Source organism: Streptomyces violaceorubidus, from assembly GCF_000717995.1.
GTDB classification, from domain to species: Bacteria; Actinomycetota; Actinomycetes; order Streptomycetales; family Streptomycetaceae; genus Streptomyces; species Streptomyces violaceorubidus.
Map to the genome: position 1 here is coordinate 1 of NZ_JODM01000017.1, position 115,343 is coordinate 115,343.

At 72.7% G+C, this 115,343-nt stretch carries 101 protein-coding genes and 2 riboswitches (1 of these 103 running past the window's edge); of the genes, 56 read left to right on the forward strand and 45 right to left on the reverse strand.

Annotation, left to right across the window (positions count from 1 at the left end):
* Positions 1-334 precede the first annotated feature (334 nt).
* The 6 genes from IE94_RS0120265 to IE94_RS0120290 form a co-directional block, all read right to left on the reverse strand.
* Entirely contained in the window at positions 335-1,318 is a 984-nt protein-coding gene (locus tag IE94_RS0120265; RefSeq protein WP_030186306.1) for a helix-turn-helix transcriptional regulator, read from the reverse strand.
* A 68-nt stretch (positions 1,319-1,386) separates the two neighbouring features.
* Positions 1,387-4,092: a pyruvate dehydrogenase (acetyl-transferring), homodimeric type gene (gene aceE, locus IE94_RS0120270; protein WP_030186308.1), complete on the reverse strand. Its 2,706-nt coding sequence runs from the start codon at positions 4,090-4,092 to the stop codon at positions 1,387-1,389.
* A gap of 413 nt (positions 4,093-4,505) precedes the next feature.
* Positions 4,506-5,129 (reverse strand): GntR family transcriptional regulator, encoded by a 624-nt coding sequence (locus IE94_RS0120275; RefSeq protein ID WP_030186310.1) that lies wholly within the window; start codon positions 5,127-5,129, stop codon positions 4,506-4,508.
* Positions 5,130-5,339: 210 nt separating this feature from the next.
* A complete protein-coding gene (gene sucB / locus IE94_RS0120280) occupies positions 5,340-7,118 on the reverse strand; it encodes a 2-oxoglutarate dehydrogenase, E2 component, dihydrolipoamide succinyltransferase (RefSeq protein WP_030186313.1) in 1,779 nt (592 codons plus the stop codon).
* A gap of 62 nt (positions 7,119-7,180) precedes the next feature.
* Positions 7,181-8,569, reverse strand: coding sequence for a dihydrolipoyl dehydrogenase (gene lpdA / locus IE94_RS0120285; protein ID WP_030186315.1), 1,389 nt, complete (start codon positions 8,567-8,569; stop codon positions 7,181-7,183).
* Between the two features lie 360 nt (positions 8,570-8,929).
* Positions 8,930-10,471: a leucyl aminopeptidase gene (locus IE94_RS0120290; protein ID WP_030186317.1), complete on the reverse strand. Its 1,542-nt coding sequence runs from the start codon at positions 10,469-10,471 to the stop codon at positions 8,930-8,932.
* A gap of 251 nt (positions 10,472-10,722) precedes the next feature.
* On the opposite strand from IE94_RS0120290, the gene IE94_RS0120295 reads away from it, so the two are divergent.
* Positions 10,723-11,535: an endo alpha-1,4 polygalactosaminidase gene (locus IE94_RS0120295; RefSeq protein ID WP_030186320.1), complete on the forward strand. Its 813-nt coding sequence runs from the start codon at positions 10,723-10,725 to the stop codon at positions 11,533-11,535.
* 53 nt (positions 11,536-11,588) lie between these two features.
* Here IE94_RS0120295 and IE94_RS0120300 read toward each other — a convergent pair whose 3' ends face one another.
* A complete protein-coding gene (locus tag IE94_RS0120300) occupies positions 11,589-12,371 on the reverse strand; it encodes an adenosylcobinamide-GDP ribazoletransferase (RefSeq protein WP_030186322.1) in 783 nt (260 codons plus the stop codon).
* 60 nt (positions 12,372-12,431) lie between these two features.
* On the opposite strand from IE94_RS0120300, the gene IE94_RS0120305 reads away from it, so the two are divergent.
* Positions 12,432-13,172 carry a hypothetical protein gene (locus IE94_RS0120305; protein WP_030186323.1) on the forward strand — a complete coding sequence of 247 codons (741 nt, stop codon included), beginning with the start codon at positions 12,432-12,434 and terminating at the stop codon, positions 13,170-13,172.
* A gap of 166 nt (positions 13,173-13,338) precedes the next feature.
* On the opposite strand, the gene cobT is transcribed toward IE94_RS0120305, so the two are convergent.
* A complete protein-coding gene (gene cobT / locus IE94_RS0120310; RefSeq protein ID WP_030186325.1) occupies positions 13,339-14,397 on the reverse strand; it encodes a nicotinate-nucleotide--dimethylbenzimidazole phosphoribosyltransferase in 1,059 nt (352 codons plus the stop codon).
* Positions 14,398-14,536: 139 nt separating this feature from the next.
* On the opposite strand from cobT, the gene IE94_RS0120315 reads away from it, so the two are divergent.
* Entirely contained in the window at positions 14,537-15,250 is a 714-nt protein-coding gene (locus tag IE94_RS0120315) for a class I SAM-dependent methyltransferase (RefSeq protein ID WP_167343972.1), read from the forward strand.
* Here the strand turns inward: IE94_RS0120315 and IE94_RS0120320 are convergent.
* Positions 15,239-16,438, reverse strand: coding sequence for a bifunctional adenosylcobinamide kinase/adenosylcobinamide-phosphate guanylyltransferase (locus IE94_RS0120320; protein WP_030186330.1), 1,200 nt, complete (start codon positions 16,436-16,438; stop codon positions 15,239-15,241). The two genes, IE94_RS0120315 and IE94_RS0120320, sit on opposite strands and share 12 nt — an antisense overlap.
* A gap of 196 nt (positions 16,439-16,634) precedes the next feature.
* Here IE94_RS0120320 and IE94_RS0120325 point away from each other — a divergent pair, with 196 nt between their 5' ends.
* Positions 16,635-16,874, forward strand: a complete 240-nt coding sequence (locus IE94_RS0120325; RefSeq protein ID WP_037923085.1) for a hypothetical protein — start codon at positions 16,635-16,637, stop codon at positions 16,872-16,874.
* A gap of 35 nt (positions 16,875-16,909) precedes the next feature.
* Here IE94_RS0120325 and IE94_RS0120330 read toward each other — a convergent pair whose 3' ends face one another.
* The 3 genes from IE94_RS0120330 to IE94_RS0120340 all read right to left on the reverse strand — a co-directional run bounded on the left by IE94_RS0120330 (position 16,910) and on the right by IE94_RS0120340 (position 19,606).
* Positions 16,910-17,998, reverse strand: a complete 1,089-nt coding sequence (locus tag IE94_RS0120330) for a S1C family serine protease (protein WP_030186336.1) — start codon at positions 17,996-17,998, stop codon at positions 16,910-16,912.
* 145 nt (positions 17,999-18,143) lie between these two features.
* Positions 18,144-18,845 (reverse strand): class I SAM-dependent methyltransferase, encoded by a 702-nt coding sequence (locus IE94_RS0120335; protein WP_030186338.1) that lies wholly within the window; start codon positions 18,843-18,845, stop codon positions 18,144-18,146.
* 83 nt (positions 18,846-18,928) lie between these two features.
* On the reverse strand, positions 18,929-19,606 hold the full coding sequence (locus IE94_RS0120340; RefSeq protein ID WP_078606535.1) for a DUF3043 domain-containing protein: 678 nt from the start codon (positions 19,604-19,606) through the stop codon (positions 18,929-18,931).
* A 232-nt stretch (positions 19,607-19,838) separates the two neighbouring features.
* Here IE94_RS0120340 and IE94_RS0120345 point away from each other — a divergent pair, with 232 nt between their 5' ends.
* From IE94_RS0120345 to IE94_RS0120365, 5 genes are all read left to right on the forward strand, one after another.
* Entirely contained in the window at positions 19,839-20,636 is a 798-nt protein-coding gene (locus IE94_RS0120345) for a PspA/IM30 family protein (RefSeq protein ID WP_274543304.1), read from the forward strand.
* A 21-nt stretch (positions 20,637-20,657) separates the two neighbouring features.
* Positions 20,658-20,942 carry a PspA-associated protein PspAA gene (pspAA, locus tag IE94_RS0120350; RefSeq protein ID WP_030186343.1) on the forward strand — a complete coding sequence of 95 codons (285 nt, stop codon included), beginning with the start codon at positions 20,658-20,660 and terminating at the stop codon, positions 20,940-20,942.
* Positions 20,943-21,057: 115 nt separating this feature from the next.
* Positions 21,058-22,308 (forward strand): sensor histidine kinase, encoded by a 1,251-nt coding sequence (locus tag IE94_RS0120355; protein WP_030186345.1) that lies wholly within the window; start codon positions 21,058-21,060, stop codon positions 22,306-22,308.
* Entirely contained in the window at positions 22,305-22,988 is a 684-nt protein-coding gene (locus IE94_RS0120360; protein ID WP_030186347.1) for a response regulator, read from the forward strand. The genes IE94_RS0120355 and IE94_RS0120360 overlap by 4 nt, the downstream gene beginning before the upstream one ends.
* A 154-nt stretch (positions 22,989-23,142) precedes the next feature.
* Positions 23,143-26,256 carry an efflux RND transporter permease subunit gene (locus tag IE94_RS0120365; RefSeq protein ID WP_030186349.1) on the forward strand — a complete coding sequence of 1,038 codons (3,114 nt, stop codon included), beginning with the start codon at positions 23,143-23,145 and terminating at the stop codon, positions 26,254-26,256.
* Between the two features lie 68 nt (positions 26,257-26,324).
* Here the strand turns inward: IE94_RS0120365 and IE94_RS39940 are convergent, their stop codons facing one another.
* Positions 26,325-26,480, reverse strand: a complete 156-nt coding sequence (locus IE94_RS39940) for a hypothetical protein (RefSeq protein ID WP_157849365.1) — start codon at positions 26,478-26,480, stop codon at positions 26,325-26,327.
* Positions 26,481-26,704: 224 nt separating this feature from the next.
* On the reverse strand, positions 26,705-27,889 hold the full coding sequence (gene nadA, locus IE94_RS0120375) for a quinolinate synthase NadA (protein ID WP_030186352.1): 1,185 nt from the start codon (positions 27,887-27,889) through the stop codon (positions 26,705-26,707).
* A gap of 276 nt (positions 27,890-28,165) precedes the next feature.
* Between nadA and IE94_RS0120380 the strand changes: the two genes are divergently transcribed.
* Complete coding sequence (locus tag IE94_RS0120380; protein ID WP_030186353.1) at positions 28,166-28,522, forward strand: HesB/IscA family protein; 357 nt, start codon at positions 28,166-28,168, stop codon at positions 28,520-28,522.
* A gap of 103 nt (positions 28,523-28,625) precedes the next feature.
* On the opposite strand, the gene IE94_RS0120385 is transcribed toward IE94_RS0120380, so the two are convergent.
* A complete protein-coding gene (locus IE94_RS0120385) occupies positions 28,626-30,158 on the reverse strand; it encodes a hypothetical protein (RefSeq protein ID WP_030186355.1) in 1,533 nt (510 codons plus the stop codon).
* 114 nt (positions 30,159-30,272) lie between these two features.
* Positions 30,273-30,482 carry a hypothetical protein gene (locus IE94_RS0120390; protein WP_030186358.1) on the reverse strand — a complete coding sequence of 70 codons (210 nt, stop codon included), beginning with the start codon at positions 30,480-30,482 and terminating at the stop codon, positions 30,273-30,275.
* A gap of 132 nt (positions 30,483-30,614) precedes the next feature.
* On the opposite strand from IE94_RS0120390, the gene IE94_RS0120395 reads away from it, so the two are divergent.
* Entirely contained in the window at positions 30,615-31,589 is a 975-nt protein-coding gene (locus tag IE94_RS0120395; protein WP_030186359.1) for a carbohydrate kinase family protein, read from the forward strand.
* 53 nt (positions 31,590-31,642) lie between these two features.
* Here IE94_RS0120395 and IE94_RS0120400 read toward each other — a convergent pair whose 3' ends face one another.
* Entirely contained in the window at positions 31,643-33,028 is a 1,386-nt protein-coding gene (locus tag IE94_RS0120400) for a cysteine desulfurase/sulfurtransferase TusA family protein (protein WP_030186361.1), read from the reverse strand.
* A gap of 327 nt (positions 33,029-33,355) precedes the next feature.
* Between IE94_RS0120400 and ctaC the strand changes: the two genes are divergently transcribed.
* The 4 genes from ctaC to IE94_RS0120420 all read left to right on the forward strand — a co-directional run bounded on the left by ctaC (position 33,356) and on the right by IE94_RS0120420 (position 37,851).
* Positions 33,356-34,315, forward strand: coding sequence for an aa3-type cytochrome oxidase subunit II (ctaC, locus tag IE94_RS0120405; RefSeq protein WP_030186363.1), 960 nt, complete (start codon positions 33,356-33,358; stop codon positions 34,313-34,315).
* A complete protein-coding gene (ctaD, locus tag IE94_RS0120410; RefSeq protein ID WP_030186368.1) occupies positions 34,312-36,048 on the forward strand; it encodes an aa3-type cytochrome oxidase subunit I in 1,737 nt (578 codons plus the stop codon). The genes ctaC and ctaD overlap by 4 nt, the downstream gene beginning before the upstream one ends.
* On the forward strand, positions 36,045-36,443 hold the full coding sequence (locus IE94_RS0120415) for a cytochrome c oxidase subunit 4 (RefSeq protein ID WP_030186369.1): 399 nt from the start codon (positions 36,045-36,047) through the stop codon (positions 36,441-36,443). The genes ctaD and IE94_RS0120415 overlap by 4 nt, the downstream gene beginning before the upstream one ends.
* Positions 36,444-36,573: 130 nt before the next feature.
* Positions 36,574-37,851, forward strand: a complete 1,278-nt coding sequence (locus IE94_RS0120420) for a L,D-transpeptidase (RefSeq protein ID WP_030186371.1) — start codon at positions 36,574-36,576, stop codon at positions 37,849-37,851.
* A gap of 110 nt (positions 37,852-37,961) precedes the next feature.
* Here the strand turns inward: IE94_RS0120420 and IE94_RS0120425 are convergent, their stop codons facing one another.
* Positions 37,962-38,363: a response regulator gene (locus IE94_RS0120425; protein ID WP_030186374.1), complete on the reverse strand. Its 402-nt coding sequence runs from the start codon at positions 38,361-38,363 to the stop codon at positions 37,962-37,964.
* Positions 38,364-38,561: 198 nt separating this feature from the next.
* Here IE94_RS0120425 and ctaE point away from each other — a divergent pair, with 198 nt between their 5' ends.
* From ctaE to IE94_RS0120455, 6 genes are all read left to right on the forward strand, one after another.
* Positions 38,562-39,182 carry an aa3-type cytochrome oxidase subunit III gene (gene ctaE, locus IE94_RS0120430; RefSeq protein WP_030186375.1) on the forward strand — a complete coding sequence of 207 codons (621 nt, stop codon included), beginning with the start codon at positions 38,562-38,564 and terminating at the stop codon, positions 39,180-39,182.
* Between the two features lie 65 nt (positions 39,183-39,247).
* Positions 39,248-40,057: a cytochrome bc1 complex diheme cytochrome c subunit gene (gene qcrC / locus IE94_RS0120435; protein WP_030186380.1), complete on the forward strand. Its 810-nt coding sequence runs from the start codon at positions 39,248-39,250 to the stop codon at positions 40,055-40,057.
* Entirely contained in the window at positions 40,054-41,115 is a 1,062-nt protein-coding gene (gene qcrA, locus IE94_RS0120440) for a cytochrome bc1 complex Rieske iron-sulfur subunit (RefSeq protein WP_030186381.1), read from the forward strand. The genes qcrC and qcrA overlap by 4 nt, the downstream gene beginning before the upstream one ends.
* Complete coding sequence (gene qcrB / locus IE94_RS0120445) at positions 41,112-42,749, forward strand: cytochrome bc1 complex cytochrome b subunit (protein ID WP_030186389.1); 1,638 nt, start codon at positions 41,112-41,114, stop codon at positions 42,747-42,749. The genes qcrA and qcrB overlap by 4 nt, the downstream gene beginning before the upstream one ends.
* 133 nt (positions 42,750-42,882) lie before the next feature.
* Positions 42,883-43,947 carry an anthranilate phosphoribosyltransferase gene (gene trpD, locus IE94_RS0120450; RefSeq protein ID WP_030186391.1) on the forward strand — a complete coding sequence of 355 codons (1,065 nt, stop codon included), beginning with the start codon at positions 42,883-42,885 and terminating at the stop codon, positions 43,945-43,947.
* Between the two features lie 86 nt (positions 43,948-44,033).
* Positions 44,034-44,150, forward strand: a riboswitch (SAM riboswitch).
* A gap of 231 nt (positions 44,151-44,381) precedes the next feature.
* Entirely contained in the window at positions 44,382-45,773 is a 1,392-nt protein-coding gene (locus IE94_RS0120455; protein ID WP_030186393.1) for an aminotransferase class V-fold PLP-dependent enzyme, read from the forward strand.
* Here the strand turns inward: IE94_RS0120455 and IE94_RS0120460 are convergent.
* From IE94_RS0120460 to IE94_RS0120490, 7 genes are all read right to left on the reverse strand, one after another.
* The gene (locus tag IE94_RS0120460; protein ID WP_106977929.1) at positions 45,689-46,948 is read right to left on the reverse strand and encodes a glycerate kinase; all 1,260 of its coding nucleotides are present in this window, start codon (positions 46,946-46,948) and stop codon (positions 45,689-45,691) included. The two genes, IE94_RS0120455 and IE94_RS0120460, sit on opposite strands and share 85 nt — an antisense overlap.
* Positions 46,949-46,959: 11 nt before the next feature.
* A complete protein-coding gene (locus IE94_RS0120465) occupies positions 46,960-48,375 on the reverse strand; it encodes an SLC13 family permease (protein WP_030186395.1) in 1,416 nt (471 codons plus the stop codon).
* 56 nt (positions 48,376-48,431) lie between these two features.
* A complete protein-coding gene (locus tag IE94_RS0120470) occupies positions 48,432-49,097 on the reverse strand; it encodes a response regulator transcription factor (protein ID WP_030186396.1) in 666 nt (221 codons plus the stop codon).
* Positions 49,098-49,117: 20 nt separating this feature from the next.
* Positions 49,118-50,470 (reverse strand): sensor histidine kinase, encoded by a 1,353-nt coding sequence (locus IE94_RS0120475; RefSeq protein WP_037923087.1) that lies wholly within the window; start codon positions 50,468-50,470, stop codon positions 49,118-49,120.
* Between the two features lie 58 nt (positions 50,471-50,528).
* Positions 50,529-50,825 (reverse strand): hypothetical protein, encoded by a 297-nt coding sequence (locus IE94_RS0120480; RefSeq protein WP_030186399.1) that lies wholly within the window; start codon positions 50,823-50,825, stop codon positions 50,529-50,531.
* A 183-nt stretch (positions 50,826-51,008) separates the two neighbouring features.
* Positions 51,009-51,290 carry an Lrp/AsnC family transcriptional regulator gene (locus IE94_RS0120485; RefSeq protein ID WP_030186400.1) on the reverse strand — a complete coding sequence of 94 codons (282 nt, stop codon included), beginning with the start codon at positions 51,288-51,290 and terminating at the stop codon, positions 51,009-51,011.
* A complete protein-coding gene (locus IE94_RS0120490) occupies positions 51,287-52,057 on the reverse strand; it encodes a rhomboid family intramembrane serine protease (protein WP_030186402.1) in 771 nt (256 codons plus the stop codon). Before IE94_RS0120490 ends, IE94_RS0120485 begins: the two co-directional genes overlap by 4 nt.
* Positions 52,058-52,213: 156 nt before the next feature.
* Between IE94_RS0120490 and IE94_RS0120495 the strand changes: the two genes are divergently transcribed.
* From IE94_RS0120495 to IE94_RS0120515, 5 genes are all read left to right on the forward strand, one after another.
* Positions 52,214-52,453, forward strand: coding sequence for a hypothetical protein (locus IE94_RS0120495; RefSeq protein ID WP_030186404.1), 240 nt, complete (start codon positions 52,214-52,216; stop codon positions 52,451-52,453).
* A 62-nt stretch (positions 52,454-52,515) separates the two neighbouring features.
* Complete coding sequence (locus IE94_RS0120500) at positions 52,516-53,859, forward strand: NYN domain-containing protein (RefSeq protein ID WP_030186407.1); 1,344 nt, start codon at positions 52,516-52,518, stop codon at positions 53,857-53,859.
* A 250-nt stretch (positions 53,860-54,109) separates the two neighbouring features.
* On the forward strand, positions 54,110-55,153 hold the full coding sequence (locus tag IE94_RS0120505) for a C40 family peptidase (protein WP_030186408.1): 1,044 nt from the start codon (positions 54,110-54,112) through the stop codon (positions 55,151-55,153).
* Positions 55,154-55,368: 215 nt separating this feature from the next.
* Entirely contained in the window at positions 55,369-56,385 is a 1,017-nt protein-coding gene (locus tag IE94_RS0120510) for a C40 family peptidase (RefSeq protein WP_030186410.1), read from the forward strand.
* A 76-nt stretch (positions 56,386-56,461) separates the two neighbouring features.
* Positions 56,462-57,655: a hypothetical protein gene (locus IE94_RS0120515; RefSeq protein ID WP_030186411.1), complete on the forward strand. Its 1,194-nt coding sequence runs from the start codon at positions 56,462-56,464 to the stop codon at positions 57,653-57,655.
* A 94-nt stretch (positions 57,656-57,749) separates the two neighbouring features.
* On the opposite strand, the gene IE94_RS0120520 is transcribed toward IE94_RS0120515, so the two are convergent.
* Positions 57,750-59,015: a glycosyltransferase family 87 protein gene (locus tag IE94_RS0120520; protein WP_030186413.1), complete on the reverse strand. Its 1,266-nt coding sequence runs from the start codon at positions 59,013-59,015 to the stop codon at positions 57,750-57,752.
* A gap of 157 nt (positions 59,016-59,172) precedes the next feature.
* On the opposite strand from IE94_RS0120520, the gene IE94_RS0120525 reads away from it, so the two are divergent.
* Entirely contained in the window at positions 59,173-60,315 is a 1,143-nt protein-coding gene (locus IE94_RS0120525) for a glycosyltransferase family 4 protein (protein WP_030186415.1), read from the forward strand.
* A gap of 132 nt (positions 60,316-60,447) precedes the next feature.
* Here IE94_RS0120525 and IE94_RS0120530 read toward each other — a convergent pair whose 3' ends face one another.
* Complete coding sequence (locus IE94_RS0120530; protein WP_030186418.1) at positions 60,448-62,244, reverse strand: AMP-dependent synthetase/ligase; 1,797 nt, start codon at positions 62,242-62,244, stop codon at positions 60,448-60,450.
* Between the two features lie 354 nt (positions 62,245-62,598).
* Between IE94_RS0120530 and IE94_RS0120535 the strand changes: the two genes are divergently transcribed.
* From IE94_RS0120535 to IE94_RS0120560, 6 genes are all read left to right on the forward strand, one after another.
* On the forward strand, positions 62,599-63,354 hold the full coding sequence (locus tag IE94_RS0120535) for a metallophosphoesterase family protein (RefSeq protein WP_030186419.1): 756 nt from the start codon (positions 62,599-62,601) through the stop codon (positions 63,352-63,354).
* A 137-nt stretch (positions 63,355-63,491) separates the two neighbouring features.
* Entirely contained in the window at positions 63,492-63,926 is a 435-nt protein-coding gene (locus IE94_RS0120540) for an SRPBCC family protein (RefSeq protein ID WP_030186420.1), read from the forward strand.
* A gap of 122 nt (positions 63,927-64,048) precedes the next feature.
* Positions 64,049-65,221 carry an ArsA family ATPase gene (locus IE94_RS0120545; RefSeq protein WP_030186425.1) on the forward strand — a complete coding sequence of 391 codons (1,173 nt, stop codon included), beginning with the start codon at positions 64,049-64,051 and terminating at the stop codon, positions 65,219-65,221.
* Positions 65,222-65,294: 73 nt separating this feature from the next.
* The gene (locus IE94_RS0120550) at positions 65,295-65,843 is read left to right on the forward strand and encodes a DUF5304 domain-containing protein (protein WP_030186426.1); all 549 of its coding nucleotides are present in this window, start codon (positions 65,295-65,297) and stop codon (positions 65,841-65,843) included.
* A 54-nt stretch (positions 65,844-65,897) separates the two neighbouring features.
* Positions 65,898-66,851, forward strand: a complete 954-nt coding sequence (locus IE94_RS0120555) for an ROK family glucokinase (RefSeq protein WP_030186427.1) — start codon at positions 65,898-65,900, stop codon at positions 66,849-66,851.
* Between the two features lie 125 nt (positions 66,852-66,976).
* Positions 66,977-67,738, forward strand: coding sequence for an endonuclease/exonuclease/phosphatase family protein (locus tag IE94_RS0120560; RefSeq protein WP_030186428.1), 762 nt, complete (start codon positions 66,977-66,979; stop codon positions 67,736-67,738).
* A 26-nt stretch (positions 67,739-67,764) separates the two neighbouring features.
* On the opposite strand, the gene IE94_RS0120565 is transcribed toward IE94_RS0120560, so the two are convergent.
* Both IE94_RS0120565 and IE94_RS0120570 read right to left on the reverse strand, forming a co-directional pair.
* Positions 67,765-68,436, reverse strand: coding sequence for a hypothetical protein (locus IE94_RS0120565; RefSeq protein WP_030186429.1), 672 nt, complete (start codon positions 68,434-68,436; stop codon positions 67,765-67,767).
* Positions 68,429-69,232: an alpha/beta hydrolase gene (locus IE94_RS0120570; RefSeq protein ID WP_030186430.1), complete on the reverse strand. Its 804-nt coding sequence runs from the start codon at positions 69,230-69,232 to the stop codon at positions 68,429-68,431. Before IE94_RS0120570 ends, IE94_RS0120565 begins: the two co-directional genes overlap by 8 nt.
* Before the next feature lie 150 nt (positions 69,233-69,382).
* On the opposite strand from IE94_RS0120570, the gene IE94_RS0120575 reads away from it, so the two are divergent.
* The 4 genes from IE94_RS0120575 (at position 69,383) to IE94_RS0120590 (ending at position 73,321) form a co-directional block, all read left to right on the forward strand.
* A complete protein-coding gene (locus IE94_RS0120575) occupies positions 69,383-70,192 on the forward strand; it encodes a lysophospholipid acyltransferase family protein (protein ID WP_037923068.1) in 810 nt (269 codons plus the stop codon).
* Positions 70,193-70,229: 37 nt separating this feature from the next.
* Positions 70,230-71,471 carry a MacS family sensor histidine kinase gene (gene macS / locus IE94_RS0120580; protein ID WP_030186433.1) on the forward strand — a complete coding sequence of 414 codons (1,242 nt, stop codon included), beginning with the start codon at positions 70,230-70,232 and terminating at the stop codon, positions 71,469-71,471.
* Entirely contained in the window at positions 71,464-72,171 is a 708-nt protein-coding gene (locus IE94_RS0120585) for a response regulator (RefSeq protein WP_030186434.1), read from the forward strand. The genes macS and IE94_RS0120585 overlap by 8 nt, the downstream gene beginning before the upstream one ends.
* A 154-nt stretch (positions 72,172-72,325) precedes the next feature.
* A complete protein-coding gene (locus IE94_RS0120590) occupies positions 72,326-73,321 on the forward strand; it encodes a 2-hydroxyacid dehydrogenase (protein ID WP_030186437.1) in 996 nt (331 codons plus the stop codon).
* Here the strand turns inward: IE94_RS0120590 and IE94_RS0120595 are convergent.
* The 3 genes from IE94_RS0120595 to IE94_RS0120600 form a co-directional block, all read right to left on the reverse strand.
* The gene (locus IE94_RS0120595) at positions 73,273-75,180 is read right to left on the reverse strand and encodes an anthranilate synthase family protein (RefSeq protein WP_030186440.1); all 1,908 of its coding nucleotides are present in this window, start codon (positions 75,178-75,180) and stop codon (positions 73,273-73,275) included. The genes IE94_RS0120590 and IE94_RS0120595 overlap by 49 nt on opposite strands.
* A 103-nt stretch (positions 75,181-75,283) precedes the next feature.
* Positions 75,284-75,340: a trp operon leader peptide gene (locus IE94_RS41905; protein WP_076973970.1), complete on the reverse strand. Its 57-nt coding sequence runs from the start codon at positions 75,338-75,340 to the stop codon at positions 75,284-75,286.
* Positions 75,341-75,386: 46 nt separating this feature from the next.
* On the reverse strand, positions 75,387-78,215 hold the full coding sequence (locus IE94_RS0120600; protein WP_030186442.1) for an N-acetylmuramoyl-L-alanine amidase: 2,829 nt from the start codon (positions 78,213-78,215) through the stop codon (positions 75,387-75,389).
* A gap of 170 nt (positions 78,216-78,385) precedes the next feature.
* On the opposite strand from IE94_RS0120600, the gene IE94_RS0120605 reads away from it, so the two are divergent.
* Positions 78,386-79,741, forward strand: a complete 1,356-nt coding sequence (locus IE94_RS0120605; protein ID WP_030186445.1) for a class II 3-deoxy-7-phosphoheptulonate synthase — start codon at positions 78,386-78,388, stop codon at positions 79,739-79,741.
* A gap of 165 nt (positions 79,742-79,906) precedes the next feature.
* Positions 79,907-80,140, forward strand: a complete 234-nt coding sequence (locus IE94_RS0120610; RefSeq protein ID WP_063829724.1) for a (2Fe-2S)-binding protein — start codon at positions 79,907-79,909, stop codon at positions 80,138-80,140.
* Between the two features lie 16 nt (positions 80,141-80,156).
* Here the strand turns inward: IE94_RS0120610 and bfr are convergent, their stop codons facing one another.
* Entirely contained in the window at positions 80,157-80,660 is a 504-nt protein-coding gene (gene bfr, locus IE94_RS0120615) for a bacterioferritin (protein WP_030186447.1), read from the reverse strand.
* A gap of 191 nt (positions 80,661-80,851) precedes the next feature.
* Here bfr and IE94_RS0120620 point away from each other — a divergent pair, with 191 nt between their 5' ends.
* On the forward strand, positions 80,852-81,499 hold the full coding sequence (locus IE94_RS0120620; RefSeq protein ID WP_030186448.1) for a sulfite oxidase-like oxidoreductase: 648 nt from the start codon (positions 80,852-80,854) through the stop codon (positions 81,497-81,499).
* Between the two features lie 21 nt (positions 81,500-81,520).
* Here IE94_RS0120620 and IE94_RS0120625 read toward each other — a convergent pair whose 3' ends face one another.
* The 6 genes from IE94_RS0120625 to thiO form a co-directional block, all read right to left on the reverse strand.
* Positions 81,521-82,402 (reverse strand): deoxyribonuclease IV, encoded by an 882-nt coding sequence (locus tag IE94_RS0120625; protein WP_030186449.1) that lies wholly within the window; start codon positions 82,400-82,402, stop codon positions 81,521-81,523.
* Between the two features lie 165 nt (positions 82,403-82,567).
* Positions 82,568-84,262, reverse strand: coding sequence for a VMAP-C domain-containing protein (locus IE94_RS37225; protein WP_030186452.1), 1,695 nt, complete (start codon positions 84,260-84,262; stop codon positions 82,568-82,570).
* A gap of 143 nt (positions 84,263-84,405) precedes the next feature.
* Entirely contained in the window at positions 84,406-86,361 is a 1,956-nt protein-coding gene (gene pknB, locus IE94_RS0120635; RefSeq protein WP_030186454.1) for a Stk1 family PASTA domain-containing Ser/Thr kinase, read from the reverse strand.
* A gap of 276 nt (positions 86,362-86,637) precedes the next feature.
* Positions 86,638-87,432, reverse strand: coding sequence for a thiazole synthase (locus IE94_RS0120640; protein ID WP_030186456.1), 795 nt, complete (start codon positions 87,430-87,432; stop codon positions 86,638-86,640).
* Positions 87,433-87,435: 3 nt separating this feature from the next.
* Entirely contained in the window at positions 87,436-87,636 is a 201-nt protein-coding gene (thiS, locus tag IE94_RS0120645; protein ID WP_030186459.1) for a sulfur carrier protein ThiS, read from the reverse strand.
* Positions 87,633-88,826 (reverse strand): glycine oxidase ThiO, encoded by a 1,194-nt coding sequence (gene thiO, locus IE94_RS0120650; protein WP_030186460.1) that lies wholly within the window; start codon positions 88,824-88,826, stop codon positions 87,633-87,635. Before thiO ends, thiS begins: the two co-directional genes overlap by 4 nt.
* A riboswitch (TPP riboswitch) is annotated at positions 88,824-88,935 on the reverse strand. (Overlaps the previous gene by 3 nt.)
* A gap of 51 nt (positions 88,936-88,986) precedes the next feature.
* Here thiO and IE94_RS0120655 point away from each other — a divergent pair.
* From IE94_RS0120655 to IE94_RS0120680, 6 genes are all read left to right on the forward strand, one after another.
* Positions 88,987-89,343 carry an avidin-fold protein gene (locus IE94_RS0120655; protein WP_030186462.1) on the forward strand — a complete coding sequence of 119 codons (357 nt, stop codon included), beginning with the start codon at positions 88,987-88,989 and terminating at the stop codon, positions 89,341-89,343.
* A 32-nt stretch (positions 89,344-89,375) separates the two neighbouring features.
* Entirely contained in the window at positions 89,376-90,656 is a 1,281-nt protein-coding gene (locus tag IE94_RS0120660) for an NAD(P)/FAD-dependent oxidoreductase (protein WP_030186464.1), read from the forward strand.
* Positions 90,657-90,697: 41 nt separating this feature from the next.
* Positions 90,698-91,063 (forward strand): Rv2175c family DNA-binding protein, encoded by a 366-nt coding sequence (locus IE94_RS0120665; protein WP_030186465.1) that lies wholly within the window; start codon positions 90,698-90,700, stop codon positions 91,061-91,063.
* Between the two features lie 124 nt (positions 91,064-91,187).
* Entirely contained in the window at positions 91,188-91,862 is a 675-nt protein-coding gene (gene thiE / locus IE94_RS0120670; RefSeq protein ID WP_030186466.1) for a thiamine phosphate synthase, read from the forward strand.
* A gap of 139 nt (positions 91,863-92,001) precedes the next feature.
* A complete protein-coding gene (metF, locus tag IE94_RS0120675) occupies positions 92,002-92,925 on the forward strand; it encodes a methylenetetrahydrofolate reductase [NAD(P)H] (RefSeq protein WP_051777564.1) in 924 nt (307 codons plus the stop codon).
* Between the two features lie 56 nt (positions 92,926-92,981).
* Entirely contained in the window at positions 92,982-93,974 is a 993-nt protein-coding gene (locus tag IE94_RS0120680; protein WP_030186470.1) for an SCO2102 family sporulation regulator, read from the forward strand.
* A gap of 66 nt (positions 93,975-94,040) precedes the next feature.
* On the opposite strand, the gene IE94_RS0120685 is transcribed toward IE94_RS0120680, so the two are convergent.
* Both IE94_RS0120685 and IE94_RS0120690 read right to left on the reverse strand, forming a co-directional pair.
* A complete protein-coding gene (locus tag IE94_RS0120685) occupies positions 94,041-95,561 on the reverse strand; it encodes a phytoene desaturase family protein (protein ID WP_030186472.1) in 1,521 nt (506 codons plus the stop codon).
* A 453-nt stretch (positions 95,562-96,014) separates the two neighbouring features.
* The gene (locus tag IE94_RS0120690; protein WP_030186475.1) at positions 96,015-96,644 is read right to left on the reverse strand and encodes a TetR/AcrR family transcriptional regulator; all 630 of its coding nucleotides are present in this window, start codon (positions 96,642-96,644) and stop codon (positions 96,015-96,017) included.
* A gap of 184 nt (positions 96,645-96,828) precedes the next feature.
* On the opposite strand from IE94_RS0120690, the gene IE94_RS39945 reads away from it, so the two are divergent.
* The 3 genes from IE94_RS39945 (at position 96,829) to IE94_RS0120705 (ending at position 99,077) form a co-directional block, all read left to right on the forward strand.
* On the forward strand, positions 96,829-97,416 hold the full coding sequence (locus tag IE94_RS39945) for an SAV_6107 family HEPN domain-containing protein (RefSeq protein ID WP_030186477.1): 588 nt from the start codon (positions 96,829-96,831) through the stop codon (positions 97,414-97,416).
* Positions 97,417-97,564: 148 nt separating this feature from the next.
* On the forward strand, positions 97,565-98,392 hold the full coding sequence (locus IE94_RS0120700; protein WP_030186479.1) for a class I SAM-dependent methyltransferase: 828 nt from the start codon (positions 97,565-97,567) through the stop codon (positions 98,390-98,392).
* Between the two features lie 277 nt (positions 98,393-98,669).
* Entirely contained in the window at positions 98,670-99,077 is a 408-nt protein-coding gene (locus tag IE94_RS0120705; protein ID WP_030186480.1) for a spore wall synthesis complex protein, read from the forward strand.
* 630 nt (positions 99,078-99,707) lie between these two features.
* Here IE94_RS0120705 and IE94_RS0120710 read toward each other — a convergent pair.
* The 4 genes from IE94_RS0120710 to IE94_RS0120725 all read right to left on the reverse strand — a co-directional run bounded on the left by IE94_RS0120710 (position 99,708) and on the right by IE94_RS0120725 (position 105,660).
* Positions 99,708-102,098: a transglutaminase TgpA family protein gene (locus IE94_RS0120710; protein WP_030186482.1), complete on the reverse strand. Its 2,391-nt coding sequence runs from the start codon at positions 102,096-102,098 to the stop codon at positions 99,708-99,710.
* 354 nt (positions 102,099-102,452) lie between these two features.
* Positions 102,453-103,817: a DUF58 domain-containing protein gene (locus IE94_RS0120715; RefSeq protein WP_030186485.1), complete on the reverse strand. Its 1,365-nt coding sequence runs from the start codon at positions 103,815-103,817 to the stop codon at positions 102,453-102,455.
* Complete coding sequence (locus IE94_RS0120720) at positions 103,817-104,854, reverse strand: AAA family ATPase (RefSeq protein WP_037923076.1); 1,038 nt, start codon at positions 104,852-104,854, stop codon at positions 103,817-103,819. Before IE94_RS0120720 ends, IE94_RS0120715 begins: the two co-directional genes overlap by 1 nt.
* Before the next feature lie 257 nt (positions 104,855-105,111).
* On the reverse strand, positions 105,112-105,660 hold the full coding sequence (locus tag IE94_RS0120725) for a beta-class carbonic anhydrase (RefSeq protein ID WP_030186489.1): 549 nt from the start codon (positions 105,658-105,660) through the stop codon (positions 105,112-105,114).
* Between the two features lie 427 nt (positions 105,661-106,087).
* Here IE94_RS0120725 and rsmH point away from each other — a divergent pair, with 427 nt between their 5' ends.
* From rsmH to murD, 7 genes are all read left to right on the forward strand, one after another.
* Complete coding sequence (gene rsmH / locus IE94_RS0120730; protein WP_078606537.1) at positions 106,088-107,044, forward strand: 16S rRNA (cytosine(1402)-N(4))-methyltransferase RsmH; 957 nt, start codon at positions 106,088-106,090, stop codon at positions 107,042-107,044.
* Between the two features lie 79 nt (positions 107,045-107,123).
* Entirely contained in the window at positions 107,124-107,684 is a 561-nt protein-coding gene (gene ftsL / locus IE94_RS0120735; RefSeq protein WP_030186494.1) for a cell division protein FtsL, read from the forward strand.
* Positions 107,681-109,645, forward strand: coding sequence for a cell division protein FtsI (ftsI, locus tag IE94_RS0120740; protein WP_106977937.1), 1,965 nt, complete (start codon positions 107,681-107,683; stop codon positions 109,643-109,645). The genes ftsL and ftsI overlap by 4 nt, the downstream gene beginning before the upstream one ends.
* Positions 109,646-109,872: 227 nt before the next feature.
* Positions 109,873-111,405: a UDP-N-acetylmuramoyl-L-alanyl-D-glutamate--2,6-diaminopimelate ligase gene (locus IE94_RS0120745; RefSeq protein WP_030186497.1), complete on the forward strand. Its 1,533-nt coding sequence runs from the start codon at positions 109,873-109,875 to the stop codon at positions 111,403-111,405.
* Positions 111,406-111,442: 37 nt separating this feature from the next.
* Positions 111,443-112,873, forward strand: coding sequence for a UDP-N-acetylmuramoyl-tripeptide--D-alanyl-D-alanine ligase (locus IE94_RS0120750; RefSeq protein ID WP_030186498.1), 1,431 nt, complete (start codon positions 111,443-111,445; stop codon positions 112,871-112,873).
* The gene (gene mraY / locus IE94_RS0120755) at positions 112,873-113,964 is read left to right on the forward strand and encodes a phospho-N-acetylmuramoyl-pentapeptide-transferase (RefSeq protein ID WP_030186499.1); all 1,092 of its coding nucleotides are present in this window, start codon (positions 112,873-112,875) and stop codon (positions 113,962-113,964) included. Before IE94_RS0120750 ends, mraY begins: the two co-directional genes overlap by 1 nt.
* Positions 113,965-113,972: 8 nt before the next feature.
* Positions 113,973-115,343: the 5' portion of a UDP-N-acetylmuramoyl-L-alanine--D-glutamate ligase gene (gene murD / locus IE94_RS0120760; protein ID WP_106977943.1), read on the forward strand. It continues 45 nt past the right edge of the window; only the first 1,371 of its 1,416 coding nucleotides appear in the window; its start codon is at positions 113,973-113,975; the stop codon falls past the right edge of the window.

A 115,343-nucleotide genomic window follows, 5' to 3' on the forward strand; every position in this document is an offset into this window, starting at 1 on the left:
GTCCGTCCTCGGAACGGCGCGGAATCGGTGGGACAGGGATCTGGAACTCCGTTGACGCGCCAACCGCTGCGGGCGGACACCCCCCGACACGACCCCTTCGCGCCGTACGCGGCCATCCCGCCATCCCCCAGCTGCGGGCAGTCGTGCCTCCCCCAGTGCCTGAACGGCCTGGGAGGTACCCCCAGGCGGCACGGGTGGGCGCAGCGGCACCCCGCTCCGCCGGGGCACCCCGCTACGCCGGGCCGCGTCCCACCCCCCCCCGGCCCACACCCACGCCGGGTGACCAGGAAACCCCGGTCCGCGGCCCCCACCCCGCGCCGACCCACCCCGTGCCTCAGCCCCCGTACAACCCCGCCAACCGCCGCGCATCCCGCGCGAAGCGCTCCCGCAGTGTCGGTGGTGACAGCACCTCCACCTCCGGCCCGAGCCCGCGGAGCTGCTCGTGCGCGACGTCCTCCGACTCCACCGGCAGCGCCACCGTCACCCAGCCCGCCGCGTCCGGCGCCCCCGCGGCCGCCAGCCCCTCCCGGGCGGCCGGCGCGTCGACGGTGTGCGGCAGCGCGCGTACGCCCCGCTCCGACAGCCGCACCACGACCTCGGCCCGCAGGATCGAGCGCGCGAACTGCTCGGCCCGCTCCGCCCAGAACGCGGGCAAATCGAAGGCGTCGTCCCGGACGAAGCGGTCCCCGCCCGGGTCCACCGCCGTGAAACGGTCGATGCGGTACACACGGAAGGGCCCGTCGCCGCCCGCCCCCGCGACCCGCGCGCACAGGTACCAGACCCCCGCCTTCAGCACCAGGCCGTACGGCTCCAGTTCGCGGACGACCTCGTCCGTGCCGCGCCTGTAGCGTGCGGTGACGCGCCGGTCGTCCCAGACCGCGTCCGCCACCGCGGGCAGCAGCTCGGGTGTCTCCGGCTCGCGGAACCAGTTCGGCGCGTCCAGGTGGAAGCGCTGGGCCGCCGTACGGGAGGCGTCCCGCAGGGAGGGGAGCAGAGCCGCCGACACCTTCAGGCGGGCCGCCGACGCGGCGTCCTCCAGGCCCATCTCGCGCAGCGGCCCAGGGACTCCGGAGAGGAACAGCGCCTCCGCCTCGCCCCGGGCCAGCCCGGTCAGGCGGGTGCGGTAGCCACCGATCAGGCGGTAGCCGCCGGCCCGGCCCCGCTCCGCGTACACCGGCACGCCCGCCTCCGACAGCGCCTGCGCGTCCCGCGTCACGGTCCGCTCCGACACCTCCAGCTCCCGGGCCAGCTCGGCGGCGGTCATCGTCGGACGGGACTGGAGGAGCAGCACCATCTTGATCAGGCGGGCAGCACGCATCCCCACATGATGCAGGAGGACGCGGAAGGCCCCCGCCGCGGCGGGGGCCTTCCGACGACGCGTGACCTCTACAGGCCGTAGCGCTCGCGCGCCTCCTTCACGGCCGTCGCCTTGACCTCGCCGCGCCTGGCGAGCTGGGCCAGGGCCGCGACCACGATGGACTCGGCGTCCACGCCGAAGTGGCGGCGGGCGGCGTCACGGGTGTCCGACAGGCCGAAGCCGTCGGCACCGAGCGACGAGTAGTCCTGCTCGACCCACTGCGCGATCTGGTCCGGTACCTGGCGCATGTAGTCGGAGACCGCGAGGACCGGACCCTCGGCGCCCTGGAGCGCCCGGCGGAGGTACGGCACCCGCTCCTCGCCGCGCAGCAGCGCCGCGTCGGCGTCCATGGCGTCCCGGCGCAGCTCCGTCCAGGAGGTCGCGGACCACACGTCGGCGGCCACGCCCCACTCCTCGGCGAGCAGCCGCTGCGCCTTGAGCGTCCAGTGGATCGCCGTGCCGGAGCCGAGCAGCTGGATGCGCGGGGCGTTCGCGGCCGGGGCCAGGCCCGCGGTCTCCGCCGTGTTGAAGCGGTACAGGCCCTTGACGATGCCCTCGTCGACGCCGGGCGCGGACGGCTTGGCCGGCTGCGGCATCGGCTCGTTGTAGACCGTCAGGTAGTAGAAGACGTTCGGGTCCTCGCCCGGGGCCGCCTCGCCGTACATGCGGCGCAGACCGTCCTTGACGATCGCCGCGATCTCGTACGCGAACGCCGGGTCGTAGGAGAGGGCGGCGGGGTTGGTCGCCGCGATGGCCGGGGAGTGGCCGTCCGCGTGCTGGAGGCCCTCACCGGTGAGGGTGGTGCGGCCCGCGGTGGCGCCGACCAGGAAGCCGCGGCCGAGCTGGTCGCCGAGCTGCCACATCTGGTCGGCCGTGCGCTGCCAGCCGAACATCGAGTAGAAGATGTAGAACGGGATCATCGCCTCGCCGTGCGTCGCGTACGCGGTGGACGCGGCGATGAAGTCGGCCATCGAGCCGGCCTCGGTGATGCCCTCGTTGAGGATCTGGCCGTTCGTGGCTTCCTTGTAGTACATCAGCTGGTCGCGGTCGACCGGCTCGTACGTCTGGCCCTTGGGGGAGTAGATGCCCAGGGACGGGAAGAGGCTCTCCATGCCGAAGGTGCGCGCCTCGTCGGGGACGATCGGCACCCAGCGCTTGCCGGTCTCCTTGTCGCGGACCAGGTCCTTGACCAGGCGGACGAAGGCCATGGTGGTGGCCACGTTCTGCGAACCGGAGCCCTTGTCGAAAGAGGCGAACGCCTTGTCGGCGGGCGCGGGCAGCGGCGCGAGCGGGTGGACGCGGCGGGCCGGGGCCGGACCGCCGAGGGCGGCGCGGCGCTCCTGGAGGTAGCGCACCTCGGGGGAGTCGGCGCCCGGGTGGCCGTAGGGCACCACGCCGTCGACGAAGTCGCTGTCCTTGATCGGCAGGCCGAGGAGGTCGCGCATCTCCTTGAACTCGTCCACCGAAAGCTTCTTCATCTGGTGGTTGGCGTTCTTGGACGCGAAGCCGCGGCCGAGGGTGTGGCCCTTGACCGTCTGGGCCAGGATCACGGTCGGCGCGCCCTTGTGGGCGAGGGCGGCCTTGTACGCGGCGTACACCTTGCGGGACTCGTGACCGCCGCGGGAGAAGTGGAAGCAGTCGAGGATCTTGTCGTCGGACAGGAGCTTCGCCATCTCGGCGAGCTGCGGGTCCTTGTTGAAGAAGTCCTCGCGGATGTAGGCGGCGTCGCGCGTCTGGTACGTCTGGACCTGGGCGTCCGGTACCTCGCGCAGGCGGCGTACGAGCGCGCCCGTGGTGTCGAGCTGGAACAGCTCGTCCCAGGCGGTGCCCCAGAGCGACTTGATCACGTTCCAGCCGGCACCCCGGAACAGGGCCTCCAGCTCCTGCACGATCTTGAAGTTGGCGCGGACCGGACCGTCGAGGCGCTGCAGGTTGCAGTTGATGACGAAGGTCAGGTTGTCCAGGCCCTCGCGGGAGGCGAGGGTGAGCGCGGTGGTGGACTCCGGCTCGTCCATCTCGCCGTCACCGAGGAACGCCCACACGTGGGAGTTCGTCAGGTCCTTGATGCCGCGGCTGGTCAGGTAGCGGTTGAACCGCGCCTGGTAGATCGCGGAGATCGGGCCGAGGCCCATGGAGACGGTGGGGAACTCCCACAGCCAGGGCAGCCGGCGCGGGTGCGGGTAGGACGGCAGGCCGTTGCCGCCGGCCTCGCGGCGGAAGTTGTCCAGCTGCTCCTCGGACAGGCGGCCGTCGAGGAAGGCACGGGCGTAGATGCCGGGGGAGGCGTGGCCCTGGATGTAGAGCTGGTCGCCGGAGCCGTCACCCTCCTTGCCCTTGAAGAAGTGGTTGAAGCCGGTCTCGTAGAGCCAGGCCGCGGAGGCGAAGGTGGCGATGTGGCCGCCGACGCCGTACTTGCTGCCGCGGGTCACCATCGCCGCCGCGTTCCAGCGGTTCCAGGCGGTGATCCGCTGCTCCATCGCCTCGTCGCCGTCCACGGTGGGCTCGTCGGCGGTCGGGATGGAGTTGACGTAGTCGGTCTCCAGCAGCTTCGGCAGCGCCAGGCCCGCGCCCTCGGCGCGCTCCAGCGTGCGGCGCATCAGGTACGCGGCACGGTGCGGCCCGGCCGCCTGGGTGACGGCGTCCAGGGAGGCCCGCCATTCGGCGGTCTCCTCGGGGTCGCGGTCCGGGAGCTGGTCGAGCTCGCTCGGCTGGATGGCTTTGGAGTCGGTCGTCATGTCGCCGCCTTCCTCAGTCGAAGGGGGTTCCCTCATCGGCAAGGGTTCGGGGGTGCCCTAGGTCTTTGGCAGGACAGGGCTGGGGCTCGGGTGGAAGCCCGTCTGTGACTGTAACTCCCTGATCGATGATCGATCAAAGGGTTGAGGACCAAAAACTCTTGATCACGAGAAAGTCGGCACGGGGTGCCTTCGGTGATGGCACGGAGTGACCTTGAAGTGGGGGGTTTGTGCAGGTGAGGCAGGGTGCGCGCGGATGAGCTCGGGGGGAGCGGTGGTAGGGCGGCCGCGGCTCAGCCGTGGCTGATCGCGCAGTTCCCCGCGCCCCTTTCAGGGGCGCGGGGAACTGCGCGAATCGGGGGTCTGGGGGCGGAGCCCCCAGGGTCGGGAAGGGTAGGGGCGGCGGGGGCGAAGAACTACGCCCGGGGTGCGCAGCCGAGGACGTGGGCCTTCACGATCTCCGGGATGCGCGGATCGCGGCGGCGGAAGGCCGCGACCAGCTCCTCGTGCTCCTCCGCGTACGACTGCTGCACCGTCCCCAGCCACCGTATCGACAGGGCCGTGAACACCTCGATCCCCAGCCCCTCCCACGTGTGCAGCAGCACCGAGTTGCCCGCCGCCCGCACCAGCTCCCGGTGGAAGGCCACCGTGTGCCGCACCTGGCCGGTGCCGTCGGAGACCCGGTCGGCCTCGTACAGCGCGGCGACGTGCGGCTCCAGGGCCGAGCAGTCCACTGCGAGGCGGTCCGCCGCCAGCTCGGCCGCGATCGCCTCCAGGCCGGCCCGGACGGGGTAGCTCTCCTCCAGGTCGGCGGCGGTCAGGTTGCGCACCCGCACGCCCTTGTTCGGCGCCGACTCGATCAGCCGCAGCGACTCCAGCTCCCGCAGCGCCTCCCGCACCGGCGTCTGGCTGACCTCCAGCTCGGTCGCGATCCGGCGCTCCACGATCCGCTCGCCCGGCTGCCAGCGTCCGCTGATGATCCCTTCCAGGATGTGCTCGCGGATCTGTTCGCGCAGCGAGTGGACGACGGGCGCGGTCATGAGAGCTCCTTCGGGAGGGTCCCCTTCGGACCCCGGGGCGGCTGACGTTGAGAAACAATACGGCCGTCACGGTGGGCGGGAAGGGCGCACGGGGGCGCTTTGACGCAGGTGAGACGAGACTTACACAGGGTGCCCCGGCCGGAACGCGGTGATGCCCCCGCCCGGATATTTCCGGGCGGGGGCATCACAGAAGTCCTCTGAAGGGGGGAACTACAGGCCGAGCTCGACCTCGAACTCGCCCGCCTCCAGGATCGCCTTGACCGCCGTCAGGTAGCGGGCGGCGTCGGCGCCGTCCACCAGACGGTGGTCGTAGGACAGGGTCAGGTACGTCATGTCGCGGACGCCGATGACCGGGCCGTCCTCCGTCTCGATGACGGCCGGACGCTTGACCGTGGCACCGATGCCGAGGATGGCGACCTGGCCCGGCGGCACGATGATCGTGTCGAACAGCGCGCCGCGCGAACCGGTGTTGCTGATGGTGAAGGTCGCACCGGCCAGCTCGTCCGGGCTGATCTTGCTGGCCCGCACCTTGCCCGCCAGGTCGGCGGTCGCCTTGGCGATGCCGGCCAGGTTCAGGTCGCCGGCGTTCTTGATGACCGGGGTCATCAGGCCCTTCTCGGAGTCCACCGCGATACCGATGTTCTCGGTGTCGAAGTAGGTGATGGTCCCCTCGGCCTCGTTGATCTTGGCGTTGACCGGGGCGTGGGCCTTGAGGGCCTGGGCCGCGGCCTTGACGAAGAACGGCATCGGGGAGAGCTTGACGCCCTCACGGGCCGCGAACGCGTCCTTGGCCCGGGCGCGCAGCTTCATCAGCCGGGTGACGTCGACCTCGACGACCGACGACAGCTGGGCCTGCTCGTGCAGCGCCTTGACCATGTTGTCGCCGATGACCTTGCGGATGCGCGGCATCTTGACGGTCTGGCCACGCAGCGGGGAGGCCTCCAGGACGGGGGCCTTCTTCGCGGCGGGCGCCGCGGGGGCGGCGGCCGGGGCCGGGGCGGCCTTCGCGGCCTCGGCGGCGGCGACGACGTCCTGCTTGCGGATACGGCCGCCGACGCCGGTGCCCTTGACGGTGGACAGGTCGACGCCGTTCTCGGCGGCGAGCTTGCGCACCAGCGGGGTGACGTAGGCGCCGTCGTCCACCGGCTGGGCGGCGGCCGGGGCGGCCGGAGCGGCGGCCGGGGCCGGCGCGGGCGCCGGGGCGGCGGGCTGCGGAGCCGGAGCCGGCGGCGCCTGCGGGGCAGGGGCGGCCGGAGCCGGAGCGGCCTGCGCGGGAGCCGGGGCCGGAGCCGCCGGAGCCGGGGTGGGCTCGGGCTGGGCCGGGGCGGCGGGGGCGGCGGGGGCGGCCGGGGCAGCCGCCGGGGCGGCACCCGCGGCGCCGATGACGGCGAGCTTGGCGCCGACCTCGGCGGTCTCGTCCTCGCCGACCACGATCTCCAGCAGGGTGCCGGAGGCGGGGGCCGGGATCTCGGTGTCGACCTTGTCGGTCGAGACCTCGAGCAGCGGCTCGTCGGCCTCGACGCTGTCACCGACCGACTTCAGCCAGCGGGTGACGGTGCCCTCGGTGACGGACTCGCCGAGCGCGGGCAGGACCACGTCCGTGCCCTCGGCGGAGCCACCGGCGGCGGCCTCGGCCGTCGGAGCGGGCGCCGGGGCGGCCTGCTCGGTGGAGGGGGCGGCCGGGGCGGGCTCGGGAGCCGGCTCGGCGACCTGCTCGGCCTGCGGGGCCGGAGCGGCGGCGGGGGCGCCGGAACCGTCGTCGATCAGCGCCAGCTCGGCGCCGACCTCGACGGTCTCGTCCTCGGCCACCTTGATGGAGGACAGCACGCCCGAGGCGGGGGCCGGGATCTCGGTGTCGACCTTGTCGGTCGAGACCTCGAGCAACGGCTCGTCGGCCTCGACGCGCTCACCCTCGGCCTTCAGCCAGCGGGTGACGGTGCCCTCGGTGACGCTCTCGCCGAGCGCCGGAAGGGTTACGGAAACCGCCATGGTTTCGGTTGCTCCTTACGAATTGCGGAAGTCTGTGTCGTCGCGCCCGAAGACCGAAGCGGTCAGTCGTGCATGTGGAGCGGCTTGCCGGCCAGCGCCAGGTGCGCCTCGCCGAGCGCCTCGTTCTGCGTCGGGTGGGCGTGGATGAGCTGGGCCACCTCGGCCGGCAGCGCCTCCCAGTTGTAGATCAGCTGCGCCTCGCCGACCTGCTCGCCCATACGGTCGCCGACCATGTGGACGCCGACCACGGCCCCGTCCTTGACCTGGACCAGCTTGATCTCGCCCGCGGTCTTCAGGATGCGGCTCTTGCCGTTGCCGCCCAGGGGGAACTTGATCGAGACGACCTTGTCCGCGCCGTAGACCTCCTTCGCCTTGGCCTCGGTGAGACCGACGGAGGCGACCTCCGGGTGGCAGTACGTCACCCGCGGCACGCCGTCGTAGTCGACCGGCACGGTCTTCAGGCCGGCGAGCCGCTCCGCCACCAGGATGCCCTCGGCGAAGCCGACGTGGGCGAGCTGGAGGGTGGGAACGAGGTCACCGACGGCGGAGATGGTCGGGACGTTGGTCCGCATGTACTCGTCGACGAGGACGAAGCCGCGGTCCATCGCGACGCCGTTCTCCTCGTAGCCCAGGCCCTGCGAGACCGGGCCGCGGCCGATGGCGACGAGCAGGATCTCGGCCTCGAACTCCTTGCCGTCGGCGAGGGTGACCTTGACGCCGTCCTGGGTGTACTCGGCCTTCTGGAAGAAGGTGCCCAGGTTGAACTTGATGCCCCGCTTGCGGAAGGCGCGCTCCAGGAGCTTGGAGCTGTTCTCGTCCTCGACCGGGACCAGGTGCTTGAGGCCCTCGATGACCGTGACCTCGGAACCGAAGGACTTCCACGCGGAGGCGAACTCGACGCCGATGACACCGCCGCCGAGGACGATGGCGGACTTCGGCACCCGGTCGAGCGTGAGGGCGTGGTCCGAGGAGATGATCCGGTTGCCGTCGATCTCCAGGCCCGGCAGGGTCTTCGGCACGGAGCCGGTCGCCAGCAGGACGTGGCGGCCCTGGACACGCCGGCCGTTGACATCGACGGAGGTGGGGGAGGAGAGCCGGCCCTCACCCTCGATGTAGGTGATCTTGCGGGAGGCGACCAGACCCTGCAGACCCTTGTACAGGCCGGCGATCACCTCGTCCTTGTACTTGTGCACACCGGCCATGTCGACGCCCTCGAAGGACGTCTTGACGCCGAACTGCTCGCTCTCGCGGGACTGGTCGGCGACCTCGCCCGCGTGGAGCAGGGCCTTGGTGGGAATACAGCCGTTGTGCAGGCAGGTGCCGCCAAGCTTGTTCTTCTCGATCAGGGCGACGTCCAGGCCCAGCTGCGCCCCGCGCAGGGCCGCGGCGTAACCACCGCTGCCACCGCCGAGGATCACTAGGTCGAAAACGGTGCTGGCGTCGTTCGCCACGTCACGTCCTCCATGCATGTGCGCCACGCCGGTCTCCAGTGACCGGTCGGCGGCTGGTGTCCGGCCGCTCTTTGTTCTCGGCCCTTGGGGTGGGCCCTGTCCTGCCGGGCTCCATCTTCGCACCTGTGAGAGGCGAACGAGACGTGGGGCCGGGGTGTGAGACGCCCCACGTCCACGTGAGCGGGCCTTCACCCGGGCCGCGGTTCACCTCGCGACGCCCTGCGGTTCGTGTGGGCCGACGCAGGGACAGCCAACCCAGGGGCGCGGGGAACCGCGCGACAAGCCACGACGGGCCCGCAGCCGCGCAGTCACCCGCACCCCCGAGTTCTCAGAGGGCGGAACCGCCCTCTCAGGCGTACGTCAGCCGAGATCGCCGAGGGCAACCCGCTCGGCGACCCGCACCAGCGTCCGCACCGCCGTACCCGTGCCGCCCTTCGGGGTGTACCCGAACGGCGCGCCCTCGTTGAAGGCCGGACCCGCGATGTCGAGGTGCGCCCAGGTGATGCCCTCGCCGACGAACTCCCGCAGGAACAGACCGGCCACCAGGCCGCCGCCCATCCGCTCGCCCATGTTCGCGATGTCCGCGGTCGGGGAGTCCATGCCCTTGCGCAGGTGCTCCGGCAGCGGCATCGGCCACGCCGGCTCGCCGGACTCCTCCGCCGCCTCGTGCACCGCGGAGCGGAACGCGTCGTCGTTCGCCATGATCCCGTACGTACGGCTGCCCAGCGCGAGCATCATCGCGCCGGTCAGGGTCGCCACGTCGATGATCGCGTCCGGCTTGTCCTGCGAGGCCGCCCACAGCGCGTCGGCGAGCACGAGCCGGCCCTCGGCGTCGGTGTTGAGCACCTCCACCGTCTTGCCGCTGTACATCCGCAGCACGTCACCCGGGCGGGTGGCGGAACCGGACGGCATGTTCTCGGCCAGCGCCAGCCAGCCGGTCACGTTGACCTCCAGGCCGAGCCGCGCGGCGGCGACGACCGCGGCGAACACGGCGGCGGCACCGGCCATGTCGCACTTCATCGTCTCGTTGTGCCCGGCCGGCTTGAGGGAGATGCCGCCCGAGTCGTAGGTGATGCCCTTGCCGACGAAGGCGAGGGACTTCTTCGCCTTGGGCGAGGTGTACGACAGCTTGACCAGCCGCGGACCCGACGCCGAACCGGCGCCGACGCCGAGGATGCCGCCGTAGCCGCCCTTGACGAGCGCCTTCTCGTCGAGCACCTGCACCTTGATGCCGTGCTCCTTGGCGGCCGTCTGCGCCACCGCCGCGAACGCCTCCGGGTTGAGGTCGTTCGGCGGGGTGTTGACCAGGTCGCGGGCGCGGTTCAGCTCCTCGGCGACCGCCGCGGCACGCTCGACGGCCGCCTTGTACGCCTTGTCGCGGGGCTTGCCGCCGAGCAGCGCGGCCTCCGCCAGCGGGGCCTTGCCGTTGCCCTTGGCGCCCTTGCCGTCCTTGGTGTCCTTCGCGGACTCCTTGTACGCGTCGAAGGAGTACGCGCCGAGCAGCACGCCCTCGGCGACGACACCGGCGTCGGCGGCCTCGGCGAGCGGCAGGGCGAAGGCGGCCTTCTTGGCGCCGGCCAGGGCACGGGCGGCCGCGCCGGCGGCCCGGCGCAGGGCCTCGGGGTCGAAACCGGCGTCCTTCTCGGGCTCGGCACCGAGGCCCACCGCCACCACGACGGGGGCCTTGAAGCCGGACGGCGCGGGCAGCTTCGTCACCTCGCCCTCGGAGCCGGAGGCGCCGAGGGTCTCCAGGACGGCGGCGAGCCGGCCGTCGTACGCCTTGTCCACGGCTTCGGCGCCCGGGGCGACCAACGGGCCGCCTGCGCCCTTGGCGACGCCGATCACGATCGCGTCGGCCCGGAGGCCGGGCGCCGCGGCGGTGGAGAGAGTGAGAGCAGTCACGGTGGTGAAATCTCGCTTCCGTATGAAGTCTGGTGTGGCCGAATGCGGGTGGGTCGACCGGGCCCGACATCCGACCCTAGATCCCTCCTGCGATGCGGTCCTCGCCTGGGCAGGCGAACACTCGGCACGAGCCTACGCTCGCGCCCCGCCGGGCTCCCTCCCGCGGGGCCGCGGTTTCCCCGCGTCTGCGGGGATGGGAGATCATTCCGGGGGTACGCCGCACACCCCTCCCGCACCCTGGAGCACTTTCCGTGAGACGCCCGGTCCCGTCGACAGCCCTCCTCCTGCTGCCGCTGCTGCTGCTCGCGGGCTGTACGTCGGCCCCCGGCGGCGGCGACGACGGCGACGGCGGCGGCGCCGCCGCGGACCGCTGGCGGCCCACGCCCGGCACCGCCTGGCAGTGGCAGCTCAGCGGCAGGCTCGACACGTCCGTCGACGTACCCGTCTACGACATCGACGGCTTCGACCACGGCGAGGCCACCGTCGCCCGGCTGCACGAGGACGGACGCAAGGTCATCTGCTACGTCTCCACCGGTGCCTGGGAGAACTTCCGGCCGGACGCCGACGAGTTCCCGGCGGCGGTGCTGGGCAAGGGCAACGGCTGGGAGGGCGAGCGGTGGCTGGACATCCGCGCGACGGACGTCCTGGAGCCGCTGATGGCTGAACGCCTCGACATGTGCCGCGAGAAGGGCTTCGACGCGGTCGAGCCGGACAACATGGACGGCTACAAGAACGAGACCGGCTTCCCGCTCACCGGCGAGGACCAGCTCCGCTACAACCGGCTGATCGCGAAGCTCGCCCACGACCGCGGGATGTCCGTCGGGCTGAAGAACGACCTGGACCAGATCCCGGAGCTGGTGGACGACTTCGACTTCGCCGTCAACGAACAGTGCGCCCAGTACGGCGAGTGCGCCGAGAACCAGCCGTTCATCGACGCGGACAAGGCCGTCTTCCACGTCGAGTACGAGCTGCCGACGGAACGCTTCTGCGGCGATTCCCGTGCGCTGCGGCTCAGTTCGATGCTGAAGAAGTACGAACTGGATGCGTGGCGTGAGGCCTGCTGAACGCTGACGCCGGGTTCGGTTCGGGGTCGGTTCGGGTCGGGTTCGGTTGTGGGTCAGCCCAGGACCAGCACGACCAGCGCGGTCGTGGCCGCCGTCTCCGCTACTCCGCCGAAGACGTCGCCGGTGACGCCGCCGAAGCGGCGGACGCAGTGGCGCAGCAGGAGTTCGGCCGCCGCGGCGGCGCCCACCACGGCCAGTGCGGTGCGCAGCGCTTCGTACGGGCCCAGGTACGCGCCCGCCGCCGCGCCGGCCAGGGTGACGACCGCCGCCGCGGCCAGCGCCCCGCCGGCCGGGACCACTCCGGCGACCGCCGCGCCCAGGCCCTCCGGACGGGCGGCGGGCACCCCGGCCCGGGCCGCCGTCGTGAGCGCCAGCCGGGCGGCGGTCGCCGAGACCACGGCGGCCAGCGCGCCCCGGGCCCACGAGTCGCCGTAGGCCTGGGCGAGGGCGGCCACCTGGGCGAGCAGCGTGAACAGCAGGGTGAGGACGCCGAACGGTCCGATGTCGGACTGCTTCATGATCCGCAGGGCGTCCTCGGCGGGCTTGCCGCTGCCCAGTCCGTCGGCGGTGTCGGCCAGCCCGTCCAGGTGCAGCCCGCGGGTGAGTACGGCCGGGACGGCGGCCGTGGCGACCGCCGCGAGGAGGTTTCCCGCGCCCAGGAACAGCAGCAGGAGCCCGGTGCCCGCGGCGGCGACACCGACGGTCAGTCCGGCCAGCGGCGCCCACAGCATGCCGCCGCGCGCGGCGTCCCGGTCCCAGCGGGTGACGTTGACCGGGAGCACGGTGAGGGTGCCGAAGGCGAAACGGAGGCCGTCGGGGGAGGGGGTCCTGAGCACCGGCGCAGACTACCCGGCGGTCGGAGGGGCGTTGACGGGCCTCGGGGATAAAGTGCGCATATGGGAGATTGGTGGCAGCGCAACATCGTGGAACCGGGCAAGCTGCCGCTGCTCCTCGCGCTGAGCGCGTTCGTGCTGACCTTCGTGGTCACCCGGGTGATCACGCGGCTGATCCGGGCGGGCAAGGGGCCCTTCGGGAACGTCAAGGCGGGCGGGGTGCACATCCACCACGTGGTCCCGGGGGTCGTGCTCACCGTCATCGGCGGCTTCTGCGCGGTGGCGGGGGGCCGATACGGGTTCGGGTCGGCGCTCGCGGCGGTGGTCTTCGGGATCGGGGCGGGGCTCGTGCTGGACGAGTTCGCGCTGATCCTGCACCTCGACGACGTGTACTGGACCGAGGCGGGGCGCAAGAGCGTGGAGGTCGTGGTGCTCACCGCGGCCCTGGTCGGGCTGGTCCTTGCGGGGTTCACGCCGTTCGGCGTCGACGGGATGTCCCAGGAGGAGTTGCAGGACCGCGCGAACGTCATCGCGACCGTCGCGGGGAACTTCTTCTTCTCCCTCCTCGCCCTGGCCAAGGGCAAGGCACGGCTGGCGATCTTCGGGGTCATCGTTCCCGTGATCGCCCTGATCGGCGCGGTCCGCCTGGCCCGGCCGGGGTCCCCGTGGGCCCGCCGGTTCTACGCCCGTCGCCCACGCGCCCGCGCGAGGTCCAGGCTGCGTGCCTACCACCACGACCGCCGCTGGTCCGGGCCGCGCCGGGTCGTCCAGGACTGGATCGGGGGGCGTCCGGACCCGCGATGAGGGTGCCTGCGGCTCCGGTGGGGGTGCGGGTGGCGCGGTGGGTTCGGTGGTGGGTCGGGGACGCGCCGGGGGGTGTCCGTCCTCGGAACGGCGCGGAATCGGTGGGACAGGGATCTGGAACTCCGTTGACGCGCCAACCGCTGCGGGCGGACACCCCCCGCCGCGTTCACTCGCCCCCGTCGGAGACCTCCGGCAGCTCCGCCGCCAGCGACGCCGCCGCCTGGACCAGGGGGAGCGCCAGCAATCCGCCCGCGCCCTCGCCGACCTTCACGCCCTGGGACAGCAGCGGTTCCATGGCCATCCGGTCCAGCGCCTTCGCCTGGCCCGGCTCCCCGCTGTCGTGCGAGGCCAGCCACCAGTCCGGTGCCCGGAAGGCGACCCGCTGGCCGACCAGCGCGCACGCCGCCGTCACGACGCCGTCCAGGATCACCGGCATCTTCCGCACCGCGCTCTGCAGCAGGAAGCCCGTCATGGCGGCCAGGTCCGCGCCGCCGACCGTGGCGAGGAGTTGCAACTGGTCGCCGAGAACGGGCCGTGCGCGGCGCAGCGCGTCACGGATCGCCGCGCACTTGCGCATCCAGGCGAGGTCGTCGATCGGCACCCCGCCCCGGCCGGTGACGACCGACGCGTCCGTCCCGCACAGCGCGGCGACCAGTACGCCCGCCGCGGTCGTACCACCCACGCTCACATCCCCGAGCACCACCAGATCCGTGCCCGAGTCGGCCTCCTCGTCGGCCACCGCCATCCCGGCCCGGAAGGCGGCCTCCGCCGCCTCGAGGGTCAGCGCGTCCTCGATGTCGATGCGGCCGCCGCCGCGCCGCACCCGGTGTCCCGCGACCTCGGCCGGCAGCGTTTCCGGGTCGCAGTCCAGGGCCATGTCGACGACGCGTACGGGGACGTCCAGGCGCCTGGCGAGCACCGACACCGGCCGGCCGCCCTCCAGCACCTCGCGCACCAGCTCACCGGCGCCGCCCGCGGGCCGCGCCGACACGCCCAGCTCGGCGACCTTGTGGTCACCGGCGAACAGCACCACCCGGGGGCGTACGACGGGGCGTACCGGTACGGCGGCCTGGGCGGCCGACAGCCACTCGCCCAGGTCGTCGAGGCGGCCCAGCGATCCGGGCGGAACGACCTGACGCTCCCGGCGTGCCTCCGCGTCGCGGCGTACCCCGCCGTCGGGCCGCTCGATCAGGTCGGTGAAGTCGTCGAGATTCAGCGAGCTCATTCGCCGAACAGTACCGGCCCCGCACGAACCCGACGGAGGGCCCGTGGGCAGCACGCTCCGGCGGCGTCGCTGCACCCCGGAGCGCGCTCACGTACGTAACGTTTTGTCTGGAATTGCCGTCTCGTGTCGGGAGCCGCCCGTGTCCGGAACCTCCGTCGTGCCTCCGGTCCCCCCGTACGGGCCGTACCGCGAGGACTGCCCCTGGTGCGGCTCGCGGCGGCTGCGGGCCCGGCGGCGCGGTGACGGGCCGCGGCAGGGAGCGCCCCACCGGTCTCCGGTCGAGCGGTGCTGCGACTGTCGGCACGTCTTCCGGAATCCGCCGCTCACCCCTGGTCCCGAACACCCCGTGGTCCGGGCCGGTGTCCGGATCGGGCACCTGCTGGCCGCCCGGGCCATGGTCCGCCACTGCCCCGAGCCCGAGAGCTGGCTGGACGTGGGGACGGGAGACGCCGACTTCCCGCGGGTGGCCCGCGCCTACTTCCCGTACACCTCGTTCGACGGCCTGGACCCCACCCCCCGGGTGCTGCGGGCCCGCGTCGTCGAGCGGGTGGAGGAGGCGATCGTCGGGCGCCTCACGGACCGTCACGTCACGGCCCGGGTGCGGGAGCGCTACGACGTCGTCAGCCTCTTCCAGTACCTGGAGCGGGTCGCGGACCCGCGGGCGGAACTGCGGGCCGCGCTGGGAGCGCTGCGGCCCGGCGGGCATCTGCTCGTCGACGTGGCCGACCCGCGCCGCCTGGTGCCGGTGCACCCCGTCGGGCTGGGCGCCGAACTCGTGGCCCAGGGCTGCACGGTCCTCACCGGCGCCCGGGGGCACCGCGTCATCGCGCGCAAGGACGCCTCAGCCCCGTAGCACCAGCGCCTGGCCCGCCACCACCAGCAGCACCTGCTCGCACTCGGCGGCGAACGCCGTGTTCAGGCGGCCGAGTTCGTCGCGGTAGCGGCGGCCGGACGCCGTGGCCGGGACGATGCCCGAACCGACCTCGTTCGACACCGCCACCAGCGTGCGCCTCGTGGTGCGGACCGCCTCCGTCAGCTCCCGCACCCGGTCCCGGAGCGCCCGTTCGCCGCTGTCGGCCCACTCCGCGTCGTCCCACGCGCCGACCGCGTCCATCGCGTCCGTCAGCCACAGGGACAGGCAGTCCACGAGGAGGGGCGGGCCCTCCTCCTTCAGGAGCGGGACGAGGTCGCAGGTCTCGGTGGTGCGCCAGGACCCGGGGCGGCGCTCCCGGTGGGCGCGGACCCGGGCCGCCCACTCGGTGTCCCCGTTCCGGGAGCCGCCGGTGGCGACGTAGAGCACACCGGGGAAGGACTCCAGCCGGCGTTCCGCCTCCACCGACTTGCCCGACCGGGCGCCGCCCAGCACGAGGGTGCGCCGCGGTACGTCGGGCACGTCCTCGTACGAGCCCACCGCCAGCGTCGTCCCGTCCGGTACCGCCCTGGCCCCGGCCGCCGCGAGCCGTCGCGCCAGCTCCCGGCCCGGGGGCACGTCGTGGTCCAGGTGGACCGCCACGACGTCCGTCGTCGGGCCCGCCGCGCCCACCGCCCGCAGCTTCGCCAGCGCGTCCGGCCGCCCCACGACGTCCGCCAGCACCAGGTCGTACGGTTCCGCCGGCTCCTCCAGGCCCGCCGGGGCGCCTCCCGGCGGCAGGTACAGGAACCGCCCGCCGTCCGGTCCCGTCACCGCGTACCCGGTGCCGGGCGCGTCCAGCGCCACCGCCCGCACCCGGTGCCCGGTGAGCAGCGCCAGCTCCCGCCCGTCCGGCACCCGGCCCGGCTGCGGCAGCCCGGCCGGCACCTCCACGGCGGGCCCGTCGTGCGGGTGGGAGAGCAGCACCTGCCGTACGCCGGCCAGGGAGCGCCCGGCCCGCGCGGCGGCGAACGCGGCGCCGGGCGTCAGGTCGAGCAGCAGCGCCCCGTCCACCAGCAGCGCGGTCGCCGCGCGCGCCTGCTCGCCCTGTGCGGCGGCACACGCCGCGCAGGGACAGTCGGGGCGGGGCAGTCCCGCGGGGGCACCGGTGCCGAGCAGAGTCACGTCCACGCACCGATTTTCACCGGTCGTCCGGCGACATGCGCGTCCGAGTCCCCCCCGGAGGGCGGGCGACCGGGCCGTTCCCGTCGCCGGATCAGGTCTCCCGGCCTTCTACGGAGTGCCCGGCCGAACGCATAGGCTGCGGGCGGGGGCCGGACCAAGATCCGGCTTCCGCTCTGCATGTGCTCACATCTTGGAGGCGTACATGGCGGCATGGACGTGGCGGTTCGAGACGGCCGGCGGGACGGAGGTCCAGCCCGCGGTGCAGCCCGAGGAATTCACCACGCAAGGGGACGCCGAGTCCTGGATCGGGGAGCACTGGAAGGACCTCCAGGAGGGCGGTACCGACCAGGTGCGGCTCTTCGAGGACTCCACCGAGATCTACGGCCCGATGAGCCTGCACGCCGAGGAGGCGGAGGCCGAGGAGGCGGGGACCGAGGCCTGAGGGCCGTGGGCGTGACGGGGGCGGCCTCGCTCCCGTCACTGCTCGCCCAGCGTCACCTCGGCGGTGTGCTCGGCTCCGTCGCGGGTGTACGTCACCTTCGTCCGCTCGCCCGGCCGCATCGCCGCCAGCGCCTCGGACAGCGAGGTGATGGTGGTGATGTCCGTGTCCCCGAGCCTGGTGACGACGTCCCCGGCGCGCAGCCCGGCGTCGTCGGCGGCCCCGCCGTCGCTCACCTCGACGACGGCCACGCCGGCGGGCCGGTAGCTGTCGTCGACGACCGTGCGGGCGACGATGCCCAGCGCGGCCCGGCCCGAGTCGGTGACCTTGCCGTCCTTGATGATCTGCCCGGCCACCGTCGACACCATCGACGCCGGGATCGCGAACCCGATGCCCGGTGCCGCGCTGTCGCCCAGGCCCGGATCGGTGGCCGCCAGGGTCGGGATGCCGATCACCAGTCCGTCCAGGTTCACCAGGGCGCCCCCGCTGTTGCCGGGGTTGATGGCCGCCGAGGTCTGCACCATGTCGGCGATGGTCGCGCCCGTGCCGCCCCCGCTGCCGCTCTCCGTCACGGTCCGCCCGGTGCCCGACACGATGCCCTGCGTCACGCTGGAGGACAGGCCGAGCGGCGAACCCATCGCCAGCACGATCTGCCCGACCTCGACCTTCGCGGAGTCCCCGAAGCGGGCCGCCCTCAGACCCTCGGGCACCTTGTCCAGCCTGACGACCGCCAGGTCCTGCTCCGGGTAGGAGGAGACCAGCTTCGCGGTCAGGACGCCCTCCGCGCGGGCCGTCGTCACCCGGAAGGACTTGCCGTCCCCGACGACGTGCGCGTTGGTGACGATGTGCCCCTTGTCGTCGTACACGACCCCCGACCCCAGCGCGTCGCCCGCCTGGATCTGCACGACCGAGGGCAGGACGTCCTTGATCACCCGCTCGTAGTCGGCCTGCAGATCACTCGCCGCGCGCGGGGCCGCGGCCTGCGCCGTGTCGCCCTCCCGCGCGCTCCCGGACCCCCGGTCGGCGCCCGAACCGGCGTCGGAACATCCGGTTGCGAGCAGCAGGGAGCAGACCGGCACGGCCACCGGGGCGAGCAGACGGCGCAGACGGGCGCGGGAAGTGTCCATGGCCCGAGTCTCACCGCGCCCCCGGCACCCGGCCCCCGGTGAACACCCGAACGGGCGCCGGAGCCGGGGCACCAGAACCCGCTCACCGGCGCCGAGAGGTGCCGTGTGCCGTGCCCTTCCCGCGACCTGCTTCGCCGGGCGGGCCTCAGCCGCGCACCCCGCACAGATGCAGCAGCGCCGCGACCGAGCGGTACGGGTCGGTCCGGCCGGCCCGTTCCTCGGCGGCCAGCAGGGTGTCGAGGTCGTCGGGCGGCGTGGTGCCGTCGGGCGCCGTGTCCGTGAAGACCCGCACGCCGTACCAGGTGTGCAGGGGGGCGCCGATGCCCGCGAGTTTCGCCGTCAGCGTGGACAGGCGGTCCGCGCGGACGTCGAGGCCCAGGCGGTTGCGGTAGTTCGTGGTGTCGAAGGAGGCCAGCGCGCCCGCCCAGTCACCCTGCATGCCGGGGCGCAGCGCGAGCGCGTCGCCGTTGCGCACCACGAGCGACAGCAGGCCGCCGGGCGCGAGCATCCGGGCCAGCCCCGCGAGCAGGGGATCGGGCTCCTCGACGTACATGAGCACGCCGTGGCACAGCACCACGTCGAAGCTGCCCGGCAGGAAGTGCACGCCGGTGTCCCGGCCGTCGCCCTCGACGATCCGCATCCGGTCCCGGATGCCCTCCGGCTGCCCGCCCAGCGCCTCGCGCGCCGCCGCGATCATCGTCGCGTCCCGCTCCACGCCGGTCACCTGGTGCCCGGCCCTGGCCAGCCGCAGCGCCTGGGTGCCCTGGCCCATCCCGACGTCGAGCACGCGCAGCCGCCGGCCCACGGCGAAGCGCCCGGCTATCTGCTCGTCCAGCTGCCGGGCCACCAGCTCCTGCCGTACGACGTTGCGAAGCCCGGACAGTCCCGCTGTCCAGGCCTCGGCCGCGCCCTTGGTGAACGGCGTCGTGCTCAGGGCCGCTCTCCACGCTTGACCTGGGGCTTGGGCAGGCGCAGGCGGCGCATCTGGAGCGAGCGCATCAGCGCGTAGGCCACCGCGCCGCGCCGGCGCTCGTCCGGGAAGCGCTCGGCGAGCCGCTTCTTCAGCCGGAAGCCGCTGACGATCGAGTCCAGCACGATCAGCACGATCACGACCAGCCACAGCAGCAGCGCGATGTTCTGCAGCGAGGCCACCCGGATCAGGCTCAGCACGAGGATGATCACGGCCATCGGCAGGAAGTACTCCGCGATGTTGAACCGCGAGTCGACGAAGTCGCGCGCGAACCTGCGCACCGGGCCCTTGTCACGGGCGGGCAGGTAGCGCTCGTCGCCCTTCGCGAGGGCCTCGCGCTGCCGGGCCATCGCGGTCCGCCGCTCCTCGCGCTGGCGCTTGGCGGCGTCCTTGCGCGTCATCGGCGTATGGGCGACGCTGCGGCGCTGGGACTGGGCCGCACTGCGCTTGGGCGTGGGCCTGCCCTTCGGGGCCTGCGGGTCGCGGGGCTGCTTGGAGTCGGTCACCGGCGCGCTGACGGCGCTCTGGGCCTTCTCATCCTTGGCACGGCTACGGAACACAAAACCCAAGGGTACGGGGTGCCGGGGTGTGGACCCCAGTCCGGTGGGGAACGATCCGGCAACGCCGGTCGTCTCCAAGGGGACAGAGGGGACGTTGCGTACAGCCCCGGCCACCGGGACTTTCCGGACAACCCCGGGGAGCACCTACTCCCTGCGCCGGACGGGGAAGGTACGCAGTCGTCCTTGGGGATGAGCGCATCCGTCCCCGAACAGTGCGGTAATGGATGCAGGGCCCGTACTGTGGGTTCTGTTGCAGTCGCTGGAGCTGGAGTCGGTCAGAAGGGGGCGCGCGAAGCCCATGAGCGGTGTCATGAAGCGTATGGGGATGATCTTCCGCGCGAAGGCCAACAAGGCCCTTGACCGGGCCGAGGACCCGCGCGAGACCCTCGATTACTCGTACCAGAAACAGCTGGAGCTGCTCCAGAAGGTGCGCCGCGGCGTCGCCGACGTGGCGACCAGCCGCAAGCGGCTGGAGCTTCAGCTCAACCAGCTCCAGTCCCAGTCCGGCAAGCTGGAGGACCAGGGCCGCAAGGCGCTGGCGCTGGGCCGCGAGGACCTGGCCCGCGAGGCGCTGTCCCGGCGCGCCGCGCTCCAGCAGCAGGTCACCGACCTGGAGACGCAGCACGCCACGCTCCAGGGCGAGGAGGAGAAGCTCACTCTGGCGGCCCAGCGCCTCCAGGCCAAGGTGGACGCCTTCCGCACCAAGAAGGAGACCATCAAGGCCACCTACACGGCCGCCCAGGCGCAGACCCGCATCGGCGAGGCGTTCTCCGGCATCTCCGAGGAGATGGGCGACGTCGGCCTGGCCATCCAGCGGGCCGAGGACAAGACCGCCCAGCTCCAGGCCCGGGCCGGTGCCATCGACGAGCTGCTCGCCTCCGGCGCCCTCGACGACCAGTCCGGCATGCACAAGGACGACATCCAGGCCGAGCTGGACCGGCTCTCCGGTGGTACGGATGTAGAGCTGGAACTGCAGCGCATGAAGGCCGAGCTGGCCGGGGGCTCCACCTCCGACCGGCAGGCCATCGAGGGCGGCCAGGGACAGGGGCAGGCCCCGTCGCAGTCCCAGCAGCAACCGCAGGACACCCCGCGCTTCGACAAGCAGTAGCCCACGGCTAGGAGGGCCGACATGATCGTACGGATCATGGGGGAGGGACAGCTGACGCTGGCCGACGGCCGGCTCGGTGAGCTGAACAAGCTGGACGACGAGCTCCTGGCCGAGATGGAGAACGGCGACGGCCCCGGCTTCCGCGCGACCCTCCAGGCCCTCCTGGCCAAGGTCCGCGAACTGGGCGAGTCCCTCCCGGACGACAGCCTGGAGCCGTCCGACCTCATCCTCCCGTCCCCGGACGCCACCCTGGAGGAGGTCCAGGAGCTACTGAGCGACGACGGCCTCATTCCTGGGAGTGCCTGAGAGGTGTCTTGTCGGCGCAGGCCGGCGACATCGGCCCGCGGCAGCCCCCAGCAAGACACCCACCGCGTGCGGACCCCCTCATAAGGCACCGCCATTCCGGCTACCGTAAAAAACCGTGAGCACCCTCGCCCGCGCCCGCTGCACCATCGGCGCCCACCCCTGCGCCCTGGACGCAGCCCTCGCCGCGGCCGTCCTCCTGTGCATGGTGGCCGGCTCCTTCGTGGACCCGCACGGCCCGGAGGGCATCAGCTGGGGCCTGCGGACCCCCGACGTGCTCAGCCTCACCCTCATGACCGCGGGCGCCGCCGCGCTCGCCTTCCGGCGCCGCCGGCCGCTGACGGTCCTCGTCGTCACGGGCTGCGTCTCCGTCGTCGAGAGCGTCACCGGCGACCCGCGCGCCCCGGTGGTCATGTCCGCCGTCATCGCCCTCTACACCGTCGCCGCCTCCACCGACCGGCCCACCACCTGGCGGGTCGGCCTGCTCACCATGACGGTGCTCACCGGCGCCGCCATGCTGGCCGGCCCCCTGCCCTGGTACGCGCAGGAGAACCTCGCCGTCTTCGCCTGGACCGGCATCGGCGCCACCGCCGGGGACGCCGTCCGCAGCCGCCGCGCCTTCGTCCAGGCCATCCGGGACCGGGCGGAGAAGGCCGAGCGCACCCGGGAGGAGGAGGCGCGCCGCCGGGTCGCCGAGGAGCGGCTGCGCATCGCCCGCGACCTGCACGACGTCGTCGCCCACCACATCGCCCTGGTCAACGTGCAGGCCGGGGTCGCCTCGCACGTCATGGACAAGCGGCCCGACCAGGCCAAGGAGGCGCTCGCCCACGTACGGGAGGCCAGCCGGAGCGCGCTGGACGAGCTGCGGGCCACCGTCGGGCTGCTGCGCCAGTCCGGCGATCCCGAGGCACCGACCGAGCCCGCCCCGGGCCTCGCCCGCCTCGACGAACTCGTGGGCACCTTCCACCACGCCGGACTGCGGGTCGAGGTGGCCCGCACCGACCAGGGCACCGAGCTGCCGGCCGCCGTCGACCTGGCCGCCTACCGCATCATCCAGGAGGCGCTGACCAATGTGCAGAAGCACGCGGGGCGGCAGGCGAAGGCCGAGGTGAGCGTCGTGCGGGTGGGGCCGAACATCGAGGTGACCGTGCTCGACGACGGCACCCCCGGGGGCGAGGCCGCCGACACCCCGGCCGAGGGCGGCGGGCACGGTCTGCTCGGCATGCGCGAGCGCGTCACCGCCGTACGCGGCACCCTCACCACCGGTCCCCGCTACGGGGGCGGTTTCCGCGTGCATGCGATCCTTCCGGTCAGGAACCGCACCGAGGCCACCGCCGAAGCCGCCGCAGCCACCAAGGACCCCGTATGACGATCCGTGTCCTGCTCGCCGACGACCAGGCGCTGCTGCGCAGCGCCTTCCGGGTGCTGGTCGACTCCGAGCCCGACATGGAGGTGGTGGGGGAGGCGTCCGACGGCGCGGAGGCGGCCCGGCTGGCCGCCGAGCGGCGGGCCGACGTGGTGCTGATGGACATCCGGATGCCCGGCACGGACGGTCTCGCCGCCACCCGCATGATCAGCGCCGACCCGTCCCTGGCCCACGTCCGCGTGGTCATACTGACCACCTTCGAGGTCGACGACTACGTGGTGCAGTCGCTGCGCGCCGGGGCCTCCGGCTTCCTCGGCAAGGGATCGGAGCCCGAGGAACTGCTCAGCGCGATCCGGGTCGCGGCCGGCGGCGAGGCGCTGCTGTCGCCGACCGCCACCAAGGGGCTGATCGCCCGTTTCCTCGCCCAGCAGGACACGGCCGACCAGGAGCGCGACCCGGCCCGCGCCGAGCGCCTGGAGTCGCTGACCGTGCGGGAGCGCGAGGTGCTGGTCCAGGTCGCCGGCGGGCACTCCAACGACGAGATCGCCGAACGCCTGGAAGTCAGCCCGCTCACCGTGAAGACCCACGTGAACCGGGCCATGGCCAAGCTGGGCGCCCGCGACCGCGCCCAGCTGGTCGTCGTCGCGTACGAGTCAGGGCTGGTCCGTCCAAGGGTGGAGTGACCCCTTCCCGCGTGTACTGCGGTGGGAGTAGGCGCGGGAGCGGCAAATAGACCTGGGGCCTACGAAACCGGGGCGATCATGGACCAGGGTGTGGGGTGGGCGTACAGATGTGCCCGTCCCCTCCGCCCGGCCACAGATAGAGAGACCCTGATCCATGTCCTGGCTGTCGAGATTCAGCCTCGCGCAACGGGCCCTGATAGGCCTGATGTCGATCGTCGCGCTCGTCTTCGGGGCGATCGCGATCCCCCAGCTCAAGCAGCAGCTGCTGCCCACCATCGAACTGCCCGTGGTGTCGGTGATCGCCCCCTACCAGGGGGCCTCGCCGGACGTCGTCGAGAAGCAGATCGTCGAGCCCATCGAGAACAACCTCGAATCGGTCGACGGTCTTACTGGGGTCACCTCCACGGCCAGCGAGGGGAACGCCGTGATCATGGCGTCCTTCGACTACGGCCCCGACACCCAGCAGCTCGTGGCCAACGTCCAGCAGGCCGTCAACCGGTCCCGTGCCCAGCTCCCGGACGACGTCGACCCGCAGGTCGTGGCCGGTTCCACGGACGACATCCCCACCGTGGTGCTGTCCGTCACCTCGGACAAGGACCAGCAGGCGCTGGCCGACCAGCTCGACGGGTCCGTCGTGCCCGAGCTGGAGGACATCGACGGCGTCGGCCAGGTCACCCTCGACGGCGTCCGGGACCTCCAGGTCGCCGTCACGCCCGACGACGCGAAGCTGGCCAAGGCCGGCGTCACGACGCAGACCCTGCTCCAGTCGCTCCAGGCCGGCGGCGCGAGCGTCCCGGCGGGCTCCTTCGACGAGGGCGGCGCTAACCGCACGGTCCAGGTCGGCGGCGGCTTCACCTCGCTGCAGCAGATCCAGGACCTGAGGATCACCGGCGAGGGGGTGGACAAGCCGGTCCGTCTCGGCGATGTGGCCACCGTGGAGGAGCGGGAGGCCAGGGCCGACTCGATCACCCGGACCAACGGCAAGCCCAGTCTGGCCGTGGCGGTGACCCTGGACCACGACGGCAGCGCGGTCGCGGTCTCCAAGGCCGTCGAGGACAAGCTCCCCGACCTGCGCGAGGCACTCGGCTCCGGTGCGACCCTCACCGTCGTCAGCGACCAGGGCCCGGCGGTGTCGAAGGCCATCGAGGGCCTGACCACCGAGGGCGCGCTCGGCCTGCTCTTCGCGGTCGTCGTGATCCTGGTCTTCCTGGCCTCGATCCGCTCCACCCTGGTCACGGCCGTCTCCATCCCGTTGTCGGTGGTGCTGACGCTGATCGTCCTGTGGACGCGCGATCTGTCCCTCAACGTTCTGACGCTGGGCGCGCTCACCATCGCCATCGGCCGGGTCGTCGACGACTCGATCGTGGTACTGGAGAACATCAGGCGGCACCTGAGCTACGGCGAGGAGCGCCGGGAGGCCATTCTCAAGGCGGTTCGCGAGGTCGCGGGCGCCGTGACGTCCTCCACCCTCACCACGGTCGCCGTGTTCCTGCCCATCGGCCTGGTCGGTGGCCTGGTCGGCGAGCTGTTCGGCTCCTTCAGCCTCACCGTCACCGTCGCGCTGCTGGCGTCCCTGCTGGTGTCGCTGACGGTCGTGCCCGTCCTGTCGTACTGGTTCCTGCGCGCCCCCAAGGGAACGCCCGAGGACGCCGACGAGGCCCGGCGCCTGGCGGAGGAGAAGGAGGCGAAGAACCGCCTCCAGCGGTTCTACGTCCCCGTCCTGCGGTTCGCCACCCGCCGCCGCCTCACCAGTGTGGCCATCGCGGTCGTCGTACTCCTCGCCACCTTCGGCATGGCTCCGCTGCTCAAGACCAACTTCTTCGACCAGGGCGACCAGGAAGTCCTCAACGTCAAGCAGGAGCTGAAGCCCGGCACCAGCCTCGCGGCCACCGACGCGCAGGCCAAGAAGGTCGAGAAGCTCATCGCGGGCATCGACGGCGTCAAGGACTACCAGGTGACCGTCGGCTCCTCCGGCTGGATGGCCGCCTTCGGCGGCGGCACCGACACGAACCAGGCGTCCTACCAGATCGCGTTGGAGGACTCGGCGTCCCTCGGGGACGTCCAGGACGAGATCAAGGCGGGTCTCGACAAGCTCGACGGGATCGGCACCACCACGGTCTCCGCCGGTGACGGCTTCAGCAGTCAGGACCTGAGCGTCGTCGTCAAGGCGTCCGACCCCCGGACGCTGCGCGCCGCCGCCGAGGAGGTCCGCAAGACCGTGGCCGCCCTCGACGACGTCACCGACGTCGCCAGCGACCTGTCGCAGAGCGTGCCGCGCATCTCGGTCAAGGCCAACGACCGCGCCGCCGCGGCCGGTTTCACCGAACAGACCCTCGGCGCCGCCGTCGCCCAGGCGGTGCGCGGCACCACGGCCGGCAAGGCGGTCCTCGGCGACACCGAGCAGGACGTCGTCGTCACCCCGGCGAAGCCCGCCGCCACGCTCGCCGAGCTGAAGGCGCTGCGCCTCGGCCCGGTCGAGCTCGGCGACATCGCCACCGTGCGGCTGGTGGACGGCCCCGTGTCGACCACCCGCATCGACGGCCAGCGCGCGGCCACCATCACGGCACGGCCGACCGGTGACAACACCGGCGCCATCAGCACCCAGCTCCAGTCGGACATCGACAGCCTGGACCTGCCGGCGGGTGCCACCGCCACCATCGGCGGAGTCTCCGCCGACCAGGACGACGCGTTCAAGAACCTGGCCCTGGCCCTGCTGGCGGCCGTCGCGATCGTCTTCATGCTGCTGGTCGGCACCTTCCGCTCCCTCGCCCAGCCGCTGATCCTGCTGGTGTCGATCCCGTTCGCGGCGACCGGCGCGATCGGCCTGCTGGTGCTGACGGGCACCCCGCTGGGTGTTCCTGCGATGATCGGCCTGCTGATGCTGATCGGCATCGTGGTCACCAACGCCATCGTGCTGATCGACCTGATCAACCAGTACCGCAAGCAGGGCTACGGTGTCGTCGAAGCGGTGATCGAGGGCGGGCGCCACCGTCTGCGGCCCATCCTCATGACGGCCCTGGCGACGATCTTCGCCCTGCTCCCGATGGCGCTGGGCGTCACCGGCGAGGGCGGCTTCATCGCCCAGCCGCTCGCGGTGGTCGTGATCGGCGGTCTGATCACGTCGACGCTGCTGACCCTGCTCCTGGTCCCGACGCTCTACGCCATGCTGGAGCTGCGCAAGGAGCGCCGCGCCAAGAAGCGGGCCGAGAAGAAGGGCCTGCCCGGGCAGGCGCAGCCCACGGAGGAACCGGAGCCGGCCCAGGTCTGACACCTGCCGGCCCCGACGAAGGGCGCCCCCGTGGACCGACCACGGGGGCGCCCGCGTGTCTGCCCGCGTCACTGCCCGGACAGCGCGGCGATGCCGCCGAACAGGACCAGCGCCACCAGGATCACCAGAGCCAGCAGCACCCCCACGCAGAACCCGCACCCCTGTCCCGCCCCGCGGCCGAACGAACTCTCGCCCCCGCCGGGAACCGGTCTCTGACCTGCCATGACAGCCTCCCGTCTCTCCCGGGCCCCACCGTCGCACAGGCGCCCGCGCGGGCCAACGAGTCAGCTGCAGATGTGCGCTCAGGGCCTCACCTTCCTGCGCGAATCGAGAAGACCGCGAGGACGGGAGGCCGAGGGGACGGGGTGAACGAGGGGACCGGGTGAACGAGAAGGGCCCCGACCGAGCACCGGAGGGGTGATCGGGCGGGGCCGCGCGCGGGGGCCGGTTACGGCAGCGCCAGCATCCGCTCCAGCGCCAGCTTGGCGAACGCCTCGGTCTCCTGGTCGACCTCGATGCGGTTGACCAGCGTGCCCTCGGCCAGCGACTCCAGCGTCCAGACCAGGTGCGGGAGGTCGATGCGGTTCATGGTCGAGCAGAAGCAGACCGTCTTGTCGAGGAAGACGATCTCCTTGTCCTCGGCGGCGAAACGGTTCGCCAGTCGCCGGACCAGGTTCAGTTCGGTCCCGATGGCCCACTTGGACCCGGCCGGGGCCGCCTCCAGGGCCTTGATGATGTACTCGGTCGAGCCGACGTAGTCCGCCGCCGCGACGACCTCGTGCTTGCACTCGGGGTGCACCAGGACGTTCACGCCCGGTATGCGCTCGCGCACGTCGTTCACCGAGTCGAGGCTGAAGCGGCCGTGCACCGAGCAGTGCCCCCGCCACAGGATCATCTTCGCGGCGCGCAGCTCCTCGGCCGTCAGCCCGCCGTTCGGCCGGTGCGGGTTGTAGACGACGCAGTCCTCCAGGGACATGCCCAGGTCCCGCACCGCGGTGTTGCGGCCGAGGTGCTGGTCCGGCAGGAAGAGGACCTTCTCGCCCTGCTCGAAGGCCCAGTTCAGGGCGCGCTCGGCGTTGGAGGAGGTGCAGATGGTGCCGCCGTGCCTGCCGGTGAACGCCTTGATGTCCGCGGACGAGTTCATGTACGACACGGGCACCACCTGCTCGGCGATCCCGGCCTCGGTCAGCACGTCCCAGCACTCGGCGACCTGCTCGGCGGTGGCCATGTCCGCCATGGAACAGCCGGCGGCCAGGTCGGGCAGGACCACCTTCTGGTCGTTCGAGGTGAGGATGTCGGCCGACTCCGCCATGAAGTGCACACCGCAGAAGACGATGTACTCGGCCTCCGGGCGCGCGGCCGCGTCCCGGGCCAGCTTGAAGGAGTCGCCCGTGACGTCGGCGAACTGGATGACCTCGTCGCGCTGGTAGTGGTGACCGAGGACGAAGACCTTGTCACCGAGCTTCTCCTTGGCCGCACGGGCGCGCGCGACCAGGTCCGGGTCGGAGGCCGCGGGCAGGTCCCCGGGGCACTCCACGCCGCGCTCGCTCCTCGGGTCGGCCTCGCGGCCGAGCAGCAGCAGGGCGAGGGGCGTCGGCTGTACGTCGAGCTCCTGGGTTTGGGCGGTGGTCACGACACGCACCCTTTCTACTTTCGTCGACCCTTTTCGTCGAACTGACACTATATATCATAACCGGTTCATGTCACTTTGACGATGCTCATAGTGTCGGTGTGACGTGAATCCCGGTGCCCGAGCGGTCCTCCCCAGCCGCTGACCGTCGGCCGGGGCGTGTGCGAGCATGAAAGGGGACGCCGAGGACAAAGACTCGGCCCTGCCCGGAATGAATCCGCGGCTCCGTCGGTTGACACCGTCGGCAAGCAGTCTCCGTACAACCCGGGAGAGATGTAGATGTCCGTATCGGACGAGACCACCACCGTCACCGGCGGCATCATCCTGACCGACGCCGCCGCGGCGAAGGTCAAGGCGCTGCTCGACCAGGAAGGCCGTGACGACCTCGCGCTGCGCGTCGCCGTCCAGCCCGGCGGCTGCTCCGGCCTCCGGTACCAGCTCTTCTTCGACGAGCGCTCGCTCGACGGCGACGTGGTGAAGTACTTCGACGATGTGAAGGTCGTCACCGACCGCATGAGCGACCCGTACCTCGACGGCGCCGTCATCGAATTCGAGGACACGATCAAGAAGCAGGGCTTCACGATCGACAACCCGAACGCGACGGGTTCCTGCGCCTGCGGCGACTCCTTCAGCTGACCGGCCGGGGCCGCGGCGCGGCACCGAGCGTGCGAAAGGCGGTGGCCCGGGGGAGAACCCCGGGCCACCGCCCGTGTGCCGTGTCCGCGCCCCGCCGTCGGCGTCACCGGCTCCCGGACGGAGCCGGCAGCCGCGCGCCCGGCCTGTGCACGGGGATGTCCTTGCCGTCCGTGCCCACGACCGTCCGGTCGCCGAGCGGCCTGTCGAGCGGCACCGTCCGCTCGTACTCCTTCGCGATCAGGATGCAGACCTTGTCCGGGTGCGGCGTCTCGGTCACCGTGACGGTCACCTTCCCGCCGCTCTCCTCGGCCCGGGCGTCGTAGTCGGAGCACACGCCGCCCGTGAAGTGCACGGTCAGCTCGCCGTCGGCGGCCGTGTAGCCGCTCACCCGCACGTCGCGCGGCTCCCCGGGCTTCGAGGCCGGATCCTCGGACGGGGCCGGGGACGGCTCGGCGGGGGCCGTGGTGGTCAGATACCTCGGCTCGACCGCCGGATACGTGACCGTCACCGTGTCCCGCGCCCCCGGCGCCCGCACCTCGAACAGCCAGGACGGCACCAGCGTCCGGCGGCCCCGCACCGGATGCGCGGCCAGCCCGAACACCGCGTCCTCGACGGTGGCGACCTGCTTCTTCCCCGTCCCGGGCCGCTCCGCAGCGCCGGTCGGCGGCGCGCACGGCGGGCCCGCACGGTCCTGGTCCGGTACGGGAGTGGCGCAGCCGCCGATGCCGCCGAGGTCCGCACCGCTCCCGGCGCCCGGCGCGTTCAGCAGCGCCAGCGTCTCCCCGGCGTCCAGGACGGGATACGTGTCCCCCTTGACCGGCGCCTTCACCTGACCGCTGCCGCCGACCACCTCGCCCCGCGCGTCGACGACCACCCCGGTCGTCCAGCCGTACGTGGGCAGCCCACCGACCTCCGGTTCCGCGTTCACGGCCCGCCGGGCGCCCATGACCCGGCTCGCGTCCAGCTTGGCGTCGTCCTGGCCCAGCGCCTTCAGCACCGGCGCCGCCGCCTTCCTCGCCGCCGCCTCGCCCACCGGGTCCCCGTCGGCGGAGGGCCCCTTGCAGACGGCGCCCTTCTTGCAGTTGTCGGTGCCGGGCGCGTAGCGGTGGAAGGTCCAGGTGCCCGGCGCCTGCCGGCCCACCGTGAGCAGCGGCCCAAACCCGTCCTCGGCGTTGCCGACCTTCCACGCCCCGCCCTGGGTGCGGGGAGCGCCCTCGACCCCCAGCGCCTCGGCCAGCCGGGCCACCTCGGCCTCGGTGACGTCGCCCTCCGCCCGGTACACCGGCGCCGAGCCGGGACCCTCGGGGAGCGGCCCCTCGGCGCGGTAGGTGACGCCGTACGGGTCGGGCTCGCCCGGCGCGATGCCGGTCGTGCCGCCCTGGGACTTCCCGTGGTCGTCGAGGGGGAGCGGCGGGGGAGTGTCGTCGCCCGGGGCGCCGGACGCCGTACCGCCGTCCGTGTCGTCCCCCGCGGCGGACGTGGCCAGGTAGGCACCGCCGCCGCCCAGCAGCAGGACGGCGGTCGCGACCGACGCGACCGCGACCGCCCGGGGGCGCCGCCGTGCCGGACGCCCGCCGACGGCCTCGTCGTCGGCTGCGGCGGTGGCGTCGTCGTTGTCGGGTCGCTCGGGGTTCACCGCATCGCTCCTTCGGCTGTTACTGGGGACAGCGATGGGACGCGGCGGGCCGGGGTCCGGTTCCCGGTGACGGAGCACGTCGCCCGAACGGCCCAGCGACCGCCCGGGAGCCGCTCAGTCGCCGTAGTCCGACATCGCGTCCAGCAACCGTGCCGAGGCCGGCGGCACCCGGACGCCGTGGATGAGGGTGAGGGGCACCGGCCGGGGGGAGGCGTCGGCGGGCGCCGACCAGCGCGGGGTCATCCGGGCGCAGTCGCCGCGCAGCGACGCCAGGTCGCCGTCCAGGTCGGCCGGAGCGGGGTCGACGGTCCTCGGGTTCGTCATAACAGAACCGTAGGCACGTCCCGTATCACGGCGAAAGTTGTACTACCGGGTAGTTTCGCCTGCTTCAGCCTGGCGGCACCGCCGGGTAGCGTGAACCGTCAACCCGCCTCCCCTCAGGAGAGAGTCCACGCCGTGCGCATCGCAGTCACCGGCTCCATCGCCACCGACCACCTCATGACCTTCCCCGGCCGCTTCTCCGACCAGCTCGTCGCGGACCAGCTGCACACGGTCTCGCTCTCCTTCCTGGTCGACCAGCTGGACGTACGCCGGGGCGGCGTCGCCGCGAACATCGCCTTCGGCATGGGTCAGCTCGGCACCCGGCCCGTCCTGGTCGGCGCGGCCGGCGCGGATTTCGACGAGTACCGGGCCTGGCTGGACCGGCACGGCGTCGACACCGACTCGGTCCGCATCTCGGAGACCCTGCACACCGCCCGCTTCGTCTGCACCACCGACGCCGACCACAACCAGATCGGCTCCTTCTACACGGGCGCGATGAGCGAGGCCCGCCTCATCGAGCTGAAGACCGTCGCCGACCGCGTGGGCGGCCTCGACCTGGTCTCCATCGGTGCCGACGACCCGGAGGCGATGCTCCGGCACACCGAGGAGTGCCGCGCGCGGTCCATCTCCTTCGCCGCGGACTTCTCCCAGCAGATCGCCCGGATGAACGGCGACGAGATCCGGATACTGCTGGACGGGGCGACCTACCTCTTCTCCAACGAGTACGAGAAGGGACTCATCGAGACCAAGACCGGCTGGAGCGACGCCGAGATCCTCGACCGCGTCGGCCACCGGATCACCACCCTCGGTGCCCGGGGCGTGCGCATCGAGCAGGCCGGCGGGGAGACCATCGAGGTCGGCGTCCCGGACGAGGAGCGCAAGGCCGACCCCACCGGCGTCGGCGACGCCTTCCGCGCCGGGTTCCTGTCCGGGCTGGCGTGGGGAGTCTCGCTGGAGCGGGCGGCGCAGGTCGGGTGCATGCTGGCGACCCTCGTCATCGAGACGGTGGGGACGCAGGAGTACCAGTTGCGGCGCGGGCACTTCATGGAGCGCTTCACCAAGGCGTACGGGGACGAGGCGGCGGAGGAGGTTCAGGCGCACCTGCGCTGAGGCGGCGGGCTCGCGGCGCCGCACATCGACGGCGCCACGCGCCCCCGGGCGGGTCAGCTCGTCCGGCGGACCAGGTAGGCCGTTCCCCTGTCCGCCGGTTCCTCGCCCACGTACTCCTGTCCCCGCATCTCGCACCACGCCGGGATGTCCAGGCGGGCCGCCTCGTCGTCCGAGAGGACGCGGACGGTGCCGCCCACGGGGACGTCCCCGATGACCTTGGCCAGTTCGATCACCGGAATGGGGCAGCGCCGGCCCAGCGCGTCCACGACGAGGTCGCGGCCGGCCGCGCGGACGGTCTCCGGCGCGGCCGGCGCCCCCAGCTTCTCGCGCACCGCGGCCACCGTGCCCGGCAGCACCTCCAGGAACCGCTCGACGTCGCGCGCCGGGGTCCCCGGCGGCAGCGACATCCGGACGTTGCCCTCACTGAGCACCCCCATCGCCCTCAGGACGTGGCTCGGCGTCAGCGTGCTGCTCGTGCAGGACGATCCGGAGGACACGGAGAAACCGGCGCGGTCCAACTCGTGCAGCAGAGTCTCCCCGTCGACATAGAGACACGAGAAGGTGACGATCCCGGGCAGCCGGCGCGACGGATCCCCGACCACCTCCACATCGGGCACCAGGTCGGGCACCCGGGACCGGATCCGCTCCGTCAGCTCCCGCAGCCGGGCCGCCTCCGCCGCCGCCTCGGCCCGCACCGCCCGCAGCGACGCCGCCGCGGCCACGATCGCCGGCAGGTTCTCGAACCCGGGCGCCCGACCCGACTCCCGCTCGTCCCCGGGCCCTTGCGGAGCGAACCGGACCCCCTTGCGCACGACGAGCAGGCCCACCCCCGAGGGCCCGCCCCACTTGTGCGCGCTGCCCGTGAGCAACGACCAGTCGCCCTCCACCCGGCCCCAGCCCAGCGACTGGGCCGCGTCCACCAGCAGCGGCACACCGGCGGCCCGGCAGGCCTCCGCCACCCGGGACACCGGCTGCTCGGTGCCCACCTCGTGGTTGGCCGACTGGAGGCAGGCCAGTGCCGTGTCCTCGCGCAGGGAGGCCGCGTACGCCTCCGGGGCCACCGCGCCCGTCCGGTCCACGGGGACCCGGGTGACGCTCCCGCCCTCGGCCGCCTCGTGCGCCTCGGCCGCGTGCAGTACGGAGGAGTGTTCGACCGCTGACACGATCAGGTGGCGTCCGACGCGCCGCCGCCCGGCCAGCGCCCCCGCCACCCCTGAATGCACCGCCCGGGTCCCCGAAGGAGTGAACACCAACTCGTCCGCCCGGCACCCCACACACTCGGCCGCCGCCTCCCGGGCGGCGTCGAGCAGCATCCGGGCCCGTCGTCCTTCCCGGTACAACCGGGCGGGATCGGCCCACCCCTCGTCGAGGGCGGCCAACAGGGCTTGCCGGGCAACGGGGTGAAGGGGAGCGGCGGAAGCCGCGTCGAAGTAGGCCACGGGCCAACGCTAGAACGCCGGGGACGCCGGCGCCCCACCAGGGGAGCGGGGCCGTGGCACGTGCGGCCGCGCCACGCGGGCGCGACCCTCCACGACGCACCGTCAGCCGCCGAACACCCCCGGGCCCCACCCCCGTAGGCGCCCCGTCCCACCCTTAAAGAGTGACCCCCGGCGCGTATGCCACCCTCCCCGCGACCCCCCGGAGGGCGTCGGCTAGGGTTTGGTCCGCATAAACATCAAACCCCTGCCCGACGCAGGGCGGCGACCGACCAGCGAGAAGGCAGGCCGCAGCCAACCGCGCGGGCGAGACTCTCGGGAAGGCGCTACGTGAGTCCCAACGGCTCCGACCGCTCGCCGCGGCGCCCGATGCGGCGGAAGCTGCTGCAGGCACTGACCGCGGGCCTGGTCCTGGCGACCGCCACCGGTTGCACATACGAGGACTTCCCCCGCCTCGGCATGCCCACCCCAACCACGGAAGAGGCTCCGCGGATCCTCTCCCTGTGGCAGGGCTCCTGGGCTGCCGCGCTGGCCACCGGCGTGCTGGTGTGGGGCCTGATCCTGTGGAGTGTCTTCTTCCACCGGCGCAGCCGCACCAAGGTCGAGGTCCCTCCGCAGACCAGGTACAACCTGCCCATCGAGGCGCTGTACACCATGGTTCCGCTCGTCATCGTCTCGGTGCTGTTCTACTTCACCGCGCGTGACGAGTCGGACCTCTTGAGCCTCAAGAAGAAGCCCGACGTCACGGTCAACGTGGTCGGCTTCCAGTGGAGCTGGTGCTTCAACCACATCGAGGACGTCCCGGGCTCCACCGGCGACGCCAAGACCTCCAAGGAACTGGCCGGCATCCCGGACCGGTTCGTCGAGGACTTCCCGGCGAACGCCGGCGGTGTCTACGACTGCGGTACCCCCGGTACGCGGAACCCGCAGACCAACAACCCGGGCCCGACCCTCTGGCTCCCCAAGGGCAAGACGGTCCGCTTCGTCCTGACCTCGCGTGACGTCATCCACTCCTTCTGGGTGGTGCCGTTCCTCATGAAGCAGGACGTGATTCCGGGCCACACCAACGCCTTCGAGGTGACCCCCAACAAGGAGGGGACCTTCCTGGGCAAGTGCGCCGAGCTGTGCGGCGTGGACCACTCCCGGATGCTGTTCAACGTCAAGGTCGTCTCCCCGGAGCGCTACGAGCAGCACCTCCAGGACCTCGCGAAGAAGGGGCAGACCGGTTACGTTCCCGCGGGCATCGCTCAGACGAGCCACGAGAAGAACCGGGAGACGAACAACCTGTGAGCATCCTCAACGAACCCCAGGGTGCCTCGGCAGCGGAGGACTCGTACGAGAACGAGCTGCCGGTACGGCGCAAGCAGCCCGGCAACGTCGTGATCAAGTGGCTCACGACCACTGACCACAAGACGATCGGCACGATGTACCTGGTGACGTCGTTCGCGTTCTTCGTGATCGGCGGCGTGATGGCGCTCTTCATGCGCGCCGAGCTCGCCCGGCCCGGTCTGCAGATCATGTCGAACGAGCAGTTCAACCAGGCGTTCACGATGCACGGCACGATCATGCTGCTGATGTTCGCGACGCCGCTGTTCGCGGGCTTCGCGAACTGGATCATGCCGTTGCAGATCGGCGCGCCCGACGTGGCGTTCCCCCGGCTGAACATGTTCGCCTACTGGCTGTACCTGTTCGGCTCGAGCATCGCGGTGGGCGGGTTCCTGACCCCGCAGGGCGCGGCCGACTTCGGCTGGTTCGCCTACTCGCCGCTGTCCGACGCGGTGCACTCGCCCGGTATCGGCGGCGACCTGTGGATCATGGGTCTGGCCTTCTCCGGCTTCGGCACCATCCTCGGCTCGGTCAACTTCATCACCACGATCATCTGCATGCGCGCGCCCGGCATGACCATGTTCCGCATGCCGATCTTCACCTGGAACGTGCTGCTGACCGGTGTGCTGGTCCTGCTGGCCTTCCCGGTGCTGGCCGCGGCCCTGTTCGCGCTGGAGGCCGACCGCAAGTTCGGTGCCCACATCTTCGACTCGTCCAACGGCGGGGCGTTGCTGTGGCAGCACCTGTTCTGGTTCTTCGGGCATCCAGAGGTGTACATCATCGCGCTGCCGTTCTTCGGCATCGTGAGTGAGATCATCCCGGTCTTCTCCCGCAAGCCGATCTTCGGCTACATGGGTCTGATCGGCGCGACGATCGCGATCGCGGGTCTGTCGGTGACGGTGTGGGCCCACCACATGTACGTCACGGGCGGCGTCCTGCTGCCGTTCTTCTCCTTCATGACCTTCCTGATCGCGGTCCCGACCGGTGTGAAGTTCTTCAACTGGATCGGCACCATGTGGAAGGGCTCGCTGTCCTTCGAGACACCGATGCTCTGGTCCACCGGCTTCCTGATCACCTTCCTCTTCGGTGGTCTGACCGGTGTCATCCTGGCCTCGCCGCCGCTGGACTTCCACGTGTCCGACTCGTACTTCGTGGTGGCGCACTTCCACTACGTGGTGTTCGGCACCGTGGTGTTCGCGATGTTCGCCGGCTTCCACTTCTGGTGGCCGAAGTTCACCGGCAAGATGCTGGACGAGCGCCTGGGCAAGATCACCTTCTGGACGCTGTTCGTCGGCTTCCACGGCACGTTCCTGGTCCAGCACTGGCTCGGCGCCGAGGGCATGCCGCGTCGCTACGCCGACTACCTGGCCGCGGACGGCTTCACCGCCCTGAACACGATCTCGACGATCAGCTCGTTCCTGCTGGGCATGTCGATACTGCCGTTCTTCTACAACATCTGGAAGACCGCCAAGTACGGCAAGAAGATCGAGGTGGACGACCCGTGGGGCTACGGCCGTTCGCTGGAGTGGGCGACCTCCTGCCCGCCGCCGCGGCACAACTTCCTCACGCTGCCGCGCATCCGCAGTGAATCCCCCGCCTTCGACCTGCACCACCCCGAGATCTCCGCGATCGACCAGTTGGAGAACGTCGGCCACGGTGAGAAGGCCCTCGCCGGCGGCAAGGAGGCCGGGAAGTGAAGATCCAGGGCAAGATGTTCATCTGGTTGAGCGTCTTCATCCTCGTCGTGGCGGTCGTCTACGGCTACTGGTCCAAGGAGCCGGCCGGTACCACGGCCCTGTTCCTGGCCTTCGGCCTGGCCATCATGATCGGCTTCTACCTCGCCTTCACGGCGCGGAGGGTCGACGCCGGGGCGCAGGACAACATGGAGGCGGACGTCGCGGACGACGCCGGCGAGGTCGGGTTCTTCAGCCCGCACAGCTGGCAGCCGCTGTCCCTCGCCGTCGGTGGCGCCCTCGCCTTCCTGGGCATCGCCGTCGGCTGGTGGGTCATGTACTTCTCGGCACCGATCCTCATGGTCGGCCTGTTCGGCTGGGTCTTCGAGTACTACCGCGGTGAGAACCGCACCCAGTAGCACGCGTCGAGCGCCAAGGGGCCCGGACACTCCGTCAGGAGCGTCCGGGCCCCTTCGTCTGCCGTACCGTCCCTCACCCTTCCGGCTTACCCGCCGTGCCGCCCTTGACGTCTCTCCCTAGCGTGAGGCCATGAGCATCACGGTTCACTTCCAGGCGCGGGGGCGTACGGTCGTCGGCTGCACCCTGCTGGTGATCGCCCTCGGCGCGAGCGGCACCGCCTGCCTCGGCGACGACGACAACCCGCTGTCCGCCACGCCCTACGACGCGGCCGGCCAGATCTCCTTCAACGGCCCCACGGACGCCGGGAAGAAGGCCGACCCGGACAAACCCCTGGAGGTGGTCGCCGAGGGCGCCGACGGGCGCATCACGGACGTCACGGCCACGGACGCGACCGGACGCCACGTCGCGGGCGAGCTGTCCGCCGACGGCGCCCGCTGGCACAGCACCTCGCCGCTGGCGGCCAACGCCAGCTACACCGTGCGCGTCAGCACCGAGGACGGGGACGGGGCGCCCGGCCGCAAGGTGCTCACCTTCGAGACCGGCAAGCCCGGCGCGAAGAAGACCCTGGACGTCACCTTCGGGCCCAAGGCGGGCGCGTACGGCGTCGGTCAGCCCATCACGGCGGAACTGAGCCAGCCGGTCCGGGACCCGGCGCAGCGGGCCATAGTGGAGCGCGGCCTGAAGGTCGAGTCCACCCCCGCGGCGCAGGGCGCCTGGTACTGGGTGGACGACAAGAAGCTCCACTACCGGCCCCAGGAGTACTGGCCCGCGCACGCCACCGTCAAGGTCCGCAGCACCCTGGACGGCATCAAGATCGGCGACCGGATGTGGGGCGGCAGAACCAAGCCCCTGAAGATCACCACGGACGACCGCGTCGTGGCCGTCACCGACGCCGCCGCGCACACCCTGACCGTCTACCAGGACGGCGAGGCGATCCGGGAGATCCCGGTCACCACCGGCAAGCCCGGCTTCGAGACCCGCAACGGCGTCAAGGTCGTCCTCGGCAAGGAATCCTTCGTACGCATGCGCAGCACCACCGTCGGCATCGCCGAGGGCTCCTCGGAGGCGTACGACCTGCCGGTCCACTGGGCCACCCGGGTGACCTGGAGCGGCGAGTACGTGCACGCCGCCCCCTGGTCCGTCGGCTCCCAGGGCATCGCCAACGTCAGCCACGGCTGCGTCGGCATGAGCACCGACAACGCGGAGTGGTTCTTCAACGCGGTCCAGGAGGGCGACCTCGTCGAGGTCGTCAACTCGGACGGCGAGACGATGGAAGCCTTCGGCAACGGCTTCGGCGACTGGAACATGGACTGGGCGAAATGGCGCACGGGCAGCGCCCTGACGGGCGGCACGGGCAACGCGTCCGGCACGGCGGAACAGGCGAGGCTGAGGCCGGAGAGCGTCTAGAGGCGCCTGGAGCAGCGAACCTCAGTCAGGGGGGGCGGGGAACTGGGCGACGAGCCACGGGGGCGCCGCACTCGCCACAAGGACCCGCACCCCCGAGCTGGAAGGCGCCCCTAGACGCCCTGCAGCCTCTTCTCCCGCAGCAAAGCGGCCAGCGCCCCCGCGAACTCCACCGGCTCCACCGGCAGCGTCACAGCCGCCTCCGCGCGGCTCCACGTGGCCAGCCAGGCGTCCTGCGGCCGTGCGATGAGGAGCAGCACCGGCGGGCACTGGAAGACCTCGTCCTTGATCTGGCGACACATGCCCATGCCGCCCATGGGCACCGCCTCGCCGTCCAGCACGCAGACGTCGATCCCGCCCTTGTCCAGCTCCTTGAGCACCGCGGCCGGGGTGGCGCACTCCACGAACTCGACCACGGGCACGTCCGGAGCCGGCCGGCGGCCGGTCGCGAGCCGCACCTGTTCGCGGGTGTTGGAGTCGTCGCTGTAGACCAGCACCGTGGCGGTCGCCTGCATGCTTCCTCCGATACGCGGTGAGACCGGTGAAGGCTGTCGTAGCCCGTTGGGGCGGATGCTACTCCCTCGAACGTCCCGTCAGCACTGGTTCGGACAGGGCTTCGACGGGCCGTTCGATGGGCCATCCGGGCCGTACAAGCAGGGGGAACACACCGAACGGCACCCCCCGGGGTGAGGGCGGGATAAGCGACCGACATAATGTCGGTCGTGGCGACAGCAACGACAGTAGAAACCGGGCACGCGCACCCGTCGGTCAACCGGCCGAACCTCACCAGCGTCGGAACCATCATCTGGTTGAGTTCCGAGCTGATGTTCTTCGCGGCCCTCTTCGCGATGTACTTCACCCTGCGATCGGTGACGGGCCCGGACTTCTGGTCCGAGAAGGCCCACGCGCTGAACGTCCCGTTCTCCGCGACGAACACCACGATCCTGGTGCTCTCCTCCCTCACCTGCCAGCTCGGCGTGTTCGCGGCCGAGCGCGGTGACGTGAAGAAGCTCCGGATGTGGTTCATCGTCACCTTCGTGATGGGTGCGATCTTCATCGGCGGTCAGGTGTTCGAGTACACCGAACTGGTCAAGAAGGACGGGATCTCCCTGTCCTCCGACCCGTACGGCTCGGCGTTCTACCTGACCACCGGCTTCCACGGACTGCACGTGACGGGCGGACTGATCGCCTTCCTGCTGGTCCTCGGCCGCACCTACGCGGCCAGGAGGTTCACCCACGAGCAGGCGACCGCCGCCATCGTCGTGTCCTACTACTGGCACTTCGTCGATGTGGTCTGGATCGGCCTGTTCGCCACGATCTACCTGATCAAGTAGTCGCGGCACGCACCCGCGCAATACCAGAAGCATCGACGCAGAAGATCCTGACACCGGGGTAATCCGTGAAAAAGCTCTCCGCACGACGACGCCATCCGCTGGCGGCCCTCGTCGTCCTACTCCTCGCGCTGGCATGCACAGGGGGGCTGTACGCCGCGTTCGCACCCGCGAGCAAGGCGCAGGCCGATGAATCCGCCCAGTCCCTTGCCATCGACGAGGGCAAGAAGCTCTACGCCGTCGGCTGTGCCAGTTGCCACGGCACCGGAGGGCAGGGCACCAGCGACGGTCCGAGCCTGGTCGGCGTAGGCGCCGCGGCCGTCGACTTCCAGGTGGGCACCGGCCGCATGCCCGCCCAGCAGCCCGGCGCGCAGGTCCCGAAGAAGAAGGTCATCTACTCCCAGGCGGAGATCGACCAGCTCGCGGCCTACATCGCGTCGCTGGGCGCCGGTCCGGCCATCCCCTCGGAGGAGAAGTACGGCCCCGAGGGCGCGGACATCGCCAAGGGCGGTGAACTGTTCCGCACCAACTGCGCGCAGTGCCACAACTTCACCGGCAAGGGTGGCGCCCTGACGCACGGCAAGTTCGCGCCGAGCCTCGAGGGTGTCGACCCGAAGCACATCTACGAGGCCATGCAGACCGGCCCGCAGAACATGCCCTCCTTCCCCGACACCACGCTGTCGGAGCAGAACAAGAAGGACATCATCGCCTACCTGGACGCGGTCAACGGTGACGACACCGAGAGCCCCGGTGGTCTCAGCCTCGGCGGACTCGGCCCGGTCAGTGAGGGTCTGTTCGCCTGGGTGTTCGGACTGGGCGCCCTGATCGCCGTCGCCGTCTGGGTCGCCGCTCGGACCGCAAAGGCCAAGAAGTCATGAGTAGCCAAGACATTCCAGAAGAGAACCTGCCGGCAGCGCAGGACCGCCCGCACGGCGCGGCCGCCCGGCCCGCGGACGAGACCAACCCGTTCGCCGACCCGGGGCTGCCGCCCCACGAGCCGCGGGTCCAGGACGTCGACGAGCGGGCCGCCAAGCGGTCCGAGCGCACGGTCGCCCTGCTGTTCACGCTGTCGATGCTGGCCACCATCGGCTTCATCGCCTCGTTCGTGGCGATCGACGTCGACAAGTCGGTCTACATCTTCCCGCTCGGTCACATCAGTGCGCTGAACTTCGCGCTCGGCATGACGCTCGGCGTCGCGCTGTTCGCCATCGGCGCCGGCGCGGTCCACTGGGCCCGCACCCTGATGTCCGACGAGGAGGTCGCCGACGAGCGTCACCCGATCGAGGCGTCCCCCGAGGTCCGTGCCAAGGTCCACGCGGACTTCAAGCAGGGTGCCAAGGAGTCCGTGATCGGGCGCCGCAAGCTGATCCGCAACACGATGCTGGGCGCGCTCACCCTGGTGCCGCTCTCCGGCGTCGTGCTGCTGCGCGACCTCGGCCCGCTGCCCGGGACCAAGCTCCGCCACACCCTGTGGTCCAAGGGCAAGCTCCTCGTCAACATGAACACCAACGAGCCGCTGCGTCCCTCCGACGTCGCGGTGGGCTCGCTCACCTTCGCCATGCCCGAGGGCCTGGAGGAGCACGACGAGGACTTCCAGAACGAGATCGCCAAGGCGGCCCTGATGATCATCCGGCTGGAGCCGGACTCCATCAAGGACAAGCGCGAGCTCGAGTGGTCGCACGAGGGCATCGTGGCGTACTCGAAGATCTGCACCCACGTCGGTTGCCCGATCTCCCTGTACGAGCAGCAGACGCACCACGCGCTCTGCCCCTGCCACCAGTCCACCTTCGACCTTGCCGACGGCGCCCGGGTCATCTTCGGTCCCGCCGGTCACGCCCTGCCGCAGCTGCGCATCGGCGTGAACGACGAGGGTTACCTCGAAGCGCTCGGCGACTTCGAAGAGCCCGTCGGTCCTGCTTTCTGGGAGCGCGGATGAGTACTGCAGCCAACGAAGCGCCCCGCTCACGCGGGAAGGCACCGGCCGGCGAGCGCGTCGCCGACTGGGCCGACGGCCGGCTGGGGATCTACTCCCTGGCCAAGGCCAACATGCGCAAGATCTTCCCCGACCACTGGTCGTTCATGCTGGGTGAGGTCTGCCTCTACAGCTTCATCATCATCATCCTCACGGGTGTGTACCTGACGCTGTTCTTCCACCCGTCGATGGCCGAGGTCGAGTACCACGGCTCGTACGTGCCCTTGCAGGGCCAGATGATGAGTGAGGCGTACGCCTCCACTCTGGACATCAGCTTCGACGTCCGCGGCGGTCTGCTGATCCGGCAGATCCACCACTGGGCCGCGCTGGTGTTCCTGGCCGGCATGTTCGTGCACATGATGCGCGTCTTCTTCACCGGCGCGTTCCGCAAGCCGCGCGAGATCAACTGGCTGTTCGGCTTCCTGCTGCTCGTCCTCGGCATGTTCACCGGCTTCACCGGTTACTCGCTCCCGGACGACCTGCTCTCGGGCACCGGCATCCGCTTCATGGAGGGCGCGATCCTGTCCGTGCCGATCGTCGGCACGTACATCTCGTTCTTCCTCTTCGGCGGGGAGTTCCCCGGACACGACTTCGTGTCCCGGTTCTACTCGGTCCACATCCTGCTGCTGCCGGGCATCATGCTCGGCCTGCTGGTGGGCCACCTGATCCTGGTCTTCTACCACAAGCACACGCAGTTCGCGGGTCCCGGCAAGACGAACAAGAACGTCGTCGGCATGCCGCTGCTGCCGGTGTACACGGCGAAGGCCGGAGGCTTCTTCTTCCTGGTCTTCGGTGTGATCTCGGTGGTGTCGGCCATCGCCACGATCAACCCGATCTGGGCCATCGGCCCCTACCGGCCGGACCAGGTCTCCACCGGCGCCCAGCCGGACTGGTACATGGGCTTCTCCGAGGGCCTGATCCGTGTGATGCCGGGCTGGGAGATCAACGCCTGGGGCCACACACTCGTCCTGGGCGTGCTCATCCCGCTGATCATCTTCCCGCTGGTCCTGGCGGCGATCGCGGTCTACCCGTTCATCGAGTCCTGGGTCACCGGCGACAAGCGCGAGCACCACATCCTGGACCGCCCGCGCAACGCCCCGACCCGTACGGCCTTCGGTGTAGCCTGGCTGACCGTCTACTTCGTGCTGCTGATCGGTGGCGGCAACGACCTGTGGGCCACGCACTTCCACCTGTCGATCAACGCGATCACCTGGTTCGTCCGCGTCGCGTTCTTCGTCGGACCGGTCGTCGCCTTCATCGCCACCAAGCGGATCTGCCTCGGCCTCCAGCGCCGGGACAAGGACAAGGTGCTGCACGGACGCGAGTCCGGCATCATCAAGCGCCTGCCGCACGGTGAGTTCATCGAGGTGCACGAGCCGCTCAGCCAGGAGCAGCTGCACACGCTCACGGCGCACGAGCAGTACAAGCCGGCCGAGATCGGCCCGACGGTCGACGAGAACGGCGTCGAGCGCAAGGTGAGCGGCACGCAGAAGCTCCGTGCCAAGCTCAGCGAGTCGTACTACGGCGAGGAGTCGCAGATTCCGAAGCCGACCGTCGAGGAGTACAAGGAGATCACGAGCGGCCACGGCCACCACTGACCCTCCAGCGTCGCCACACCACGGTCGAAGGGCCCCGTTCCGGTCTGCGGACGGGGCCCTTCGCCGTGCCCGGGGCTGGATAGGGTGGGAGCACGATCCCCGTCGACGACACAGACACGATTCAGGAGCGGCTATGAGCGCTGTGACCCCCGCTGGAGGCGACACCACGGCGGACCGCTCCTGGCCCGTCCTGCTGAACGGCCTGCTGGACGGCCGCGACCTGAGCGCCGACGACACCGCCTGGGCGCTGGACGTGATCATGCGCGGCGAGGCGACCGACGCGCAGATCGCCGCCTTCGCGGTGGGCCTGCGGTTCAAGGGCGAGACGGTCGAGGAGATCTCCGGACTCGTCCGCACCATGTACGAGCACGCCAACGTGATCGAGGTGCCGGGGGCGACCGTCGACATCGTCGGCACCGGCGGCGACGGCGCCAAGACGGTCAACATCTCCACCATGTCGGCGATCGTGGTGGCCGGCACGGGGGCGAAGGTCGTCAAGCACGGCAACCGGGCCGCCTCCTCGGCGTCCGGGGCCTCGGACGTGCTGGAGAAGCTCGGGGTCAATCTGGAGCTGACGCCGAAGCGGGTGGCGGAGGTCGCCGAGGAGGCCGGCATCACCTTCTGCTTCGCCGTGAAGTTCCACCCGGCGCTGCGCCACGTGGCGGCGGCGCGCGGTCAGCTCGGCATCCGCACGGTGTTCAACTTCCTGGGCCCGCTGACCAACCCCGCCCGGGTCAGGGCCCAGGCGATCGGGGTCGCCCACGCCCGGATGGCGCCGATCATCGCCGGTGTCTTCGCCGAGCGCGGCCACTCGTCGCTGGTCTTCCGGGGCGACGACGGCCTCGACGAGCTGACCACCACCTCCACGTCCCGGGTCTGGACCGTGCGCGACGGCCGGGTGACCGAGGAGACCTTCGACCCGCGCGAGGTCGGCATCGAACTGGTGCCGGTCGAGGCGCTGCGCGGCGCCGACGCCTCCTACAACGCCGACGTCGCCCGCCGCCTGCTGGCCGGCGAGACGGGTCCGGTACGGGACGCCGTCCTGCTGAACTCGGCGGCGGCCCTGGTGGCCCTGGACCCCGGTGAGGGGCCGCTGGCGGCGCAGTTGCGGGCCGGGATGGACCGGGCGGCCGAGGCGATCGACTCCGGGGCGGCCCGACGGGTGCTGGAGCGTTGGGTGGCCGTCAGCAACGCCTGAGCGGCACTGCGGCCGCGTGTGACGTGCGTCCCGCGATCCGGACTCGGGTTGCGGGGCGCCGATCTCTTCCCCTAGGTTTTTCCACAGGTCATGAGTGACAGTCATGAGGCCCCGGCCGACTGTCCGGCAACCCTCCGTCCGTGGCGGGGTGCCCCGGGTGAAGACCAGGTCGTGGACAGCAAGGTCCACGGCAAGCGCGGACCCCTCGCGAAACCAGGGGTCCTGGGTCGTCCGAGGGAGTCTCCCGTGAACCAGCGAATGCGATAGGGCCTGTCCCCTCGGACGGGCCCGACCCCTCCCAGCGGTGCTTCATGCCCCCGCGGCCCCGGTCCGGGCCGAGGAACAGGCCCCTGGCCGCAGAGCCCCGCTTCCGCATACCCCCTTCTTCTCTTTCACAGCGCCCCGCCGCGCGCTGGTCCTCACGGGAGTCCGCCATGTCCGTACCCACCGCTGTCGCCACCCCGCTGCCCGTCCTCGGCCGGGACGTCACCGTGCCGCTCGTCACCGGCGGGGAGGTCACCTACGCCGCCCTCGACTACGCCGCCAGCGCACCCGCCCTCCAGCGGGTCTGGGACGACGTGGCCGCCTACGCCCCCTACTACGGCAGCGTCCACCGGGGCGCCGGGTACCTCTCGCAGCTGTCGACCGACCTGTTCGAGAACGCCCGCGGGACGGTCGCCGAGTTCCTCGGCTGCCGGGACGAGGACCAGGTGGTCTTCACCCGGTCCACCACCGACTCCCTGAACCTGCTCGCCGCCGCGCTGCCCGCCGGCTGCCGGGTCTTCGTCTTCGAGACCGAGCACCACGCCTCGCTGCTGCCCTGGCGGGACGCGCACGTGACCTACCTCGACGCCCCGCGCACCCCCGCGCAGGCCGTCGAGACCCTGGAGCGCGCCCTGGCCGCCCGCGAGCCGTACGGGCCCGCCCTGGTCTGCGTCACCGGCGCCTCCAACGTCACCGGCGAGCTGTGGCCGGTGCGGGAGCTGGCCGCCGCCGCCCACGCGCACGGCGCCCGCATCGTGCTGGACGCCGCCCAGCTCGCCCCGCACCACCCGGTGAGCGTGCGCGACCTGGACGTCGACTGGGTCGCCTTCTCCGGGCACAAGCTGTACGCGCCCTTCGGCTCCGGCGTGCTGGCCGGGCGGGCCGACTGGCTGCGCGAGGCCGAGCCGTACCTGGCCGGCGGCGGCGCCAGCCGCAGCGTCTCCCGGCGCGCGGACGGCGGTGTGGACGTGGCGTGGCACGACAGCGCCGCCCGGCACGAGGCCGGGTCGCCCAACGTCATCGGCGCGTACGCGATCGCCTCCGCCTGCAAGGCCCTCACCGAGGCCGGGTTCGACACCCTGGTCGCCCGCGAGGAGTACCTGATCGGCAAGGTGCGCGAGGGCCTCGCCGAGGTGCCCGAGGTGCGGGTCCTCTCCCTCTTCGGGGACGACGCGCCGCGGGTCGGGGTGCTCTCGTTCGTCGTCGAGGGCTGGAACAGCTCGCACTTCGCCGCCGCGCTCTCCGCCGAGTACGGCATCGGCGTGCGCGACGGCCTGTTCTGCGCCCACCCGCTGGTGCGCACCCTGCTCGGCAGCGACCCGCAGACGCAGGGCGAGTGCGGGGCGCCCGAGGCGGCGCCCGGCGAGAAGTCCCTCAACGCCATCCGCGTCAGCTTCGGCGCGGGCACCCCCGACGAGCACGTCGAGCGGTTCGTGGGCGCCGTCAAGGAGCTGGTGAGCGAGGGCGCCCGCTGGAACTACCGCACCGAGGACGGCCGCTGCGTGCCCGACACCACCTCCACCTCCACCGCCTCCGCCTCCACGGCCGGTACCGGCGCCTGAGCCGCCCGGCCCGGCAGCCGCGACCCCAGCACCACCATCCGCAGCGCCCGCTCCGTGGCGTCCGTGAGGAGCTCGGAGGCGCGCAGCAGCGCGTCCGCGAGGGCCATCGGCGCCGGGACGATGCCGTGGCAGGCGTCCACCCCCGGCACCTCGTGCGCGCCCTCGCCGAGGGTGCCGGCCAGGGCGAGGACGGGCCGGCCGGAGAGCTTGGCGCGGCGGGCCACCTCGGCCGGGACCTTGCCGCGCGGCGTCTGGTGGTCCAGGGCGCCCTCGGCGGTGAGCACCAGGTCGGCGCGGGCGAGGCGGGCGTCCAGGTCGACATGGTCCAGGAGCACGTCGAAGCGGGGCAGCAGCCGGGCTCCGACGGCGGCGAGCCCCGCGCCGAGACCGCCGGAGGCGCCGGTCCCCGGGCCCGTACGCAGGTCGGTGCCGACGACACCGAGGTCGCGGGTGAGGACGCGCGCCCAGTTCTCCAGTCCGGCGGACAACTCCTCGACCTGCGCGGGCGTCGCACCCTTCTGCGGTCCGAACACCCGGGCCACGCCCTGCACTCCGCACAGCACGTTGTACGGGTTGCAGGCGACCAGCAGTTCGGTGTCCTTCAGCCGGACGTCCAGACCGGACGGGTCGATGCGGACGAGGCGGTTCAGCTCCCGTCCGCCGGGCGCCAGTTCGAAGCCGTCCGCGTCCAGCAGCCGGGCCCCGAGCGCCTGGAGCGCGCCTGCGCCCCCGTCGGAGGTGCCCGAGTCGCCGCAGCCCACCAGGACCCGCCGCACCCCGGTGCCGAGCGCGGCGCGGAGCAGCTCGCCGACCCCGTACGTGGTCGTGGCGCCGGGGTCGCGCAGGGCGCGGGGGACCAGGGACAGGCCCGCGACGGCCGCCATCTCCACCACCGCCGTGTCCCGGGAGCCGAGCAGCGCGAAGTGGGTGCCGACCCGGTCGCCGACCGGACCAGTGGCGGCCAGCGCGACCAGGCGCCCGCCGGTCGCCGTCGCCAGCGCCACCGCGGTGCCCTCGCCGCCGTCGACCAGGGGGATCCGGTCGATCTCGGCGTCCGGCAGCACCCGGCGGACGCCCGCCGCGATGGCGTCGGCGGCGGCCTGGGCGGACAGGGATTCCTTGAAGCCGCTGGGGGCGACGACGACACGGTTCAGCACAGGGGGAGGAGAGGACATGGCGGGCTCCTTCAGCGGGTCACGGGCACGCCGAGCAGCGGCCAGACCGCGGCGGCGAAGAACAGCACGAGCAGGGCGGTCAGCGGCGCCAGGACGGCGGACAGCCGCAGCAGGTCGCGCGGGGTGTAGGTGGGGACGCCGGGGACGTCGGCGAAGAGCGTGACCGGCTTGGCGGAGGCCGGCAGCGTGTGGCAGAACCCGGCCGCCGCCGTGGAGGCGAGCGCGGCGGCGACCGGGTTGACCCCGGCGCCGACGGCCGCCGCGACCACCAGCGGGACCAGGACGGAGGAGCGGGCGGAACGGGACTGGAGGACCAGGTGGGCCGCCGTGCTCACCGCGACCACCACGCCGAGGAACACCCCCGGGGCGACGTCCGCGGGCAGGCCCGACACCAGCCACCTCGCCGCGCCGGAGTCGGCCAGCGCCACGCCCATGGCCATCGTGGCCGCCATGAACAGCAGCAGCGACCACGGCACGGTCCTCAGCGCGTCCTTGAGCCGTACGGTGCCCAGCGCGGGGGAGGAGGCGACGACCGCGCCGATCAGCGCCACGACGGCGGGGGAGACCTGGTGCAGGGGCTCGCTGCACCACAGCGCCACCACCGTGGCCAGCAGCAGCGCGCAGCGCTTCTCCGCCTGTGTCCACGCCCCGGTGACCGGGCTCTCGCTGTGCCGCTGCATCTCCTCGGCGGTGACGCGGACGGGGCCCGCGCGGTCCGCGCGCCGCGTGGTCGTCAGCAGGACCGTCTCGGCGGCGAGGTGGGAGGAGGCGAGGGCCGGCGGCAGGCCGAGCAGCAGCCACTGGGTGAAGCCGATCCGGTCCCCGGTCGCCTCCCACAGCACCGACACCGTGATCAGATGCGCGCCCGCACCGATCAGGGTCGCCACCGCCGACAGCAGGATCACGGTCGGGAAAAGCAGCGCCAGCATCACGACCAGTCGCTTCCGGTCGGCGAGCGCCTTGGCGAGGGCGAGGAAGACCGGCAGCGCGAGCGCCGCCCGGCCCGAGGTGGCCGGCACCGCGAAGGCAGTGACGACCAGCGCGGCCGTCGTCAGGTGCACCAACTGCCGCACCGTGCGCGCCCCGCCCACCAGGAACACCGCCGCCCGCCCCGCGAGCCCCGTCCGGGCGACCGCGGCCGCCAGTACGAAGGCGCAGATCAGCAGCCACACGGTGGCCTCGCCCAGGGTGCCGAAGAGGGTGTCGCTGCTGATGACGCCGGTCGCGGTCAGCGCGAGTCCGGCACCCAGCGCGATGTACGTGTCGTCGACCGGCGTACCGATCCAGGCGCAGGTGGCCAGCGCGAACACGGCGAGGGTGAGGCGCGCGTCGCCGCCCAGGGCGGGGAAGTTGGCGGGGACCGCCAGCAGCGCGCACAGGGACAGCGCCACGCACAGGGCCGCCGCGAGGCGGAGGTTCGACGTCACGCATCGAGCGTCCACGGGCGCGGTGAGCCCTCCATGAGGGTCACATGAAGGAAACCTCACCGGGTCGGCAGTCGGTAGCCCATCCCGCGCACGGTCTCCACCTGCTGGGCGCCGAGCTTCTTGCGCAGGGCCCGCACGTACACGTCCACGATGTTGGAGCCCGGGTCGAAGTCGTAGCCCCACACGTGCGACAGGATCTGCTCGCGGGACAGCACCTGTCCCGGGTGCCGCAGGAACAGCTCCAGCAGCACGAACTCACGGGCCGTCAGGTCCACCGTGCGGCCCTGGGCGCGGGCCCGGCGGGTGCGCAGGTCGAGGCTGAGCGAGCCCGACCTCAGCACCGTCACCTCCGGCGCCCTGGCCGCCGTACGCAGCCGCAGCCGCACCCGGGCCAGCAGTTCCTCGAAGCGGAACGGCTTGGTCATCCAGTCGTCGGCGCCGCCCTCCAGACCGGCCACCGTGTCCCGTACCGAGTCCCGGGCGGTCAGCACGATCACCGGGGTCGTCACCCGGGCCTCACGCAGCTGTCGCAGGACCGTGAAGCCGTCCCGGCCGGGCAGCCCGATGTCCAGGACGACGAGGTCGAAGCCGCCGGTGAGCGCGTACTCGCAGGCGGCGTCGCCGTCGGCGACCGCGGTGGTGGTGAAGCCGTTGGCGCGCAGGCCCTTCTCGACGAAGGAGGCGATGCGCTCCTCGTCCTCGACGATGAGGATGCGGTTCATGGGAGCCTCTTCTTCGGGATTCAGTGAAGGGTGAGTACGAAGGTGGCGCCGCCGCCCTCGGTGGTGCGCAGGTCCACCCGGCCGCCGTGGCCCTCGGCGATCGCCCGGACGATCGACAGCCCGAGCCCGGCGCCCGTGCCGCGCACCCCGCGCCGGGCCGTGCCGCGCCGGAACCGCTCGAAGATCACCTCGGCGTCCTGCGGCAGGACGCCGGGGCCGGAGTCGGCGACGTACAGCTCGACGCGCGGGCCGTCGGCGCGGGACCCCATGCGGATCCGCTGGCCGGCCGTGGTGTGCTGCACGGCGTTCTGCGCGAGCTGCACCATGGCCTGGGTGATCCGCTGGGGGTCGAGCCGGGCCTCCCGGTCGGCGACCGCGTCCAGCACCCACTCCCGGTCGCCCAGGGTGCGAGCCTTGACGTAGACGTCGGCGGTGAGTTCGGCCAGCCGCACCGGCTCGGGGGTGACGAAGTCGGGGCGTTCGGCCTTGGCGAGCAGCAGCAGGTCCTCGACGATGCGGCTCATCCGGTCCAGCTCGTCGGTGACGAGGCGGACGGTCTCCTCGCGCTCGGCCGGATCGTCGCCCATCAGCTCCAGGTGGCCGCGCACGATGGTGATCGGGGTGCGCAGCTCGTGGCCAGCGTCGTCGACGAACCGGCGCTGGGTGGCGAAGGCCCGCTCCAGCCGGTCCAGCATGGCGTTGAACGTCTCGGCGAGGGCCGCCACGTCGTCGTGGCCGTGCACCGGGATGCGCCGGGTCAGGTCCTGCTCGGTGAGCTGGGCCGCGGTCGTGCGCACCAGCCGCACCGGTTTCAGGATGCGGCCCGCCACCACCCAGGCGATGCCGGTCGTCATCAGCAGGGCGACGCCGGAGATGGCGAGCAGGACCCGGAACACCTCGTCCGCGCGCGCCTGTTCGCGCCCCGGGTGGAAGGCGACCACGAAGGCGGCCGCCGGTTCGCCGCCGTAGCGGGCCACGGTGACCTTGGCCCAGCGGATCTCGCCCTCGGGCCGGTCCAGCACGCCGGTGGAGTCGGGGGAGGCGTAGATGCGGCGCCGGGCGTCGGCGTCCTCGTGCAGGGGCCGGCCGACCGGGATCTCGCGCTGCTGGATGATCTGCGTGGGCCTGCTGCCCACCTCGCCGACCAGCCCGACCAGCTCCTCGTCCAGGTCGGCGTACTGCCGCTCCAGGAAGACCCGCAGCAGCCGGCCCGGGTCGGTGAAGGGGCGGCCCGTCTGCGGGTCGAAGCCCTGCTCCTCGAAGTTGGCGAACTCACCGGCCTCCTGCGCGAGCAGGCCGTTGATCCGCTGGTCGGTGTCGCGCAGCAGGATCGAGCGGGTGGTCGCCGCCACCGAGGCCAGCGCGACGGCCATCACGAGCAGCAGCCACAGCAGGATGCGGACCCGGGCCGAGACCCGGCGGCGTTCGCGCTCACCCGTCGCCCGCTCCGTCGCCGGGTCCGTCGTCGGCGTCCTGCCCCCGGTCGTCGTCATCGTCGTCATCCGCGGGGCCGTCGGTGACCGGCGGCCGTGTCACCACCTGGTCGCTGGGCGTCGGCTCGGGCGAGGAGGAGGCCGGCTTCGGGGTGGGGGAGCCGCTCTCCAGCTCCACCTTGGCCGGGACCCTCGGTTCCTGCGGGCTGTCGGTCAGGGCGAAACTGGTCGCGGCGATGCCGAGCGGGATCAGGACGACGGCCGCGAGGGCCGCCATGCGGCGGGAGAAGACCATGCCTTGGATTCTGCGCGAGGATTTTGGCGGGCCGGATGAGTAGCGGGTGAAGAACTCTTCATCCGGTGCCTCGGCTCGTTCTTCGCCTGCCGCTGCGTCGTGGCTGGTCGCGCCCACGCGGCGGAGCCGCACATCGATACAGCCCCGCGCCCCTTCGGGGCGCGTCCGGCTCGGCGCGATCGGTCAGTTGTCCAGGCCGATGGCGAACGCCGCCTCCAGGTCGTGCTGGGAGTAGGTGCGGAACGCCACGTGGGTGTCGGTGCCCTCCACGCCCGGGATCTTGCTGATCCGGCCGGGGATGACCTCGGCCAGGTCCTCGTGCTTGCTCACCCGCACCATGGCGATCAGGTCGTAGGTGCCGGTGACGGAGAAGACCTCGCTGACGCTCTCCAGCGCGGCGATCTGCTCCGCGATCTCGGGGATGCGGTCCACGCTGGTCTTGATGAGGACGATCGCGCTGATCACGGCTGGTTCTCTCCCTCGGGCGCCGCCACTGGAACGCCACCAACTCTAGTCGTACGCCCGAACCGCACCCAGGCGAAGGCGAAGCCCAGCCCGAAGCCCACCAGGTGCGCGAGGTACGCCACCCCCGGCCCGTCCCCGGCCCGCCCCGCCGCCATCCACTGCAGGGCCGCCCAGAACGGCAGCACCACCCAGGCCGGGAAGCGCAGCGGCAGGAAGAAGAGGAAGGGCAGCAGGCTGGTCACCCGGGCCCGCGGGAAGAGGAACAGGAACGCGCCGAGGATCGCGGAGATCGCCCCCGAGGCCCCGACCAGGGACTCCTGGGAGTGGGCGTTGGCGCCCGCGTAGCCCAGCAGGGCCAGGTAGCCGCAGCCGAGGTAGAACAGGGCGAACTGGAGCCGGCCCATCCGCTCCTCGGTCATCGCGCCGAAGACGTAGAGGAAGAGCATGTTGCCCAGCAGGTGCACCCAGCTGCCGTGGACGAACAGCGCCGTGGCCGGGGTGAGCGCCGAGCCGGGGGAGTCCTCGAACAGTTCTGCGGGGATCACGCCCCAGCGCCGGAAGTAGGCGCGCTGCGCCGCCAGCAGCTCCTCCCCGGTGCCGTACACCGGGTTCAGGCCCGCCGCCGGGCTGATCAGGAACAGCAGACAGCACAGCGTGATCAGCGTGTACGTCACCGGCGCCGCCCGGCGCCGCGACGAGCGCCCGCCGACGAGCGCCCCGACCGCCGTGACCGTTCCGCGGACCGACTTGCTCCAGTTCCGGATCATGGACACAGAGCATGACGTAACGGACGCGAGGGCTCATAGCGCCTCGCCGCCGTGGACACGCGGGCGTCGGGTACCCGCCAGGCCGTAGGGTTACGTGCCACACGTACCGGGGGATCCCGGCGCGTCACCGACACTGGAAGAGAGCGAACAGCCACGATGACGGTTCCCCTGCCGACCGACACGACGCGGTGGCGCTGCACCCTCTGCGGCAACCTCACCCGCTTCGACGTGACCCGGGCCTCGAAGGTCGTCGAGTACGTGCACCTCGATCTGGCCGGTGAGCCGACGGTGGAGGAGCGCGAGGTGCTCAGTGAGACCGTCGAGTCGGTGCGGTGTCGCTGGTGCAACGCCGTGGACCAGGTGGAACTCGTGGACAGGCCGGGTGCCGACTCCTGAGGGGAGCGGCCCCGCACGAGGCGATTCCGGTCCGGGATCGCCCTGAGACTTTGGGGTGAGGGATGGTGGAGACACACGGCGGGGGGCCGGGCGACGGCGCCGCTGAGGTGCTCGACCGCCCGCTGCCCGACGGCGTGCGCCGCCGGGTCGTGCAGATCGTGTCCGACGGTTTCGGCTCGCTCACCCTCGGCGAGCTGCCCGCGCAGCTCAGGCAGTACGCCAGGTTCGCCCCGAACCGCAGGGCCAAGTTCGCCGGCAACGCCATGGCGGCTGCCGTGGAGACCGATCCGCTCTTCCGCCAGCGCATCGGCGAGAAGTTCCGCGACGCCCAGCCCGAGCTGGCCGACGCGCTGGAGGCCGGGGCCGCGCTCCCGGCCGCCGACCCGCTGGACGTGGCCGCGGCGGCCTACGTACTGCGCCCGCTCGGCTGGGTGAAGCTGGTCACCGCCGCCGGCGAGGAGGCGCAGCGCGCGGACGCCGAGCGCGCCGACGAGGAGAACCGCGCGGAGCTGGAGCGGCTGCACGAGGAACTGGCCCGGGCCCGGGACCACACCAGGACCGAGACCGAGCGGCTGCGCACCGAGCTGGAGGCGGCGAAGCGGGAGGCCGAGTCGCTGCACCGCAAGCTGCGCTCCGCCCTCAGCGACGTCAAGCGCGGCGAGGCGGCGCTGCGCAAGGTCCAGGCCGAGCTGGACACCGTACGGGCCGAGGGGCAGACCCAGCTGTCCGCCGCCGAGAGCGAGGCCCGGCGGCTCAAGGGCCGGCTGGGGGAGGCCGAGGCGGCCCTGGAGGCCACCCGCAAGGCCGCCCGCGAGGGCCGCAGCGTCGAGGACATGCGCGTACGGCTGCTCCTGGACACCCTCCTCGACGCGACCCAGGGGCTGCGGCGCGAGCTGGCGCTGCCCCCGGTGTCCGTGCGGCCCGCCGAGACCGTGGACGCGGTCGAGCCGGGCCGGATGACGCCGAAGGACATCGCCAACCGGGCCCTGTCGGAGCACGACCCGGCGATCCTCGACCAGTTGCTGGCGCTGCCCCAGGCGCACCTCGTCGTCGACGGCTACAACGTCACCAAGACCGGCTATCCGCAGATGCCGCTGGAGAAGCAGCGGCTGCGGCTGCTCGGCCAGCTCTCCCAGCTCGCCGCGCAGACCGGCGCCGAGACGACCTGCGTCTTCGACGGGGCCGAACTGGCGGCGCCGGTGCTGCTCGCGCCGCCGCGCGGGGTGCGGGTGCTGTTCTCCAAACCCGGTGTCACCGCCGACGAGCTGATCCGCCAGCTGGTGCGGGCCGAGCCGCCGGGGCGGCCGGTGATCGTCGTCTCCACCGACCGCGAGGTCGCCGACGGCGTGGCGCGCGCCGGCGCACGCCCGGTGGCGTCCGTGGTGCTCCTCAAGCGGCTTTCGTAGCCTGTCCCGGCTTCCGGCCACTTCTCTTCACTTCCGTACCAACCGTAACGTAGGCGCTCTATGCCCGAATTGACGGAAGCGTCACGCAACGTAGCGTCAAAACGGTGTCACTGCAGGTGAGTTGTGGCGAAAAACGCGGTGCGTAACCGTGATTTTTCGGCGGAGGATTTGAACTGATCACGAGTGGGTCACTAGGGTCACCCTTCGAACCCTCGAACGGGTGATCCCTCTCAAGAAGGAGCTCGTCTCCGTGGCGTCCCACCGTCGTCCCAAGCAGCCGAGCCGCACGCGCGTGACCGTGCTCACCACCGCTGCCGCCGCCGCCGTCGTTCTCAGCTCCCAGGCCGCCAATGCCGCCCCGAGCGAGAAGCCGGGCAAGGACGAGGTCAAGGCCAAGGTCGACAAGCTCTACGAGGAGGCCGAGCAGGCCACCGAGAAGTACAACGGCGCCAAGGAGAAGCAGGAGAAGCTCCAGAAGGAGATCTCCACCATCCAGGACAACGTCGCCCGCGGCCAGGAGGAGCTCAACGAGCTGCGCGACGGCCTCGGTTCGATGGCCAGCGCCCAGTACCGCTCCGGCGGGATCGACCCCTCCCTCCAGCTGTTCCTGTCCGCCGACCCGGACAACTACCTGGACAAGGCCTCCACCCTCGACCAGCTGAGCGGTCAGCAGGTCGAGGCGCTGAAGAAGATCCAGGTCAAGCAGCGCGACCTCGCCCAGCAGCGTTCCGAGGCCTCCGAGAAGCTCAAGGACCTCTCCGCCACCCGCACCGAACTGGGCAAGAAGAAGAAGGAAGTCCAGGGCAAGCTCTCCTCCGCGCAGAAGCTGCTCAACACGCTCACCGCGCAGGAGAAGGCCGCCCTCCAGGAGGAGGAGCAGCGCGCCAACCGCACCAGCGAGCGCCAGGTCCTCTCCGGCGGCAACTCCGCCCCCGCCTCCGGCCGCGCGGGCGAGGCCTTCGCCGCCGCCCAGAGCAAGATAGGCACGCCCTACGTCTACGGCGCCACCGGCCCGTCCTCCTTCGACTGCTCGGGCCTGACCTCCTGGGCGTACGCGCAGGCCGGCGTCGGCATCCCGCGCACCTCCCAGGCGCAGGCCAACTACGGCACCCGCATCTCCTCGGTGAGCCAGTTGCAGGTCGGCGACCTCGTCTTCTTCTTCAACGACCTGCACCACGTCGGCCTCTACGCCGGTAACAACCAGGTCCTGCACGCGCCGCGCACCGGCACGAACGTCCGCTACGAGTCGATGAGCACCATCGGCGGCCCGTTCATGTTCGGCGTCCGGGTCTGATCCCGACGTCCTCCGCGCCACCCGAAGTCACCCCCGCCGTGCCGCCCGTTCGGGCGAATCGCGTCCGGGCCCTGTGACCCCCCGCCCCGCCGGTGACCTGCGTCAGCGGCGGGGCGCCGTGTTGCGCGGCCCCCGAGGTCGTTGGCCGGTGCCCCGCCGCGGGGTTACTGTCTGCCGCGTTTCCCCGTCCGCCAGCGGAAGGAGTGCGGCTTCCCGTGGGGTCCCATCGCCGCCTTGCACCATCCGGGTTCGACCGCGGCTCCACCGCCGCCGTCGGCCTGCTCTCCGTGGCCGCCGCGCTCCTGGGCGCCGTACCGGCCGCGGCCGCTCCGCACGACGACCGGCGGGCGGAGGTGGACCGGCTCCACACCGAGGCGGAGCAGGCGACCGAGGCCTACAACAAGGCCGACGCGCGCACCGACGCGCTGCGCGAGGAGGTCTCGACCGCGCAGGACTCCATCGCCCGGCAGCAGCAGCGCGTCAACACCATGCGGGACGCGCTCGGTTCGCTGGCCGGGGCCCAGTACCGCTCCGGCGGCATCGACCCGTCGCTGGCGCTGCTGCTGTCCGCCGGACCGGACGACTACCTCGACCGGGCGTCCGTGCTCGACCGGATCACCACCCGCCAGGCGGGTGAGCTGAGGGAGCTCCAGCAAGCGATGCGCGACCTCGCCCAGGACCGTGCCGAGGCGGCCCGCAAGCTCACCGAGCTGGAGAAGGGCCGCAAGGCCGTCGCCGCCCACAAGAAGACCGTGGAGCGCAAGCTCGCCAAGGCCCGCGCGCTGCTCGCCGCCCTGCCCGACGACGAACGCGCCGTCTACCAGCGCGGGTCCCGCTCCGGCCGCGAGGACCTCACCGCCCTCGCCGGGGCCGCCGCTCCCGCCTCCGGCCGGGCCGCGGCCGCCTTCGCCGCCGCCCGCTCCGCCCTCGGCAAGCCCTACGTCTGGGGCGCCAACGGCCCCTCCGGCTTCGACTGCTCGGGCCTGACCCAGTGGTCCTACGCGCAGGCCGGAGTCGGCATTCCGCGCACCTCGCAGGCGCAGTCCGGCGCCGGGCGGCGGGTGTCCCTGGCCGAGGCACGGCCCGGAGACCTGGTCGCCTACCGCGACGACGCCAGCCACATCGGCATGTACGCCGGCAACGGCCAGGTGATCCACGCGCCCTACCCCGGCGCTCCGGTGCGCTACGACCCGGTCGGCATGATGCCGATCTCCTCGATCACCAGGGTGTGACCCCACGGCCCCGCCGGGCCGCCGCGTCCTCCTCGCCCGGTGCCCTCCGCGGTCCCGCGCCCGTACGATCGGGAACGTGGCTGGTCGAAGGCGGGTGTCGGGTTCCTCGGTGGTGGCACTGTGCCTGTTGCTCGTCGCGCTGGTGGCCTGCGGGGGCCGGACCGCGGCCGACCCCGCCCGGGCGGACGTCCAGCGGGTCCTGGACCGGCGCGCTGCGGCCGTCCTCGCCCACGACGCGGCGGCCTACGCGCGCACCGGCACCGGCACCGGCTTCGACCGCCTGAGCGCGGTCCCGCTGGCCGACTGGTCCTACCGGGTGCGGGACGTGGAGCGCGCCGGCGACACCGCCACCGCCGAGGTGGAGCTGCGCTACCGCGTCGACGGCTACGACCGGGGCCCCGTCACCGCGGGCCGCACCGTGCGCCTGAGCCGGGACGGCAGCGGCGGGACGTGGGCCGTCGACTCCGACCGCCCCGCCAAGGGGTCCGGCCAGCAGCCCTGGGACCAGGGCGCGGTCCAGGTCGTCCGGGGCACGCACAGCCTCGTCCTCGGCGTCGGGCAGTCCACCGGGGCGCTGCGCCGCTTCGCCGGCCTGGCCGACCGGGCGGTGCCCGCCGTCTCGGACGCCTGGGACGGGGACTGGTCCCGCCGGGTGGTCGTGGTCGTCCCCCGGTCGGTGGAGGGCATGGCGGGCCTGCTCGGCTCCCCGGCCTCGTCCTACCGGGGCATCGCCGCGGTCACCACCGGGGAGACGGGCGGCCGGGAACACGCCCCCGCGGACCGGATCATCGTCAACCCCGACGCGTACGGGCTGCTCGGCGGCCTCGGCAGACAGGTCGTGCTCACCCACGAGACCACCCACGTCGCCACCCGGGCCGACACCACCTCGGCCACGCCGCTGTGGCTCTCCGAGGGCTACGCAGACTGGGTCGGCTACCGCGGCAGCGGACGCACCGCCGCCGAGGCCGCCCCCGAACTGGCCGCCGCGGTCGCCGAGGGCCGGGTGCCCGCGCGGCTGCCGACGGACGAGGACTTCGGCTTCACCGCCGAGGCGGAGGAACTGGCCCGCGCGTACGAGGGCGGCTGGCTGGCCTGCCGGATGATCGCCGAGCAGTGGGGCGAGGACCGGCTGGACGCCTTCTACCGCGCGGTGGGCGCCCACGACGAACGCGCCGGCGCGGTCGAGGCCGCACTCCACGAGGTGCTCGGCACGACGCCGGAGGCCTTCACGGCACGCTGGCGGGAGTTCCTGCGGACACGGCTCGGGTGAGGGGGGCCTCCGCGGCGGGGCCGGGGTGGGGCGCCGACCCGGTGTGCGGCCCTCGGAGCCGCGAGTGCCGGTGGTGCCGGTGGTGCCGGGGGCTTCATGGCGCGCCGGCGGGGGTCTCCGAGGGCGCGGCTCGGCCGGGGCGGGCCGGGGCGCCGGTCGGGGCCGGGGCGGCGCGGCGCCCCGGGCCTCGCCACAGGGCGCGGGCGCCGAGGAGGGCGGCGGTCACCAGGAGGCCGTTGCGGACGAACAGGAGGGTGACGCCGAGCGGGGTGCTCGCCACGACGTCCGCGAACAGGAGCGGGAAGTCCAGCAGCGTCACCGGCGCCGCCACCAGCACCAGGGCGACCGGCACCCGCATCCGGCTCGCCCTGAAGCACCGGCAGACCGCGCCGAGGCCCACCAGCCACACCAGGTACTGCGGGCTGATCACCCGGCTGGTCACCGTGAACATCAGCACCGCCACGAAGGCCGCGTCCGCCGCTGTGTGCGCCGCGAACCGGGGTGCCGCCGGCCGCGAGGCCCTCAGCCGCCACAGCAGCAGCCAGCCGAACGCCACCGCGCTCAGCCCCAGTGAGACCGTGCCCACCGTGTCCACGTGCGGGCCCAGGAACTCCATCGAGCCGTAGTTCAGCAGCACCCCGCCGTCCCAGCCGAAGTGCCGGGCGACGTGGAAGACCAGCGAGCCCAGCGACTCCACCTCGACGCCCCGCTCGCGCTGGAACGTCAGGAACGCGAACGCCCCCGGCATCGACACGGCGAACAGCGCGGCCAGCCCGGCCCCGCTCACCGCGGCGGCGATCCAGGGGCGCCGCCCCCGCATCCCGACGAGCACCAGCGCCGGCCACACCTTCAGCAGCGCCCCGAGGGCCGCCAGGGCCCCCGCCACCCGCGGATGCCGCCCGGCGGCGAGCAGCGCGGCCACCGCGACCGCCGTGACCATCACGTCGTAGCGGGCGTACACCGTCGGCCCGAGCAGCGGCACGCCCGCCACCCACACCCACGCCCCGTGCGGCGACCGGCCCGCCCCCCGGCCCGCGTGCCACAGCAGCGCGAGGACGGCGGCGTCCGTGGCACAGGCGAGGACGAAGAACGCCGTCGCGTACTCCAGGAAGGGCAGCAGGCCGGGGGAGAGGACCGCGAGGGCCGCCGCCGGCGGGTACTGCCAGGTGACGTCCTCCAGCGGAAACGTTCCGGTGCGCAGGACCTCGGACCAGTCCCGGTAGATGACCGACACGTCCGCCGTGACGTCGGGGCCGGGGAGGACCAGCACCTTCAGCACGAACAGCAGCAGCACCAGCCGCGTGGCGCCCCAGACCGTCGCCGGCCACAGCGGTGACCGCCCCGCGTCCCTCGTCTCCACGTGCTCCCTGCCCGTCCGCGACCGCCTCGTACCTGCCCGTCCCCGCCTGCGCCTGCTTGTCCGCCGGTGCGGCCATGATGACCCGGACCCCTGTGGGCGTGCCACAGGACGCGGCCGGGCCCCGGCACCCGCCGGCCGGTTCGGTAGGGTCGGCGGCGTGCGCAAGACCTTGATCGTGACGAACGACTTCCCGCCCCGCCCGGGCGGCATCCAGGCCTTCCTGCACAACATGGCGCTACGGCTGGACCCCGAGCGGCTGGTCGTCTACGCCTCCACCTGGAAGCGCGGCCGCGAGGGCGTCGAGGCCACCGCCGCCTTCGACGCCGAGCAGCCCTTCACCGTCGTACGGGACCGCACGACGATGCTGCTGCCGACGCCGGGCGCCACCCGGCGGGCGGTGGGCCTGCTGCGCGAGCACGGCTGCACGTCCGTGTGGTTCGGCGCGGCCGCGCCGCTCGGCCTGATGGCCCCGGCCCTGCGCAGGGCGGGCGCCGAGCGCCTCGTCGCCACCACCCACGGCCACGAGGCGGGCTGGGCCCAGCTGCCCGCCGCCCGGCAACTGCTGCGCCGGATCGGGGAGTCCACGGACACGATCACCTACCTCGGCGAGTACACCCGCTCCCGCATCGCGGGCGCGCTCACGCCCGGGGCGGCCGCCCGCATGGTGCAACTGCCGCCCGGCGTCGACGAGAAGACCTTCCACCCGGCCAGCGGCGGCGACGAGGTCCGTGCCCGCCTCGGCCTGACCGAACGCCCCGTGGTCGTCTGCGTGTCCCGCCTCGTCCCGCGCAAGGGCCAGGACACCCTGATCCGCGCGATGCCGCGCATCCTCGCCGCCGAGCCGGACGCCGTCCTGCTGATCGTCGGCGGCGGCCCCTACGAGAAGGACCTGCGCCGCCTGGCCGTCGAGACGGGCGTCGCCGCGTCCGTCCGCTTCACCGGCGCCGTGCCCTGGTCCGAGCTGCCCGCGCACTACGGCGCCGGGGACGTGTTCGCCATGCCCTGCCGCACCCGACGGGGCGGCCTGGACGTGGAGGGCCTGGGCATCGTCTACCTGGAGGCCTCCGCGACCGGCCTGCCCGTCGTCGCCGGCGACTCGGGCGGCGCCCCCGACGCGGTCCTCGACGGCGAGACGGGCTGGGTGGTCCGGGGCGAGGACCCGAACGAGTCCGCCGACCGCGTCACCGCCCTCCTCGCCGACCCCGGACTGCGCCGCAGGATGGGCGAGCGGGGCCGCTCCTGGGTCGAGGAGAAATGGCGCTGGGACCTCCTGGCGGAGCACCTGAAGGCGTTGCTGTGACGCGGGGAGCCCTGTGAAGCGGGGGTGAGTGTGTGCCGCCCAGGGCGCGGGGAACTGCGCGACCAGCCACAGGGAACCCGCACCCGCCCACGGCGACCAAGAGGCACCCCACTGGCCACCCCACTGGGCGCCCTACTTGGAATAGATCGCCTCGATCTCGTCCGCGTAATCCTTCGCCACGACATTCCGCTTCAGCTTCAGCGAAGGCGTCAAGTGCCCCGAGTCCTCGGTGAACTGAGCCCCCAGCACCCGGAACTTGCGCACCGACTCCGCCTTGGACACGGCCGCGTTCCCGTCGTCGATCGCGTCCTGGACCGCCGCGAGCAGATCCGGGTCCTCGCGCAGCGACATCGCCGTCGAACCGGCCGGCTTGCCGTGCTCCGCGCACCAGCGGTCCAGGAACTCCTCGTCCAGGGTGACCAGCGCGCCGACGAAGGGCCGCCCGTCGCCGACCACCATGCACTCCGCCACCAGGGCGTGCGCGCGGATGCGGTCCTCCATGACGGCCGGGGCGACGTTCTTGCCGCCGGCCGTGACGATGATCTCCTTCTTGCGACCGGTGATCCGCAGATAGCCGTCCTCGTCGAGGGTGCCGATGTCGCCGGTGTGGAACCAGCCGTCGGCCAGCGCCTCCGCGGTGGCGCCCGGGTTGTTCCAGTACTCCTTGAACAGGTGCTCGCCGTGCAGCAGCACCTCCCCGTCGTCCGCGATGCGCACCACGGAGCCGGGCAGCGGCTGGCCGACCGTGCCGATCTTCTGCCGGTCCCAGGGGTTGAAGGCGGTGGCCGCGCAGGACTCGGTGAGGCCGTAGCCCTCCAGGACCGTGAAGCCGATGCCGCGGAAGAAGTGACCGAGCCGCTCGCCGAGCGGGGCGCCGCCGGAGATGGCGTACTCGCCGCGGCCGCCGAGGACCGTACGGAGCTTGCCGTAGACGAGTTTGTCGAAGACCTTGTGCTTGAGCTTCAGGCCGACGGACGGGCCCGACGGGGTGTCCAGGGCCTTGCTGTACGCGATCGCCGTGTCCGCGGCCCTGTCGAAGATCCTGCCCTTGCCGTCGGCCTGCGCCTTGGCGCGCGCCGAGTTGTAGACCTTCTCGAAGACGCGCGGCACGCCGAGGATCAGCGTGGGCCGGAAGGCGGCCAGCTCGTCGGTGAGGTTCTTGATGTCGGGGACGTTGCCCAGCTTGATCGGCGCGATCATCGGCGCGACCTGCACCAGCCGTCCGAAGACATGGGCGAGCGGGAGGAAGAGGAGGACCGAGCACTCGCCGGTGCGGAAGAGCGGGCGCAGCCGCTCGACGACGTTCCCGCACTCCGCGAAGAAGCTGCGGTGGGTCAGGACACAGCCCTTGGGACGGCCCGTGGTGCCGGAGGTGTACACGATGGTCGCGGGATCGTCGGCCTTCGCGATCGAGCCGCGCTCCTCGACGGTGCGGTCCGTGACGTCCTGGCCCAGACGCCCCAGCTCCTCCACGGCGCCGGCGTCGATCTGCCAGACGTTCTTGAGGGCGGGCAGCTGCTCGCGCACCGACTCGACGACGACGGCGTGCCCGGCCGACTCCACGACGCACGCCGTGGCACCCGAGTCGCTGAGGATCCACTGCACCTGCTCCGGCGAGCTGGTCTCGTACACCGGCACGGTGATCGCGCCCGCGCTCCAGATCGCGAAGTCCAGCAGCGTCCACTCGTAGCGCGTGCGGGACATCAGACCGACCCGGTCGCCCGGCTGGACACCGGAGGCGATGAGGCCCTTGGCGGCGGAGTGCACCTCGGCGAGGAAGGCGCGTGCGGTCACGTCCTGCCAGGCGCCCGACACCTTGCGGGCGATGACGGCGACGTCCGGATGCTGCGCGGCGTTTCTGCGGACGATGTCGGTCAGGTTTCCGTCCGCGGGGACCTCGTACAAGGCCGGAAGGCTGAACTCGCGCAAGACTGCTGCTCCTCATAGGGCGCCGGCGCCACGACGTTGTGTGATGCGACGGTGCGGTCCAAGGCTCGGGCTGTGGGCTCCGGAGGACTCATGCGGGATTCACATGTCGAAATCCAGAGCACGACTGGACTGCCCGGACGTTACCCGCCGGTATGCGTTCTCCGACAGGGGGTCCCCGCGAGATGTTCGCTGCGTCACACGGTTGGGGGTTTGCATTGCGCACAGTAGTCGACGCATCAACGGACCAGCCAGTAACCGCAGGTCCGGCCGCCACTGTTCACATCACGCGCGCGCTGCTTACGCTTGATCGCCATGGCACCCACACCGCCCCGCAACACGAGCACGCGTGTCCACGTGGTCAGCGACGTCCATGGCAACGCCCGCGACCTGGCCAGGGCCGGCGAAGGCGCCGACGCCCTGATCTGCCTCGGGGACCTGGTCCTCTTCCTCGACTACGCCGACCACTCGCGCGGCATCTTCCCCGATCTGTTCGGCATCGCGAACGCCGACCGCATCGTCGCGCTGCGCACCGCCCGCCGCTTCGACGAGGCGCGGGAGTTCGGGGCACGGCTGTGGGCCGGCGTCGACGGGGACCGGCGGGAGCTGATCGAAGGGGCGGTGCGCAAGCAGTACGCCGAGCTCTTCGCGGCCTTCCCCACCCCGACGTACGCCACCTACGGCAACGTCGACGTGCCCACGCTGTGGCCCGAGTACGCCCGCCCCGGCACCACCGTGCTCGACGGGGAGCGGGTGGAGATCGGCGGCCGCGTCTTCGGCTTCGTCGGCGGCGGGCTGCGCACCCCGATGCGGACGCCGTACGAGATCAGCGACGAGGAGTACGCCGCGAAGATCGAGGCGGTCGGCGAGGTGGACGTGCTGTGCACCCACATCCCGCCCCAGGTGCCGGAACTGGTCTACGACACCGTGGCCCGGCGCTTCGAGCGGGGCAGCCGCGCGCTGCTGGACGCGATCCGCCGCACCCGCCCCCGCTACGCCCTGTTCGGGCACGTCCACCAGCCGCTGGCCCGGCGGATGCGCGTCGGCGCGACCGAATGCGTGAATGTCGGCCACTTCGCGTCGACGGGACGGCCGTGGGCGCTGGAGTGGTGACGGTGCGCGGCGTACCCGCCCAGGTGGGTGGTGGCGGGCGCCCTCCCCGTGCGCGGTAGCCTGCACGCGGCACACACGTGCGCGCGACGGGCGCACGACCACCTCAGTAGCGGCCCGCACCCGGAGGAGCCACGGCGATGGCGGAACACACCAGCTCGAGCATCACCATCGAGGCGGCACCGGCCGACGTCATGGCGGTCATCGCCGACTTCGCCCGCTACCCGGACTGGACCGGCGAGGTGAAGGAGGCCCAGGTCCTCGGGACCGACGCGCAGGGGCGCGCCGAGCAGGTACGGCTCGTCATGGACGCCGGGGCGATCAAGGACGACCAGACGCTGGCCTACACCTGGACCGGCGAGCACGAGGTCTCCTGGACGCTGGTCAAGTCCCAGATGCTGCGCTCCCTCGACGGCTCCTACCTCCTGCGCCCGGCGGGCACGGGCACGGAGGTCACCTACCGGCTCACGGTGGACGTCAAGATCCCGATGCTCGGCATGATCAAGCGCAAGGCGGAGAAGGTCATCACGGACCGCGCCCTGGCGGGCCTGAAGAAGCGGGTCGAGTCGAAGTAGCGCGGCCGCGGGCACCCGGCACCGTCGGGCCGCGCCCCCCGTCGGGCCGCGCCCCCCCTCGGGCCCGCGCCCCCACGCCGGTCCCCCGCCCGACCGGCGGCCCCCGGGTACCGTTCACCCCCATGCGCACCCTCCTGATCACGGGCCCCGGCGGCACCGGCCGTACCACCGTCGCCGCCGCCACCGCGCTCGCCGCAGCCCGGCAGGGCACCACCACCCTCCTCCTCGGCACCGACCGCGACGACACCCTCGGCACCGCGCTCGGCCTGCGCACCGGCCCGGCGCCGACCCCCGTCGAACCCGGCCTCACCGTCTGGCGCCCCGACGCCGCCCAGGGCTTCCGCGACGGCCTCGCCGCCCTCCAGGACCGCGCCGCCTCCGCGCTCGACCTGCTCGGCGCCGCCCGCCTCGACCCCGAGGACCTCACCCCGCTGCCCGGCGTCGAGGACCTCGCCCTGCTGCGAGCCCTGCGCGAGGCCGCCCTCGCCGAGGCGCACGACCTCCTCGTCGTCGACCTCCCGCCCGCACCCCGCGCCCTCGCCCTGCTCGCCGCGCCGGAGGAGCTGCGCCGCTGTCTGCGCCGCCTGCTCCCGCCCGAGCGGCAGGCCGCCCGCGCCCTGCGCCCCGTCCTCGGCCGGCTCGCCGGCGTCCCCATGCCGGCCGAGGCGCTGTACGAGGCCGCCGCCCGCTGGGACCTGGAACTCGCCGCCGCCGAGGCCGTACTGGCCGACCGGCACACCGTCGTGCGGCTGGTCGCCGAACCCGGACCGGCCGGAGCCGACGCCGTCCGCACCACCGCCCTCGGCCTCGCCCTGCGCGGCCTGCGCACCGACCTCCTGGTCGCCAACCGCGTCCTGCCGGAGGACGCCCCGGCGGACAGCTGGCTCAGCGGCCCCCTCGCCCAGCAGCGTAAGACCCTGGACGAATGGCGGGGGTCCCACGACGTCCGCCCCGTCGCGCATCTCGGCCGCGACCCGCGCGGCACGGACGACCTCGCGGCCCTCGGCGTACCGGGCGTCAACCCGGACGCCTCCCCGGTCGAGTGGCCCGTCACCGACCGGCTGGCCGCGGACGGGGTGCTGGTCTGGCACATCCCGCTGCCCGGGGCCGTACGCGAGGAGCTGGACCTGATCCGCCGCGGGGACGAACTGGTCGTCGCCGCCGGGCCCTTCCGCCGCGTCGTCCCGCTGCCCTCCGCGCTGCGCCGCTGCACCGTCGACGGGGCGGCGCTGCGCGACGGCACCCTCGCCGTCCGGTTCGCGCCGGACCCGCAGCTGTGGCCGCGGGAACGCTGAGCCGCCGGGACCGGTCTGGGCACGAGCCCGTTCGGGTAACGTCGTAAGGACGAACCGTAGTCAGGAGTCCGTCATGAGCGAAGAGCTCCCGCCGTCCGAGGCCCCCCGCCCCGACGAGGCCGACGCGGTCGACGAGACGCGAGCGACCGACGCCGAGGCCGACGCCGACGCCTGGGCGACGGCGTGCGCCGAGGACCTGGAGGCGGAGAAGGCCCGCCGCCGTGCCGAGCACGGGCCGCCGCCCGGCTCCGCCGCCGAGGAGCTGCGCCGGCTCGTCGACACCGTCGCGGACAAGCTGTCCGGTCTCCAGTCCCCGCTGCTCGGCCAGGTCGCCGGACCGGCCGCCCAGCAGGTGGTCCGGCAGGTCGTGCAGCAGGCCAAGGCCGCCGTCGAACCGGTCATCGAGCGCAACCCGGGCGTGTTCGACCACCTCGCCGCCGCCGGCGGTGAACTCCTCGCCGCCTACCGCTCCGCCGTCCAGAACCAGGAACGCCGCTGGACCACCGGCGACACCGCGCCCAAGGACCCCAGCGACCCCCGTGACCTGGACGAACCAGGAGCCGACGGCCGCGACGAGGGCGACGAGGGTACCGGCCCGGGGCAGCGCATCGACCTGGACTGAGCCCCGCCTCGGGTACGGTTGCCCCTAGCGGGGCTCGACCGAACTGAGGGATTCATGGGACTCACCATCGGCGTCGACATCGGCGGCACGAAGATCGCGGCCGGCGTGGTCGACGAGGAAGGCAACATCCTCTCGACCCACAAGGTGCCGACCCCCAGCACACCCGAGGCCATCGTGGACGCCATCGCCTCCGCGGTGGACGGCGCGCGCGTGGGGCACGAGATCGTCGGCGTCGGCATCGGTGCCGCCGGATACGTCAACCGCCAGCGCTCCACGGTCTACTTCGCGCCCAACATCGACTGGCGCCAGGAGCCGCTCAAGGAGAAGGTCGAGGCCCGCGTCGGCCTCCCGGTCGTCGTGGAGAACGACGCCAACGCCGCGGCCTGGGGCGAGTACAAGTTCGGCGGCGGCAAGGGCCACCGCAACGTCATCTGCATCACCCTGGGCACCGGCCTCGGCGGCGGCATCATCATCGGCAACAAGCTGCGCCGCGGCCACTTCGGCGTGGCCGCCGAGTTCGGGCACATCCGCATGGTGCCCGACGGCCTGCTGTGCGGCTGCGGTTCGCAGGGCTGCTGGGAGCAGTACGCCTCCGGCCGCGCCCTCGTGCGCTACGCCAAGCAGCGCGCCAACGCCACCCCCGAGCGTGCCGAGGTGCTGCTCGCGCTCGGTGACGGCACCCCCGACGGCATCGAGGGCAAGCACATCTCGGTCGCCGCCCGCCAGGGCTGCCCGGTCGCCGTCGACTCCTACCGGGAGCTGGCCCGCTGGGCCGGTGCCGGACTCGCCGACCTGGCCTCGCTCTTCGACCCGTCCGCCTTCATCGTCGGCGGCGGCCTCTCGGACGAGGGCGACCTGGTCCTCGACCCGATCCGCAAGTCCTACAAGCGCTGGCTGGTCGGCGGCAACTGGCGCCCGGTCGCCGACGTGATCGCCGCCCAGCTCGGCAACAAGGCCGGCCTGGTCGGCGCCGCCGACCTGGCCCGGGAGCCCGACCCGATCATGTAGGCGCCCACCGCACGCCCCAGGGGCGCGGGGAACCGCGCGACCAGCCGCTCCGTCCGGCAGTCGCCCACGATCCCCGCGCCCCGACCCACAAGGCACCTGATCACGCCGTCCCGTAAATTGACGGCATGGCAACATCCCTCCCGGCGCTCCCCAACTCCCGCACCGAACCCGACGGTTCCGCGGTCATCCGCGTCCTGAGCTACAACATCCGCTCGCTGCGCGACGACACCGACGCCCTCGCCCGCGTCATCAAGGCCTGCGCGCCCGACCTCGTCCTCCTCCAGGAGGCCCCCCGCTTCTTCCGCTGGCGCAAGAAGATCACCCGGCTCGCAGCAGCGGCCGATCTGGTCCTCCTCTCCGGTGGCGCAACCGCCGCGGGCCCCGCGCTGCTCTGCTCCCTGCGGGCCACCGTGGAGCGCACCGAGGACGTGCTGCTCCCGCTCACCCCCGGCCTGCACCGCCGGGGCCTGGCCACCGCCGTGGTCCGGATCGGCGGGGCCCGTCTCGGCGTACTCAGCACCCACCTGTCCCTGGACGCGGACGAGCGCCACGCACAGGCCGGGCTGCTCCTCGACCAGCTGACCGCCCTCAAGGTGACGCACGCCGTGGCGGGCGGCGACCTGAACGAGCGCCCCGGCGGCCGCACCTTCCGGCGGCTCGGGGACGGGCTGCGCGACTGCTGGACCGCGGCGCCCTGGGGTGGCGAGTACACCTTCCCGGCCACCGCCCCGGACCGCCGTATCGACGCGGTCTTCGTCACCGAGGGCGTCGAGGTGCTGGGCTGCGGGGTGCCGTCGGGGCTGCCCGGGGTGGCCGGGGACGACCTGAGGGCGGCCACGGACCACCTCCCGGTCCTGACCGCCCTCCGCGTACCCGCGACCGCCTGACCCCGGGGGCCCGGCCGGCCGCCCGGCTACACCACCGCGCCCCGGCCCGGATCCTCGTCGTCCTCGTCGCCCGTCCGCATCCGCATCACCAGGGTGGCGAAGCCGCCGAGGAAGCCGCCGATGCACAGGGTGGTCAGCCACCAGGTCATGTCCCAGCCGAGCACCACCGCCAGCAGGAGCAGCACCGGGCCGCCGAGCACGCCCAGCCAGGCGAACTTCGAGGTGGGGTCCGCCTCGGGCAGCGGGGGCGGCTCGGGCGGCACGAAGTGGCCCTCGTCGTCCTCGTCCAGGTCGTCGTCGGACGGCTCGGCGGGCGTGTGGTCCCGGGGGCCGAGGCCGGGCGCGAAGGCGACGGAGCTGCCCAGCGGCCGGTCCGAGGCGGGCCGGTCCGCCGCGGGCTTCTCGTCGTTCACCTCCGGCTCGAGCAGCGCCAGGTCCTCGACCGACTTGAACGGCTTGGCGCCCGGCGGGTCCGGGGGCTCCTCCCCGTACCCGGCGACGATCGCGGCCCAGGCGGCGTCCTCGTCGAAGGACACGTCCTGCGCCTCGGAACCGGCGTCCGCCGCGCGCTCCCGTCCCTCGCGGTGCTTCCGCTCCCGCTCCAGGTCCCGCTCCCGCTCCTCGCGCTCCCGCTCCAGGTCCCGCTCCCGCTCCTCGCGCTCCTCGCGCCCCTCGCGGTCGGAGTCGTGCTCAGCCACCTGCGGTCGTCCCTTCCTTGCCGAGACCGGACTCCGGTTCCCCTGCGGAACCGGGCGCGAGCCGGCCGATGAACGCGACGCTCTCAGCGAAGATCCGGTCCGCATCGTGGTCCAACGTCGCCACGTGGTAGCTCTGTTCCAGCAGGATCTCCGTCACGTCCGTCGACGACACCCGGCCCAGGATCCGCGCCGAGTCGGCCGGCGGCACCACGTGGTCCCGCGGACTGCGCAGCAACAGCAGCGGCTGGGTCACCTGCGGCAGGTCGCCGTCGGCGAGACGGAAGAAGGCGCGCAGCGAGTGCGCCGCGTGCAGCGGCACCCGGTCGTAGCCCAGCTCCGTGCTGAGCGGCTTGGCGATGTCGCTGGCGATGCCCTTCGTCGCGGGCACCAGGTGGCGCAGCAGCGGAAGGGCGTGCTGGGCCACACCGTGCATCCGGTTCGCCGGGTTGACGACGACGACGCCGGAGACCCCCTCCCCGTGCTTGGCGGCCAGCCGCAGCGCCAGCGCGCCGCCCATGGACAGCCCGGCCACGAAGACGCGCGCGCAGCGCTCGCGCAGGAGGCGCAGCTCGCGGTCCACCTCCGCGTACCAGTCCTGCCAGCCGGTGACCTGCATGTCCTGCCAGCGGGTGCCGTGCCCGGGCAGCAGCGGCAGCGCCACGGTCAGGCCGCGCGCGGCCAGGTACTCGGCCCAGGGGCGCAGCGACTGCGGGGAACCGGTGAAACCGTGACAGAGGAGGACGCCGACCTCACCGCCCTCGTGGCGGTACGGCTCGGCTCCGGGCAGGACCGACACGTCTCGGTCTCCTGTCGTCAGGGGTACTCGCGGGTCTTTCACCGTACGCGACCGCACGGACACCGACCAGGGCCGTCGGGGCCATTGGCCGAGCCGCGGGTTAAGGTCTGACCCACGGACACGGGAGGCACTCGGTTGTTGTACGGCGCGATGAAGGTCACCATCGGGGGGTCGCTGAAGCTTGCCTTCCGGCCCTGGGTGGAGGGCCTGGAGCACATCCCGGCCGAGGGTCCCGCCATTCTGGCGAGCAACCACCTGTCGTTCTCCGACTCGTTCTTCCTGCCCGCCGTCCTCGACCGCAAGGTGACCTTCATCGCCAAGGCCGAGTACTTCAACACCCCCGGGGTCAAGGGCCGGCTGACCGCCGCCTTCTTCAAGGGGGTCGGCCAGCTCCCGGTGGACCGCTCCGGCGCGCGCGGCGCGGGGGAGGCCGCCATCAAGAGCGGCATAGAGGTCCTGGAGCGCGGCGAACTGTTCGGCATCTACCCCGAGGGGACGCGCTCCCCGGACGGCCGCCTCTACCGCGGCAAGCCGGGCGGGCTCGCGCGCGTGGCCCTCGCCACCGGCGCCCCCGTCCTCCCGGTCGCCATGATCGACACCGAGAAGATCCAGCCGCCTGGGCAGGTGATGCCCAAGCTGATGCGGCCCGGCATCCGGATCGGCAGGCCGCTGGACTTCTCCCGCTACCAGGGCATGGAGCACGACCGCTTCGTGCTCCGCGCGGTGACCGACGAGGTCATGTACGAGATCATGAAGCTCTCCGGCCAGGAGTACGTCGACGTGTACGCGACCGCCATGAAGCGGCAGCTCGCCGAGGCGGCGAAGGCCGAGAAGGCGGCGAAGGCGGAGAAGACGGCCAGGGACGAGAAGACGGCCAGGGACGAGAAGACGGCCAGGGACGAGAAGACGGCCAGGGACGAGAAGGCGGCGAAGGCCGGCAAGGACCGGGCCGGCACGTAGGCCGGGCACCGGGCACCGGTGGCCGGGTAGGGGGGACATGGCCAGGCGCGAGAGAGTCATGAGGATGTCGGTCGAGCAGCCGCTGTGGCGCGCGCTCGCCGGCTACCGCGTGCTCACCATGCTGTACGCGATCGGCTTCTTCGCCACCGCCTACGCGGGCTTCGCCCGCCCCTGGATCGCCGTCGCCTACTACGCGGTCCTCCTGGTCTGGACCCTCGCCACCCTCCCCAAGGTCGCGAACGCCGCGAGCTGCACCAAGAGGTTCCTCGCCGCCGACCTCACCGTGGCGCTGACCGGTATCCTCCTCACCCCCCTCGCCGACGCCCCCGAACGCGTCATGGACGGCGGACCGACCCTGCCGTCGATATGGACCGCCGGCTCCGTGCTCGCCTTCGCCGTCAAGGGCGGCTGGCGCTGGGCCGCCGTGGCCTCCACCCTCGTCGCCGTCGCCAACCTGGTCGAACGCGGCACCCCGGCCCGCGACACCGTCCACAACGTCATCCTCGTCTGGGTCGCCTCCATCGCCATCGGCTACGTCGTCGAGGTCGCCCGCGCCTCCGAGCGCACCCTCGCGCGCGCCCTGGAGATCGAGGCGGCGACCAGGGAACGGGAGCGGCTGGCCCGGGACATCCACGACAGCGTCCTCCAGGTGCTGGCCATGGTGCAGCGCCGGGGCGCCGTCATCGGCGGCGAGGCGGCCGAGCTGGGCCGGCTGGCCGGTGAGCAGGAGGTGGCCCTGCGCACCCTGGTCTCCGGTGGCCTGGTGCCGGTCTCCCGCCTGTCGGAGGACGCCGCCGAGGGCGCGGTCGTCCGGGCGGTCGAGGAACCGGAGGGCGCGGACCCGCAGGGCCCCGTCGATCTGCGCGCCCTGCTCGCCCCGTACGCCGGTTCCCTGGTGAACCTCGCCGAACCGGGCGCCGAGGTCCTCCTGGCCCGGGATGCCGCGCGGGAGCTGGCCGCCGCCGTGGGCGCCGCGCTGGACAACGTCCGCCAACACGTCGGCGAACAGGCCCGCGCGTGGATCCTGGTCGAGGACGAACCGGACGAGGTGATCGTCACCGTCCGCGACGAGGGGCCCGGCATCCCGGACGGGCGGCTCGCCGAGGCCGAGGGCGAGGGACGGCTCGGCGTGGCCCTGTCGATCCGCGGCCGGCTGCGCGACCTCGGCGGCACGGCCGAGCTGATCTCGGTGCCCGGGCAGGGCACGGAGGTCGAACTGAAGGCACCGAAGAAGACCGTCGGTACCACCGCACGGGGGAAGGCAGCGGACCATGGCTGAACGACAGGACCCTGAACGGCAGCTCCGCGAGGGGCAGGACGTGATCAAGGTCATGGTGGTCGACGACCACCCGATGTGGCGCGACGCGGTCGCCCGGGACCTGGCCGAGTCCGGCTTCGACGTGGTCGCCACCGCGAGCGACGGCGACCAGGCGGTGCGCCGCGCCCGGGCCGCCGCCCCCCACGTCCTCGTGCTCGACCTCAACCTGCCCGGCAGGCCCGGCGTCCAGGTCTGCAAGGAGGTCGTCGGCGCCGACCCGCGGCTGCGCGTGCTCGTGCTCTCGGCGAGCGGGGAGCACGCCGACGTACTGGAGGCGGTCAAGTCCGGCGCGACCGGCTACCTGCTGAAGTCGGCCTCCACCGAGGAACTGCGGGACGCGGTGCGCCGCACGGCCGCGGGCGACCCCGTCTTCACCCCGGGGCTCGCCGGGCTGGTCCTCGGCGAGTACCGCCGCCTCGCCTCCGAACCGGCCCCCGCGGCGGGCACCGACGACCCCGGCGCGCCCCGGCTCACCGACCGGGAGACCGAGGTGCTGCGCCTGGTCGCCAAGGGCCTGAGCTACAAGCAGATCGCCGAACGCCTCGTCATCTCCCACCGCACCGTGCAGAACCACGTACAGAACACCCTCGGCAAGCTCCAGCTGCACAACCGCGTGGAGCTGGTGCGGTACGCGATAGAACGGGGTCTGGACGACGCCTGACCCGCGCGGGACAGCGGCCTCGACCGCCCGCCCCCGGCGACTGGCCGCACGAGGAGGCCGGCGTCCTCCTCGGCCGACCGGCGACGGCGGGCCCGGGGCCGTATATTCGGCCCGGAGCCCACCAGACCCGGAGCCCACCAGGACGGGAGCGGTCGTGGAGATCCTTGCCTTCGGCGTCCAGGCCGACGAGAAACCCCTGATCGAGCGGGCCTTCGGCATCCACGAGGACGTCCGCTGCCTGGACGTCTTCCTCAACGCGGACACCGCCCCCATCGCGGCCGGCCACGAGATCGTCTCCACGTCCGTCAACGCCGACCTCGGCGCGGACGTCCTGGAGATCCTCGCGGCCGGCGGCACCCGGATGGTGGCCCAGCGCTCCACCGGCTTCAACAACGTCGACCTGGACACGGCCGAGCGGCTCGGCATGACCGTGGCCCGGGTGTCGTCCTACTCGCCGTACTCGGTCGCCGAGTTCGCCTGGACCCTCGCCATGGCCGTCAACCGGCGGATCGTGCGCGCCTCCATCCGCACCCGCGACTTCGACTTCCGCCTCGACGGCCTGATGGGCCGGGACCTGCACGGCCGCACCGCCGGTGTCCTCGGCACCGGGAAGATCGGCGAGGCCTTCGCCCGGATCGCCCACGGCTTCGGCATGCGGCTGCTCGGCTGGGACGTCGCCGAGAACCCGGCCTGCGCGGAACTGGGCATGCGCTACGTCCCCAAGGACGAGCTGCTCGCCCGCTCCGACCTGATCACCCTGCACGTCCCGTTGATGCCCGAGACCCGGCACCTGATCGACGCCGCCGCGCTCAAGGCGATGCGCGACGACGCCGTCCTGATCAACTCCAGCCGGGGCGGCCTCATCGACACCGCGGCCCTCGTCGGCGAGCTGCGCGCGGGCCGCTTCGCGGGCGTGGGCCTCGACGTGTACGAGGCGGAGGCGGGCCTGTTCTTCCTCGACAAGTCCCTGGAGGCCGTCGAGGACGACACCCTGGCCCGCCTCGTCACCTTCCCGAACGTCCTGGTCACCTCGCACCAGGCGTACTACACCGAGGAGGCCGTCGGCCAGATCGTCGACGCGACGGTGCGCAACGTCCTCGACTACCGGGAGGGCCGCCGTTCGGAGAACGTGCTGGTGCCGCGCAGCTGACCGGCCAGCTCCCGCACGATCGCCGTGCCGTTCAGCGTCAGCACCGACTCGGGGTGGAACTGGACGCCGGCGAAACCCGGCCCGCGCAGCGCGTGCACCTCGCCGCCCGCCGAACGGCTCACCTCGACGCCGTGCGCGGCCAGCTCCCCGGCCGCCTCGTCGTCGCAGCGGGCGGTGAAGCTGTTGTAGAAGCCGACCGTCTCAGGCCGCCCGAACAGGTCGATCTCCGTCTGCGCCCCCTGGTGGGGCACCTCCTTGCGGACGATGCCGAGCCCCAGCTCCGCCGCGATCAGCTCGTGCCCGAGGCAGACGCCGAGGACGCCGTGCCGGTTCGCCCCGAGTACCTCGGCGGTCAGGGACCGCAGGAAGCGCATCTTCGGGTCGGCCGGGTCGCAGGGATCACCGGGGCCCGGCCCCAGCACCACCGGGCCGCCCTCGTGCCCGAGCACCGCCTCGCGCAGCCCCGGCCCGTCGTAGCGCCGGATGCTCACCGCGAGCCCCGAGGAGCGCAGCAGGTGCGCGAGCATCGCCGTGAAGGTGTCCTCCGCGTCGACGACCAGGGCGTGCCCGGTGAGCACCGCCGACGGCTCCTGCATCCGCAGCCAGAACGGGGCCAGCGCGGCGCGCCGCCCGTCCAGCGCGGCCCGCACCCGGGGGTCGTCCGCCAGCCGGGGCCGCCCCGCCTCCGCACGCGGCCGGGACGGGCGTACGCCCAGCGCCGCCAGCACCCCGGCCGCCTTGGCGTGGGTCTCCGCGACCTCGCCCGCCGGGTCCGAGCCCCGCACCAGCGTGGCGCCGACCGGCACCCGCAGCCGCCCGTCGGCGTCGATGTCGGCGGTGCGGATCAGGATGGGGGAGTCGAGGGACTGCGGACCGGCCGGCCGTCCCGGGCCGTCCCCCGGGTCCCGCCCGAGCAGCGCCAGCGCGCCCGCGTAGTAGCCCCGCCCGCCGGTCTCGTGCCGCTCGATCACCCGGCAGGCGTTCTGCACCGGCGAGCCGGTGACCGTCGCCGCGAACATGGTCTCCCGCAGCACCTCCCGCGCGTCCAGGGAGGACTTCCCGCGCAGCTCGTACTCGGTGTGCGCGAGGTGCGCCATCTCCTTCAGCCGCGGCCCGACGACCACCCCGCCCATGTCGCCGACGGTGCACATCATCTTCAGTTCCTCGTCGACCACCATCGACAGCTCCTCGATCTCCTTGCCGTCGGCGAGGAAGTCGAGCAGGTGCTCGGGCGTCGGCCCCTCGGCGGGGTAGCGGTACGTGCCGCTGATCGGGTTCATGACGACCGTGCCGCCGGACATCCGCACGTGCACCTCGGGACTCGCCCCGACCAGCGTCCGGTCCCCGGTGTGCACCACGAACGTCCAGTACGCGCCCCGCTCGCCCTCCAGGAGCCGCCGGAACAGCGCCAGCGCGTCGGCCCGCCCGAACCCGGGGACCCGGCCCCCGTACGTCCGCCGGATCACGAAGTTGGCGCCCTCGCCCCGCCCGATCTCCTCGTCGAGGACCCGCCCGACGATCCGCGCGTACTCCTCGTCGCCGACGTCGAAGCCGCCGCCCTCGACCCGCACCTCGTGCGCGGGCAGCCGGTCCAGCGCCTCGGCGAGCGGGATGGCGTGCCGCTCCTCGGGGGTGAGCATCAGCAGCGGTGTGCCGTCGTCGCGGACGTCGAAGCCGCGCTCGCGGATCTGCCGGAAGGGGACGAGCACCAGCCCCTCGTCGGGCAGGTCGGCGAGCCGGTCGTACGCCGTGACCGGGCCGAGCAGCAGTTCCACCAGGTCGTGGTCGTGGCCGGGGGTCCGGCGGCGGAGCAGGGCGAAGGGGCGGGGGTCGGTCGGCAAGCCGTCGAGCGGTGTCATGGGTCCGGGTCCTTCTCGTTCGTCGGAGAGGAACGGTCCCGGTCGCGAAAACACCGAAGGCCGCCCCTCGGGCGGCCTTCGCGAAGTCTTGCGTCACGCGCAGTCAGTGGGCCGCCGGATGAGCGGTCCACCACCAGTTCTGGATCGAGTGCGCGAACATGCCGTCGACCCTAGCGCATCCGCGCCGGGGCCGACGGCATGCCACCTCAGATGATCATGCCGTACGTGTTCCAGCCGCCGCCGACCCTGACGCGGGCCTTGAACGGCGTCGTGGCGCTGCCGATGCCCTGGTAGAACCAGAGCACGCCGTCCTTGTCGCGGGCGATCAGGTCCGGCACTCCGTCGCGGTTCAGGTCGCTCGGCCCGTTCAGCACGTTGTAGACGGACCAGCCGCCGCCGACCCGGGTGCGGGCCTCGAAGGGCGACGCGGCGTTGCCGGTGCCCTTGTAGAGCCACAGGACGCCGCTCTTGTCGCGGGCGATCAGGTCGGCCCTGCCGTCACCCGAGAGGTCGCCGGTGTCGGTCAGCGCGTTGTAGACGGACCAGCCGCCGCCGATCCTGGACTTGGCCGCGAAGGGCGCGGAGGGGGTGCCGGTGCCCTGGTAGAGCCAGAGCACGCCGCTCTTGTCGCGGGCGATCAGGTCGGCCCTGCCGTCACCCGTGAGGTCCCGGGCGCCGGTGATCGTGTCGTAGACGGACCAGCCGCCGCCGACCCGGGTGCGGGCCGCGAGGGGCTCGGTGAGGTCGCCGCTGCCCTTGTAGTACCAGAGCACGCCGCTCTTGTCGCGGGCCACCACGTCGCCGGTGCCGTCGGCGCGCAGCGCCGTCATCGTCGTCACCGTGTCGTAGGTGTTCCAGCCGCCGCCGACGCGGAAGCGGCTGTAGAACGGGGAGGACGCGCTGCCGGTGCCCTGGTACTGCCACAGCACGCCCGACGCGTCCCGACCGAGGATGTCGTACCGGTCGGTGCCCGCGTCGGGTGCGGTGCTCTTGGCCAGCTGCACGTCGGCCGTGCGGACGTAACCGATGCGGTGGTTGAAGTGGATCGGGTAGTACGTGGTGCTGCCCACGACCACCGTGCGCGAGCCGGTGCCCGAACCGTCCATGTTGCCGCTGTTGTAGTACGAGCCCTTCAGGGCACCACCGGCCAGCGCGTACTTCTGCCCGGCGAGCACGCCGTACTTGGTCAGCGACTCGTTGTTCTTGCTCTGGACCGGGACTCCGGTGCCCGTGTACGCGCTGTCCTCGGGGTAGGCGCGCCCGTACACCGGGATCGAGCTGGACCCCGCCTTGGGCACGACCACGTCCGGCGTGCCGACGGCGGCGGCGAACTGGCCGCCGCGGTTGGAGAACCAGGCCTTCTTGCCGCCGTACCAGATGGCCGTCCAGTCCTGCCGTGCCTCGGCGACCACGAACTCGCCGCCGGCCAGGACCTTGTTGCCCCAGTTCCAGCCCTCGGACCAGGTCTGGCTGCCCAGGTACGGGTCGGTGAGGGTGGCCGAGGAGGTGGACGGCGAGGAGTACAGGTAGGTGAAGTTCGCCGGCTGCGCGGGGACCGCGGAGCCGCTGTTGGTGATCTTCGGCTGGTTGGCCGTGGTGAACGGCGGGACGACGCGGATCACCTGGCCGGCCTTGTACGGGCCGCCCGGGCCCTCGGCGCCGGTGGGGGCGCCCAGCAGGCCCATGTAGTGGTTCCAGTCCCAGAACGGGCCCGGGTCCCAGTGCTGGGACTTCACGTTGCCGTCCAGGACGCCCGGGACCTCGTCGTGGCCGAGGATGTGCTCACGGTCCAGCGGGATGTCGTACTTGCCGGCCAGGTACTTCACCAGCGCGGCCGAGGACTCGTACTGCGGCTCGGTGTACCAGCTGCCGTCCTTGATCGCGTAGCCCTCGTGCTCGATGCCGATCGAGTGCATGTTGAGGGTCTTGTTCGCCGCGTGCCACGCCTCGTTCTTGTTCTCGACCATCTGGGTGACCAGACCGTCGGAGGCGCGGATCAGGTAGTGGGCGCTGGCGTACGACAGGGAGTTCTGGAAGACGGCCAGGGCGCTGCTGTAGCTGCCCTCGGTGTCGTGGATCACGATCGAGGTGATCTCGTGCCCGGCCGCGGGGCGGCTCGCGACGTTGTAGTTGCCCCAGTCGTCGATGGCGCCGTTCTGCTTGTAGGCGGCGGGACGGAAGTCGCAGTTCAGGCCGGACGGGCACTCGGGAGCCGGGGTGGCGGAGGCCGCGGCCAGCTCCAGGTCCGTCGTCCTCTTCGGCCGCACCGCCGGGTCGGCCGGCAGGCTGAGCGACTGGCCGTCGGCGGTGACGCGCTGCTCACCGGTCTTGATCGACTCGAACACGCGCCGCGCGAAGAGCTGCGCGCCCTTGGTGTCCGGGGCCTGGCTGGCGCGGGCCACCGCCGGGTACCAGGCGCCGGCGTCCTCGGGCAGCGAACCGGTGGCGTCCTTCTGGTACTTGGCCAGCAGTGCGGCGCCCGCCCGGATGCTCTCGCCGGTGTCGCTGCGCACCTCCTGGGCCGACGCGTCGATCAGGCCGGCCGCCTGGTCCAGGGTGTGCAGCCGCGGGTCGTCGGTGTCGACGGGCTTCTCGTCGAGGCTCTTGAGCGCCTTGTCGGCGTCGAAGTGCTTCTCGACGACCGGGTCGCCGCTGCGGTTCATGTGCTCGAGCCGGTGCTCGCGCTCCTCGGCGGCGCCGTCGTTCTCCAGGCTGTCCGCGTCGACGTCCGTGAGACCCATGACGTTGTAGGCGCCGGTGGTGCTCGGCAGCCCGTCGTGGTCCTCCCAGCGCGTCTGCCGGTACGAGACCGCCATCAGTACGCTCTGCGGGACGTCGAACTCCTCGGCGGCCTGCTCGAACTCGCTCTGCAGCCGGTCCCCCGGGGCCGCGGCGGCCTGCGCCGGGTCCGAGCCCAGCAGGCCCGGCGAGGCCAGGGCCAGGCCGCCGGCCGTGACGGCGACGGCCACCGCCGAGGCGACGCCGTAGACGAGCAGTCTCTTCTTCTTGCGGTCTCTGCGGTGATCCGCGCTCAAAACCCCACCCCGGTGTGCACTCGATAGGAATATGTCCGTGAGTCGTCCGTGATCCGAACTCAGGAGGCGCGTGAGGTTACCAACAGGCTCGCGGCGGCCCGTACCGGGGGCCCGTCTCACGGACTGGGCGTGGTAATGGACGCTTCGGTCGACCGCGTACTGTGGGGCGCGTGACCGTGAACGCTGATTCCCGAAGCGTCGCCGCTCAGGCGACATGGCGAAGCCTGCCCGCGGCGCAGCAGCCCGAGTACCCGGATGCCGAGGCTCTGCGCGATGTGATCGCCGAGCTCGAATCGTATCCGCCGCTCGTGTTCGCCGGAGAGTGCGACCAGCTGCGTGCTCGCATGGCCGCGGTCGCCCGCGGAGAGGCGTTCGTCCTCCAGGGCGGCGACTGCGCCGAGTCCTTCGACGCGGTGTCCGCCGAGCACATCAGGGCCAAGCTCAAGACGCTCCTCCAGATGGGCGCCGTCCTCACCTACGCCGCCTCCGTGCCCGTGGTGAAGGTCGGCCGGATCGCCGGCCAGTACTCCAAGCCGCGCTCCAAGCCCACCGAGACCCGCGACGGCGTGACGCTGCCGACCTACCGCGGCGACTCCGTCAACGGCTTCGACTTCACCGAGGCGGCCCGGATCCCGGACCCCGAGCGGCTCAAGCGCATGTACCACGCCTCGGCGTCCACGCTGAACCTGGTGCGCGCCTTCACCACCGGCGGCTACGCCGACCTCAGGCAGGTGCACGCCTGGAACCAGGACTTCGTGAAGTCCTCCCCCTCCGGCCAGCGCTACGAGCAGCTCGCCCGGGAGATCGACAACGCGCTGAACTTCATGCGGGCCTGCGGGACGGACCCGGCCGAGTTCCAGACCGTCGAGTTCTTCTCCTCGCACGAGGCGCTGCTGCTCGACTACGAGTCGGCCCTCACCCGCGTCGACTCGCGCACCGGGCAGCTGTACGACGTCTCCGGGCACATGGTGTGGATCGGTGAGCGCACCCGGCAGCTGGACCACGCGCACATCGAGTTCGCCTCGCGGATCCGCAACCCGATCGGCATCAAGCTCGGCCCGTCCACCACGGCCGAGGAGGCGTTGCAGTACATCGAGCGCCTGGACCCGGAGCGCGAGCCCGGCCGGCTGAGCTTCATCGTCCGGATGGGCGCGGACAAGATCCGCGACAAGCTCCCCGAGCTGGTGGAGAAGGTCACCGCGTCCGGCGCCACCGTCGCCTGGATCACCGACCCGATGCACGGCAACACCTACGAGGCGGCCTCCGGTCACAAGACCCGCCGCTTCGACGACGTGCTCGACGAGGTCAAGGGCTTCTTCGAGGTGCACAAGTCGCTCGGCACCCACCCGGGCGGCATCCACGTCGAGCTGACCGGCGACGACGTCACCGAGTGCGTGGGCGGCGGCGACGAGATCTTCGTCGACGACCTGCACCAGCGCTACGAGACGGCCTGCGACCCGCGGCTGAACCGCAGCCAGTCGCTCGACCTGGCGTTCCTGGTGGCGGAGATGTACCGGGACCAGTGACGGTTCGCCCCTCGCGGGGCGGGTGAAATGGGGCGCGGGTCACACGGGATCCGCGCCCCTTGCACTTTTGCCGGCCTGGCGCGATGGGTAAGGTTAGGTTTGCCTCACCGATCAGTCGGGCCCTCCGGTCGTCGGTACGGCACGACCTTGTACCCCGCCCGGGAGGTGAACCGCGTGTTCGTCTGCAGCTGCTTCGGTGTCACCGAGGAACAGGTGAGGAGCCACGCGGAGGCCGGTGCGTGCACGCCCCGGCAGATCGCCTCCGCCTGCAAGGCGGGCACCGACTGCGGTGGCTGCGTACGTCGCATCCAGGCCCTGCTCGGGCGCGGCGCCTGCCCCCGCCGGCAGCTGGCCGACCAGGGTGCCCCGGTCCTCTCGGAGCTCCCCGAGGCGGCCTGAGGCCTCCCGGGCCCTACTAGAGCGCCCCCGGCCCCGACGGGTCCGGCTGGGTCTGCTCGATGACCGTCGACAGGTAGAGCGACTCGCCCAGCTTCTCGATCAGGTCGAGCTGGGTCTCCAGGTAGTCGATGTGGTGCTCCTCGTCGGCCAGGATCGCCTCGAAGACGTTGGCCGACGTGATGTCGTGCTTGGCCCGCATCACCTCGATGCCCCGGCGCAGCCGGTCGATCGCCTCCAGCTCGATCTCCCGGTCGGCCTGGAACATCTCGGTCACGCTCTGGCCGACCCGCACGTGGAAGAGCCGCTGGTAGTTCGGCAGGCCGTCCAGGAGCAGGATGCGGTCGGTGAGCACCTCGGCGTGGCGCATCTCGTCGAAGGACTCCGCGCGCGTGTACTTCGCGAGCTTGGTCCAGCCCTTGTGGTCCTGCAGCTTCGCGTGCAGGAAGTACTGGTTGATCGCCGTGAGCTCGGCGGTCAGCTGCTCATTGAGGAACTCGATGACTTCCGGGTCGCCCTGCATCGCTTGAGGCTCCTTCGAACGGGAACAGGCGTGTTGGGCGGCATGATTGCACCGGCGTCGAAGATCGTCCAGTAAGTGTTGACTTAGTAAGTAAGTACAGACTTAGTCACCTTCATGGTGATTGATGCCGTTTGCCCGAATGTAAGTGAGGTGGGTCGGGGGCATCGGTCCGGGTCTGTCAGGATGGAGGCATGGGTCAGCCGGTGGAAGACGGATCGGGAGAAGACGGTTCTGAAGGAGCCTCGCGGTTCGAGCTCCCCCCCGGGCAGCGGCTGCAACGCGGCTGGCCCGTCACGCACTACGGACCCGTCCCCAAGTTCCGCCCCGAGCGCTGGGAGTTCCGGGTCTTCGGCGCCACCGCCGACGGCGGGAAGCACGGCTGGACCCACGACGAGTTCACCGCCCTGCCCTACACCACGGTCGTCGCCGACCTGCACTGCGTCACGAAGTTCAGCATGCTCGGCGCCGAGTGGGGCGGCGTCCCGGCCGCCACGATCCTTCGGCTCGCCCCGCCCGCGCCCGAGGTCACCCATGTGATGGTGTGGGCCGAGTACGGCTTCAGCTCCAACCTCCGGCTGTCCGACTTCGCCGCCGCGCGCACCCTCTTCGCCACCCACAAGGACGGCGAGCTGCTCACCGCCGAGCACGGCTTCCCGCTGCGGCTGGTCGTCCCGCACCTGTACGCCTGGAAGGGCCCGAAGTGGGTGCGCGGCATCGAGTACATGACCGCCGACCGGCGCGGCTTCTGGGAGGAGCGCGGCTACCACAACATCGGCGACCCGTGGCGGGAGCAGCGCTACTCCTACCAGGAGGAGCCCGGGGAGGGCCCCGAGCCGTGACCCCCGGGGGCCGCTCGGGGGTCAGCCGTCGCGCAGCCTCTTCAGCCGTGCCACGTCCGCCGCGTGCCCCTCCTTGCCGCCCGGCGTCTCGATGACCAGCGGCACGCCCTCGGTCGCCGGGTGGGTCATCAGCGCGCGGAACGGGTCCTCGCCGATGTGACCGGCGCCGATGTTCTCGTGCCGGTCCTTGTGCGCCCCGGCCACGTCCTTGGAGTCGTTGGCGTGGATCAGCTTCAGCCGGCCCTCCCCGACGGTGTCCACCAGCAGGTCGAGGGTCTGGTGCATGCCGGACGGCCCGGTCAGGTCGTGGCCGGCCGCGAAGATGTGGCACGTGTCCAGGCACACGCCCAGCTTCGGGTGGGCGTCCAGCGCCTCGAAGTACGGCCCGAAGTCCCAGGTCCGCGAGCACAGGGAGGCACCCTGGCCCGCCGTCGACTCCAGCAGCAGGTACGGGTCGTCGTCGTGGGTCAGCTCGTCCAGCAGCGGCAGCAGCTGATCGCGCACCTGCTTCAGCGCCACCGACCTCTCCCGCCCGCCGGTCGCGCTCCCGGTGTGCACGACGACGCCGAGCGCCCCGATGGCCCGCCCGCGCCGCAGCGAGTGCCGCAGCGACCGGACCGACCGCTCCACCGTCGCCTCGGTGTGCGAGCCGAAGTTGATCAGGTACGGCGCGTGCACGTACGCCGGGACCGATCCGGCCGCGCAGGCCTCCCGGAAGGCCTCGTCCTGCTTCGGGTTGCCGGCCGGGGTGGCCCAGCCGCGCGGATTGGCGACGAAGACCTGCACGGTCTCCGCCTTGAGCTCACGGGCGTAGGACAGGCCGACGGAGTGCAGCCCGCCGGCCACGGGGACGTGGCCGCCGACGGGGTTGCGCGGCAGGGGGGAGGGGGATGCGGTGCTCATGTCCGCACCAAGGATGCCAGGACGTGTGGGCGGACCCCGGATCAGGGTACGACTGCACCGGCGCACCGGCGCTGCCGAGCCTGGGGAGGGTCACCTGGGGGACGCCGTGAGCTTCGCGCTGCCGGACGGCGGCCGGGTCCTGGTCGAACCGGTCGACGAGGACGTCTACGGACTCGAGGAGATCTCGGTCAACGGCAGCACGGTCGTCCGGCGGGCCCAGGAGGGCCTCGGCGGGCCCGGAGCACTTCCCCGGGCAGCGTGCGCGCCCCGGCGGTCCGCAGCCGGTCCGGCAGGTCGGCGGCGACGGACGGCCCGTCCTGCTCGTCGTGCGCCCAGACCAGGGCCGGCACCCCCGCGTCCAGGGCCGCGTCGAACTCGGCGTCGGGGGCGCGCCTGCGGGGCACCCGCGGCGGGAACCCGAGCACCAGGGCCAGCGGTCCGTCGTCCGCGTACAGGGCGGAGAACAGGGCCTCGTAGGACGACCGGGTGCACCACCCCCAAACGCACCTCCGTGCCGCTCGGGGTCGTGATCGGCAGGCCGTCTACCGGCCGCCCCAGCAGCTCGCGGGGCAGGACGAACTCCGCGAACAGGTCGGGGGAGTCGATGGCCTTCTCCCGGCGCATCCGGATGATCTCGTCCACCACGAGCCGCTCCAGCCGCCCCAGCCGCATGGCCTCGGTGTACTGCTGCACGGCCTCCCGCGGGGCGCCCTCGTGCTGCCGGAAGACGTCGAGCAGGTAGTGCCGGCTCGGCGACGCCGGAGTGATCCGGAAGGTGGCGTACGTCCACCGGGTGCCGGCCCCGCCGGGACGCACCCGGCGCTCCAGCAGCGGGCCGGGGTCGACCGCGGGGGTGCAGTGCCCCGCCCGCCCGCGCACCCAGCGGGCCAGTTCCTGTCCGCGGGGCCCGGGGACCCGCCGGGACAGCGCGGCGACGAAGGTCAGCAGCGGCGGCACCGGCCGGCCCGCCTGGGCGATGTGCCGCAGGTCGTGCACGATGCCGAGGATGTACTCGGGGGAGCCCTGCCAGGGGCGGCGCACCGGCCCGAGCGCGTCGTCGCGCAGCGCCACCGGACCGGGCATCGCGAGCCGTCCGTCGAGCAGCAGCCGGTAGAGGTCGTCCATGGCCTCGTCGTCGAAGGGGCCGTCGTCCGGGTCCGGCGGCCCCGGCCCGGGCGGCGGCGCGGGGCGGTCGCCGGACAGCGCCAGCGCCGCCCGTAACGGGGGCCAGTCGCGGGCCAGCCGCTCCAGCGGGATCATCCAGGTCACGCCCGCCTCGGGCGACTTGTCGCGCAGCACGGCGAGCCCGGCGACGCGGGAGGTCACGGCGTCCCGGACGCCGCAGCCGCTGTAGCCGCGGGCCACCCGGTGTCCGGTGTCCGGTGCGTCGTTCAGCTGGATCAGCGCCGACTCCGGGCCGCCCCGCCCGGCCATCAGGCAGTCCGCCCACACCCCGTGCAGCTGGCCCTGCGGATAGCCGTAGACCTGCATGGGCCGCTTGGCGGCGTAGTCGCCGGTGGGCAGATGGGCGTGCGAGGTGGGGAACCGGCCGCCCGCCTGCCCCAGGTCGCCGTGCAGGGTGAGCACCGAGACGTCCTCGTGGTGGCTCCCGCCCGTGTAGTGGTGCCCGCCGCCCGGGGAACCGGTGAGCTTCAGACCGCTGCTGAGGGTCACCGTCACGGTGGCGTGCGGGTCGTCCTCCAGACGTCCGCCCATGGCCGAGGTCACGACGTGGGCGCAGGTCAGCACATAGCGGGGCGGGACGATGACCCCGCCGCCGACCGGGTTCCCGGCCGGGCCGAGGATGCTCACCCGCCAGTCGTCGGTGACGGCCGTCCGTACGACCGGTTCCGCCGCCAAGGCGTCCTCCCCCGTCCGCCACCGCAGGCCCCGACCGTCTGCGGAGCCGCCATAGTAGCGGTCCCCGCCGGGGGAAGCAGAGGGGACAACAACCCTTTGCGTGCGGCCGGTTGACCAGGTGTTCGGCCTGTTCGGCCGCCGGGTCAGCGGATGGTGACGGTGATGGTCGAGCCCTCGGGAGCCGTGTCCCCGCCGTCCACGGACTGCTTCTTGACGGTGTCGCCGAACAGCCCGAGCAGACCGCGGTCCTCGTCCACCTCGAAGCCCGCGTCCTCCAGCTTCCGCTTGGCGTCGTCCACACTGTCCCCGACCACGTCCGGGACCTCGATCATCCGGGGGCCCTTGGACACCGTGAGCGTCACCGTGTCCCCGTCGGCCACCCGGCCGCCCGGCTCCGGCGTCTGCCGGGCCACCTGGCCGCTGTCGTACTCCGAGTTCACCCGCTCGTCGGCGACCTTCACCTTCAGGCCGGCCCCCTCCAACTCGGCCCGCGCGTCGTCCAGGGCGTCGCCGGTGACGTCCGGGACGTCGATCGGGCTGCCCTTGCTGACGACCAGGGCGACCGCCGAGCCCGCCCGCACCGTGGTGCCCGACCGGGGCCTGGTGGAGATCACGAAGCCCTTGGCCACCTCGTCGCTGAACTCCCGGGTCACCATGCCCGGCTCCAGCCCCTCGTCCTCCAGCAGCGTCCGGGCCTTGTCCAGCCTGTAGCCCGACACGTCCGGCAGCTTCACGGTGTCGGGACCGTCGGAGACCGTGAGGGACACCGAGTCGTTCTTCCGGATGCGGTCGCCCACCCCGGGATCGGTGCTGATGACCTTGCCGCGCTCCACGGTGTCGCTGTAGGCGTGCCGCACCTTGCCGACGTCGAGGCCGGCGTCGTCCAGCCGGTCCCGGGCCTCGGCCTCGGTCTTGGACAGCAGCGGCGGCACCTTGGTGAACTGGCCGGAATTGATGTACCAGACGCCCGTGCCGACCCCGAGCACCAGCAGGACGGCCACGACGATCGTCAGCGGCCTGCGGCGCAGCCGGAGCCTCCGGGACGGGGCCGCGGACGGCGGGGGAGCGGCGAGCCGGCTGGTGCGGTTGACCCCGTCCGAAGCGAAGCGGCCCTCCGCTGCCACGGCCTCGTCGTCCTCGTTGACGGGCAGCGGCCGGGGCATGGTCAGGGCGCGGGGGATCACGCTCGTGCGGTCCTCGGCGTTGTCGTGCTCCCCGGCGAGCGCCTGCGGCGGCACGGCGTCCAGCTGTGCCGCGCTCAGCGCCTCACGCGCCTCGCGGGCCCGCGCGAGCAGTGCCACGGCGTCGTGCGGCCGGATCTCCGGGTTGCGCGCGGTGGCCGCGGCGACCAGCTCGTCCAGCTCGTACGCCATCTCCGGCACGGAGGCCGACGGCGGCGGCACGTCCTCGTGGAGGTGCTTGTAGAGCACCGCCGCGGGGGAGTCCCCGTCGTGCGGCTTGGCGCCGGTCAGCATCTCGAAGAGCACGACACCGCACGCGTACACGTCGACCCGGGGGTCGGCGGTGCCCTGCTCGATCTGCTCGGGCGCCAGGTAGGAGACGGTGCCGAGGACGGCACCGGTGGTGCTGGTGACGGTGTCGACCGCGCGGACCAGACCGAAGTCGGCGACCTTGACCCGGCCGTCGTCGCCTATCAGCACGTTCTCCGGCTTCATGTCCCGGTGCACGAACCCCGCCCGGTGCGCGGCACCGAGCGCGGCGAGGACCGGCTCCAGGATGTCCAGCGCGGCCCGCGGCCTGAGCGCCCCGCGCTCGCGCAGCACGTCCCGCAGGGTGCAGCCCGCGATGTACTCCATCGCCAGGTAGACGTACGCCCCCTCGGCACCCTGGTCGAAGACCTGCACGACATTGGGGTGGTCGAGCCGGGCCACCGACTTGGCCTCGCGGATGAACCGCTCGACGAAGGTGGCGTCGGTCGCGAGCGTCGGGTGCATCACCTTCAGCGCGAGCACGCGGTCCAGGCGGGTGTCCACGGCCCGGTAGACCGTGGCCATCCCGCCGACCGCGATCCGCGCCTCGACGCGGTACCGGCCGTCGAGCACCTGCCCGACGAGAGGGTCCTGAAGGGTCGTGTCCACGCAGGTGAGTCTACGAGCCACCACGGACACCCCGCGTCGCCGACCGGAATCGGGGCGGTACCGCAGCGCGTCTGTGACGAACCGCACCAGCTGCGGGCAGTCGTGCCGCTGGCGCGGCACGGGTGGGCGACGGGGGTACCTCCCAGGCCGTTCAGGCACTGGGGAAGGCACCTCGCATCGCCGGGCTGCGTACCCACCCGCGCTCAGCCTCGGCGCCGGCCCGCTAGAAAGCCGGCCGCTGCGCACCCACCCGCGCTCAGCCTCGGCGCCGGCCCGCTAGAAAGCCGGCCGCTCCGGATCCAGCACCGCCATGCCCTCCGCGGGAGACGACGCCTCGGCGAAGTGCCGCCGCGGAATCCGCCCGGCCCGCCGGGCCAACCGCCCCGCCTCCACCCCCGCCCGCATGGCGGAAGCCATCAGCACCGGCTCCTGCGCCCGCGTCACCGCCGAGGCGAGCATCACACCCGCACAGCCCAGCTCCATCGCCAGTGCCGCGTCCGACGCCGTACCGGCCCCCGCGTCCAGGATCACCGGCACGCGCGCGTGCTCCACGATCAGCTGGAAGTTGTGCGGGTTGCGGATGCCGAGCCCGGACCCGATCGGCGAGCCCAGCGGCATGATCGCCGCGCACCCGACGTCCTCCAGCTTCCGGGCGAGCACCGGGTCGTCGTTGGTGTACGGCAGCACGGTGAACCCGTCGTCGACCAGCGTCTCCGCCGCGTCCAGCAGCTCGACCGGGTCCGGCAGCAGCGTGCGCTCGTCGGCGATGACCTCCAGCTTGACCAGGTCCGTGCCGAGCGCCTCGCGCGCGAGCCGGGCGGTGAGCACCGCCTCCCCGGCGGTGAAGCAGCCGGCCGTGTTCGGCAGCACCCGGATCCCGAGCCGCTCCAGCACGGACAGCACGGACCCGTGGACCGAGGCGTCCACCCGCCGCATCGCGACGGTCGTCAGCTCCGTGCCGGAGGCCACCAGCGCGCGCTCCAGCACGTCCAGGCTGGGCGCTCCGCCCGTACCCATGATCAGCCGGGACGCGTACGACGCGCCGCCGAGGACGAAGGGATCGTCCGCCATGCTTCAGCCTCCTTGGACGGCGGTGAGGACCTCGACGCGGTCGCCCTCGGCCAGCGCGGTGGCGGACCACCGCGCGCGCGGGACGACGGTCTCGTTCAGAGCGGCGGCCACCCCGGACGGGGACCGGGTGAGCGTGCCCACCAGGGCGTCCAGGGCGGTGCCGGGAGCCACCTCGCGCGGCTCGCCGTTGACGGAGATGTTCATGCGGGCTGCTCCGAGAGTGCGGCGGCGGCGCCGAAGCGCCGGGGACTGAAGGGGCGGGCCTGACGCGGCAGCTCCCCGCCGGTCAGGACGTCCGCCATGACGTCGCCGGTGACGGGGGTGAGCAGGACGCCGTTGCGGTAGTGACCGGTGGCCAGCAGCAGGCCGTCCAGCGTGGTCGGCCCGAGCAGCGGGGCGTTGTCCGGGGAGCCGGGACGCAGACCCGCGCGGGTCTCCGTCAGGGGCAGCTCCGTGATGCCGGGGACCAGCTCGTGCGCGTCGCGCAGCAACTCGTAGACGCCGCCCGCGGTGACCGTCGTGTCCCAGCCCAGCTCCTCGCTGGTGGCGCCGACGACCAGCTCGCCGCTCTCCCGGGGCACCAGGTAGACGTGGTTGCCGCGCACCACGGCGCGCACGGTCCGGTTCAGCAGCGGACCCGGCGTCGGCGGCATGGTCAGCCGCAGCACCTGCCCCTTCACCGGCCGCACCGGCGGCAGCACGGCCTCCGGCACGCCCGCGAGCCGCCCGCTCAGGCTGCCCCCGGCCAGCACCACCTGCCCGGCCTCCAGCACGGTGCCGTCGGCGGTGACGACACCCGTGGCCCGGTCCCCGCGCCCGACGGCGAGCCGCTCGGCCCACACCCGGTGGAAGACCACGCCCGCGTGTCCGCACGCGGCCACCAGCGCGCGGGCGAGGCGGCGGGGGTCGATCTGGTGGTCGCCGTCCACCCGGAGCCCCCCGCGCACGCCCGGCGCGAGCATCGGCTCCAGACGTCGGCACTCGCGCCCCGACAGCCACTCAGACTCCAGGCCGGAACGCTGCTGGAGCGCGTGCAGCTCACGCAGGTGGGCGCGGTCGTCGGCGTCCAGCGCGACGGCGAGCGTGCCGCAGCGGCGGTAACCGAGGTCGTGGCCGGTCAGCTCGGTCAGCTCCGCGGCGAACCCCGGGTAGCGGCGGGCCGAGGCGAGGTTCAGCGCGAGCAGCGTCTCCTCGCCGTAGTGCAGCTCCGTGACGGCGGCCAGCATCCCGGCCGCCACCTGGGCCGCCCCGCCGCCCGGCTCGGGGTCCACGAGGGCGGTGAGCAGCCCGCGCTGCGCGGCCCGCCAGGCGGTGACGAGCCCGACGATCCCGCCGCCGACGACGAGGACGTCGGGTACGGGAGACGAACGAGGCGTGTGCGGTGGAGACGACATGGGCGTCCAGCCCCTCCCTTCGCCGGCATGACCCGGATCAGGTTCGTACGGTCGGAGGCCGCCAGCCTCCCTCTCAGCCCGGTGCGTCCGGGCTCCCGCGAGTGCCTTACGTTGGCCACCCTAGCCCGCAGCCCACAGCACGTGTAAGGGAGCCTCCACCGTGGCCCGTTCACTCGACGGTCTCGTCCTCGCCCCCGTCGCCGACCAGGCGCCCGGCCAGGTGGGCACCCGTACCCGGTTCACCTACCACGAGCAGGACGGCGCCGTGTGGGCCGAGTACGCGGGGGGCGACGTCGTCCGCGGGCACCTGGTGGGCACCCGGGAGGGCGACCGCCTCGACTTCCGGTACGTGCAGCTCAAGACCGACGGCAGCACGTCCTCGGGGCACTGCGTGTCCACCGTCGTCGAACTGCCGGACGGCCGCGTGCGACTGGACGAGAGCTGGGAGTGGGAGTCGCAGCCGGGCAGCGGGACCAGCGTGGTGGAACAGATCACCGCACAAGGGCACGGGCACTGACCGGCGCGTCGGCAGGTGTCTATGGTGATCGGGTGAGCGAGCAGACGCGGGAACGGGAACGGGGAGCGGCGGCGGACGCGGAGCGGCGCGCGGTCGTCGTGGGCGCCGGGATGGCGGGCGTGCAGACCGCGGTCGCCCTGCGGGAGCGGGGCTTCACCGGCCCGGTGACCCTGATCGGCGCCGAGCCGCACCAACCGTACGACCGCCCCCCGCTGTCCAAGGCCGTCCTGCTCGGCACCGCCGAGGGCTCCGCCTTCGACGTCGACTTCGAGGCGCTCGGCATCACCCTGCGGCTGGGCTGCGAGGCGCTGGGCGTCCGTCCCGGCGAGCACGTCCTGGACACCTCCGAGGGGCCCGTGCCGTACGACGCCCTGGTCCTGGCGACCGGCGCCGAACCGGTCCGGCTCCCGGGCGGCGAGGGCGTGCCGGGAGTGCACCTGCTGCGCACCCTGGACGACGCCGAACGGCTGCGGCCGGTGCTCGCCCGGCAGCACGACGTCGTGGTGGTCGGCGCGGGCTGGATCGGCGCCGAGTTCGCCACCGCCGCGCGCGAGGCGGGCTGCGCGGTGACCGTGGTGGAGGCCGCCGACCGGCCGCTGGCCGACGTCCTGCCCGCCGAGGTCGCCGCGCCCATGACCGCCTGGTACGCCGACGCGGGCGCCGCACTGCGCACCCGCGCGCGCGTGGAGGGCGTCGAGCCGGGCGGTCCCGGTGAGCCGGGCCGGGTCGTCCTCGACGACGGCACCCGGCTGCCCGCGGGCGCGGTCGTCGTCGGCATCGGCGCCCGCCCCGCCACCGGCTGGCTGGCCGGCTCCGGCATCGCCCTCGGCGCCCACGGCGAGGTCCTGGCCGACGACCGCCTGCGCACCTCCGCACCGGACGTCCACGCGGTCGGCGACTGCGCCTCCTTCCCCTCCGCCCGCTACGGAGAGCGGCTGCTGGTGCACCACTGGGACAACGCGCTCCAGGGCCCGCGCACGGTCGCCGCCGACATCGTCGGCGCCCCGGCCGGTGAGGCCCCGGCGGCCTACGACCCGGTGCCGTACTTCTGGTCCGAGCAGTTCGGCCGCTTCGTCCAGTACGCCGGCCACCACGCGTCCGCCGACACCACCGTGTGGCGCGGCGACCCGGCGGGTCCGGCGTGGACGGTCTGCTGGCTGCGCGGGGGCCGCCTGGTCGCCCTGCTGGCGGTGGGCCGCCCCCGCGACCTGGCGCAGGGCAGACGCCTGATCGAGACGGGGACGAGGATGGACCCGGATCTGCTGGCCGACCCGGCGAAGCCGCTGAAGGCGGCGACGGCGGCCACGGCGTAGTCGGGTTTCCGACTGTCAGTGCCAGGTGGCAGGCTGGGGGCGTGACCGAGATTGACGCAAAGACCGATGCTCTCGTGCCCGCCTGGCTCACCGTTCCCGACATCGCCGAGAAGCTCGGTGTCGAGGTGACCCGGGTACGCCAGCTGATCAAGGAAGGCCAGCTCATCGCCGTACGCCGCGGTGAGAACCGCGCCCTGCACATCCCCGCGGCCTTCATCGACGAGGACAAGGTCGTCAAGGGCCTGGTCGGGACCCTGACGCTGCTGCGGGACGACGGCTTCACGGCCGAGGAGATGCTGGAGTGGCTCTTCACGCCCGACCCGAGCCTGCCCGGCACCCCCGCCCAGGCCCTGACGGAGAATCGCGGTACGGAGGTGAAGCGCCGCGCCCAGGCGCTGGCCGTCTGACCGGCGCCTCGCCGATCGCCACACCGCCCGGCGTGCGGGACACACACGCCGGGCGCCCGTGCCCGTACGCCACCAGCGCGCGGCCCGTCGTGGGTCCGCGCCATCCGACCCGGGGGACACCCGCATGCCCGACACCGCCGCGACCACCGCCCGCGCCCGGCTCGCCGACGCCCGGCTCTACCTGTGCACGGACGCCCGGCGGGACCAGGGCGACCTGCCCGCGTTCCTGGACGCCGTGCTCGCCGGCGGCGTCGACATCGTGCAGCTGCGGGACAAGGGGATGGAGGCGGCCGAGGAGCTGGAGCATCTGGAGGTCTTCGCCGACGCCTGCGCCCGCCACGGCAAGCTCCTCGCCGTCAACGACCGCGCGGACGTCGCCCACGCCGCCCGCGCCGACGTGCTGCACCTGGGCCAGGGCGACCTGCCGGTGCCCGCGGCCCGGGCGATCCTCGGCGACGACGTCCTGGTCGGCCGCTCCACGCACGCCGGGTCCGAGGCCGCCGCGGCCGCCGCCCAGGAGGGCGTGGACTACTTCTGCACCGGCCCGTGCTGGCCGACCCCCACCAAGCCCGGCCGCCACGCCCCCGGCCTCGACCTGGTGCGCCACACGGCGGCGCTGGGCACCGACCGCCCCTGGTTCGCCATCGGCGGCATCGACCTCGGCAACCTCGACCAGGTGCTGGACGCTGGCGCCCGGCGTGTGGTCGTCGTCCGCGCGATCACCGCCGCCGACGACCCGGGCGCGGCGGCGGCCGAGTTCGCGAAGCGGCTGCGGCAGGCGGCCCCGGCCCCGGCGTAACCGCACACCGTCGCGGGGCGCCGTCGCGGAGAACCGTCCTCGGCCGGCGGATGTCCAAAGGATGGACAACAACTCGACAATGTGGACAAATATCCCGCATCCGGTTGGGTGACCGCCGCCCCCTGGCTAACCTGCCCTTATGGCCCTCGGAACCGCAAGCACGAGGACTGATCGCGCCCGCACGGTGCGTGACATCCTCGCCACCGGCAAGACGACGTACTCGTTCGAGTTCTCGGCGCCGAAGACGCCCAAGGGCGAGAGGAACCTGTGGAGCGCGCTGCGGCGGGTCGAGGCGGTGGCGCCGGACTTCGTCTCCGTGACCTACGGCGCCGGCGGCTCCACGCGCGCGGGCACGGTGCGCGAGACCCAGCAGATCGTCGCCGACACCACGCTGACCCCGGTGGCCCACCTCACCGCCGTCGACCACTCCGTCGCCGAGCTGCGCAACATCATCGGCCAGTACGCCGACGCCGGGATCCGCAACATGCTGGCCGTGCGGGGCGACCCGCCCGGCGACCCGGGCGCCGACTGGATCGCGCACCCCGAGGGCCTGACGTACGCGGCCGAACTGGTCAGGCTCATCAAGGAGTCGGGCGACTTCTGCGTCGGCGTCGCCGCCTTCCCGGAGATGCACCCGCGCTCCGCCGACTGGGACACGGACGTCGCGCACTTCGTCGACAAGTGCCGGGCCGGCGCCGACTACGCCATCACCCAGATGTTCTTCCAGCCCGAGTCCTACCTCCGGCTGCGCGACCGGGTCGCCGCGGCCGGCTGCGAGACCCCGGTCATTCCCGAGGTCATGCCGGTGACCAGTGTGAAGATGCTGGAGAGGTTGCCGAAGCTCAGCAATGCCTCGTTCCCGCCGGAGCTGAAAGAGCGGATCCTCACAGCCAAGGACGATCCGGCGGCTGTACGCTCGATCGGCATCGAGTTCGCCACGGAGTTCTGCGCGCGGCTGCTGGCCGAGGGTGTGCCCGGTCTGCACTTCATCACGCTCAACAACTCCACGGCGACTCTGGAAATCTACGAGAACCTGGGCCTGCACCACCCACCGCGGGCCTAGATTGGCCGCACGTATTTGCGACACACTGCGTAACGGCCACTGGGAGAGGGGCGTACATGGGCTGGACGGTCCTCTACATCGCGTTCGGCGTCGTCGCGCTGTGGCTGCTCGGCGAGGTGCTGCTGCAGTACAAGGCGCGGCTGCGCTGGCGGCTGCTCGCCTTCGGCGGCTTCGTCGGCGTCGTCGCCGGCGTGCTCATGTCGAACGTGCTCGTCATCGGTCTCGGCGCCGCGGCCTTCGCGGTCGGCCAGACCTACGTCACCCTGTCGTTCCGTCGCGGCTTCGAGGCCGGCTGGGCGGTCAACGCCCCGGCGAGCCTGGTCGGCAAGCGCGGACGTCCCGAACGGGGCCGCCGGGAACCGACGTTGGAGGTCTCCGGGCTCGAACCCGCCGAGGGCGACCGGGACCCCGTGGACGGCTACGACGAGCGTTCCCCGGCACCCGCCCCGGGTCAGGACGCCCCGCCGTACGGGTCCGGCGACTACGACCGCGACGACGTCTTCACCCCGGCCCGCCCCGCCGATCCCGCGGCGGAGACCACCGCCGTCTACGAACCGCAGCCCATGCCGGACGACACCGGCTCGTACGGCGTGTACGCCGACGCCGGGTACGGCACCGGCCAGCAGCAGGCGGCCACCGCACCGGGCGCCGACCAGGCCTACGCCTACGACTACTCCGGCTACAACCAGCAGCAGGACTACGGCTACGACACCGGCGCCCAGCAGCAGTACGCCGCCTACTCCGACCCGTACATCGGCACCCACACCTACGGCGGCGGGGCGTACGACACCGGCGGCTACGACACCACCGGTGCGCAGAACTACGGTCAACAGGCCTACGGGCAGGACCAGTACGCCACCGGAGCGCCCGGCGCGCCCGGCGGCTACGGCGGCGAGACCCCGGCCGGCGGTGTGTGGGTGCCGCAGCAGCGCAGCACCGACGAGCCCTACGGCGGCGAACTCCCGCCCGAGCAGCAGCCGTACCCCTACCAGGGGGACGGCCATACGCAGGGCCAGGGCCAGGGCTACGACGAGCAGTACCGCTACTGAGGGTCCCGTCCGCTGGCGCGGGTCCGGTCCGCCGACGGGGGCTGCGGCGCCCGGACCCTCGACCGCTCACTGCGAGCCGCGGAACTCCGGTCCCTCCACCACGAGTCCGGCGACCAGCGCGCCCGACATCCCCGCGTGCGGCAGACCGCCGCCGGGGTGCGACCAGCCGCCGACCGTGAACAGGCCCTCCGTGCGCGTGCCGTTCGCCGGGTGCAGCAGCCGTCCGCCGGCGGCCGCGAGGGACGGCACCGCAATCGCGCCGTCCGCCACGCCGGTGTCCGCCGCGATCTCGGCCGGGGTGCGCACCTCGTGCCACAGCAGGCGGTCGCGCAGTCCGGGCACCGCCCGCTCGGCGACGTCGATCAACTGCTCGGCCCAGTGGGCGAACACCTCGGTCGTGGCCCGGTCGGACTCGCCGCCCAGGGCGGGCACCGCCGCGCTGAGCGTCACCGCCTCGTGGTCCGCGTCCGGGACCAGCGCCGGGTCGTCGGGCCGCAGCACGGTGACGGTCGGCCGCGCGGCCATCCCGGGAGCGGCGCCGAACAGGCGGTCCGTCTCCGCCTCGCGGTCCGCCGCGTGCACCACCGTCCGGTGCGCCGTGCCCTCGGGGCGGGCGCCCCGCAGCGCCAGCAGCACCGTCAGCCGGCTCGCCCCGCCGCGCTGCGGCGGCACCTCGTCCCCGCCGCGCACCGGCGCCCCGCCGCACAGGCGGTCCAGCACGTCCGGCGCCACGCCCGAGACCACCAACTCGGCGTCCGCTACGCCCCCTTCGGCCAGCTCCACGCCCGCCACCCGGCCGTCCTTCTCGACGATCCCGGCGACCTCGGCCCCGAAGCGGAACTCGACCCGGCGGGCCAGACACCGCTCGTACACCGCCCGCGCCAGCTCCCGCAGACCGCCGCCGCGCACGTACCAGACACCGAACGCGTACTCCATGTACGGCAGCACCGCGGCGTTCGCCGGGGCCGTGCGGGGGTCCAGGCCGTGGGCGAGCGCGTGGCTCTCCAGCAGGGCGGCGAGCCGGGGCTCACGCAGCTCCCAGGCACCGACCTCGGCGAGCGTGCCCGCCCGCCGGGTGCGCAGCAGCCGCTTGTGCGGGACCGCGGGGTAGGGCTCGCGCTCGGCGAGCTCCCGCCAGTTCGGCCACAGCGGCTCTTCCAGCAGGGGGCGGCGCGTCCGGTCCCAGGTCTCGCGGGCCCGCACCAGGAAGTCCCCCCAGCGCTGCCCGGCGCCCGCACCGAGCGCCGCGTCCAGGGCGGCGACGACACCCGCCCGCGAGGCGTTCGGCAGCGAGACCTCCGTGCCGTCGGCGAACACGTGCCGGGACGAGGGGTCGACCTGGACCAGGTCGACGCACGACTCCAGCGGCTCCTTGCCGGTCTTCACGAACAGATCGCGCCAGACCGCGGGCAGCGGGAGCAGGCCGGGACCGGTGTCGAAGGAGAACCCGTCCCGCTCGAACCGGCCCAGGGCTCCGCCGTACGTCCGCGTCCGCTCGTACACCACCACCCGGTGGCCCGCGACGGCCAGCCGGGCGGCCGCCGCCATGGCGCCCATCCCGGCGCCGATCACCGCAATCCGTGCCATGCCAGGGACCTTATCCGCCGCCACCGACACCGCTGTGCCAGGGCTGAGTACCGGAACGGACGTCCAGGTGACCGCCCGGCGGCGCCGCGCCGTGGGGCGGGGAGCCCAGGGCTGAGTAGCTGTACCTGGTCCGGCAGATGAGTACGCGTACGGATGGGCTCCGACCTGCGGGAACGAGAGAGTGGGGACACGGAGAGGGGCACGGCTCGGGTACCGGCGGCACGGGGCGCCGGAACGGAGCCGGGCCCGCGATCCGCTCCTTCCGCCGACCGTGGTCGGCGGAAGCGAGACACGGGGGAGCCCGGAGGGACGACCGGTGACGGGAGTCCCGACGGGGGACGTACGGGGGAGCAGGAGAAGGCGCCGGTCCGACGGCGGCCCGCGGGGGACGCGGCCACCACGGACCGGCGTTCTTCGTGCGCCGCCTCGCTCCGGCCGGTCGGCTGCCGCTGCTCAGCCCCGCCCGCTCACGCGCCCCTGGAGCAGCCGCGACAGCGCGGCGTGCACGTCGTCCAGGGAACGCTCCGGCTGGAACGCCTTCCAGTCCAGCGCGGCCACCAGGACCATGCCGACCAGCGCGGCGGCGGTCAGCGGCACGTCGATCTCCTCGCTGAACTCGCCGCTCGCCACCCCCTCGCGCAGCACCCCCTCCACCACGGCCACCGCCTCCTGCCGGACCACCAGCAGCGTGGACTGCCAGGCCCGGTTGGTGCGCCAGAGCTCGGCCACGTACAGCTGGGTGAAGGCCGGATAGCGGTCGATGAAGACGAGCCCCGCGCGGATCATCGCGTCCAGGGCGTCGACCCGGCCGCGGCCCCGGCGGGCGGCCTGTTCCGCGGCCTGGCGCAGCGAGGCGGTCAGCAGGCCGACACCGTGCCGCAGCAACTCCTCGAAGAGGACGGACTTGCTGGCGAAGTTGTAGTACACCGTGCCCTTCGCGACCCCGGCCCGCTCGGCGATCTCGTCCACGGTGGTGGCGGAGAAGCCCTGCTCGGCGATGAGGGTGACCGCCGCCTCGTAGAGCCTCTGCCGGGTGGCCTCGCGACGGCTGCCGGTCCGCGAGGCGGTGCTGCTGCTTTCCATGGTCCCGATTCTCACAGCACCCCGCGCCGAGGCGTCACCGCAGGCCCGGCCCCGGCCCGAACCGAACGGCCGATCGAAAGAAAAGTCCAGGTCAGAACGGATTGTCAGTGCCATACCTCACGATGGGCACATACGGCACCTCCTGCCAGGGGCGTGCCGTCAAGGAGACGACAGGAGGATCGTCATGGCCCACTCGTCCGCAGCCGCCGCCCGGCGGCGCCGCGCAGCCGGCCCTGCACCCTCACTGACCGGACCGGCGAGCGACGTGCACCCCGTGCTCCGCCGGACGACCGCCCCGCCCGCCGCCCTCGACCTGCTCGGCCAGGCCCGGGCCGGACTGGAGGAGGCCACCACCCTCGAAACGCCCAACGAGCGGTACGCGACGGCCCACCTCGCCGCCCTGCGCACCGCCGCCGCCGTGCTGGCCGCCCGCGGTCGCCCGGAGACCAGCCCACGGGCCAGGGCCCGCATCCGCAGCGCCTGGGAGGTGCTGCCCGAGATCGCGCCCGAGCTGTCCGACTGGAGCGCGCTGTTCGCCTCCGGCGCGCGCCGCCGGGCCCGCGCCGAGGCGGGCATCCAGGGCGCCGCGGGCACCCGGGACGCCGACGACCTGATACGCGACGTGGCGATGTTCCTGCGCCTCGTGGAGCGGATGCTGGTCCTCCAGCCGGTCCTTCCCCAGCCCCGGCCCGACGCGGAGCCACCGGGCCCCGAGCGGCCCCGCCGCTCCGACGCCGGTCACCCGGGCCGCGACCTGCCGGACGCCGGATGAGCGGGTGGCGAACGGGTGCCCGGTCGGCGCGGCGTAGGCCATAGGGTGGGAGGCGCCTGAAGCCTCCCCCTCCCGCGCCGGGCCGGGGGCGGCAGCCCGTTCGCTCCGCCCGTGCCAGAGGCGGTGCCGCGCCGAGGAGTCAACTGCCGTGTCGGACCCGATGCGCCCGCCCGCCTCCCAGCCCCGACCGCACCCGGCGGCTCCGCGCTCCGAGCCCTCCCGTTCCCGGGCCGCCCTGCGCACCGCCGTGGTCTGGGACGTCCTCCAGGACGCTCTGGACCGCCGGGTCAAGGCCACCGGCCGCCAGACGCTGGACGTCCTCGACACCGGCGGCGGCAGCGGCAACTTCGCGGTGCCCGTGGCCGGCCTCGGCCACCGCGTCACCGTCGTGGACCCGAGCCCCAACGCCCTCTTCGCCCTGGAGCGCCGGGCGGCCGAGGCCGCAGTCGCCGACCGTGTGCGGGGCGTCCAGGGCGACGCCCGCGGCCTCTTCGAGGTGGTCGAGCGCGGCGGCTACGACGCGGTGCTGTGCCACGGAGTCCTGGAGTACGTGGACGACCCCGCGGAGGGTGTCCGCAACGCGGTGGCGGCCCTGCGATCCGACGGCGTCCTCAGCCTGCTCGCCGCGGGCCTGGGCGGCGCCGTGCTCGCGCGCGCCCTCGCCGGCCACTTCACGGAGGCCCGACAGGCCCTGGACGACCCGGACGGCCGCTGGGGCACGGGTGACCCGGTACCGCGCCGGTTCACCGCCGAGCAGCTCACCGGACTGGTCGAGGCCGCAGGCCTGCGGGTCGGCTCCGTGCACGGCGTACGGGTCTTCGCCGACCTCGTGCCCGGCGGGCTGGTGGACACCCAGCCCGGCGCCATGGACGCCCTGCTGGAGCTGGAGGCCGCGGCTGCCGAACTCGCCGCGTTCCACTCCGTGGCCACTCAGCTCCACGTGCTCGGTGAGACGCGAGAGGCCGACGGGGCCTGAGCCGACCGGTGGGGTAAGCCGCTGATCAGGGGCGCGGCTGCAGATGGAGTACGCCACAGGCCCCCCGAACGGGGGGCAGTCGCCGTATGATCGAGGGAGACCGCCCGGCATGACGGGTCGGCCGCTGGGGAATGGGAACTTCAGCGAGCCGGTACGGCCATGACGGAGTCCGGTTGGTCAATTGGCGCAGAGGGGCGGGTTTCACGGGGGCGATTCCCTGCCTATCCTGAAGGGACCCCCCGGGTCGCCCCGGCGACTGCACGATGAGGAGGACTCCGTGCCGCTCTCGGAGCACGAGCAGCGCATGCTCGAGCAGATGGAGCGAGCGCTGTACGCCGAAGATCCCAAGTTCGCGACAGCGCTCGAGGGAAGCGGGCTGCGTACGTACACCCGGCGACGGGTCTACCAGGCGGTCGCGGGCTTCCTCGTAGGTATTGCGCTCCTCATGGCCGGTATGGTCGCCCAGCAGGTGTGGCTCAGCGTGGTGGGCTTCCTCGTCATGCTGGGGTGCGCGGTGCTCGCCGTGACCGGCTGGCGCAAGGCCCCCAAGCCGGGCGAGCAGCCGCAGGCGGCCGGTGCCGGTCCGCAGGCAGCGCGCCGCCAGGGACGACAGAAACGCTCCATGATGGACCGCATCGACGAGCGTTGGCAGCGTCGCAGGGATGAGCAGCAGGGCGGCCAGTAACGCCGTCGAAGCAGCCGCTCACCAGGACATCCGCGTGAGGGGGTGACCACCGTCCAGGTGGTCACCCCCTCACGCGCGTCCATGAGCACCCGAGGGCGCCGCCCGGCGCCGCCCCGGCCCAGACCCACCGTCCGGGGGCTCCGCCGTCCGGCCGAAGGATCAGCTGTCCGGCTTAAGGGGTGCCTTCCTCTGCGGATGGGCTCTGCCGACGGGGGACGGCTCAGGCCCGTCGGCGGACGGCTCAGGTCTCGCCGGTCGACGGGGGTCGCGGTTGCCTGTTCGGCGGGTTTGGCTCCCACAGGCCGGTGGGTGGGCTTTGTGGCCCGCCTTTGTCGCCCGTCAAGGCGGGGGCGGCCCGCACGGGCTGACGGGGCCTGCCTCCGTCGGGGGGCGGCTCACGTCCCGTCGGTCGACGGGCTTCGCGGCCTGTCCGGCGGGTTTGGCCCGCACCGGTCGGCGAGCTTTGCCCCTGGCTGAAGGGCTGAGCCGCGTTGTCGCTGGCTCGGCTGCCCCGTCGGCGGGCTTTGCCGCCCGACCGGCGGGTGTGGCCCTCGCCCGCCGGCGGGCGCTGCCGTCCGGCGGCGGGCTCGGTCCCGGTGGTCGCGGTGGCTTCGCCGTCCGGTCGGTGGCTCAGCCCTGCTGGTCCGACGTTTTCCGCCACACCGGACGGGTCGCCGCGGCTCGCCGTTTCAGGGCCGCCCACCGGGCCGACACCGTCCAGGTCACCCGAATGGCCGAACGCGGGGCGAATCGTGCGCGCAGCCGGGTCCCGCGGCCGACCGCGGCGCGCAGACCGGCGGTCGCCAGCCGGACGTCCTCCGTCAGCCCCGCCGTCATACGCGGGTGAGGCGCGTAGAGGACCTGCTCCACGGCGTCCGCCACCCGGTGCACCGCCTGTGCCGCCGTCGGCTCCAGCCGGCCCAGCCGGACGATGCGGGCCGCCGCCTTCCGCGGGGTCTGCGATTCCTGGGGCGGGATGCCGAGGTCCCACGCCGTGTCGGTCAACTCCTGCCACAGCGCGAGGGTGTGCGGGCCGGCGTCCGCCGCGCCGCGGCCGTGCGAGCCGAGCCGCACCGCACGGGCGCGCAGCCGCCACAGCATCGGGGCGAGCGGGATCAGCAGCACCGCGAGTCCGGCCAGGGCCCAGGCCAGCAGTGCGTACCACTTGGGGCCGTCGCCGCCGGTGACGGGCAGGGCCGCCGCGGTCTCCGTGGAACAGGCGTCCAGCTTCTTGTCCTGCGGGGAGCAGGTGTCGCTCGACGAGGGCGCCGCCGACGGCTCCGTCTCCGCGTTCCTCGACGGCAGGGCCGACTCCGGCACCGAGCTGCCCGGCCGGTCCGTGATGGTGTACGACGGGGTCGAGCCACGCGTCGGCGTCGGCTCGAAGCGGGTCCAGCCCACGCCCTCGAAGTACACCTCGGGCCACGCGTGCGCGTCCCGCAGCCCCACCGACACCGAGCCGTCCGCCTGCGGGGACCCCGGTGCGAAGCCGACCGCGACCCTGGCCGGAATGCCCAGGGACCGGGCCATCGCCGCCATGGCGAAGGAGAAGTGGACGCAGAAGCCCTCCTTGTCCTTCAGGAACCGGGCGATCGCCTCCGAGCCGCTGCCGACCTTGACCCGGGTGTCGTACTCGAAGCCGCCGTCGACCGCGAAGTACTCCTGGAGCTTGACCGCCTGCTGGTAGGGGTTCGCGGCGCCCGCGGTGACCTCGCGGGCGGTTTGGGACACCACCGCGGGCAGCGAGTCCGGCAGCCGGGTGTACTCGCGCAGGAGGGCCGCCGACGGCTGGGGCGCCGCGGCGAGCTGCTCCGCCGTCGGCTGCACGTTCAGGCTGCGTACCTCGTACTTCAGCCCGCGGGTGTTCTGGCCGTGGTCGCCGACCAGGGTCATGCCGACGGGTTCGTAGCGCCAGTTGCCCGCGACGCGCACGCCGCTGGGCGGGTAGGGCATGGGCAGCCAGTCCTGGGCGTACCAGTCGGCGGCCGACACCAGGGTCCGGGTCTCCGTGCGCTCGATGTCGCGACCGAGGCCGACCGGGGTGGGGAAGGTGCCGTCCGGCACGGCGGTGATGTGCCGCTTGGACGGCTTCCAGGTGGTGCCGTCGAAGTCGTCCAGGGACACGATGCGCAGGTACAGGTTGGACAGGTCCTCGGAGTCCGTCTGGACGGAGAGGACCTGTCGGTCCTCGTCGACGTTGAGACTGTCCCTGAGGGAGACCAGCGGGTTCACCGCGGAGATCGTGCCGCCGCCACCGGTGCCGGAGCCCACACCGCCGCGGGCGCCGTCCAGCAGCCCGCCGTCCATCGCGGGCAGGGCGAGCGGCACCACCAGGGCGATACCCAGCGCGAAGGCGCCGATGCGTCGTCCGGTACGGACCGGGGCGAGGGCCCGGCCCTGCTCCGGGCCCGGCGCGCGCGCCGAGCCGCCGAAGACCCGGCCCCACTGCGAGAGCCGGTCACGTCCCTCGGCCAGGAGCAGCGTCAGATAGCCGACCGCCGCGACCAGGAACCACAGCCAGTCGGCACCGCCCTCGGACAGCCCCGCGGCCACCGAGTAGAGGGCGAGCAGCGGCAGGCCGGCCGGGGCGGCGCTGCGGAAGGTCACCGCGAGCGTGTCCACCAGCAGCCCGATCACCAGGACGCCGCCGACCAGCATCAGCCGGATGCCGTCGGACTCCAGCGGCGCCGGGATCGCGTACCGGGCGATGTCGTCGCCGCCCTGCTGGAGCAGGTCGGCGATGCGCTGGAAGGCCTGCGGGCCGGGGATCAGCCCGGCGAACGCCTCCCGGCGGGCGAAGACGAGGGTCAGCAGCAGCAGCGTGACCAGGGCCTGCGCCGCGATGGTCAGCGGTCGCGCCAACGGCACCCGCCGCGCTGCCGCGCCCACGCCCGACTGCACCGCCAGCAGGACCGCCGCCTGCAGGATCCATGTGGCCGGCTCGACCAACGGCAACAGCGCACAGGACGCCATCAACGTGGCCGCCCAGGCACACACGGCCAACCGCGCCCGCCCGCTCATCGCGTCGCCCCCCGCCCGCCGAGCGTTGTCCGGGTCCGGGTCCGCTCGGCCGCCCGGGGGCCCGTGGTCCGTCCGTCGACCGGTCCACGGCGCGTCGGGCGCGCCTGTCCGCCGGCCGCGCCGTCCCCCGGCCGCCGGTCGCCCGCCGGGGCGTGCCCGGCCAACCGCGCCCGCCCGCTCATCGCGTCGCCCCCCGCCCGTCGAGCGTCGTCCAGGTCCGCTCGGCCGCCCGGGGGCCCGTGGTCCGTCCGTCGACCGGTCCGGGTCGCGTCGGGCACGCCTGTCCGCCGGCCGCGCGGTCCCCCGGCCGCCGGTCGCCTGCCGGGGCGTGCCCGGCCCGCCGCGCCCGCGCGCTCATCGCGTTCCCTTTCCGCCGGTCGGCGTGGTGAGGGTGGTGCGCTCGTGGTCGGCCAGGCGCCACAGCTCCTCCATGGTGGCGCCCCGGGGGACGGCCACGGCGGTCCAGCCCGACTCGCGGAGCATCCGCAGGCGCTCCTCGCTCCCGTCCGAGGGGCCGGGCACGTCGGACGGTTCCCGTGCCCAGGTCTCGCTGTCCAGGACGAAGGCGAGGGCGCCGCCGCTGCGCTGCCGCATCCTGGCCACCACCGCGGCCTGCTCCTCGTCCAGGTCGCCGAAGAACGCCACCAGCAGCCCCTCGTTCCCGCCGCGCAGCACGTCGTAGGCGCGCGACAGACTCGTGCCGTCGGAGTGGTCGATCACGGCGAGGGTGTCCATCATCAGCCCGGCCGCGTCGGCCGTGCCCTGGCTCGCGCCCGCGAAGCCCTCGGCGCCCTCGCCCGGCACCGTGTTGCCCGTGTCGGTGAGCAGCCGGACGGAGAAACCCCGCTCCAGCATGTGCACCAGCACGGACGCCGCGCCCGACACCGCCCACTCGAAGGCCGAGTCGGGGCCCGCGCCTTCGAAGCCCACGACCCGGGTGTCCAGCAGCACCGTGCAGCGGGCCCGCTGCGGCTGCTCCTCGCGGCGCACCATCAGCTCGCCGTAGCGCGCGGTGGAGCGCCAGTGCACGCGGCGCAGGTCGTCGCCGTACCGGTACCCGCGCGGGATCACGTCGTCGTCGCCGGCCAGGGCGAGCGAGCGCTGCCTGCCCTCGCCGTACCCCTTCGCCTCGCCGCTCAGCCGCACCGGGGGCAGCGCCTCCACGCGCGGGATCACGGTCAGCGTGTCGTACGTCGAGAAGGAGCGGGTCAGCTCGCACAGGCCGAACGGGTCGGTCAGGCGCAGTTGCAGCGGGCCCAGCGGGTAACGGCCGCGCAGGTCGGAGCGGACCCGGTAGGACACCTCGCGGCGACCGCCGGGCTCCACCCGGTCGAGCACGAAGCGGGGGCGCGGGCCGAGCACGTAGGGCACCCGGTCCTGGAGCATCAGCAGACCGGTGGGCAGCCGGGAGACGTTGTCGACGCGCAGATGGACCCGGGCCTCGCTGCCCGCGGGCACCCGCCCGGGGGAGAGCCGGCGACTGCCCGCGACCCGGTACCGCGTGCGGTGGAGCACGGCCGCGCAGACCAGGGGCAGGGCCCCCAGGAGCAGCCCGACCCGCAGCAGATCGCTCTGCCCCAGGACGTACGCGCAGACCGAGGCCGCGATACCGGCGGCGAGGAAGGAACGCCCGCGGGTGGTCAGACCGGCCAGGGCGGTCCGGACACCGCCGCCCTCACCCCGGTCCGCCTCGGACCGGTCCGTCCCCCCGGCGTCCATCACAGCCTCCGCGGCGGCTGCTGACCGTACGCAGGCGCGCCCCGGCCCACGCCGAAGCCCGTCTGCTGCTGGGGCGCCGCGGGCACCGGGGTGCGCTGCACAATCTCCTCGACGACCTGCTCGGAGGTGCGGCGGTTGAGCTGGGCCTGCGCGGTCGGCAGCAGCCGGTGGGCGAGGACGGCGACCGCGAGGGCCTGCACGTCGTCCGGCAGCGCGTACTCCCGGCCGCTGAGGGCGGCGGACGCCTTCGCCGCGCGCAGCAGATGCAGCGTCGCGCGCGGCGAGGCGCCGAGTCGGAGGTCCGGGTGGGAGCGGGTGGCGGCGACCAGGTCCACGGCGTAGCGCCGGACCGGGTCCGCCATGTGGACGCCGCGGACCGCCTCGATCAGCTTCAGGATCTCGTGCGCGTGCGCCACCGGCTGAAGATCGTCCAGCGGGCTGACCCCGCCGTGCACGTCGAGCATCTGCAGCTCGGCCTCCGGGCTCGGATAGCCGATGGACACGCGGGCCATGAAGCGGTCCCGCTGCGCCTCCGGGAGCGGGTAGGTGCCCTCCATCTCGACCGGGTTCTGCGTCGCCACCACCATGAAGGGGGCGGGCAGCTCGTAGGTCTGGCCGTCGATGGTGACCTGGCGCTCCTCCATCGACTCCAGCAGCGCCGACTGCGTCTTCGGTGAGGCGCGGTTGATCTCGTCGCCGATCACCACCTGCGCGAAGATCGCGCCCGGCTTGAACTCGAAGTCCCGGCGCTGCTGGTCCCAGATGGACACCCCCGTGATGTCCGAGGGCAGCAGGTCCGGCGTGAACTGGATCCGGCGCACGGAACAGTCGATGGACCGCGCCAGCGCCTTGGCCAGCATGGTCTTGCCGACCCCCGGCACATCCTCGATCAGCAGGTGTCCCTCGGCCAGCAGCACGGTCAGCGAGAGCCGTACGACCTCGGGCTTGCCCTCGATCACGTCCTCCACCGAACCGCGTACCCGCTCCACCACCGCGGTCAGATCAGTGAGGCTCGCTCGATCGTCATAGGTCGTCACCCGGCCCTCCTCGGCCTTTCCCCGCACTCCGTGGGAAGTGGAGGTTCCCCAGCTTGCCGGGCCGGCCCCGCACCGCGGACCGGCCCACCCCGAATCACGGACGCCGCCCGGAAAAAGTTCCGCGCGACACCACTTCCCGCATTCTTGCCGCCGTTACCGATTCGTGTCACTCGCCTGTGGACAACTGGCCGCGATTTGTCAGCCCTTACGGCCTTTGCGGCGCTTGCGCGGCGGGAACGTCGGGGCGGGCCACCGGATCAGGCGGGGTCGACCTCGCGCAGCAGGCCCGTCTTCACGTCGAAGACGAAACCGCGCACATCATCGGTGTGGAGCAGGAACGGCGAGGTGCGCACCCGCTCGATCGACTGCCGCACGTCCTGGTCGGCGTCCCGGAAGGCCTCCACCGCCCACGCCGGACGCTGGCCGACCTCCAGCTCCAGATCGTGCCGGAACTCCTCGGTGATGGTCTCCATGCCGCAGCCCGTGTGGTGGATGAGGGCCACGCTGCGGGTGCCGAGCGCCCGCTGGCTGATGGTCAGGGAGCGGATCACGTCGTCGGTGACGACACCGCCCGCGTTGCGGATGGTGTGGCAGTCGCCGAGCTTCAGGCCGAGCGCGGCGTGCAGGTCCAGGCGCGCGTCCATGCAGGCGACGACCGCGACGCGCTGTACGGGGCGGGCGTCCATGCCGGGGTCGGTGAACGCGGCGGCGTAGCGCTCGTTCGCCTCGACGAGCCGGTCCGTGACGGTGTGGTCGGCCACTATGGGGGAGTCCGGGCCTGCGGGTACTGATGCAGAAGTCGTCATATCCATGACGTTACTGGCCGTCCCCGGCCGTGGCCCGCTGTGAAGCGGGACAAAGAACGTCATCGAGGCTCGTTGTGAGCAGGCCCACAGGGCGGTGCGGATGCGGCCGTACGAGTGAAAAGCCGCGCGATGCCGGTTTGCGGACGCCGGGTCCGCGACGCGCAGGCCGGTTGATTGACCGGGCGACACGGTGGACTAAAGTGACGCGAAGCGGGAGGCGAGGTCCTCCCTGCTGGACTGAATTCCCCGGAGACCTGGGCGACGTCCCGCCAGATCTCCCCACGTGCGCGGCGCGTACGTACGGCTCGGCCTCCTCCCGCTCCCGGCCGGCCGACGCTCTTGGCGCCGGCAGGCCTCCCCTTCAGATGCGAGCGGGAGGGGACCCGGCAGTGCGTGACGCCGTGCCGGACCTGAGAGGCCGCCCCAGTTGAGCCAGAGTCGACACGTCCCGGTGATGCTCCAGCGGTGTCTGGACCTGCTGGCGCCCGCCCTCCAGGAGCCGGGAGCCGCGGTCGTCGACTGCACACTGGGGCTCGGCGGACACAGCGAGGCGCTTCTCGAACGCTTCCCCGAGGCCCGCCTGGTCGCCCTCGACCGCGACAAGGAGGCCCTGCGCCTGTCCGGCGAGCGCCTCGCCCCGTACGGTGAGCGCGCCACCCTCGTGCACGCCGTCTACGACGAGCTGCCCGACGTCCTCGACCGGCTCGGCGTCCCCCGCGTCCAGGGCGTGCTGTTCGACCTCGGCGTCTCCTCCATGCAGCTCGACGAGGCCGACCGAGGCTTCGCCTACGCCCAGGACGCCCCGCTCGACATGCGGATGGACCAGAGCACCGGCATGAGCGCCGCCGAGGTCCTCAACACCTACCCGCCCGGCGAACTCGTCCGCATCCTGCGGGCGTACGGCGAGGAGAAGCAGGCCAAGCGGATCGTGTCCGCGATCGTGCGCGAGCGCGAGAAGGAGCCGTTCACCAACAGCGCCCGCCTGGTGGAGCTGATCCGCGCGGCGCTCCCGCAGGCCGCCAAGCGCACCGGCGGCAACCCGGCCAAGCGCACCTTCCAGGCCCTGCGCATCGAGGTCAACGGCGAGCTGTCGGTCCTGGAGCGGGCGATCCCGGCGGCCGTCGAATCCCTCGCGGTCGGCGGACGGATCGCCGTGCTGTCGTACCACTCGCTGGAGGACCGGCTGGTCAAGCAGGTGTTCGCGGCCGGCGCCGCCAACACCGCGCCGCCCGGCCTGCCCGTCGTCCCCGAACGCTACGCACCGCGGCTCAAGCTGCTCACCCGCGGCGCCGAACTCCCCACCGAGGAGGAGATCGCCGAGAACCGCCGCGCGGCACCGGCACGGCTGCGCGGCGCCGAGCGCATCAGGGAGTCCCTCGGGTGAAGGGAGTCCCTCGGGTGGAGCGAGCGAGGCGGGCCGGACACGGCTGCGGACGGCCCACCACGGGCCGGGGGGAGGACGCGTGACCAGGAAACCCGAACTGAAGGGCCGGGCGGCACGGCTGGCCCGGCTCCTGCCCACCGGCGGCCCCCGGGGGCAGGCGGCCCGGGCGCCGTTCGTCCTCCTGGTCGTCCTGCTGCTCGGCGGCGGCCTGATCGGGCTCCTCGTGCTGAACTCGGCCCTGAGCGAGGGATCCTTCCAACTGGAGGACCTCAAGCAGCGCACCAAGGAGCTCACCGACGAGGAGCAGGCGCTCCAGCGAGACATCGACGCCTACTCCGCCCCGCAAGCCCTCCAGCGCCGCGCCCGCGAACTGGGCATGGTGCCCGGCGGCGACCCCGCCTTCCTCGACCCCGACGGCACCGTCAAGGGCGTGCCCAGCCCCGCGCCCGCCGCGGCCACCCCGCTGGTGCTCGCCCCCGAGGCGCTGGCCTCGACGTCCGCGGGCGCCGCGGGCACCGCGTCCCCCTACACCGAGCCGTCCGCACCGGCCCCCACGCCCACCACCGCGGCCGCACCGAGTACCGCCGCCACCCCCACCACGGCGGCGACGCCCACCCCGACCCCGACTCCCGGCAGGTGACGGAAGTGTCCGACAGGGAACCGCCGCGCCGCCGGGTGCCCGGACCCGCGAGGCCCGTCCGCCCCGGCGGCGGGCGCCGCCCGGGACCCGGCGCCCGGCCGGCCCGCAGGCCGGGACCGCCCCGGCCGACGCCGCGAGCCTTCCGGCTGGGCAGCCCGCGCCCCCGGCTGCGCATGATCGGACTGGCGCTGACCCTGGTGCTGGCGGCCTTCGTCGTACGGCTGCTCCAGGTGCAGGCCGTCGACGCCGGCACCTACTCCGCGAAGGCCGAGCAGAACCGCTACGTCGTGCACACCCTGCCCGCCGAACGCGGCGGGATCACCGACCGCAACGGCATCGCCCTCGCGAGCACGGTGGACTCCTACGACATCACCGCCGACCCCACGATGTTCACCCGCGAGCAGCTGAAGACCGACGACGGACCCGAGCAGGCGGCGGCGCTCCTCGCGCCGATCCTCGGTCAGGACCAGGAGCAACTGGCCAAGGTGCTCCGCCCGAAGAACGAGGAACTGCGCTACGTCCGCCTCGCGCGCCGGCAGACCCCCCAGGTCTGGAACCAGATCAAGGACCTGAAGACCGCCCTCACCACCAAGGCGGAGACCGACAGGTCGACCGTCAACGTGCTGGCGGGCGTCTTCGCCGACCCCAGCAGCAAGCGCGTGTACCCCGGCGGCGACCTCGCCGCCGGCATCCTCGGCTGGGTCGGTGCCGACGGCAAGGGCGGCGGCGGCCTGGAGCGCAAGCTCGACAAGACGCTGGCCGGTGAGGACGGCAAGATCCGCTACGCGCAGTCCGGCGGACGCCAGGTGCCCACCGCCGGTTCCACCGAGACCCCCGCCGTGCCCGGCAGCGACGTCGAGCTGACCATCGACCGCGACATCCAGTGGGCCGCGCAGCACGCCATCAGCGAGCAGGTGGAGAAGTCCAAGGCGGACGGCGGCTACGTCATCGTCCAGGACACGCAGACCGGCGAGATCCTCGCCATGGCCAACTCGCCGGGCTTCGACCCCGGCGACCTCGCCCACGCCGACCCCCAGGCGCTGGGCAACGCCGCGCTCCAGGACGCCTTCGAACCCGGCTCCACCGCCAAGGTGCTGTCGATGGCGGCCGTACTGGAGGAGAACGTCGCCGCTCCGGACACCCACATCACCGTCCCCAACCGGCTCAAGCGGGGCGACCGGCTCTTCAAGGACGACATCGACCACCCGACCTGGTACCTCACGCTCAACGGCGTGCTCGCCAAGTCCAGCAACATCGGCACGATCATGGCCACCGGCGAACTGGGCAAGACCCAGGCCGAGGCCAACAAGGTGCTCTACTCCTACCTGCGCAAGTTCGGCCTCGGCGACTACAGCGGGCTCGGCTTCCCCGGGGAGACCAAGGGCATCCTCGCGCCGCCCGGCCAGTGGTCGACCTCGCAGCAGTACACGATTCCTTTCGGCCAGGGCGTCTCCGTGAACGCGCTCCAGGCGGCCTCGATCTACTCGACCATCGCCAACGGCGGCGTCCGGATCGAACCCACGCTCGTCCGCGGCACGAAGGGCGGCGACGGACGCTTCACCCCGGCCCCGGAACCCAAGAAGACCCGCGTGACCAGCGAGAAGACCGCGAAGACCCTGGCGCAGATGCTGGAGTCCGTGGTCGACGACGAGGAGGGCACCGGCACCAAGGCCCGCATCCCCGGCTACCGGGTGGCGGGCAAGACGGGCACGGCCAACCGGGTGGATCCGGCCACCGGCAAGTACCACGGCTACACCTCGTCCTTCGCCGGGTTCGCCCCCGCCGACAAGCCCCGCGTCACCGTCTACTGCGCCATCCAGAACGCCACCGAGGGCAGCTACTTCGGCGGTCAGATCTGCGGCCCCATCTACAAGCAGGTCATGGAGTTCGCCCTGAAGACCCTCCAGGTCCCGCCGACCGGGGCCGCCCCCGCGAGGCTCCCGGTCACCTTCAAACCCTGAGCCGTACCGCCCCCGCCCCTCCCGCACCGAGCCCGTACCGAGCCAGCGCCGTTTCAGTACCGAGCCACCAGGAACCACCCGTGACAACGATCACCCCCGACCCCGGGAACCAGAGCGCCCCCCAGCCCTCCCCCCAGCCCTCGCTTCGCCGGGAAGCGGGTACTCCCGGTACGCTCACCGCCGTGCCACACCCTGATCAGTCCCAAACCACCCAGAAGGGCCACCCCGTGACATACCCGGGACCGCCCCGGCCGGTGCGGATCTCCGCCACACCCCTCGCGGAACTCGCCGATCAGCTGGGTGTCGCCGCGCCGGACGGCTGTGCCGAGGTCACGGGGATCACCCATGACTCGCGTGCCGTCCGCCCCGGCGACCTGTACGCCGCCCTGCCCGGAGCCCGCCTCCACGGCGCCGACTTCGTCAATCAGGCCGCCGGCCTCGGCGCGAGCGCCGTGCTGACCGACCCGGCCGGCGCGGAGCGTGCCGCCGCCGCCGGGCTGCCGGCCCTCGTCGTCGACGACCCGCGCGCGCGGATGGGCGAGCTGGCCGCCACGATCTACGGCCACCCGGGCCGCGACCTGCTCCAGATCGGCATCACCGGCACCTCCGGCAAGACCACCACCGCCTACCTCGTCGAGGGCGGCCTGCGCACGGCGAGGTCCACCGGCCTGATCGGCACGGTCGAGATGCGCATCGGCGACGAGCGCATCAAGTCCGAGCGGACCACGCCCGAGGCCCCCGACCTCCAGGCCCTGTTCGCGGTGATGCGCGAGCGCGGCACCGAGGCGGTCGCCATGGAGGTCTCCAGCCACGCCCTGGTGCTCGGCCGCGTCGACGCCTGCGTCTTCGACATCGCGGTCTTCACCAACCTCAGCCCGGAGCACATGGAGTTCCACTCCGGCATGGAGGACTACTTCCAGGCCAAGGCGCAGCTCTTCACACCGAAACGCAGCAAACTCGGCGTGGTCAACGTCGACGACGAGTACGGGCGCCGGCTCGCCAACGAGGCCACCGTCCCGGTCGTCACCTACTCCGCCGAGGGCCACCCCGACGCCGACTGGCGCGCCGACGAGGTCGAGGTCGGCCCGCTGGACTCCAGGTTCACCGTGCTCGGGCCGAAGGGCGAGCGGATCGCCGCCAGGTCGCCGCTGGCCGGGCCCTTCAACGTGGCGAACACCCTCGCCGCGATCGTCGCCCTGGCCGCCGCCGGACTCGATCCGCAGAGCGCCGCCGACGGTGTCGCCGCCGTACCGGGCGTGCCGGGCCGGCTGGAGCGCGTGGACGAGGGCCAGCCCTTCTTCGCGGTGGTCGACTACGCCCACAAGACCGACGCCGTCGAGTCGGTGCTGCGGGCCCTGCGCAAGGTCACCGAGGGCAGGCTGCACGTGGTGCTGGGCTGCGGCGGCGACCGGGACACCACCAAGCGGGAGCCGATGGGCGCCGCCGTGGCCCGGTTCGCCGACACCGCCGTACTGACCTCCGACAACCCCCGTTCCGAGGACCCCCTCGCGATCCTCGCCACCATGCTCCAGGGCGCGGCGTCCGTGCCCGCGCACGAGCGCGGCGAGGTGCAGGTCTTCGAGGACCGGGCCGCCGCGATCGCCGCCGCCGTCGCCCGGGCCGAGCCCGGCGACACCGTGCTGGTGGCGGGCAAGGGCCACGAGCAGGGCCAGGACATCGCCGGGGTCGTCCGTCCCTTCGACGACCGCCAGGTGCTGCGCGAAGCCATCCAGAAGACCCAGGGACGAGATCCCGAATGATCCAGCCGATCCTGATCCTGATCCAGGGGACGAACTTGTGATCACCCTCTCACTCGCCGAGATCGCAGAAATCGTCGGCGGGCGGATGCACGACATACCGGACGCCTCCGCCGAGGTCACCGGGCCGGTCGTCCGGGACTCCCGGGAAGCGGGACCCGGCAGCCTCTTCGTCGCCTTCGTGGGCGAACGGGTGGACGGCCACGACTTCGCCGCGCAGGTCGTCGAAGCGGGTGCGGCGGCCGTCCTCGGCTCCCGCCCCGTCGGCGTGCCCGCGATCGTCGTGGAGGACGTCCAGGCCGCCCTGGGCGCCCTCGCCCGGCACGTCGTGCGACGCCTCGGCACCACCCTCGTGGCCCTCACCGGGTCGGCCGGCAAGACCAGCACCAAGGACCTGATCGCCCAGGTACTGCGCCGCAAGGCGCCCACGGTCTTCACGCCCGGTTCCATGAACAACGAGGTCGGGCTGCCGCTCACCGCGCTCACCGCCACCGACGAGACGAAGTTCCTCGTCCTGGAGATGGGCGCCCGCGGCATCGGCCACATCCGGTACCTGTGCGAACTGACCCCGCCGAGGATCGGCCTCGTGCTCAACGTCGGCTCCGCGCACATCGGCGAGTTCGGCGGCCGGGAGCAGATCGCCCAGGCCAAGGGCGAACTCGTCGAGGCGCTGCCGCCGGCCGAGGAGGGCGGCACCGCGATCCTCAACGCGGACGACCCCCTCGTACGGGCCATGGCCTCCCGAACGATGGCGAAGGTGATCCTTTTCGGAGAGTCCGGCGAAGCGGACGTTCGCGCCGAGAACGTGCGACTCACGGACACCGGACAGCCTTCCTTCAGCCTTCACACACCCTCCGGTGCAAGCGATGTGACCATGCGCCTGTACGGTGAGCACCACGTGTCGAACGCGCTCGCCGCGGCCGCCGTCGCCCACGAGTTGGGCATGTCCGCAGACGAGATCGCCACCGCGCTCTCCGAGGCGGGCTCCCTCTCCCGCTGGCGGATGGAGGTCACCGAGCGCCCGGACGGCGTGACGGTCGTCAACGACGCCTACAACGCGAACCCCGAGTCCATGAAGGCCGCGCTGCGTGCGCTTGTTGCCATCGGCGAGGCCTCACGGGCGAAGGGGGGCCGCACGTGGGCGGTGCTCGGCAAGATGGCCGAGCTCGGGGACGAGGCGCTCGCCGAGCACGACGCGGTCGGACGGCTCGCCGTCCGGCTCAACGTCAGCAAGCTCGTCGCGGTCGGGGGCAGGGAAGCCCGCTGGCTGCAACTGGGCGCATATAACGAGGGTTCGTGGGGTGAGGAGTCGGTGCACGTGTCCGACGCACAGGCGGCGGTCGACCTGTTGCGCAGCGAGTTGCGCCCGGGGGACGTCGTGCTCGTGAAGGCGTCCCGTTCGGTGGGTCTGGAGAGCGTCGCCACGGCGCTGCTGGAGACCGGCGCCGAGGGTGAGGTTGCCGCCCGATGATGAAGCAGATCCTGTTCGCAGGAGTCATTGGCCTCTTCCTGACGCTGGTCGGCACCCCGCTGCTGATCAAGCTCCTGGCCCGCAAGGGCTACGGCCAGTACATCCGCGACGACGGACCGCGCGAGCACGCCAGCAAGCGCGGTACGCCGACCATGGGTGGTATCGCCTTCATCCTGGCGACCGTCGCGGCGTACTTCCTCGCCAAGGGCATCACGGGCTATCTGGACCCCGACATCGACGCCGGGCCGACCTTCTCCGGTCTGCTGGTGCTCGGCCTGATGGTGGGCATGGGCCTGGTCGGCTTCCTCGACGACTACATCAAGATCGTCAAGCGGCGTTCGCTGGGCCTGCGGGCCAAGGCGAAGATGGCCGGCCAGCTGATCGTCGGCATCGGCTTCGCCGTGCTCTCCCTCCAGTTCGCGGACAACCGGGGCAACACCCCGGCGTCCACGAAGCTGTCGTTCATCACCGACTTCGGCTGGACCATCGGCCCGGTGCTGTTCGTCGTCTGGGCGCTGTTCATGATCCTCGCGATGTCGAACGGCGTGAACCTCACCGACGGCCTGGACGGCCTGGCCACGGGCGCCTCCGTCCTGGTCTTCGGCGCCTACACCTTCATCGGCGTCTGGCAGTTCCAGGAGTCCTGCGCCAACGCACTGACCCTGACCAACCCGGGCGCCTGCTACGAGGTGAGAGACCCGCTCGACCTCGCGGTGGTCGCCTCCGCGCTGATGGGCGCCTGTCTCGGCTTCCTGTGGTGGAACACCTCGCCGGCCAAGATCTTCATGGGCGACACCGGTTCGCTCGCGCTCGGCGGTGTGCTCGCGGGTCTGGCGATCTGCTCGCGCACCGAACTGCTGATGGCCATCCTCGGCGGCCTGTTCGTCCTGATCACCATGTCGGTGGTCATCCAGGTCGGCTCCTTCCGCCTCACCGGCAAGCGGGTCTTCCGGATGGCGCCACTCCAGCACCACTTCGAACTCAAAGGCTGGTCCGAGGTCCTCGTCGTGGTCCGTTTCTGGATCATCCAGGGCATCTGTGTGATCGTCGGACTCGGCCTCTTCTACGCGGGATGGGCAACGGACAAGTGACCTCTTCGGTGCCTTCGGAATTCACCGGCAAGCACGTCACCGTCGCCGGACTCGGCGTCTCCGGCGTCCCGGCGGCCACGGTGCTGCAAGGGCTCGGCGCCCACGTCACCGTCGTCAACGACGGCGACGACGAGCGGGCGCGCGCACAGGCGGCCCAGCTGGAGGCGCTCGGCGTCACCGTGCGCCTGGGCGACGGCGCCACACTCCCCGAGGGCACCGAGCTGATCGTCACCGCACCCGGCTGGAAGCCCACCAAGCCCCTGTTCACGGCGGCCGGGCAGGCGGGCGTCCCGGTCTGGGGCGACGTGGAACTGGCCTGGCGGCTGCGCGGGCTGGACGGCAGGAAGGCCGCGCCGTGGCTGGCCGTCACCGGCACCAACGGCAAGACCACCACCGTCCAGATGCTCGCCTCGATCCTGAAGGCGGCCGGGCTGCGCACCGCCGCCGTCGGCAACATCGGCGTCTCCCTGCTGGACGCGGTCACCGGCGAGGAGGAGTACGACGTCCTCGCCGTGGAGCTGTCCAGCTACCAGCTCCACTGGGCGCCCTCCCTGCGCGCCCACTCCGCCGCCGTGCTCAACCTCGCCCCGGACCACCTCGACTGGCACGGCTCGATGGAGGCCTACGCGGCCGACAAGGGCCGTATCTACGAGGGCAATCAGGTCGCCTGCGTCTACAACGTCGCGGACAGGGCCACCGAGGACCTGGTCCGCGCCGCCGACGTGGAGGAGGGCTGCCGGGCCGTCGGCTTCACCCTCGGCACGCCGGGCCCCTCCCAACTCGGCGTCGTGGAGGGCCTGCTGGTCGACCGCGCCTTCGTCGAGGACCGGCACAAGAACGCCCAGGAGCTGGCCGAGGTCGCGGACGTCAACCCGCCGGCCCCGCACAACATCGCCAACGCCCTTGCCGCCGCGGGCCTCGCCCGCGCCTTCGGCGTCCCCGCCGCCGCCGTACGGGACGGGCTGCGCGCCTTCACCCCGGACGCCCACCGCATCGCGCACGTCGCCGACGTGGACGGGGTGGCGTACGTGGACGACTCCAAGGCCACCAACACCCACGCCACCGAAGCCTCCTTGGCGGCCTACGAGTCGATCGTGTGGATCGCCGGCGGACTGGCCAAGGGCGCGACCTTCGACGAACTGGTCGCGGGGGCGGCGAAGCGGCTGCGCGGCGCCGTCCTCATCGGCGCCGACCGCGCCCTGATCCGCGAAGCCCTGGCGCGACACGCGCCGGAAGTACCCGTGGTCGACCTCGACCGGACCGACACTGGTGCGATGATCCAGGCCGTCCAGGAGGCGCGGCGGCTCGCCCGGCCCGGCGACACGGTGCTGCTGGCACCGGCCTGTGCCTCCATGGACATGTTCACCAACTACAACCAG

What these genes read in the sequence shown, in the direction of transcription:
- IE94_RS0120265 (WP_030186306.1), bottom strand. Translation starts at nt 1,318, where the DNA reads ATGCGTGCTGCCCGCCTGATCAAGATGGTGCTGCTCCTCCAGTCCCGT.
- aceE (WP_030186308.1), bottom strand. Translation starts at nt 4,092, where the DNA reads ATGACGACCGACTCCAAAGCCATCCAGCCGAGCGAGCTCGACCAGCTC.
- IE94_RS0120275 (WP_030186310.1), bottom strand. Translation starts at nt 5,129, where the DNA reads ATGACCGCGCCCGTCGTCCACTCGCTGCGCGAACAGATCCGCGAGCAC.
- sucB (WP_030186313.1), bottom strand. Translation starts at nt 7,118, where the DNA reads ATGGCGGTTTCCGTAACCCTTCCGGCGCTCGGCGAGAGCGTCACCGAG.
- IE94_RS0120305 (WP_030186323.1), top strand. Translation starts at nt 12,432, where the DNA reads ATGGGAGATTGGTGGCAGCGCAACATCGTGGAACCGGGCAAGCTGCCG.
- cobT (WP_030186325.1), bottom strand. Translation starts at nt 14,397, where the DNA reads ATGAGCTCGCTGAATCTCGACGACTTCACCGACCTGATCGAGCGGCCC.
- IE94_RS0120325 (WP_037923085.1), top strand. Translation starts at nt 16,635, where the DNA reads ATGGCGGCATGGACGTGGCGGTTCGAGACGGCCGGCGGGACGGAGGTC.
- IE94_RS0120330 (WP_030186336.1), bottom strand. Translation starts at nt 17,998, where the DNA reads ATGGACACTTCCCGCGCCCGTCTGCGCCGTCTGCTCGCCCCGGTGGCC.
- IE94_RS0120345 (WP_274543304.1), top strand. Translation starts at nt 19,839, where the DNA reads ATGAAGCGTATGGGGATGATCTTCCGCGCGAAGGCCAACAAGGCCCTT.
- pspAA (WP_030186343.1), top strand. Translation starts at nt 20,658, where the DNA reads ATGATCGTACGGATCATGGGGGAGGGACAGCTGACGCTGGCCGACGGC.
- IE94_RS0120360 (WP_030186347.1), top strand. Translation starts at nt 22,305, where the DNA reads ATGACGATCCGTGTCCTGCTCGCCGACGACCAGGCGCTGCTGCGCAGC.
- IE94_RS0120365 (WP_030186349.1), top strand. Translation starts at nt 23,143, where the DNA reads ATGTCCTGGCTGTCGAGATTCAGCCTCGCGCAACGGGCCCTGATAGGC.
- IE94_RS39940 (WP_157849365.1), bottom strand. Translation starts at nt 26,480, where the DNA reads ATGGCAGGTCAGAGACCGGTTCCCGGCGGGGGCGAGAGTTCGTTCGGC.
- IE94_RS0120380 (WP_030186353.1), top strand. Translation starts at nt 28,166, where the DNA reads ATGTCCGTATCGGACGAGACCACCACCGTCACCGGCGGCATCATCCTG.
- IE94_RS0120390 (WP_030186358.1), bottom strand. Translation starts at nt 30,482, where the DNA reads ATGACGAACCCGAGGACCGTCGACCCCGCTCCGGCCGACCTGGACGGC.
- IE94_RS0120420 (WP_030186371.1), top strand. Translation starts at nt 36,574, where the DNA reads ATGAGCATCACGGTTCACTTCCAGGCGCGGGGGCGTACGGTCGTCGGC.
- IE94_RS0120425 (WP_030186374.1), bottom strand. Translation starts at nt 38,363, where the DNA reads ATGCAGGCGACCGCCACGGTGCTGGTCTACAGCGACGACTCCAACACC.
- ctaE (WP_030186375.1), top strand. Translation starts at nt 38,562, where the DNA reads ATGTCGGTCGTGGCGACAGCAACGACAGTAGAAACCGGGCACGCGCAC.
- qcrA (WP_030186381.1), top strand. Translation starts at nt 40,054, where the DNA reads ATGAGTAGCCAAGACATTCCAGAAGAGAACCTGCCGGCAGCGCAGGAC.
- qcrB (WP_030186389.1), top strand. Translation starts at nt 41,112, where the DNA reads ATGAGTACTGCAGCCAACGAAGCGCCCCGCTCACGCGGGAAGGCACCG.
- trpD (WP_030186391.1), top strand. Translation starts at nt 42,883, where the DNA reads ATGAGCGCTGTGACCCCCGCTGGAGGCGACACCACGGCGGACCGCTCC.
- IE94_RS0120455 (WP_030186393.1), top strand. Translation starts at nt 44,382, where the DNA reads ATGTCCGTACCCACCGCTGTCGCCACCCCGCTGCCCGTCCTCGGCCGG.
- IE94_RS0120460 (WP_106977929.1), bottom strand. Translation starts at nt 46,948, where the DNA reads ATGTCCTCTCCTCCCCCTGTGCTGAACCGTGTCGTCGTCGCCCCCAGC.
- IE94_RS0120470 (WP_030186396.1), bottom strand. Translation starts at nt 49,097, where the DNA reads ATGAACCGCATCCTCATCGTCGAGGACGAGGAGCGCATCGCCTCCTTC.
- IE94_RS0120475 (WP_037923087.1), bottom strand. Translation starts at nt 50,470, where the DNA reads ATGGCCGTCGCGCTGGCCTCGGTGGCGGCGACCACCCGCTCGATCCTG.
- IE94_RS0120480 (WP_030186399.1), bottom strand. Translation starts at nt 50,825, where the DNA reads ATGGTCTTCTCCCGCCGCATGGCGGCCCTCGCGGCCGTCGTCCTGATC.
- IE94_RS0120490 (WP_030186402.1), bottom strand. Translation starts at nt 52,057, where the DNA reads ATGATCCGGAACTGGAGCAAGTCGGTCCGCGGAACGGTCACGGCGGTC.
- IE94_RS0120495 (WP_030186404.1), top strand. Translation starts at nt 52,214, where the DNA reads ATGACGGTTCCCCTGCCGACCGACACGACGCGGTGGCGCTGCACCCTC.
- IE94_RS0120500 (WP_030186407.1), top strand. Translation starts at nt 52,516, where the DNA reads ATGGTGGAGACACACGGCGGGGGGCCGGGCGACGGCGCCGCTGAGGTG.
- IE94_RS0120540 (WP_030186420.1), top strand. Translation starts at nt 63,492, where the DNA reads ATGGCGGAACACACCAGCTCGAGCATCACCATCGAGGCGGCACCGGCC.
- IE94_RS0120545 (WP_030186425.1), top strand. Translation starts at nt 64,049, where the DNA reads ATGCGCACCCTCCTGATCACGGGCCCCGGCGGCACCGGCCGTACCACC.
- IE94_RS0120550 (WP_030186426.1), top strand. Translation starts at nt 65,295, where the DNA reads ATGAGCGAAGAGCTCCCGCCGTCCGAGGCCCCCCGCCCCGACGAGGCC.
- IE94_RS0120555 (WP_030186427.1), top strand. Translation starts at nt 65,898, where the DNA reads ATGGGACTCACCATCGGCGTCGACATCGGCGGCACGAAGATCGCGGCC.
- IE94_RS0120560 (WP_030186428.1), top strand. Translation starts at nt 66,977, where the DNA reads ATGGCAACATCCCTCCCGGCGCTCCCCAACTCCCGCACCGAACCCGAC.
- IE94_RS0120575 (WP_037923068.1), top strand. Translation starts at nt 69,383, where the DNA reads ATGAAGGTCACCATCGGGGGGTCGCTGAAGCTTGCCTTCCGGCCCTGG.
- macS (WP_030186433.1), top strand. Translation starts at nt 70,230, where the DNA reads ATGGCCAGGCGCGAGAGAGTCATGAGGATGTCGGTCGAGCAGCCGCTG.
- IE94_RS0120585 (WP_030186434.1), top strand. Translation starts at nt 71,464, where the DNA reads ATGGCTGAACGACAGGACCCTGAACGGCAGCTCCGCGAGGGGCAGGAC.
- IE94_RS0120595 (WP_030186440.1), bottom strand. Translation starts at nt 75,180, where the DNA reads ATGACACCGCTCGACGGCTTGCCGACCGACCCCCGCCCCTTCGCCCTG.
- bfr (WP_030186447.1), bottom strand. Translation starts at nt 80,660, where the DNA reads ATGCAGGGCGACCCGGAAGTCATCGAGTTCCTCAATGAGCAGCTGACC.
- IE94_RS0120620 (WP_030186448.1), top strand. Translation starts at nt 80,852, where the DNA reads ATGGGTCAGCCGGTGGAAGACGGATCGGGAGAAGACGGTTCTGAAGGA.
- IE94_RS0120625 (WP_030186449.1), bottom strand. Translation starts at nt 82,402, where the DNA reads ATGAGCACCGCATCCCCCTCCCCCCTGCCGCGCAACCCCGTCGGCGGC.
- IE94_RS0120640 (WP_030186456.1), bottom strand. Translation starts at nt 87,432, where the DNA reads ATGGCGGACGATCCCTTCGTCCTCGGCGGCGCGTCGTACGCGTCCCGG.
- thiS (WP_030186459.1), bottom strand. Translation starts at nt 87,636, where the DNA reads ATGAACATCTCCGTCAACGGCGAGCCGCGCGAGGTGGCTCCCGGCACC.
- thiO (WP_030186460.1), bottom strand. Translation starts at nt 88,826, where the DNA reads ATGTCGTCTCCACCGCACACGCCTCGTTCGTCTCCCGTACCCGACGTC.
- thiE (WP_030186466.1), top strand. Translation starts at nt 91,188, where the DNA reads ATGCCCGACACCGCCGCGACCACCGCCCGCGCCCGGCTCGCCGACGCC.
- metF (WP_051777564.1), top strand. Translation starts at nt 92,002, where the DNA reads ATGGCCCTCGGAACCGCAAGCACGAGGACTGATCGCGCCCGCACGGTG.
- IE94_RS0120680 (WP_030186470.1), top strand. Translation starts at nt 92,982, where the DNA reads ATGGGCTGGACGGTCCTCTACATCGCGTTCGGCGTCGTCGCGCTGTGG.
- IE94_RS0120685 (WP_030186472.1), bottom strand. Translation starts at nt 95,561, where the DNA reads ATGGCACGGATTGCGGTGATCGGCGCCGGGATGGGCGCCATGGCGGCG.
- IE94_RS0120690 (WP_030186475.1), bottom strand. Translation starts at nt 96,644, where the DNA reads ATGGAAAGCAGCAGCACCGCCTCGCGGACCGGCAGCCGTCGCGAGGCC.
- IE94_RS39945 (WP_030186477.1), top strand. Translation starts at nt 96,829, where the DNA reads ATGGCCCACTCGTCCGCAGCCGCCGCCCGGCGGCGCCGCGCAGCCGGC.
- IE94_RS0120710 (WP_030186482.1), bottom strand. Translation starts at nt 102,098, where the DNA reads ATGAGCGGGCGGGCGCGGTTGGCCGTGTGTGCCTGGGCGGCCACGTTG.
- IE94_RS0120715 (WP_030186485.1), bottom strand. Translation starts at nt 103,817, where the DNA reads ATGGACGCCGGGGGGACGGACCGGTCCGAGGCGGACCGGGGTGAGGGC.
- IE94_RS0120725 (WP_030186489.1), bottom strand. Translation starts at nt 105,660, where the DNA reads ATGACGACTTCTGCATCAGTACCCGCAGGCCCGGACTCCCCCATAGTG.
- mraY (WP_030186499.1), top strand. Translation starts at nt 112,873, where the DNA reads ATGAAGCAGATCCTGTTCGCAGGAGTCATTGGCCTCTTCCTGACGCTG.